Raw genomic sequence first — 115343 nt, forward strand, 5'->3', positions numbered from 1 at the left:
CGCAGACTGGTTGGATTTCACATCTGGTAAGGAAAAAAGGGTATCGCATTGGGGGCAACGCTGATAACGTGCCTGAGGCAGAGCATGGCTAATGGCGTGTATTTTCATAATCCTGATCGTCTCAGGCCCAGGCAGCGCAGGTGCAGGGCAGGGTTAAGTTTTTTCGCCATAAAACGATAATGACACGTCAAGGTCATGCTTAAGGCTTCGGACTGACTAAGGGTATATTAACTAACGGAATGATTCACCTTGTCCGTCTGGGCATTTAATGCTTATTTTAGCAAGGGGTCATCATGGGCCTCATGACACGTTTTCACAATGGTTAAAAAATGACAAAAGCTGAGTTTTATTCGGACCTGAACCGTGATTTGCGCGCGCTTATCGCTGGAGAAACAAGTTTCCTGGCAGCAATGAGTAACTGCAGTGCGCTGTTATATGAGCGCCTTGACGGTGTTAACTGGGCAGGTTTCTATCTGTTGACCGAAGCCGACACGCTGGTTCTGGGACCTTTCCAGGGAAAAATCGCCTGTGTGCGTATTCCGGTAGGTCGCGGCGTGTGCGGTACGGCCGTGGCTGAAAGTCAGGTTCAGCGCGTGGATGATGTCCATGCTTTCCCGGGTCACATCGCGTGTGACGCGGCCAGTAATGCTGAGATCGTGCTGCCATTGGTGGTGAACGGCCAGACAATTGGCGTGCTGGACATCGATAGTATCGAATATAAACGCTTCGACAGCGAAGACGAAGCGGGGTTAAAAACCCTCACTGACGGGCTGTGTGAGGTGCTTGCCGGGTCTGATGTGGAAAAATTTATTCACATGAAACGCAGCTAAAGCGCTGGATCACGTAGCAATTGCCGATGGGGTCATTATAATGACGCCTGTTCATGCCTGCGCTGGTTGGCAAACCCGTTGTAATCAGGAAATTTCATGGAAAATCAACCCAAGTTGAATAGTAGTAAAGAAGTCATTGCCTTTCTGGCCGAGCGTTTCCCGAAATGCTTTAGCGCCGAAGGCGAAGCACGACCACTTAAGGTCGGCATCTTTCAGGATTTAGTCGATCGTGTTCAGGGCGAAATGAGCCTGAGTAAAACTCAGCTCCGCTCCGCACTCCGTCTTTATACGTCCAGCTGGCGCTACCTGTACGGCATCAAAGCCGGTGCAGTCCGCGTTGATCTGGATGGTAACGACTGTGGCGTCCTCGACGAGCAGCATGTAGAACATGCCCGTAAGCAACTCGAAGAAGCAAAAGCGCGTGTTCAGGCACAGCGTGAGCAGCAACAGGCGAAGAAACGCGAAGCTGGAGAAGAGGGGGCACCACGCCGTCCTCGTAAACCCGCGCGTAAACCTTCTGCCGAAGGTGAGCAGCCACGCCAGGTTCGCAGCAAACCTCAGCGTAGCACCGAGCGCGCACCTTCCGCAGAGCGTCAGCCAGCAGCAGCTCCAGCTCCCACTAAACCCGTTACCGATACCGCAGCACTGCAAGTCGGCCAGAATATCAAAGTCACCGCGGGCAAAAGTGCGATGGACGCAACCATTCTTGAAATTACCAAAGATGGCGTCCGGGTACAGTTGGCTTCCGGCCTGGCAATGATAGTACGCGCAGAACACTTGCAGTTCTGATACGGAGGCCAATCAGGGCATGAACAATTTTTTCAGAACTACTGTGATCGCAGGACTGCTGCTGGCAGGGAACGTTTTCGCCGCCGATAACATTACGCGTGCCGATCAAATTCCTCAGCTGCATCAGGAACCTCAGCATGCGACAGTCAGTGAACGTGTTACCTCACGTTTTACCCGCTCGCATTATCGCCAGTTCGATCTTAATCAGGATTTTTCCGTTAAGATTTTCGAACGCTATCTGAATCTGCTGGACTACAGCCATAACCTGCTGCTGACCTCGGATATCGAACAGTACGCCAGCAAAAAAACCACCTTAAGCGATGAGCTGAAGAGCGGTAAGCTGGATGTATTTTACGACCTGTATAATCTGGCGCAGAAACGCCGCTTTGAGCGCTATCAGTACGCATTGTCCGTGCTGAATAAGCCTATGAATTTCACCGGTAGCGATACGATTGATATCGATCGGAGCAAGTCGCCGTGGCCAAAAACCACGGCGGAGCTGAATCAGCTGTGGGATGCGAAAGTCAAATATGACGAGCTGAGCCTGAAGCTGACCGGCAAAGATGAAAAAGAGATCCGCGACGTCCTGACCAAGCGCTATCAGTTTGCTATCCGCCGTCTGGCGCAGAGCAACAGCGAGGACGTCTTCCAGCTGGCGATGACCGCGTTCGCGCACGAAATCGATCCGCATACCAACTATCTCTCTCCACGTAACACCGAGCAGTTTAATACCGAAATGAGCCTCTCTCTGGAAGGTATCGGTGCGGTGTTGCAAATGGATGACGATTATACGGTGATTAACTCGATGGTCGCCGGTGGTCCGGCAGCCAAGAGCAAATCGATCACCGTTGGCGATCGTATCGTGGGTGTCGCTCAGCCTGGCAAACCGATGGTGGATGTGATTGGCTGGCGTCTTGATGATGTGGTCGCGCAGATCAAAGGACCGAAGGGCAGCAAAGTGCGCCTGGAAGTGTTACCGGCCGGGAAGGGCACCAAAACCCGCATCGTCTCCCTGACGCGTGAGAAAATCCGTCTGGAAGACCGTGCGGTCAAAATGACCGTGCAGAATGTCGGTAATAAGAAAGTGGGCGTGCTGGATATCCCTGGTTTCTATGTTGGCCTGACTGACGATGTGAAAGTGCAGCTGCAGAAATTGCAGAAGCTGAACGTGGATAGCGTGGTCATTGACCTGCGTACCAACGGCGGTGGCGCACTGACCGAAGCGGTTTCCCTGTCTGGTCTGTTTATTCCAAGCGGCCCGGTTGTTCAGGTTCGTGACAACAACGGCAAGGTTCGTGAAGACAGTGATAACGATGGCATCGTTTATTACAAAGGTCCGCTGGTGGTGTTGGTTGACCGCTTCAGTGCCTCGGCTTCAGAAATCTTTGCGGCTGCGATGCAGGACTACGGACGCGCGCTGATTGTTGGCGAGCCGACCTTCGGTAAAGGCACCGTGCAGCAGTACCGTTCACTGAACCGGATCTACGATCAGATGCTGCGTCCTGAATGGCCGGCGCTGGGCTCTGTCCAGTACACCATCCAGAAGTTCTACCGTATCAACGGCGGCAGTACTCAGCGTAAAGGCGTGACGCCTGACCTGCTGATGCCAACCGGCGTGGAAGCGGTTGAGACCGGCGAGAAGTTCGAAGATAACGCCCTGCCATGGGACAGCATCAATGCGGCCAGCTACACCAAGTCAGGTGATTTAACCTCACTTGAGCCGAAGTTGATTCAGGACCATCAGGATCGCATCGCCAAGGATCGTGAGTTCCAGTACATCATCAAAGATATCGCGCGCTTCAATGCAATGAAGGACAAACGCAATATCATCTCTCTTAACCTCGCCGAGCGTGAGAAAGAGAACCACGAGGATGATGCACTGCGTCTGGAGCGGATTAACGCCCGTCTGCAGCAGGAAGGCAAAAAGCCACTGGCTAAGCTGGACGATCTGCCGAAAGACTATAAAGAACCGGATCCGTACCTCGACGAAACGGTCAATATTGCTAACGACCTGGCGCAGCTTGAAAAAGCACAAACGCCGCCAGCGGCAGCAAAATAAACCCGAAGGGCGCAGCTTAGTCTGCGCCCTTTTTTTATCCCATACCTCTCGCCTGTCGCTAATTTACGCCTGCTGGCAAAGCCATTTCACTTAACTCTTCCTGTTGATGCATCCCGAGATGCTTCAAAGTGTAAAGTTATGTCTTTTTAGACACTTAAAGATTAAGGGTGCTTGAAATGTTTTGCTTTGCCCATAGGATAGTTATCCGCTACAAGCGAATTTGTTAACTGAGGAAGATGAAATTCTATGATGCGTATTGCGCTTTTCCTGCTGACCAACCTGGGCGTTATGTTGGTCTTTGGGCTGATCCTCAGCCTGACAGGGATCCAGTCAAGCAGTGTACAGGGCCTGATGATCATGGCGGGTCTGTTTGGCTTCGGCGGTGCGTTTGTCTCACTGCTGATGTCGAAGTGGATGGCGTTGCGATCCGTCGGTGGTGAGGTTATTGAGCAACCGCGCAATGAGACCGAGCGCTGGTTGATGCAGACCATTGCTCAGCAGGCACAGCAGGCGGGTATCGCCATGCCGCAGGTGGCTATCTATCATGCGCCGGATATCAACGCCTTTGCGACGGGTGCCCGTCGTGATGCGTCACTGGTGGCGGTCTCTACCGGCCTGTTGCAGAACATGAGCCGTGACGAAGCCGAAGCGGTGCTGGCTCACGAGATCAGCCACATCGCTAACGGTGATATGGTTACCATGACGCTGATTCAGGGTGTGGTGAACACCTTCGTAATCTTTATATCGCGCATTCTGGCGCAGGTTGCCGCAGGCTTCCTGTCCGGCAACCGTGATGAAGGCGAAGGCAATAACGGCAACCCAATGGTCTACTTCGCCGTGTCGATGGTGCTGGAGCTGGTCTTCGGTATCGTGGCCAGCATCATCACCATGTGGTTCTCGCGTCACCGTGAGTACCATGCCGATGCCGGCTCTGCGCGACTGGTTGGTCGTGAGAAGATGATTGCAGCCTTGCAACGTCTGAAAACCAGCTATGAACCGCAGGAAGCCAGCACCATGATGGCCTTCTGCATCAACGGTAAGTCGAAGTCACTGAGTGAGCTGTTTATGTCTCACCCACCGCTGGATAAGCGCATTGAAGCGCTGCGCAGCGGTCAGTACCTGAAATAACCGACAGCTGAAATGAAAAAACCGGGCATTGCCCGGTTTTTTTATGCCTGAAAAGCACTCAGCTAGGGGTGCCGGGCTGCGTCATTCGCATCGCACTCACCACGGTAGCCAGCGTTGCGAAGCTGCCAGCCAGTAATAAAGAGGCATGGGTACCGTGACCACCAAACAGGTTGAACATCAGCGCGACCAGCGCTGCACCACTGGTCTGGCCTAGCAAGCGTGCGGTGCCCAGCATGCCGCTGGCGCCACCGCTACGGTTACGCGGAGCGGAAGTAATAATCGTGTGATTATTCGGTGACTGGAATAAGCCAAAACCTGCACCGCACAGCGCCATGCGCCAGATGATATTCAGATCTGACGGAGAGTCAGGCAGCAGCGCCAGCGAGAACAGACCGCTGGCGAACATCGCCAGACCAATCGCTCCCAGCAGACCGGCGTGATAACGCTCAATCAGTCGGCCAGCAATGGGAGCCATCACCATAGTAGCCAGTGGCCAGGGAGTCAGTAACAGTCCGGTGGCCACTTCGCCACGGTGTAACACGGTTTGCATAAAGAAGGGCAGTGAGACCATCGCCAGCATCTGGGCGCAGAAAGAGCAGACTGAGGTGCCCAGCGACAACGAGAAGATGGGAATGCGCAGCAAATCAACCGGCAATAGTGGGAAGGGCATTTTCAACTGACGACGAATAAACACAAAGCCCACGATGACCAGCGCCACCAGCTCGGTCAGGACCAGCTTGCCACTTTGTCCCTGCGCGAAGCCGCTTAAAGCCGAAATCAACAGGCCAAAGGTCAGGGCATTCATAATTGCGCTGGGAATATCAAAGCGCTGCTCTTTCGATTTCTGCGTATTATCCGGCAAGAAGCGGAAGGCGAGATAAAGCGCCGCCAGGCCGACCGGCACGTTGATCAGGAACAACCATTTCCACGAGGCAACTGAAAGCACCGCGGCCGCCACGGTGGGTCCTGCAGCGGTGGATACGGCCACGATCAGCGAGTTGATGCCCATTCCGCGCCCGAGGAAGCGCTGCGGATAGATTATCCGAATCAACGCGGTGTTGACGCTCATTAACGCGGCGCCACCAAAGCCCTGTAAAACGCGGGCAAACGTCAGCATTTCCAGCGAACTGGAAAGGGCGCAAAACAGCGAGGTGCAGGTGAACAGCACCAGACCGGCCTGATAGATACGGCGGTAGCCCAAAATATCGCCGAGGAACGACAGGGACAGCAGCGAGATGATAATGGCCAGCTGATAGGCGTTAACAATCCAGATGGATTCTGCCGGGCTGGCGTGCAGCTCGCGGGCGATGGTCGGCAGTGCCACGTTGGCAATGGCACCATCAAGCACAGCAACGGTGATGCCTAAGGCAATCGCCATTATCGCGCCGTAGCGCTGCGGGATGGGTAATCCGTCGGGTTGAGTTGTTTGCGGCATGGACCAAATTAGTCAGAAGAGTGAATATCATTATGCTAATGATTTTTCACTGACTATTCCAGGTTGTTACGCGGCGAAAACTATCAGCAGATATGTCAGGGCAATTTACCCGCTGAGCATTGCACCTGCCAGGCCGCAAAACGTATACTAGAAATACTGTTCCATTTTTTATAAAACAAAAATAAGGTCCTGTCATGGCGAATGGCGATGTTGATAAACAGCCGGATTCAGTCTCATCGGTGTTGAAGGTTTTCGGTATCCTGCAGGCACTGGGCGAGGATCGTGAGCATGGCATTACCGAGCTTTCACAGCGCGTAATGATGTCGAAGAGTACCGTTTACCGTTTTCTGCAAACGATGAAATCCCTCGGTTATGTTGATCAGGAAGGCGAGTCAGAAAAATATACGCTGACCTTAAAGCTGTTCGAACTGGGCGCCAAGGCGCTGCAAAATGTCGACTTGATCCGTAGCGCGGACATCCAGATGCGTGACATTTCTCGCCAGACCAAAGAAACCATCCATCTTGGCGCGCTGGAAGAAGACAGCATTGTCTATATTCACAAAATTGACTCCCTGTATAACCTGCGGATGTATTCGCGCATTGGCCGCCGAAATCCGTTATACAGCACGGCTATCGGCAAGGTGCTACTTGCCTGGCGTGACGTCTCTGAAGTGAAAGACATCATGGCCGATGTGATCTATAACCGCAGCACGCCGAGAACGGTCGGCAGCACCGAAGCGCTTCTGCCGGTGCTGGAGAAAGTCCGGTCGCAGGGGTTTGGGGAAGATAATGAAGAGCAGGAAGAGGGGCTGCGGTGTATCGCGGTACCGGTCTTTGACCGTTTTGGCGTGGTGATTGCCGGGCTGAGTATCTCTTTCCCGACCATTCGTTTCTCTGAGGAAGAGAAAAGCAGCTATGTGGCGATGCTGCATCGTGCTGCAAAACGGCTTTCAGAGCAGATGGGCTTTCACGACTACCCGTTCTGACAAAAGGGCCAGAGTTCTCTGGCCCTTACTCACTCAGTTATCGACGACTTCGGTGCTTTTCTTCAGCAACGGGCAATCAGTCACGCCGACAACACCGCTGTCAGTGTGCAGGTACTGTGCGGTCACCATGCCGCGCGCGGTCATGTACTGACACTGTAATCCCAACCCAGCCACATTTTTGGTGCTTCCGGTCAGAACACCGTAACCGGTGACTAACAGGGCAAGCCAGATAATGACCAGCAGCGCAACGATGCGAATTAAAAATCTCATGTATTCCCCTTTATTGTTTGTCAGACAGCAATCCTGGCGTTTCCACCTCGCTGCCAGCGTTTATCATAGCAGTAAGGTGCGAGCCTGTACGTACTTAGCGCTGAGGATACACACAGCCTGGGACAACGACTGCGCGAAGGTTCTTAAATTTGTGTGAGCTGGCTATCAATTCGCGTCTGACCTGGTAGAATCTTCGCAGGTCTGCATCAGTCAGTATTGCAGTAACACCCGCATTTTTGAGGCATGTATGAACGAAATAACAAATGGCGCGATGGGCTTGGCATCGATGGGGTTTAGCGTAGCGCTGGTGATCGTCGGGCTGATTGCATGGTTTTTTGTCAATCGCGCCAGCGTCAAGGCCAGCCAGCAGATCCAGTTACTTGAGGCCCTGCTGGAAGAGCAGAAGCGTCAGAATGTGTTATTACGCCGTTTGACCGATTCGGTCGCCGGGAAAGAGAAAGCGGCCAGCACCGAGTCGGATAACAAAGATTTCACCCGACTGATCCCTGAACGTTAAGTATTCACTCAAGGAAGCGTGACTATGGCCTGGAAAAATCCCTGGTACGATGCTGATAAATCGCACCATACGCCTGACGGATTCCGCAATCCCGAGCCTGAGCTGCGTCAGAATGGCGATCTGAAGCGCTGGCGTAAACATCGCAAGGCGGCGGGATTACCTTTCCCGCCGGCTAAAGGTTACGACCATTTCACCCAACGCTGGTGGCAGCGCGCTGACCTGACGGGGATTGACGATGCCATCTGGTGGCTGGGTCATGCCTGCCTGTTGTTGCGCGTTAACAGCCGCTACACGCTGATTGATCCGGTATTATCGCGCAGAGCCTCTCCGGTCAGTTTCTTCGGCCCGGAACGTAAAACCCCCACGGCACTCGAGATTGACGATTTGCCTGCACTGGACTGCGTGCTGATTTCTCACAGCCATTACGATCATCTCGACAGGCCTACCGTCAAAAAAATCCTGAAGCGTTTTCCGCAGGTTGAATTTGTGGTGCCATTAGGGCTTGAACGCTGGTTTAAGAGGTCGGGCGCGGTGAACGTCACGCCCCTCGACTGGTGGGGCAATAAAGAGGTCGCGGGAATGTCTGTTCATGCTGTGCCTGCGCGTCACTGGAGCATGCGTACGCCGTGGGATCGCAATCGCTCATTATGGTGCGGTTGGGTGATCCAGGCCGGTGAACTGAATTTCTGGTTTACCGGAGACAGCGGCTACAGTGAAAACCTTTTGGAAATCCCGCGCAGGCTGGGGCCGTTCAATCTGGCCGCCTTACCGGTCGGCGCGTATGCACCAAAATGGTTCATGCGCGGTCAACATATGGATCCCCAACATGCCGTTTCCCTGCACCAATCACTTGGCGCACCGCTGAGCATCCCCATTCACTGGGGTGTTTTTGAACTGGCTGACGAATCCCTGGATGAGCCGCCGATTGTGCTGTCAGAGGCGATGCGCGCAGCAGGATTGGATGAAAGTCGCTTCCAGGCATGGCGAATAGGTGCGAAAAAGTCACTGAATAATATTGCCCAGGATTAATCCTAAAACGGTTAATTTAACATTTGGCTAAAATGAGAGCAGCGTCTAATAAAGCAAATAGACTGATGGTACGACCGGCAATTAATTGATGCCACAAGATGCGTTTAAATGGGGCAGGCGGGAATACAGTTTCCTGATTTTGGTGCAATTAAAATTCATATTGTACCAATAGCTTCTTTTTGCATCCGTTGATCATCCAAACGTTTATCCTCTGACCGTATCAGGATAATGAAGAATTTTGAGTAAGCTATGCCACATTTATGCAATCAATTCAGCTTATACTCTGCACTATAGCGGTATAGGTAATAGACTTAAGCAAAGCGGCAGGCTATGATACACCCCTATGTTTTGAGCATGAATGAGACCCGGGGTTAACAGGTTTCGCGTTAAACGTTTCAGCTCTCCATACGTAATGTGCAATATGTGCCTAAGCCGTTTCAATAGTGTGCGACATCTCTATCACCGTTTAAAAATGACTTGCCATTAATAAACGAATATGTGATAACGCTTTTGGGTAAAACGAGGTACAGTTCTGTTTATGTATGGCATCTTCAGTAAAGAAGTTTTGAGTAAAGACGTTGACGTTGAATACCACTTCCTTGCCGAGCTTTTATATCGTGCCTCATGCAGTAACTTTTTCTGGTTTTTCTGTACGTAAAGCCCACGGGCGAATAAACACTCTAAGGAATTTGCAAAATGGCAAAGATTAAAGGTCAGGTTAAGTGGTTCAACGAGTCTAAAGGTTTTGGTTTCATCACCCCTGCAGACGGCAGCAAAGACGTGTTCGTACACTTCTCTGCAATCCAGGGTAATGGCTTCAAAACTCTGGCTGAAGGCCAGAACGTTGAGTTCGAAATTCAGGACGGCCAGAAAGGCCCTGCTGCTGTGAACGTCACCGCTATCTAATTTTCGATCTGAGCCTGCTACAGCCCGCGTGGCGCGTAATCCAGGCACGAATCTGAATGCAAAAGCTCTGCCAGCAATGGCAGAGCTTTTTCCATTCTGCGGCCAATAAGGTCTGCCGCTGAACGTCACTTTCCGGTAAACTGCCGCCCGGACCGTTTATGGAGAGTTGTTATGTCTTACCTTTGCCCCCTTTGTCATCTGCCCCTGCTGCCGCTGGCAACGGGTTTGCGCTGCGAAAATCAGCACCAGTTTGATCGGGCGAAGGAGGGCTACATCAACCTGTTGCCGGTACAACACAAGCGTTCTAAGCAGCCCGGTGACAGTGCCGATATGATGCTGGCCCGCCGCGAGTTTCTCGATGCCGGGCATTATCAGCCGTTGCAGGAAAAGGTGTGCGAAATCTTCGAACGGATCCTGCCTGTGCACTCATCGTCAGTATTAGATATTGGCTGTGGTGAGGGCTACTACACCCATGCTGTCGCCAGCAGGCTGCAGGCGAGAGGAGAGAGTACGGTGTTCGGCCTCGACGTCTCTAAAGTGGCGGTACGCTTTGGTGCCAGGCGTTATCACAACGTAGACTTTTGCGTCGCCTCCAGCCACCGTCTGCCTTTTGCCAGACAGCAATTTGATGTCGTGCTGCGAATATATGCCCCGTGTAAAGCTGAAGAGCTGGCGCGCGTGGTGAAAGAGAGCGGCTACGTGCTGACCGTTACCCCTGGCCCGCGTCATCTGATCCAGTTTAAGGCGTTAATTTATCAGGACGTGAAGTTACATGACGAGACGCCAGAAGAGATGGCCGGTTTTGAGCTGGTCGAACAGCACTCACTGAATTATCCAATGCAGCTGACTAGCGAGGAGTCCGGCGCTCTGTTGCAGATGACGCCGTTTGCCTGGCGTGCCCGTCCGGAAGTGTGGGGCGTGCTGGCTACCACCACGCAGTTTGACTGTGAAACCGACTTTACTCTGCGACTGTGGCAGCGCAAGAGCGTTGAGGCGGTGGCGCCGCTGGCATCCGCTGAGGAAGCCGTCGTCGAGGCTCCAGCCACTGACGACGATACCGAGGGTGAGGGCGTGTCGTAAGCAGCAGCCCTGTGGCTACTGCTGTTGCACCATATAGTGATAAATGCTTTCCAGGTCATCCAGTTTTCTGACGTGGATCAGCAACCGACGGTTTTCAAGTTCGATCACCAGGATGCCGTCTTCAGACAGATTCATCGCTTTGATCCGCCGATAGTCGATAAAGATATTGGCGTAGTAAAACCCTTCGGGTTTGAACAGCAGCTTAGGCAGGCGGATCCAGAACAGATAAACCGACAGGAAAGCCAACGCCATCAGCAGTGTGGTGGTGATCCTCGGGCCCTGATTGTTGACGTTCTGATAAATCAGAATAGCCACCAGCCCAACAAAAATCAGGCTATCGAGCTTGTTGCGGCGCTTTAGCAGCACCTTTAATTGTGTCGGGCCCTTCAGCCGGTTCATTATGAATTCATCGTAGATCGCATAAGCCAGAAACAGTGCGATAAACAACACGATGACGTAATCAGTGAGTAACATCTTATCTTCCCCTAAAAGAACAGCCGGCATCGTTCAGGCTAAGCGATGCCGGCTGGTCTCTGAAAAGCCGGGGTTTCCCCCGGCTGCAAACCTTACAGACCTAACAGCCCGATCCAGTAGCCGAAAATCCCAATCACGAAGAAGCCGATGATAATCCACAGCGCGTTCACTTTACGACGCAGCAGCCACATACAGCCGAAGGTCAGTAATAACGGGATTAAGCCCGGCATCAGCTGATCGAGAATCGACTGCACGGTTGTAACGGTGGTTTTACCGGTCTGATCGGTAATGCGCGAGACAACAAGCGGTACGTTTACGTGCGTCCACTTGTTGACCAGCGCCCCCATCACAAACAGGCCCAGGATCGATGCCCCCTCGGTCAGTTTCTGCAGGAAGCCGCCGCCCATATCGCTAACGATATCGACACCTTTACGGTAGCCATACGCCACGCCGTAATAACGCACCAGCAAACGCACCACGTTAAACAGCACGAAGAACAGCAATGGACCCAGCAGGCTGCCGCTCATGGCAATACCGGCACCCAGTGCCGCGAATACCGGACGCACCGTACCCCAGAAAATCGGGTCACCTACGCCAGCCAGAGGACCCATCAGACCCACTTTGATGCCGTTAATTGCGGCGTCATCGATAGGGGCACCGTTCGCACGCTGCTCTTCCATCGCCATGGTCACACCCAGAACCGGTGCAGCAACGTAAGGGTGGGTGTTGAAGAATTCCAGGTGACGTTTGATTGCCTGTTTACGGTCGTCGTTATTCTCAGGATAAAGGCGACGGATCACCGGAACCATGGAGTAACAGAAACCCAGCGCCTGCATACGTTCGAAGTTCCACGAACCCTGGAACAGGTTAGAGCGCAGGAATACACCACGCACATCGCCTGGCGTCAGTTTTTTCAGCGGAGCTGAGGTCGTTGTAGTTGTAGTGGTATCAACCATTTTACTCACCCTTTCCCTAATCTAATTCGTTATCAAGGTCGTTGGTCACTGGCCCGGAAGCCTGACCACCCGCCACGCGGTTATATTTCGGTGCCAGCTGGATATACAGCACCGCCATCACCACACCAATCACACCCAGCGCGACCAGGTTAAAGTTGGTGAAGGCCGCGGTAACGAAACCGAGATAGAAGAAAGGCATCAGATAGCCCGCACGCATCATGTTGATCACCATCGCATAACCGACGACAACGATCATACCACCGGCGATATTCAGGCCGTTGGTCACCACATCCGGGATCGATTCAAGCAGACCCTGAACGACGCTGGTGCCCACTGACACTGCAACGATGATGGCCGGGATAGCGATACGCATCGCCTGCAGAACCAGTGCCGAGACATGGATCCAGGAAATCGCGGTCAGATTCCCTTTTTCGGCGGCTTTATCGGCAGCATGCTGGAAGGCAACGGTAATGGTACGAACGATAATCGTCAGTACCTGACCCGCAGCGGCCAGTGGAATTGCCAGAGCAATACCGGCACCTACGCTTTGTCCGCCGGCAATAACCAGGATGGTAGAAATAATAGAGGCGAGGGCGGCATCCGGAGCCACGGCGGCACCGATGTTCATCCAACCCAGGGCGATCATTTCCAGCGTACCCCCGATAATAATACCGGTTTTCATATCGCCTAAAACAGCACCAATTAAGGTACACGCCACAAGTGGACGGTGGAACTGAAATTCATCGAGAATAGATCCCATACCTGCAATACAGGCAATAATAAATATCAGCACAATTTGAAGAGTGGTTATCTCCATTGTACTTCTCCTCTGACATTCGTGAACTGAGTTAAACCTGACAGATCAGGCAATAATAAGTGAAACTTACTGAGCCACTTTGGCTATCAGGTCCATCATCTTCAGGCGCTGGTCACTGGATACTTTACGAACTTCCAGTTCAATGCCACGTTCATTCAGCTTCTTGAAAGCCGCAATATCCTTATCGTCAACGGAAACGGCATTGTTAACCTGCGTTTTACCCTGACGGAATGCCATGCCACCAATATTGACGCTCGGAATTTTAACCCCTGCTTCAACCAGACGTTCTACATCGGTAGGGTTGGTAAACAGCAACATTACGCGGTCGCCGCCATATTTCGGGTTATTCCACACGCGGATCATTTTTGCGATATCTACCACGTGGGCAGTCACGCCAGGCGGAGCAACCTGAGTCAGCAGTGTTTTACGCACATGGTCGGCAGCAACTTCGTCACTGACCACAATAATACGGGTTACGTTGGTTTCTTTGGTCCAGCGAGTTGCCACCTGTCCGTGGATCAGACGGTCATCGATCCTCGCCAGGCCAATCTTCATATAGTCATTTGGCCCCATCGGTTTCTGCGCCACCGGTGCGGCTTTTACCGGCGTGGCGGCAACAGGCGCTGCCACGGCAGGTTCAGGCTCTTTCGCTTTTAACGCCCGGACGCCTTCGCGGCCGGTCTCAACAGCGACGGCGACCAGCTCATCAAAGCTTGGATCGTCATCTCGAGCCATAAAGGCTTCGACCAGCATCGGGATATTGACCCCGGCAATGACTTCATAATTCTCTTTATCCACGACGATACGACTGGCGGCATTAAACGGACTGCCTCCCCAGGTATCGACCAGGAAAAGGACGCCTTTGCTGGTGTCTAAATCGGTCAGTCTCGCCTGATATTTCTCAATCAGGGTTTCCGCATTTTCGCCGGGTACGAAATCAATCCACCCAACGTTTTGCTGTTCCCCAAGGAGCATTTCAGCTGTTTTTATCAGCTGCTCCGCGGCCCAGCCGTGCGTGCCGATCACAATAGCAATAGTCACTTGCTACCCTCCTTATCCAATTTTCAGCGACCCGGTAACACAGATGAGCCGCGCGAGTATCCGGTTTCAGGTTTTCACCCTCAACGTGGATTGAACGTGCTGTTATTCTGGTGAGTGAGCAAAACCCCTAAAGTGGTTAGCGGCTTTTACCTGACCCATGGTTAAGACGGGATTTATTTTAGTCTGCGAAAAAATAAATTATGTGACCGTGCTCAGCTATTTAGATGCTGGGTACCCGCTTAAGCGCTATCGCTCAAAAGAGCAGCACGAAAAGCAGACTTTGAATGTAAATGTAATAAAATATTTTGACGAAGTGCAGGTGCCTGTTTACAGTAGTGATCCTTATTCAACACAGGAGTAACGGGCCTCAGCCCTCCCTATGGACTGTCACCGACGTCGCTTAATCACCTCACCGGTTCAACCGGCCAGTTTTACCTTGTCCTCTGACGACAATATTCATCCCCTCTGCGTTACTGTCCGCATCGTGTCCGTTCGAACACCTGCTGCGCTTTCCCGTACCTGTTTCCGGAGTCTGTAATGGAATTTCTTTTAGACCCCTCGATCTGGGCCGGTCTGCTGACGCTGGTCGTGCTCGAAATCGTCCTGGGTATTGATAACCTGGTCTTTATTGCCATTCTGGCGGAAAAGCTACCGCCGAAGCAGCGTGACAAGGCCCGGTTGATCGGACTCTCGCTGGCGCTGGTCATGCGCCTGGGCTTGCTGTCACTGATTTCCTGGATGGTGACGTTGACCCGTCCGCTGTTCAGTGTAGGTGACTTCAGCTTTGCCGGCAGAGATTTGATCCTGTTGGCTGGCGGGATATTCCTGTTATTCAAAGCCACGATGGAACTGCACGAACGGCTTGAAAACCGTGAGCATGAAGGGGATGGCAACAAAGGCTACGCCAGCTTCTGGGCAGTTGTGGTCCAGATTGTGATCCTCGATGCCGTTTTCTCGCTTGATGCGGTGATCACCGCGGTCGGTATGGTGAACAACCTGGCGATTATGATGACGGCGGTAGTGATTGCCATGGGCGTAATGCTGCTGGCCTCGAAACCGCTGACCAACTTCGTCAATCAGCATCCAACGGTGGTGGTACTGTGCCTGAGCTTCCTGTTGATGATTGGTCTGAGCCTGGTTGCAGAAGGGTTTGGTTTCCATATTCCGAAAGGTTACCTGTACGCAGCGATTGGCTTCTCAATCCTGATTGAGCTGTTTAACCAGATTGCGCGGGTTAACTTTATGCGTCATCAGGCGAGAAAGCCGATGCGTGAGCGCACGGCAGAAGCGATTCTGCGTCTGATGGGCGGCCGTCGCGGCCAGGAAAACGTCAGTGCGGAAGGCAGTGAAGTGGCTGCTATCATGCCGCAGGAAGCGTTTAAGGATGAAGAGCGCTACATGATTAACGGCGTGCTGACGCTGGCCTCGCGCTCGGTGCGCAGCATCATGACGCCGCGGGGTGAAATCTCCTGGGTTGATGCCAATCGTCCGCTGGACGAAGTGCGCATGCAGCTGCTGGATACGCCGCACAGCCTGTTCCCGGTCTGCCGTGGTGAGCTGGATGAAATTATCGGCGTGGTGCGTGCGAAAGAGCTGCTGGTGGCATTGGATCACGGCATTGACGTGGCAACCTTCGCTGCCGCCACGCCGCCAATCATCGTGCCGGAAACGCTGGACCCGATTAATCTGCTGGGCGTGTTACGCAGAGCGAAGGGCAGCTTCGTGGTGGTCACCAGTGAATTTGGCGTCGTGCAGGGGTTGATTACGCCGCTGGACGTGCTGGAAGCTATTGCCGGTGAGTTCCCGGATGAAGATGAAACCCCGGACATAATTGCTGACGGTGACGGCTGGCTGGTAAAGGGCGGAACGGATTTGCACTCGCTGCAACAGCTGCTGAACACCCAGGTACTGGTCAATCCGGAAGACGATCATGCCTCGCTGGCCGGTCTGCTGATCGCGCAGAAAGGGCAGTTGCCGGTTGCCGGTGAAGTGATTGAGTTACCGCCCGTCAGCTTCCAGATTATCGAAGCGACGGATTACCGTATCGATCTGGTGCGTGTGACCCGGGCGCGGGAACGTCATGAAGAAGATGAAGACGAGTAATCGTTGAGAACAGGGGGGAAGGATCCCCCCTTTGACCCTCAGGCTGTAAGAGACAACTTGTGTTGGCTCAGCCATTCCGGGAAGTCGCCTAACGGCATCGGACGCGCATAGAAATACCCCTGCAAGACATCCACGCCTTTCTCCCGCAGATATTCCGCCTGTTCAGCCGTTTCCACGCCTTCTGCTACCAGGCTGATATTCAGACGCTGTGCCAGCGAGATCACCATATCCGTTACCGTCGCATTGATGGCATCGGTGCCAATCGCTGCGGTGAAGACTTTATCGATCTTCAGCACATCCGGGCTCAATGTTTTCAGGTATGACAGCGAGCTATGTCCGGTACCAAAGTCGTCAATTGCCAGCTTCACGCCAATCTTATGCAGCTGGGAAACCACGCGCTGATCCATTTCTGGCAGCGAATCACGTTCGGTCAGCTCTACCACCAGCTGCGGCACCGGATTGGCTGGCCACCACAGGCTTTGTAGATCGTCAATAATCTCGCGGTTATGGAAATGGCTGGCGGCAACATTTATCGCGATATGGAACGTGGGACAGTTGGGCATCTGCGGCAAATGGCGCACGATTTCACGCAGCACAAAGCGGGTCAGGGGCGCGATAAGATTCTGCCTTTCTGCCATCGGAATAAACACGTCCGGCGGGATCCAGCCCTGACGTGGATTGTGCCAGCGCAGCAGCAGCTCTATACCATCACAATCGCCGGTCTTTGAGTTGATCAGTGGCTGGCAATAGACCATAAATTCCCGGGCGGTAATGCCGTAGCTGATTTGCCAGGAAAGGCTCATACGATTGGCGGTTGCCAGCCAGACGATATAGCCCATCAACAGGCTTAACAGCAGCGCCAGAGGTAACTGGGATGGCAAGGTGGACAACGCCAGGCGGGTCGGCGACGGACCGAAGAGGGTGATTGAGAACGGGTAGCGCAGAGATGTCTTTTCATAGCTGACTTCATCGTCAGACGGTAAGGCCTCTTCAATCATCGGGTTACCGTATTCGAGACTTTTACCGCCAACATTGATCACCGCGCGTTCAACCCATGGCAGCGTTGGCTCAAGCAAATAGGTGCTCATCATCTCAATATTGATGATTTGCAGGATCCCTGAACGGTTGTTGTTATCGTGGGGCGTCCAAAGCAGCAGGATCGGCGATCCCTTCAGCAAGTGTTCATCGGTGCTGAGGATCATCCGCTGGTTATTTACCGCCAACTCAGGATAGAACTGACTAAAGGAGAGACTACTTCTGCCAAAGATGCTGGAGCAATACATCTCGTCGTTATCCACCAGCACAATGGAACGCACGGTTTGTAACGATGCCAGCTTTTCAATCAGCGGGAAGCGGATCTGTTCGCAAGGCAAGCCGACCAGACCAAGCGTATTGTTGGCCGCCACATCGAGCGGGGAAAACAGCCGATCGAAACGTTGAATTGCATTGTCCGCAAACGTACGCGAATGCTGCTCATTCCGCCCTTTTTCTTCCATAAAACGGAAGGTCAACGTAAGAATGAGCACCAACGCGGCAACCACCACAGCGATTAATAATCGCTTACGGCGAAACTGTCCGAAAACTTCCTGGGACATTTGCATCAGTAACCACCCTTAGATCAAGACGCGCACAAAGAGACCGAATCGTTGTTATCGGCAAATGAAAAATTAAGTTTAGTCTTAGAAGTGATAAAAGCAGAATTAAGTAAAACAGTCACTTATCCTGCTTTATTCGCCTGAACACTCTAGCTGTTTCCGGCAATATCGGATAGCGGGGGAAAGAAATTTATTTAGCGAAACGGGTAAAAGTGCCGCCGGAAAGGCGGCACTGAAAATCAGCGGGGCAGAAGCAGGTTGGAATTAGTCACACTGAACCTTAATTGCCAGACCACCGCGAGACGTTTCACGGTATTTGGCATTCATGTCCTTGCCCGTTTCATACATGGTTTCAATCACTTTATCTAATGACACGCGGGCTTCACTGGTCCGGCGCATTGCCATACGCGCAGAGTTGATCGCTTTAACCGAGGCAATGGCATTGCGCTCAATGCAGGGAACCTGAACCTGGCCGGCCACCGGATCACAGGTCAGCCCCAGGTTATGTTCCATGCCAATTTCGGCCGCCACGCAAACCTGCTCCGGGCTGGCGCCCAGCAGTTCAGCCAGACCGGCAGCGGCCATTGAGCAGGCGACACCGACTTCGCCCTGGCAACCGACTTCCGCGCCGGAAATGGAGGCGTTCATTTTATACAGGATACCCACGGCACCGCAGGCAAGGAAATAGCGGATAAAGATATCCGGGCTGACCGGTTCAATAAAATGATCGTAGTAGGCCAGCACGGCAGGCACGATGCCACAGGCACCGTTAGTCGGTGCGGTGACCACGCGACCGCCCGCCGCATTCTCTTCGTTTACCGCCAGCGCAAACATGTTGACCCAGTCGATCACGTTCATCGGGTCTTTAGACAGCTTATCGGAAGAGACCAGCAGACGGCGCAGGGCTGAAGCACGACGAGGCACGCGCAGCGGACCCGGTAACACGCCCTCGGTATTCAGGCCGCGATCGATACAGTCACGCATGCTCTGCCAGATATCAGTGAAATAGGCTTCGATCTCGGCACGGCTGTGCAGCGCCAGCTCGTTCTTCATGATCATGCCGGATAGAGACAGGCCGGTATGATGGCAGTGATCCAGCATCTCTTTGGCGGAGTTGAACGGATAGGGCACGGTCACTTCATCCAGCGTTGACTGGCCGAAGTGCTCTTCATCAACGATGAAACCGCCGCCGATGGAATAATAGGTTTTGCTGAAAATGGCATTGTCGCCCGCCAGCGCAGTGATCCGCATGCCGTTTTCATGCAGCGACAGATTATCGCTGCGGAACACCATGCCACCTTCCCGTGGGAAGTCGACTTCATGGCGGCCATTCGCCAGCAGCAAGCGCTGACGCTGTTCGACATCGCGGATAAATGCGGGAATACCATCGATATCCACGCTTTCCGGCGACGCGCCAGAGAGCCCCATAATAATGGCGATATCAGTATGGTGACCTTTGCCGGTCAGGGAGAGAGAGCCATAAACGTCCACGGCAACGCGCGTCACGCTATCCAACATGCCGTTAGCAACTAAATCGTCGACAAACAGTTTACCGGCTTTCATCGGCCCCACGGTGTGGGAGCTGGAAGGGCCTATGCCGATTTTAAACATGTCGAAAACGCTAATCACACTACGCTCCTTAACTGAGCCTGAAGTTCGGTAAAATACTGCTTTAATAGTAATCATCTTGAGACGAATGATCGCATGAAATTAACTAATCACTATCAGACAAAAATGTGATGACAGAAGCCGGTTCAGTTGGCATTGCGACTGATATTTGCCCAACTACAGCTAGGGCAAAAATACTGACTGGTTGTCGCTCGCACATCTTGCGGTGTTAATGCGGTGCAATATAAATGATTCCCGCGTGTTATGCAGTGATTTGACGCGAAGAATGTGCGCCAGGTTGGTGAAAAAAACTGCCTGAGGGGGATTGTGTAGCCGTTGTGTCGGAAAATTAGTCAGTTTGGGCGTGGTTTGCCACCTGCAGGCTCAACTGACGAATGATCCCGGCGGTCATCCCCCAGATAAAATAGTCTTCAAACCAGGAGAGCCAGACGCGGTGCGACGTACCATAACGCTGGATATCCAGGGGGGAATAGCGGCCAAGGCGCAACGCTTCCTGCAACGGCATTTCAAACAGGGATTCAACTTCACCTTCATTAGGATGCCAGTCGAGCGACGGCGAAAGTATGCCGACGACCGGCGTTACCTGAAAACCGGTACTGCTGGTCACGGCGGGCAATACGCCCACCACCTGCACGCTATCCGGTTGAATAGCCACTTCTTCCTGCGCCTCACGCAGCGCGGTGGCAATTAAAGAAGCATCTTCCGGGTCCATCATTCCACCGGGAAATGCCACCTGACCGGCATGCTTACGCAATGTGGCGGAGCGTCGGGTGAGCAACAAGGTCGGGCGAGGGCGATCGACGATCGGCACCAATACGGCCGCCCGGCGGGTGGGCAGTTGATTTGAGGTCACATCGGGCCGTTGCAGCATAAACCGACTGAGAAAATCGTTGAGCGTCAGGTGCGCATCAGACATCCGCTTGCTCCAGACAGGGTAGGATCCGCATTACCTTATCGAACGTCTCCTGGTATTCAGCCTGCTCCTGGCTGTCTGCGACGATCCCGCCGCCAGCCGTGCAGTAGAGGTTTCCCTGTTCGGCGGTCAGCGTGCGAATGGTAATACTGGTATCCATCTTGCCGCACACGCTGAGATAGCCAATGCTGCCACACCAGGCATTTCGTCGGTGCGGTTCCAGCTCATCGATGATTTCCATCGCTCTGACCTTCGGCGCGCCGGTAATTGAGCCGCCGGGGAAACAGGCGCGTAGCAGATCGCAGGCGCTTAACGCCGGTTTCAGTCTGGCGGTGATGGTGCTGACCAGATGATGCACCGCCGGGAAAGGTTCGACCACAAACAGTTCCGGCACGGCAACGCTGCCAGGCTGGGCAACGCGACCAATATCGTTGCGCAGCAGGTCAACAATCATCACGTTTTCCGCGCGGTCCTTAGGCGAATTTGCCAGCTTCTCCGCCTGTAAACGATCGGCCTCGGGATCGCTGAGCCTCGGCAACGTGCCTTTGATCGGCCGGGTTTCAATGCTGTCACCGGTCATTTTCAGGAAGCGCTCCGGTGACAGGCTAAGAATGGCGCTGCCAGGCAGGCGCAGGAAAGCGCTGAAAGGCGCACGGTTCTGCTCATTCAACCGTTTGAACGCCTGCCATTCATCACCGCTGTAGCTGGCCTGGAAACGCTGAGCAAGATTGATTTGATAACAGTCACCGCTGCGTAACCACTGTTGAACACGGCGGAATTTCTCACCGTACTCCGCCCGCGTCAGATTGGAACGCCATGGGCTGGTCAGACGGAAGGGTGGGGTGGGTTTACCTGCGCTCAAGGCATTCAGCCAGGTAAGGCGGTTTTCACCATCACCATGCACAATTAAGGTCAGTGCCTGCAGATGGTGATCGGCGATGAGCGCCCAGTCATAAATGCCGACGGCCATATCCGGCGTCTGTAAATCCTGTAATGCCACCTGCGGGAGTTGCTCAAAACGGCGGCCTAAATCGTAACCAAATAATCCTAACGCACCGCCCTGAAAAGGAAAATCCGGATGTTCTTCGGCCTGCAATCCACTCTGCTTCAGCGTCTGATCCAGCAAGTTGAGCGGATCGTCTTCACTGGTTTCCACGCCATCGCCGTGCTGGATACGGGTGGTTTTCCCATGTGTTATCAACGTGGTGAGCGGATCGGCCACCATAATATCGAAGCGGTTATCGCTGTGATCGGCAAAACCTGAATGCAGCAGCATCGCCCAGGGTTGATGAGCAACAAAACCAAACAGATTCCCAAGGGCTTCCGGCGTATACTTAAGGGGATAACAGACAGGTGACATGATGATTCAGCAAACCAGACCAATAACAGGCGTTAAGCCTGGCATATTTTTTTGCTGCTGGCATCTGTTTGTTGCGCGTGGAATACGCCGCGCGCACGACCAGGAGTGGATATGATTACAGGTTTACCTTCGCTGTCCTATGAGCAGCAGCAACAGGCCGTTGAACGCATCCAGCAGCTGATGTCTGAAGGCATGAGTAGCGGGCAGGCGATCCAACTGGTTGCCGCCGAAATCCGTGAAAACCACACCGGCGAAATGATCACCGCTTCATTCGATGACGACGATGATGAAGACAACAATGAAGATGAAGAGATCAATCAGGATTACGGCGACGAAGACGAAGAAGACGAAAACGATTAATGCGCATGCTGCGAACAGTCGGTAAAACGCTTTCGCGGCTGATGCTGCTGCTGGCTTGCTGGATACCCGTCGTTCCGCAAGCGTTAGCTGCTCCGCAGGCGTGGCCTGTCAGCGCCCGCGAACACACGTTTGCACTGGCTGAGAACGCGGGCAACTTCCATTACTTCACGCTCGCGCCTGCCGGTGGCAAGGTGACCCGGGCGTTGATTGTCCTGCACGGTCATCCTCGTGACGTGGGCAACACGCTCACCGCGGCCGCGCAAGCAGCCAGCAATACGCCAGACGCCAAAAACATCGTCATTGTTGCTCCCCTTTTCCAGGTATCCAGCACGGATGCCAGCCATTGCCAGTCGGACGGCCTGCCTGAGGCTTTACCAGATGACGCGCTGTGGAATTGTCATTCCTGGTTAGATGGCGGAAAGGATAACGCCGGGAACCTGTCGGCCTTTAGCGCATTGGATGAGACTATCGCCGATCTTAAACAGCGCTGGCCGGCTCTGAGCGAAATCACCGTGGCGGGTTTTTCTGCTGGTGGCCAGTTTGTGCAGCACTACATCGCCTTTTCCCAACCTCCCGCAGGCGTGACGCTGCGCTATGTGGTGGCCGATCCAGGAAGCTGGCTCTATTTTGATGCTTTAAACGCGGACGCCTGTCCTGCCGTAAGCGATTATAAATACGGCATGCACAATCTGCCGGCCTGGCTGCCGGACGATCACATCAATGCGAGAGACCGTTATCGTTCCGCAGAGGTTCGCTATCTTGAGGGGGGTGACGATCGGGGTAAAGGAAAAGGGCGCTACTGGCGGATCCTGGATAAGTCGTGTGCGGCGATGGCACAGGGCGCGTCGAGGCTGGAGCGCGGGGAGAATTACGCCCGCTACGATCGGGATGTATTAAAAACTGCCAGACCACACACCCTGGCGATAGTCGCCGGCTGTGCGCATGATGTGCGTTGCGTTTTTCCTTCAGTGGAAGGACGACAGGCGCTGTTTAAGCCTTAGACACCGCCTGCCTACGGCTTACAGAGCCGCAATAATTTTGATTTCGACCAGATACTTCGGGTTCATCAGGTTAGCCTGAACGGTGCAGCGCACCGGGGCATGACCGGGTGAAACCCAGGCATCCCAGGCACGGTCCATCGCCTGAAAATCCTCTTTGTGCACCAGGAAAATCGTCGCATCAAGAATTTTGCTCTTATCTGAACCCACGCGGGTCAGAAGACTGTCAATCACCGCCAGAGCATTGGCGGTCTGCGCTTCCGCGTCTTCATCCAGATTTTCCGGCACGCTGGTGTAATAGACGGTGTCATTGTGGATCACCGCTTCGGACATGCGGTGCTCTACAGGCTCAACTCTTGTGATTTCTTTCGACATTTTTATACCTGACTCATCATTGGTGCCACGCTTCGCATCGCTGCGGGGCATATTTGGAACATTCTGGTTAAAAATATCATCATTCCGCTTAACATGCTGAGACAAATGGCCTTAAGCCCAGTCAGCTAACCCATCCCGCTAATTTTACACCAGCAATGATGCGTTGAATGTTGCGATAAAAAGACGGAATGGGGCAATTAAGTGCCTGAGATGTTCCCAAAACAAGCGTTTATAAGGCTGCTTGCACAGGGCCTTCTCCAACAATGCAGGGACGCGTCAAACGGGCAGGCCGCATGAAGCGGCCTGGTCGGAACCAGTATCAATCGACAGCGGGATCCTGATATTTGATGTACTGTCGGATTGTGTCGTGGATCTCACGGTTGCTGCCTTCCTCCAGGCCTCGGCCGGCATACTCTTTTGCCAGCGCCTCAAGAACGTCATCAAATTTACCCTTGTAGTTAAGATTGTTGAGCGCGATTTGCTGCCCAAGAATTTCCCTCAGCACCAGGGTCTCAACGTTCAACCTGTTGACGGTCTCCTCAAGCTTTTTAATTCTCTCTTCGTCTGACATAGCCCCTCCACGGTTAAATTATCAGGAAAACCAGCGCGCTGACTGACATTCAAAATAGAATCGCCAAACGTAAAGGTCAATACAATGAGCAGGTTAATTCCTTTTATGTGCCCGGCAGCCAGGCGCGAAGCACAGTATCTGACTGGCTGTCACCTAAAGGGTGGAGCGGGGGCGCGGATACTGACATAATTACAGTGTTTTCTAAAACGTAGTGAGGACGTGTGGCAGACGATTTTGCAGCAGATGGCGCGCTGGCGCTGGCAATCCCAGGATTCAAACCGCGTGAACCGCAGCGACAGATGGCGCAGGCGGTCAGTGAAGCTATCGAAAATAAGCATGAACTGGTGGTAGAGGCGGGAACCGGCACCGGGAAAACCTACGCGTATCTGGCGCCTGCGCTGCGATCCGGTAAAAAAGTGATCATTTCGACCGGATCGAAAGCGTTGCAGGATCAGCTCTACAGTCGCGATCTTCCTACCGTCGCAAGAGCGCTGAAATTCAAAGGGCAAGTCGCGCTGTTAAAGGGGCGATCGAACTACCTCTGCCTGGAGCGGCTGGAGCAGCAGTCGATGGTCGGCGGCGAGTTGGCCGTGCAGGCGATGAGCGATTTGGTCCATCTGCGCGGCTGGTCCAGTGAAACGGTCGATGGCGATATCAGCACCTGCGGCGGTGTCGCGGAAGACAGCACCATCTGGCCGATGGTAACCAGCACCAATGACAACTGTCTGGGCAGCGATTGCCCGGTGTATAAAGACTGTTTTGTGGTGAAAGCCCGTCGCAAAGCGATGGATGCCGATGTGGTGGTGGTTAACCATCACCTGTTTCTTGCGGATATGGTGGTGAAAGAGAGTGGTTTTGCTGAACTGATCCCGGAGGCCGACGTGATGATCTTCGATGAAGCCCATCAGGTCCCGGACATTGCCAGCCAGTATTTTGGCCAGCAGCTTTCCAGCAAGCAGCTTATCGATCTGGCGAAAGACATCACGATTGCCTACCGCACCGAAGTGCGTGACGTTCAGCAGCTGCAAAAATCCGCCGACCGTTTATCACAAAGCGCACAGGATTTCCGCCTGGCGCTGGGCGACCCCGGTTTCCGCGGTAATCTGCGCGATATCATGAACAACCCCAACATTCAGCGTGCGCTGTTGCTGCTGGATGATGCGCTTGAGCTTTGTTATGACGTGGCAAAAATGTCGTTGGGGCGTTCTGCGCTGCTGGATGCCGCCTTTGACCGCGCGGCCCTTTACCGGGGACGTCTCAAGCGTCTGAAAGACGTCACGCAGCCGGGTTTCAGCTACTGGTACGAATGCAATTCCCGCCACTTTATTCTGGCGCTTACGCCGCTCTCGGTATCGGATCGTTTTCGCGAAGTGATGGACGAACGTCCGGCAAGCTGGATATTTACCTCCGCCACGCTGGCGGTGAACGAGAAGATGACGCATTTTGTTGAGCGCCTTGGCGTTAGCAGTGCGAAAACAATGATCCTCGAGAGCCCGTTTGATTTCGCCAGCCAGGCGCTCCTCTGCGTGCCGCGCAATCTGCCGTCACCCAATCAACCGGGTGGGGCAAAGCAGATGGCGCGGATGCTGCTACCGTTAATTGAAGCCAACAATGGCCGCTGCTTCTTCCTCTGCACGTCGCACCAGATGATGCGTGATTTGGCTGAGCAGTTCCGCGCGATGTTAACGCTGCCGGTGCTGCTGCAGGGGGAAACCAGTAAAGGTCAGTTGCTGAAGCAGTTTGTTGCTGCCGGAAACGCCTTGCTGGTGGCGACCAGCAGCTTCTGGGAAGGCGTGGACGTGCGCGGCGACGTGCTGTCGCTGGTGATCATCGATAAGCTGCCGTTTACCTCGCCGGATGACCCGCTGTTAAAAGCGCGCATGGAAGACTGCAAGCTGCGCGGCGGCGATCCTTTTGATGAGGTGCAGCTTCCTGATGCGGTGATCACCCTGAAACAGGGGGTGGGTCGATTGATCCGCGATGTGGACGATCGGGGCGTGCTGGTGATCTGCGATAACCGGCTGGTGATGCGGCCTTATGGCGCAGTGTTCCTCAACAGCCTGCCTCCGACCCCCAGAACGCGCGATATTCAGCAGGCGGTTGAGTTTCTTAAACCGTCGGCACAACAGTAATCTGCGGCGCATTGTGCTATGCTGCGCGCCGAAAAATCTATCCCGCCAGAGGTGTGTATGTCCCCGCGTATTTTAGCAATTGATACGGCTACCGAAGCCTGTTCAGTTGCGCTGCTGAATGACGAAAACGTCACGGCCCATTTTGAGCTGTGTGCCCGTGAGCACACCCAGCGTATTTTGCCGATGGTGCAGGCATTGCTTCAGCAAGAAAACACCAGGCTTGCGGAGTTAAACGCGCTGGCCTTTGGTCAGGGGCCGGGCAGCTTTACCGGCGTCCGTATCGGTATCGGCATCGCGCAGGGCCTGGCGTTTGGTGCAGAACTGCCGATGATCGGCGTTTCCACGCTGAAAACCATGGCGCAAAGTGCCTGGCGTCTGCACGGCGCGTCGCGCGTGTTGGCGGCGATTGATGCCCGCATGGGTGAAGTGTATTGGGCCGAGTATCAGCGTGACGCACAGGGCGACTGGCAGGGTGCAGAAACCGAAGCCGTGCTGAAACCAGAGGCCGCGCAAGCCAGAATGGGCGCGCTGACCGGGCATTGGGCGATGGTAGGAACCGGTTGGAAAGCCTGGCCGCAGCTGGCCGAAAACAGCGGGCTGGCGCTTACCGTGACCGACGTCGAACTGCCTTGCGCGGAAGATATGTTACCGCTGGCCGCCCTGGCTTACGCCGCGGGTCGAATGGTGGCGGTGGAACAGGCTGAACCGACCTATTTGCGTAATGAAGTGACATGGAAAAAATTGCCGGGCCGCGAGTAATCCGGGCAACTATTTATCAGGGAAGCAGTCAGAGTAATCAGTATCCTGGAGAACTTTATGCGTAAACGAGTTTTATTGCAGTTAGGTAGTCTGTTACTGGCCTCAGCACTGCTTTCTGGCTGCATGAGCGTGCCAGATTCGGTGAAAGGCACGTCTCCCACCCCACAGCAGGATTTGGTGCGGGTGATGAACGCTCCGCAAATCTATGTCGGTCAGGAATCTCGCTTCGGCGGGAAAGTGGTCAAAGTGGTGAATAAAGATGGCATGACCCGGCTGGAAATTGCCGCTCAGCGTCTTGATGACACCGCCAGACCGATATTAGGGACGCCATCTATCGGCCGTATTTATGCCGATATCAAAGGGTTCGTCGATCCTATCGACTTCAACAATCAGATTGTGACCGTTGTCGGGCCGATAAAAGGCACCGAGAAAGGGGAAGTCGGCCAGGCCTCGTATAACTTCATTACTGTTGATGTGACCGGTTATCAGCGCTGGCATCTGACCCAGCAAATTGTCTCGCCGCCACAGCCGATCGACCCGTGGATTTGGTACGGTCCACCACGCGGTAGTCGCCATGGTGGATACTGGGGACCGCCGCCGTTCGGTTACTACAATACCGGGCCAGCACAGGTACAAACTATCCTGACGGAATAGACAGATAGCAGACTCTCTTACGACCCGATGGCTTACGTCTTCGGGTCGTTTTTTATTGCCGATCTCAGGATGAGATTATTTTAGTGATGGGCTTCGCAACCTCAAAACAGAGAACAGAGCAAACTGGTACGCTGAGTTAAAATAATGTTAAAAGATGCGACTGTTTGAGGCTGCGATGACAACAAATACGACATTCCGAGGTGTTTCCTTGAATAAGGTTTGGTTAAACCGCTATCCGGCAGATGTTCCGGCAGAGATCACTGCTGACCGCTATACATCGCTGATTGATTTGTTTGAACACGCAGTTAAACGTTACGCAGACCAACCCGCCTTCATCAATATGGGGCAGGCGATGACCTACCGTAAGCTGGAAGAGCGCAGCCGTGCTTTTGCCGCGTATCTGCAACAAGGCCTGGGCCTGAAAAAGGGCGATCGGGTGGCCCTGATGATGCCTAACCTGTTGCAGTACCCAATCGCGCTGTTTGGCATTCTGCGGGCAGGAATGATTGTGGTTAACGTCAATCCGCTTTACACCCCGCGCGAGCTGGAACATCAGCTGAACGACAGCGGTGCCAGTGCCATCGTTATCGTCTCTAACTTTGCCCACACGCTGGAAAAAGTAGTCGCTAAAACTCAGGTGAAGCACGTAATCCTCACGCGGCTGGGCGATCAACTCGCGCCGGCGAAAGGCACGCTGGTCAATTTTGTTGTCAAATACATCAAGCGGATGGTGCCGAAATACCATCTGCCCAATGCGATCTCTTTCCGCAGCGCACTGCATGAGGGCTATCGCATGCAGTATGTGCGCCCGGACATCATTAACGACGATCTGGCGTTCCTGCAATATACCGGCGGAACCACCGGCGTCGCCAAAGGCGCGATGCTTACTCATCGCAATATGCAGGCGAATCTTGAGCAGACCAAAGCCACCTATGGCTCGCTGTTAAAAGAGGGCAAAGAAACGGTGGTCACCGCTTTACCGCTGTACCATATCTTCGCGTTGACGGTGAACTGTATGCTGTTCATCGATTTGGGCGGCGCAAACCTGCTGATCACCAATCCGCGAGATATTCCTGGCCTGGTGAAAGAGCTGTCCAAAGTGCGCTTCACCGCGATTACCGGCGTGAATACGCTGTTTAACGCTTTGCTGAATGATGAAGATTTCCAGAAGCTCGACTTCTCCAGCCTCAGTTTGTCAGCCGGTGGCGGCATGTCGGTGCAGAAAGCGGTCGCCGAACGCTGGGAAAAGCTGACCGGGCACTATCTGCTGGAAGGTTACGGCCTGACCGAGTGCTCACCGCTGGTTTCAGTCAATCCCTACGACATCCGCTATCACAGTGGCAGCATCGGTTTGCCCGTGCCTTCCACTGATATCATGCTGGTGGATGATGAAGGCAATGAGGTCGCTGAGGGCGAGCCTGGCGAACTGTGCATCAAAGGACCGCAGGTGATGCTCGGTTACTGGCAACGGCCTGATGCAACTGATGAAGTGTTAAAAAATGGATGGCTTCGCAGCGGTGATATTGTTACCGTTGACCAGGAAGGTTTTATTCGCATTGTCGATCGCAAAAAAGACATGATCCTGGTTTCCGGTTTCAACGTCTATCCTAACGAAATCGAAGATGTTCTGATGCTGCATCCGAAAGTGCGTGAGGCTGCCGCCATTGGTGTTCCTAACGAAGTGGCAGGAGAGACGGTGAAAATCTGCGTAGTGAAGAAAGATCCTTCACTGACCAAAGAAGAGCTGATCGCCCATTGCAAAAAGAACCTGACGGGCTATAAAGTGCCTAAAATCGTTGAGTTTCGGGACGAGTTACCGAAAACTAACGTCGGCAAAATTCTGCGACGCGAACTGCGTGATGAAGCGATAAAAGCGGCTAAAGCCAGCTGATTATCGCTGCGCTTTCCGAGAATGCTAAAACGCCGGTCATGCCGGCGTTTTTATTGTGATTAGACTGAGGCCGGAAAGGCCACAGCGAGAGGATCATTTTGAACTACACCATGATAACCACCAACGAGGCGCTGGCTGAACTTTGCCTGACCGCCCGTCAGTTTCCGGCCCTGGCGCTGGATACCGAATTCGTCAGAACCCGCACCTATTATCCTGGCCTTGGCCTGATCCAGATGTATGACGGCGAGAATATCGCGCTGATCGATCCGCTGGCAATCACCGAATGGGCGCCATTCCGCGATCTGCTGCTCGACGAGAAGGTGATCAAGTTCTTGCATGCTGGCAGTGAAGATCTGGAAGTCTTCCTGCACGAATATGGCGTGCTGCCGGTGCCGATGATTGATACGCAGATTCTGGCTGCCTTTACCGGCCGTCCACTTTCCTGCGGATTTGCCACCATTGTTGAATCCTTTACCGGTATCGCGCTGGATAAAAGCGAATCACGCACTGACTGGCTGGCGCGTCCGCTGACCGAGAAGCAGTGCCAGTATGCTGCTGCTGATGTGTTCTACCTGCTGCCGATTGCCCATAAGCTGCTGGCGGAAGCCGAAGAATCGGGCAGGATTAATGCCGCGCTGAACGAATGCAGCCTGCTGTGTCAACGCCGTCAAATGCTGGTGGCCCCACAAGAGGCTTACCGTGACATTACCAATGCCTGGCAACTGCGTCCGCGTCAGCTTGCTGCACTGCGTCTGATGGCGGCATGGCGGCTGGAGCTGGCACGTGAAAAGGACATGGCGGTGAATTTCGTGGTGCGCGAAGAGAACCTGTGGAAAGTGGCGCGCTATATGCCCGGTTCCCTCGGCGAGCTGGATCACCTTGGGCTTGCCGGTCAGGAGATTCGTTTCCACGGTAAAGCACTGGTGGCGATGGTTGCTCAGGCGAATGCGATGGAAGAGAGCGAGCTGCCGGAACCGGTCGCTAACCTGATTGATAATTCTGACTACAAGAAAGTCTTCAAAGAGCTGAAAGTGTTGATGGCGGAAGTGGCAGAAAAAGAGGGCATTAGTCAGGAGTTGTTGGCGTCACGTCGTCAGATTAACCAACTGCTGAGCTGGCACTGGAAGTTAAAACCACGGGACAGAAAACCCGAGCTGATTGATGGATGGCGGGGCGAACTGCTTCACGACGGGATCGCTGAAATCCTGAAGGCATACTGACCGAGGTTTTCCCCTGCCTGAAAGCAGGGGAAAATCAAGAGCAGGAGAGGATCATTTCGGTGCGTCTTCTGCCTCCGGGAGCGTCACGTTGAGCTCCAGAATCGAAATATCATCGTCCTTTTGATCCAGCTTAACGCTCAGCATTTCCGGATCGATCTTCACGTATTTGCAGATAACTTCCAAAATATCCCTTTTCAGCTGTGGCAGATAGTGGGGCTCACTGTCGCCCCTCCTGCGCTCTGCCACAATGATCTGCAGCCGTTCCTTGGCTATATTGGCTGTCGGCTTTTTACGGGATAAAAAGAAATCGAGTAAGGCCATGGTTTATCCCCCAAACAGGCGTTTCAGGAAACCCTTCTTCTCTTCTTCAATGAAGCGGAAGGGACGTTCTTCACCGAGAATACGGTCAACGGTATCCGCATAGGCTTTGCCTGCGTCGGATTCGGCATCCAGAATCACCGGCTCACCCTGGTTAGAGGCGCGCAGCACCGACTGATCTTCCGGGATCACACCTGCCAGTGGAATACGTAAAATTTCCAGCACGTCTTCCATGCTCAGCATATCGCCACGGTTCACACGACCCGGGTTATAACGCGTCAGCAGCAGGTGCTCTTTAATCGGATCCTGACCATTTTCCGCACGGCGGGATTTGGACGAAAGAATGCCCAAAATACGGTCTGAATCGCGAACTGAAGAGACTTCCGGGTTAGTGGTAATGATAGCTTCATCGGCGAAATACAGCGCCATCAGTGCACCGGTTTCGATCCCTGCCGGTGAGTCACAGACAATAAAGTCGAAATCCATATTACCGAGGTCATTCAGGATTTTTTCAACGCCATCACGCGTTAATGCATCTTTGTCACGTGTCTGTGACGCAGGCAGAATGAACAGGTTCTCAGTACGCTTATCTTTGATCAGCGCCTGGTTCAGCGTGGCATCACCCTGAATCACGTTCACAAAGTCATACACCACGCGACGCTCACAACCCATAATCAAATCGAGATTACGCAGGCCGATGTCAAAGTCGATAACCACGGTTTTTTTGCCCTTCTGGGCTAAACCGGTAGCGATGGCCGCGCTGGACGTGGTCTTGCCAACGCCCCCTTTACCCGATGTAACTACAATAATGCGTGCCATAAAATGATTTCCTTAAGAAAAGAAAGGGCTCGTGAGCCTGGCTCAGTTCAGTGTCTGTATAGTCAGGGCGCCGTCTCTTAAACAGAGACGTGACGCTTTTCCAAAAAATTCAGCCGGAATATGATCCATCATCCAGTATTCACCGGCGATAGAGACCAACTCTGCTGACAAACTGGTACAAAAAATCTGGCAATCACGGTCGCCGCTGGCACCAGCAAGTGCACGGCCACGCATCATGCCATAAATGTGGATATTGCCATCGGCGACCAGTTCTGCACCGGCGCTGACGCTATTGGTCACAATCAGATCGCAATTCTTGGCATAAATCTGCTGGCCAGAGCGGACTGGCGTATTGATTAGCCGGGTTTTAACAGGCGGAAGTTCAGCGGGTTTAACCGGTTCAATCACCTCGACGGCTTTTTTCTGCTCTTTACCTTCCGATAACAGCGGCAGACCGGCGCGAGTAATGATGCGTTTTAACGGTTCATCTTTGCAGCCGCTGACGCCAACGATATGCAGACCGGTAGAGGTGACGGCTTGTTGCATCAGTCTCCAGTTAACCTCACTGGTCAATGAAGCAACGTTCAACACCACCGGAGCATTTTTCAGAAAGGCCGGAGCCTGATTGACTTTATCCTGAAGCGCTTGATGAACCACGTCTGGGTCAGCGTGGTGAAGGTGCACAACAGACAGAGTAAAACTGCTGCCCTTTAACTCGATTGGCGTTTGTGACATCTGTCCCGGCTCAGTCCTGTTAATTCTGGTCCCGGCTAATTTATGTCGTTAAACGAACATATAATCGCGTTGGGACAATATTCCGAAGTTCTGCAAGCATGTTATAGTTACTACTATATCCAGGCAAGTCACCATCCAGGTTAATTCGAGTAAAAAATATGTTTTGTGTGATCTACAGAAGCCCCAAGCGTGACCAGACTTATCTTTATGTCGAAAAAAAAGACGATTTCTCCCGCGTTCCTGCGGAACTGATGCAAGGTTTTGGTAAACCGCAGCTGGCGATGCTGCTGCCGCTGGACGGCAGCAAAAAGCTGGCTAACGCGGATCTCACCAAAGTGAAGGCCGCGCTTGAAGAGCAGGGATTTTATTTACAGGTGCCTCCTCCGATCGAAAGTCTGCTTAAGATGCATCTGGAAAAAGAGTAAAAAAGATTAATTAGGAACTATCTGCAAAATATATCGCCGCCGCAACGGCAATCCACTGGATTTAAATTGTGGCGGCGACGGCAAAAAAAGGATGCCCGCATGAAGCTTACATCCCTCAGTAGCATTATTTTCTCCCTGTTATTGGCCGGATGCGCCAGTAAAAACAGCGCAGCCCCTGCGCCAGAAACCCCCGTTCCTGCTAAACCGCCCGCCAGCGCACCTTCCCAGGGCGGCTTTCTGCAACAGCCCAGTAAAACCACGCTGGCCGCTACCGGCCGCGACCCGGCTGAATTCCCCGGCTACGTCGAGCAACTGAAAGCGCAGGCGCTTCAGCAAGGGATCGATCGCGCCACCGTCGATGCTGCTTTTGCCAATGTGCGTTTCGTCGATCACGTGATTACCTCCGATCGGAACCAGCTTGAGAAAAAGGTTACGTTAAGCGATTACCTGTCCCGGGTGATGACTGACAAGAAGATCCAACAGGGCCGTGACAATCTGCAGCTATATCAAGGGCAGCTGGTGCCGGTCAGCCAGCAGACCGGCGTCCAGCCGCAATATATCGTTGCGCTTTGGGCGATGGAGAGTAGCTTTGGTAAAATTCAGGGCAGAGAGGATGTGATTTCATCGCTCTCGACGCTGGCGTTTGAAGGACGACGCGAAGCGTTCTTCACCAAGGAGCTGATTGCCGCGCTGAAAATTATTCAGCAGCAGCACATTGCGCCAGAGGAGATGAAAGGCTCCTGGGCAGGCGCAATGGGGCAAAACCAGTTTATGCCAAGTTCCTTTATGCAGTATGGAGCTGATGGCGATGGTGATGGCAAAATTGATATCTGGAACAACGTCGACGATGTCTTTGCATCCACCGCGAATTATTTGTCGAAAGAGGGCTGGAAAGCGGGCGAAAGCTGGGGAAGGGAAATTGTGCTGCCGGTTGATTTCGTGACCGATCAGGCCGGCATCAAAGATGCACAGGCCAAAACCGTCGGCGAGTGGGAGAAACTCGGCGTGCGAATGACCAGCGATAGCGCGCTGCCAGATACCCATCAGCGTGCCTGGATTATTCTGCCGGACGATACCCCAGGCCGTGCATTCATGGTTTATGACAATTTTCGCACCATCATGCACTGGAATCGGTCTTATTATTTCGCCATCAGCATCGGCATGATGGCTGACGCTATTTCGCAATAGCGCGAAGACAGGCATGGACAAATGGCTCAAACTGGGCCATTCACTCTCAACGCAGGCAGGGGAACAGTATGTATCAGCATCATAACTGGCAGGGCGCTTTGTTGGACTATCCGGTAAGCAAAGTGGTGTGCGTGGGCAGCAACTATGCCAAACACATTAAAGAGATGGGCAGCGCCACGCCCTCTGAGCCTGTGCTGTTTATCAAACCAGAAACCGCAATTTGTGATATCCGCCAGCCGCTGTCGATCCCGAAAGATCTCGGCGCAGTCCACCACGAAGTGGAGCTGGCCGTTCTGATTGGCTCAACGCTGAAGCATGCGACCGAAGAGCATGTGGCTAAAGCGATTGCCGGTTACGGTATCGCGCTGGATTTAACCCTACGTGATGTGCAGGCTGGCTGCAAAAAGGCCGGACAGCCGTGGGAGAAAGCCAAGGCTTTTGACAACTCTTGCCCGATTTCAGGCTTTATTCCGGTCAGCGAGTTCGAGGCGGATCCGCAGAATATCGAGCTGAAGCTGGTAGTCAACGGTGAAGTGCGTCAGCACGGCAACACTGAAGACATGATCCACAAAATCCTGCCGCTGATTGCCTATATGAGCAAATTCTTTACCCTGCGCGCCGGTGACGTTATTCTGACCGGCACGCCTGAAGGCGTTGGACCGATGGCCTCTGGTGACACGCTGGAAGTGTCTCTGGGCGGTCGTGGCGTCGCCACCCGCGTGCTGTAAGACTTGCATCTGGAGCCCGAACTGTTTATAAGGTGCGGGCTTTTACTTAAACGGGACACCGAACATGACTGATACCCCTTTCTGGCAGCGGAAAACGCTGGAACAAATGAATGATGAGGAATGGGAATCCTTGTGTGACGGTTGTGGCCAATGCTGTCTTAACAAGCTGCAGGATGCTGACACCGACGAAATCTACTTTACCAACGTCGCGTGTAACCAACTCAACATCAAGACCTGCCAGTGCCGTAACTATGAGCGTCGCTTCGAGTATGAAGAAGACTGCATCAAGTTAACGCGCGATAATTTGCCGACTTTCTCCTGGCTGCCGCCGAGCTGTGCCTATCGGGTGCTGGCGGAAGGTAAAAATTTACCGGTCTGGCATCCTTTACGCACCGGCTCTAAATCGGCGATGCATGCCGAGCGTATTTCGGTACGTCATATTGCCGTGCGGGAAAGTGAAGTGCGGGACTGGGAAGACCATATTATTAACCGGCCTCACCGCTGAGCATAATAAGCCGCCGCTGAATAAACAGGGCGGCTTTTTTTTATCCCACCTAAAAAAGTCCGCGTTAAGCCTGAGGCTGACCCGATGGGTCGCTGCCGCCAGGCGCGCCGGGAAGTTGATGACCTCCCGGTGGTGCAGGTGGCGGAGCATGTAGGTTGTCCCTTGGGGCACAGCCTGCAAGGACAGCAGAAGAGAGAGCCAGTGCCAGCACAAATACGATTCGTTTCATAACACTCCTTGGACTTTTCTTGTGTATTTTCAGCTTAGTAGCGCAATCACCATCCGACAAATATTTTGCCATGGCATGTGATTTTCAGCCACAAAAAAGCCCGCGAGAGGCGGGCTTGATCTTGCTGGTGTGGCTTTACGCTTAGCGCGAGAACAAATCCCGGCGCTTCGGCTTGAAGGGTTGCGCTATCAATACCAGCACACCCACAATCAGGTACGCGGCAAAGACCACAACCAACCACTGTGGCATGCCCAGCGTCAGGAACGTCCATAGCTTCTCGGAGCAGTCGCCTGTTGCTTCAAATACGGATGGCAGCCATTTATCCAGTGGCAGCCAGCCTGGGAAACGGGCGGCAAAATCACAGGTGACAAACGGGTTCGGGTGCAGCTGGATCATGGTGTGCTCCCATGAAAGGCGGACGCCTTCCCAGGCGCTGTAGAGCCACACCAGTATGGCGACCCAGCGTAGTGGGGTTTTTGGCGCAATCGCGCCGACCAGGCCAGCACCCATCACGCCAAACAGGGCACAACGCTCATAAATACACATTACGCAGGGTTTCAGCATCATGACATGCTGAAAGTAGAGTGCGGCCATTTCCAGGGCAAAAGCGGTGAAGGCCAGCAGTAACCAGGCACCACGGCCGCGGGAACAGCTATTCAGATATCGCAACATATTCATTCCATGTGAAGGGCGTTCAAACGGCAGTGTAAACTAAATGACTCACCGTGCCAGCCACAGGGGAAGAAATTTTATTGCATAAAATGACTTAAGTTAAACAGAGTGACAATAAACCTGCTTTTGAGCGCTGGCAGCGAGTAAGGCGATTCAGGACGAAAAATGGCCCGTTAAAGCGTCGGCTCTTTTTTCGGATATTTGCGGGATGGGTGCCGTTTTAGGCCAGTGGCGGTCTATGTCATCGCCAGGGCATCTGGTATGATGAGCCCAATATTTGCAGTCATGAACGCAACGGAAACAAAACGCTATGGTCATTAAGGCGCAGAGCCCTGCGGGTTTCGCTGAAGAGTACATTATAGAAAGCATCTGGAACAGTCGCTTCCCGCCGGGTTCGATTTTGCCCGCAGAGCGTGAGCTTTCTGAATTGATTGGTGTCACCCGTACTACTTTGCGTGAAGTTCTCCAACGTCTGGCACGCGATGGCTGGCTGACCATTCAGCACGGCAAACCGACCAAAGTGAATAACTTCTGGGAGACCTCCGGCCTGAGCATTCTGGAAACGCTGGCGCGCCTCGATCACGATAGCGTTCCACAGCTGATCGATAATCTGCTGTCGGTTCGCACCAACATCTCCTCAATCTTTATCCGCCGTGCGATCCGCACCTATCCGGATAAAGCCAAAGAAGTGCTGTTAACCGCGCAGAATGTAGAAGACAAAGCCGAAGCCTATACAGACCTCGATTACAGCATTTTCCGCGGTCTGGCGTTTGCCTCAGGCAATCCTATTTATGGTTTGATCCTGAACGGCCTGAAAGGGCTGTATACGCGGGTAGGACGTCATTACTTCTCCAACCCGGAAGCGCGCCAGCTGGCACGTGATTTTTATCAGCAGTTACTGACCATATGTCAGAACGAACAGTTTGATAAAATTGTCGATTCCGTACGTGACTACGGTCGCCGGAGCGGCGAGATATGGCACGGTATGCAGAATACTATGCCAACAGATTTGCCCCCGCAGCGTCGCTAACAGCTACGCAAGAAAAAGCCGGTTCAGTTGAACCGGCTTTTTTTATGTGCAAAATCTACAGGGTAGAATTGCGCGGTGGGCAGCGATCGAGCAGCTCGGTGCTGCCATCGTCGTTAAGCTGCTCAAGATGGATGTCAAATCCCCACAGCCGGTGTACATGCTTCAGCACCTCCCTGCGGCTCTTGTCTAACGGCGCACGACTGTTAGGCACATAGCGCAGCGTCAGAGAGCGATCGCCACGCAGGTCAACATCATAGACCTGAATATTCGGTTCAAGGTTACTGAGGTTGTACTGCGCTGAAAGCTGCTGGCGAATAGCCCGATAGCCGGCTTCATCATGGATGGCAGCAATCTCGAGGAAATTATTGCGGTCATCGTCCATCACCGTAAACAGGCGGAAATCACGCATCACCTTCGGCGACAGGAACTGGCTGATAAAGCTCTCGTCCTTAAACTCGCGCATGGCAAAGTGCATCGTTTCCAGCCAGTCACTACCGGCAATATCCGGGAACCAGTAACGATCCTCTTCGGTCGGTTCCTGACAGATACGTTTGATGTCCTGGAACATGGCAAAGCCCAGCGCATAGGGGTTGATGCCGTTATACCACTGGCTATTATAAGGCGGCTGGAACACCACATTGGTGTGGCTGTGCAGGAACTCCAGCATAAAGCGTTCGGAAACTTTACCCTCGTCATACAAGTGATTGAGGATGGTGTAATGCCAGAATGTTGCCCAGCCCTCATTCATTACCTGAGTCTGTTTCTGCGGATAGAAATACTGGCTGACTTTACGCACAATACGCAAAATCTCACGCTGCCATGATTCCAGCAACGGCGCATTTTTTTCCATAAAATAGAGCAGGTTTTCCTGAGGCTCCGAAGGGTAGCGTGCGGCTTCCGCCTGCGAGGATTCCTTTTCACGGCGTGGCAAGGTACGCCACAGCATGTTGACCTGGCTTTGCAGGTACTCTTCACGGCTCTGCTGGCGAGCGGTCTCTTCCTGCAGAGAGATTTTTTGTGGGCGCTTATAGCGGTCAACACCGTAATTCATCAGCGCGTGGCAGGAGTCGAGCAGTTTTTCAACTTCCTCAAGGCCGTAGCGCTCTTCGCACTTGGCAATGTAGTTACGGGCGAAGATCAGGTAATCGACAATCGAACTGGCATCGGTCCAGCTGCGGAACAGGTAGTTATTTCTGAAGAATGAGTTATGCCCATAACAGGCATGAGCCATCACCAGCGCCTGCATGGTTATGGTGTTCTCTTCCATCAGATAGGCGATACAAGGATTGGAGTTAATGACGATTTCATACGCCAGGCCTTGCTGACCATGTTTGTAGCGCTGTTCGGTTTCGATGAATTTCTTGCCGAAGGACCAGTGCGCATAGTTGATAGGCATCCCCACGCTGGAGTAGGCATCCATCATTTGCTCAGAGGTGATCACTTCGATCTGATGAGGGTAGGTTTCAAGCCGGTAGAGCTTAGCGACGCGATCGATCTCTTTCAGGTAATCATCAAGCAGATCGAAGGTCCAGTCTGGTCCATCACTGAGTCGTTTGCTGTCCTTTATGGGACCGTCAAAGATAGTCGTCATAGCGCACCCCTTTTTAAAAACCGGTTTTCGACGTTACAACACGTAGCGGCAAAACATCCGTTTTCATGTCGACCTGCCGCTGCACTGCGACCGCAAAGGCAAGCCTGGAATTAAAGCCAATACCTCAATGATAGTTCACTCTCTCTGATTGCTCTGATGAATACAATGGAAATTTTCGACAGAAAATAGAGTCGCCAGGGAAAAATAATTTTAACGTCAGGTTAAATGCGAGAAATAGCTCACAAAACAGAATTATGTGCTGTATATAAGCGAAAGATCTGAACGGATCACTTTCTGCTAAGAAAAGTTAAAAATGCCTGATTTGGACTGATATGCTGCTTTCAACCGCTGTTTGGCAGTATTAAATTCCGAATATAACTGCTCATCTTCTTTTTATTACCCTTCAGAGTAAAAAACATGTGAAATATGTCAGTGCGATGTTGCTGATGTGGTTGCAGTGTTTTAAACCGTAGCACTCGCAGTAAGCCAGTTAATTCCTCTTTTCTCAACGGCGGTGGTGCGGTTATGCGAGTTGTCATTCTGGGTAGTGGTGTGGTCGGCGTGGCAAGCGCCTGGTATCTGGCACAGGCCGGGCATGAAGTGACGGTGATTGACCGTCAACCAGGCGTGGCGATGGAAACCAGTGCGGGCAATGCGGGGCAGATTTCTCCGGGTTATGCCGCTCCCTGGGCTGCGCCAGGCGTGCCGTTAAAAGCCATTAAATGGATTTTCCAGCGCCATGCACCGCTGGCGATCCGTCCGGATGGCAGTCGTTTTCAGCTGGAGTGGATGTGGCAGATGCTGCGTAACTGCGATATGCATCACTATCAGGAAAATAAAAGCCGCATGGTGCGGATTGCCGAATATAGCCGGGACTGCCTGAAAGCTTTGCGCCAGCAAACCGGTATTGCTTATGAAGGACGGCAGGGCGGCACGCTGCAACTGTTCCGCACCAGTCAGCAGTTTGAAAGCGCCACCAAAGACATCGCCGTGCTGAAAGAGGCCGGTGTACCTTATGAACTGCTGGAAGCGGCGCAGCTGGCGGATGCGGAGCCCGCACTTGCCACCACTCAGCATAAGCTAACCGGAGGTTTGCGTTTGCCTAATGACGAAACCGGCGACTGCCAACTGTTTACTCAGCGTCTGGCGGAGATGGCCGCCAGCGCTGGCGTGACCTTCCGTTTTAATACTCCGGTTGATGCATTGCTGCAGGAAGGCAATCAGATTACGGGCGTCAAATGTGGTGTTGAAACGGTGACGGCAGATGCCTATGTGGTGGCCTTCGGCTCTTACTCCACCGCGCTGTTAAACGATATCGTCAAGGTGCCGGTTTACCCGCTGAAAGGCTACTCGCTAACCATTCCGATCAAAAATGAACAGGCTTCACCGGTCTCTACCGTACTCGACGAAACCTACAAGGTGGCAATCACGCGTTTTGACGATCGTATTCGCGTCGGCGGGATGGCGGAAATTGTTGGCTACAACACCAGGCTGTTGCCAGCCCGGCGGGAAACGCTGGAAATGGTGGTCGGCGACCTCTACCCGGAAGGGGGGCATATTGAGCAGGCGACGTTCTGGACCGGGCTGCGTCCGATGACGCCGGACGGCACGCCAATTGTTGGCCGCACGCCGCTGAAGAATCTTTTCCTCAACACTGGTCACGGAACGCTCGGTTGGACCATGGCCTGCGGTTCCGGGCAGCTGCTTTCTGATATCATCTCCGGACGCACCCCTGCCATTGCTGCAGACGATCTGTCGGTGATGCGTTATCTGCCGGGATTTTACCCGACACCGGGCCACACGCTTCACGCGGCCCGCTGATCTTCCCGTATTGAGAACCAGGAGAAGTTATGTCTCGTCCGATTGTCGCAACTGTCGACACCAGCGCGTTGCGGCATAACCTGGCGGTTGCCCGTCAGGCTGCACCTCATTCCCGCGTGTGGTCCGTGGTGAAAGCGAATGCCTATGGCCACGGTATTGACCGCGTCTGGCAGAGTTTTGCCGATACCGATGGCTTCGCGTTGTTGAACCTTGAAGAAGCGATCCTGCTGCGCGAGCGCGGCTGGAAGAAGCCGATCCTGCTGCTGGAAGGATTTTTCCATGCTGATGAGCTGGTGATCCTCGACCAGTATCGTCTGACCTCCAGCGTGCACAGTAACTGGCAGATCCAGGCGCTGGCAAAAGCGCAGCTCTCTGCACCGCTCGATATCTATCTGAAGGTGAACAGCGGCATGAACCGGCTGGGCTTTGCACCGGAGCAGGTGCAACAAGCCTGGAACAAGCTGCGCGGTTTGGAAAATGTGGGCGAAATGACGCTGATGGCGCACTTCGCGGAAGCCGAGACCAGCGAAGGCATTGAACAACCGCTCAGACGTATTGAGCAGGCAGCCGAAGGGCTGGATTGCCCGCGTTCACTGGCGAACTCAGCCGCGACGCTGTGGCATCCTCACACGCATCATGACTGGGTTCGGCCGGGCATAATCCTCTATGGCGCGTCACCCAGCGGAAAGTGGCAGGACATCGCCAGCAGTGGGCTGCAACCGGTGATGTCGCTAAACAGCGAAATCATCGCTATCCAGAACTTAAAGACCGGTGACGGGGTCGGTTACGGTTCACGCTATCGTGCTCAGGGCGAACAGCGTATTGGGGTGGTGGCCTGCGGTTATGCGGATGGCTATCCGCGCCATGCGCCAACCGGAACGCCGGTGTGGGTCGATGGCGTGAGAACGCATACCGTTGGCGCGATTTCAATGGACATGATTACCGTGGATTTAACCCCGTGCCTGCAGGCGGGGATTGGCAGTCAGGTTGAACTTTGGGGCAATAACATCAAGATTGATGAAGTGGCTGAAGCAGCCGGCACGGTAGGTTACGAGCTGATGTGCGCTCTGGCCACCCGCGTGCCGGTCAAAATCAGCTAGTTTTCAGCGCGGTCAGGGTACCGCGTACTTTCTTACTGCTGATCCACGCCAGTGAGGTCAGCACCGCACCAATGATCATCATGGCACTGAGCGCAAACTTTTCGTTCAGCGGCAGTGCCATCGCCAGCAAGCCCGCCGATGAACCGCCTGCCATCTGAATAAATCCTGCCAGCGCCGACGCCACGCCCGCCTGCTGTTGATAAGGCTCAAGCGCATAGCTGCTGGCGGGGCCAACGGTAAACGCCAGTCCGGCTACCGAGATCGCCACCGGGAACATATACAGCGCCCAGTTGGTCTGCATCCCGGCCGGGAAAATCAGCATACCGCCCAGCATAGTCAGTGCACCTGCCGCCATCGCCAGACTGCCGATGGCCAGGCAGATGGGGCGGCCAAGTTTACGGATCATTTTATTTACCAGCACGCTGACTAACATGATCCAGAAACCGTTCGCGCCAAAGGCAATCGAGAATTGCAGTGCGGTCAGCTTGCCTTCGGTCATCAGTACCTGCGGTGCCAGCGAAACATAGGTCAGCACCATGCCCATCGCACCCGCATTGGCAAAGGTGAACGCCAGGAAGCGGGGTTCGCGCAGGATCTGTGCATACTGACGTAAAGGAATACCTTTAACCGCCAGCGTACCCGCAGGACGCGTTTCCGGCAGGAAGCGCCAAATCATCAGGCTAATCACCAGCGCATAACCGGTCAGGAACCAGAACGGCGCCCGCCAGCCATAGGCATCCGCCAGGAAGCCGCCGAGCATCGGTGCCAGCGCCGGAACGATATTTAACGCCCCGTTAAGAAAGCCGTAAGCCCTGGCTGCTTCATCACCTTCCAAACGGTCACGGACGCCGCTGAAGGCCACCACAGCGGTACAGCATACGGCACAGCCCTGAACAATTCGCGCGGTGAGGAATTGCGGCCAACCGGTCGCCGTCGCCGCCAGAATACTGCCAAGCAGGTACAGCAACAGACCGGCAATGGCAATCGGCTTTCTGCCGAAGTTATCGACCAGCGGTCCCGCCACAATCTGACCTAAGCCCATGACCAGTAGAAACAGCGGAATGGTGGTCTGAATCGTGGTCACCGGCGTATTCAAACCGAGAGCGATATCGGGAAGTGTCGGCAGGTAGAGGTCAATGCCCAGCGGCGCCAGAAGCACCAGGCTGAGAAGAAGAAGGGTGAATTTTTGCATCGTGCGTGACGGCATCCGTTTAAAAGCAAGCCGCACAGGGTAGAGATAACGGCTGAAAAAGAAAAGGGGAGTTGGAAGAATTTTATGGAAAGGCGAGAGTCATGCCAACACGGGCGGGCATGACTCTCACTTATCTGACTGTTTTAATAAGCACCATCGCGACGCAGCACCACACCGGCTGTTTTGAACAGAATGGCAATATCGGTCCACAATGCCCAGTTCTTAACGTACCAGGAGTCAAAGTACACGCGGGTGTCGTAGTCGATATCATTACGGCCGCTGACCTGCCACAACCCGGTCATGCCCGGTTTAGCCATCAGGTAGTAATCAACGTCACCGGCATAGCGCTCAAGCTCTGCTTCAATGACCGGACGCGGACCTACCAGACTCATTTCACCCCGCAGCACGTTCCACAGCTGTGGCAGCTCATCAAGACTGGTTTTACGCAGGAACGCCCCGATCTTCGTCACGCGCGGATCGTTTTTCAGCTTAAAGTCTTTATCCCACTCGATACGTGCTTCTTCGCTGGTGGCCAGCAATTCTTCCAGCACTTCCTTCGAGTTGGTGACCATGGAACGGAACTTCAGGCATTTAAATTTGCGACCGTCCTGACCGACGCGTTCATGACCGTAAATCTTGTTCCCGCCATCGCGGCCCACCATCCAGCAAATCATACCGAATGCGGGAGCCAGGAACAGCAGCAGCATAGAGGCAACCACCACGTCAAAGGTACGCTTAAGGAAACGGGAAGAACGTTTTGCCAGGTTGTTACTGACCCGCAGGATCATCACTTCATGACTGAAGATAAAGGACATATCGGTACCGTACAGCGGCACACCACGCAGGGTAGGCACCACCGAGACAGAACGACACTTCTTCTTCGACAGAAGCTTCAGCCACTTATCACGCATACCTTGCTGCTCATATTCCATGGCCACGATAAACTGGGTGTTTTCCAGGTCAACCGTATCCCAGACAATATCTTTCGAGGTGATGACCGGCACGCCATTCATGCTTTCGGCACCGGTGTGGCCATTGGAGGCAACAAACGCCGTGACTTCATAGCCCAGCAGCTCTTCACTTTGCAGCGCTGCATAGGCTTCACGGGCATTCTTACCGGAACCGATGATAATGGTTTGTTTCTGCCACTGACCCGCTTTGAGGATGGCGTGCTTCACGCTTGAGCGCAGCAGTGGCACCAGGACCAGCGCATAGGCCCAGGTAAAACTCCACAGCATGCGGGAGAAGTCCCACTTGGAAAAGGCAATCAGCGCCAAATCAAGCAGAGAGAAAATCACCAGGGTTTTAATTATTTCTTTTAATTCAAACCAGAATGGTTTGCGGTAGGTGTAATGACGTAACCGCATCCAAAACCAGGCGGTACAAACCACAGACATCACGAATTGCGCAATGAAGCGGATTTTCACTTCCTGAGGCGGGATAAATATATCTAAGTCACCCCAAATACCTTGCACAGTAGCCGCGGATAAAAACAAGGCCAGATTAATAGAGATTAAATCTGAAAGACTTAACGTGACCTTGGCAATAATGTTTTTTCGGGTGCCGCTAAACGCACGGCGACGGTCATTCAGTACAAGAGTACTTGCCATAGTGCCTGCTCTCTTTTCTTTAAGAATCAGTAACCTGACGAGGTTAATGCACGCGTTCAGGAGTAAAGGTATTGATACTAATTCCACTAGAATCAATAAATTATTCTTGGTAGCTCGCCGCATTCAGAGCGAGAAGAACAAATGGGACAGTAATGAAACATACAGCAGCGTGAATATCACTCTGTTTCACCATGAAGCAGTAGGACGAGTATGCAGCAGTTGTTTAGCTTAGTTAATACGGGAAAATCCTAAAAGTGGGGGGAAGTGTGCAAAATAAAATTAGGATTAATACGCATTAACCGAAGCGGTTAAATAGAGGGAAAAGCCAGGCAGTATGACGGTTTAATAACAGAGAGAGGGTATTTAAATGAAGGTTTCACCGCCACGAAAATTCGTCACGGTGAACAGGGCAGAAAGGATCAGGCCGGTTTTTTTAGTATCCAGCGATCCTGCTGTTTGTCATAATGACCGATGGCCAGATCGACAGGTTCGCCGTCAATCCACGCCGGTACGCTGGTTTCACCATCCCATCCGTCCAACTGATAGCTTAGATCGGGGTTGGTCTGACAGGGAATGCTGACGGTCTCCACATTCTGCGCATCCAGCTCTGCATCAATGATTTCATAACGGCCAATCTTGACGATATGTCCCATGATAGTCTCCTCTTTAGTCCAGACACGAACTTTAAGCGTAGACGTTAACGTCAGGAGAGCGAGCATTCAGGACCAGGATTAGTCTTTATCTTAACTATCGACCGGTTATTCTTTCTCTTCGGCTACCCGCACACCAATCTTCACAATCTCGTTGGCTTCTTTCTCTGCCACGGTCCAGATCATGTTTTTCCACTCCACCTGGTCGCCCACTACCGGTGCGCCACCGATCATGCCCGCAATCAGATGGCCCAGCGTCTGCTGAACATTCGTCTCTTCATCCAGATCGATGCCGTAAATTTCAGAGACATCATGCAGTCGGGCATCGGCTTGCAGAATAAAGTCGCCGAAGAAACGTTGATCGAGCGATACCGGCGGAGACTGACTGAAGAGTTTTCCTAACTCCGGCAGGTCTTTCTCGCGACCGATGATGCACAACACGTCGCCTTCTCTCAGGCGGGTATTGCCGGTGGGATGCAGCAGAAGATTATCGCGGAACAGCGCCGCAATACGGGTTTCCCTTGGCATCTTTAGGTCACGTAATGCGGCGCCTACGCACCATTTGTCAGCACCCAACTGGTAGACAAACTGCTCCCAGGGATTTTCTGGATGGATATCCAAACCCACGCGAGAGATCGGCGAAGCCGTAGGGGGGATCACCACCCGGGCTTTTCGCGCGGCATAACCCAGAGAGGTGCCCTGAACCATCAGGGAAACCAGCACCACAAAGAATGCGATATTGAAGAACAGCGACGCGTGCGGCAGTCCGGCCATCATTGGGAACACCGCCAGGATGATCGGTACTGCGCCTCGCAGTCCCACCCAGCTGATGAAAAAGCGCTCGCGGGTACTGAACCCCCGGAACGGCAACAGGCCAATGTAAACGGACAGCGGGCGTGCAAACAGGATAAGCCAGGCTGAGAGCATCATCGCTGGCAGCGCAATGTTCCACAGGTCTTTAGGATTGACCAGCAGCCCCAGTACCAAAAACATGCCAATCTGGCTCAGCCAGGCCATGCCGTCAAAGGTTTGCAGGATGCCATGACGGTTACGAATAGGGCGGTTACCCAGCAGGAAGCCACACAGATACACCGCCAGAATGCCGCTGCCTTCCAGAACGGTGGTCAGCGCGAACACCAGGATGCCACCACTGACCGCCAGCAGCGGATAAAGACCGCTGGCCAGGGAGATGCGGTTGATCAGCTGTTGCAACGCCCAGCCGCCACCGAGCCCCAGTACAATCCCCAACCCGAATTGCTGAATCAGATGCACGACAAACATCCAGTCAATGCCGGTCTGGCCTTGCTGGATCATCTCAATCAGGGTAATGGTCAGGAACACGGCCATCGGGTCGTTACTGCCGGATTCGATTTCAAGCGTCGCGCTGACGCGTTCGTTAAGGCCTTTGCCGCCCAGCAGCGAGAACACCGCTGCCGCATCGGTCGAGCCAATAATGGCACCCACCAGGAAGCCATCAATCATGTTCAGGTTAAACAACCAGGCCGCGGCCATGCCGGTAAGACCTGCGGTAATCAATACGCCGACCGTGGCCAGAGACAATGCCGGACCCAGAGCCACTTTAAACGAACTGGCCTGCGTTCGCATACCGCCATCAAGCAGGATCACCGCTAAGGCAAGGTTACTGATCAGGTAGGCGGCCGGGTAGTTGTCGAAGACAATTCCGCCGATACCATCAACGCCAGCCAGCATCCCCAGCGCAAGGAAAATCACCAAAATTGGGATACCAAGCTTTGAAGAGAAGGAACTCAGCAAAATACTCGCAGCAACCAGCACGGAACCGATGATAAACAAACTGTAAATGGCGCTGGCTTCCAAGGGGGCATTCTCCTGTAAGTGGTAAAGGCTTTCTTTAACAGTCTGTTGTAACAACCCGGTGAATGTCAAAACATCGGTGCATTTCATTTAACCAATGTAGACATTTTTCTTAAGGATAGAGAATAACGCAAAAACGAGGCGGGTAAATGCCGTTCAGTGCGCATGAAATGTGGGTTATTTACAGGATTGAATGAAAAAAGTAGAGCAAGAGGGGATTTTAGCACAGTTGACAGGAGTAATGGTGGGGTAAAGCCAGTAAAGATCTTACTGGCTTTAGGAAAGATGCGGCGAAATTAGTGGTTCTCTTCAGCCTGTTTGTGGAACAGTGCACGGAATACTGGGTAGATATCTTCCGGCTCGCGAATATGCTGAATAGCAAAGTTATCGAACATGGCTTGCAGATGCTCATACTCACGCCACAGGGTCTGGTGAGCGCGTCGGGTTATCTCGATGTAGCTGTAATAACGCACCACCGGCAGGATGTTTTTTGCAAGGATCTCATGACAAAGTGGGGAGTCATCTGCCCAGTTATCACCATCGGACGCCTGTGCCGCATAAATATTCCATTGCGCCGGGTCGTAACGCTCTTTCACCACTTCATCCATTAACTTCAGTGCGCTGGATACGATAGTGCCACCGGTTTCCTGCGAATAGAAGAATTCCTGCTCATCGACTTCCTTAGCCTGAGTATGGTGACGTATATACACCACATCGACATTCTTGTAGGTGCGGCTCAGGAACAGATACAACAGGATATAAAAGCGCTTGGCCATATCTTTGGTGGCCTGATCCATCGAACCTGAAACGTCCATCAGACAGAACATCACCGCCTGACTGGAAGGTTCAGGACGCTTTTCAAAGTTTTTGTAGCGCAAGTCAAAGGTGTCGATAAACGGCACGCGCTTGATCCGCGCGCGAAGCTCAGCAATCTCTTTGCGTAAACGGTCTTCTTCCAGCAACTGCGCGGGTTCGGCGTTTTCAATCTCCTTGAGGGCAGTTTCCAGTTCCCCCAGCATGCGACGCTTACCGGCGGTCATCGCAGTACGACGAGCCAGTGAGTTTTGCAGCGATTTAACCACGCTGATATTTGCCGGCACACCGTTGGCGGTATAGCCCGCGCGATGCACTTTGTACTCGTTAAGCTGACGATGCTGATTTTTCTTCAGGTTTGGCAGCGCCAAATCTTCAAACAGCAGGTCGAGATATTCATCTTTGGAGATATTGAAAACAAACTCATCCGAACCCTCACCGTCCTGACTGGCATTGCCCTGACCACTGCCACCACCGCCGCCACCACCCTGAGGGCGTTCGACGCGATCGTTTTGCACAAAATGGTCATTGCCAGGATGGACGCGATGGCGTTGGCCGCCGCGGCCCTGATGGAAACTCGGTTCATTAATGTCATCAATGGGAATAGAAACGGATTCGCCGCTTTCGACGTCAGTTACCGAACGCTTATTGATGGCCTCGGAGATCGACTGTTTTATTTGCGACTTGTAGCGGCGCAAGAAACGCTGGCGATTCACCGCGCTCTTGTTTTTGCCGTTGAGACGCCGATCGATAAAATAGGCCATAACTCCCCCAAACATCGTTGCAAGCAGGGTCGGATTTCACCGACCCCTTGTAAATAACTTCTCAGGCAACTATCAGGATGATTTTCTGACGCGCAGATACCATTCGCACAGCAGGCGAACCTGTTTGCGGGTGTATCCTTTTTCCATCATGCGATCAACGAAATCATCGTGCTTTTTCTGCTCATCCGTAGAGGTTTTAGCGTTAAAGGAAATGACCGGCAACAGCTCTTCGGTGTTAGAGAACATTTTCTTCTCAATCACCGTCCGCAGTTTCTCGTAACTGGTCCAGTTCGGGTTGCGGCCGCTGTTATGAGCGCGGGCACGCAGCACAAAGTTGACGATTTCATTACGAAAGTCTTTAGGATTACTGATCCCCGCAGGCTTCTCGATTTTTTCCAGTTCCGCATTCAGTGATTCACGGTCAAACAGCTGGCCGGTATCCGGATCGCGGTATTCCTGATCCTGGATCCAGAAATCTGCGTAGGTGACATAACGATCGAAAATGTTCTGCCCGTATTCAGAGTAGGATTCCAGGTAAGCCGTCTGGATCTCTTTGCCAATGAACTCAGCGTATTTCGGGATCAGATAGCCTTTCAGGTGCTCTAGAAGCTTCTCGGACTGCTCCTGTGGGAACTGCTCACGTTCAATCTGCTGTTCCAGAACATAGAACAGGTGTACCGGGTTTGCTGCGACCTCGGCATGATCGAAGTTGAACACCCGCGAGAGGATTTTGAAGGCAAAACGCGTCGACAGACCGTTCATGCCTTCGTCCACACCGGCGTAGTCACGGTACTCCTGATAGGACTTGGCTTTCGGATCGGTATCCTTCAGGCTTTCGCCATCATACACCCGCATTTTAGAGTAGGTGCTGGAGTTGTCCGGCTCTTTCAAACGCGAAAGAATCGAGAAGCGAGCGAGGGTTTCCAGGGTACCCGGCGCGCAAGGCGCATGGGTCAGCTCACTGTGATCAAGCAGTTTAGTGTAGATCTTGATTTCTTCGGAGACCCGCAGGCAGTAAGGCACCTTGACGATATACACACGGTCAAGGAACGCTTCGTTGTTTTTATTATTTCGGAAGGTGACCCACTCAGATTCGTTGGAGTGCGCCAGGATAATCCCGTTAAACGGCAGGGCGGAAATCCCCTCAGTCCCGTTATAGTTACCTTCCTGAGTCGCGGTCAGCAGTGGGTGCAGCACTTTGATCGGCGCTTTAAACATCTCAACGAATTCCATGATCCCCTGGTTCGCCCGGCACAGTGCACCAGAGTAGCCGTAAGCATCAGGATCGTTTTGCGCGTGGTTTTCCAGTTTACGGATATCTACTTTACCGACCAGCGCGGAGATGTCCTGGTTGTTCTCATCGCCAGGTTCAGTTTTGGCAATTGCCAACTGTTCAAGAATGGATGGCCAGACTTTTACCACCTTAAAGCGGGAGATATCACCGCCAAAATCGTTCAGGCGTTTTGCCGCCCAAGGCGACATGATGGTGCCAAGGTAACGACGAGGCACGCCATACTCTTTCTCAAGAATATTGGCATCCTCCTGCGGATTAAACAGGCACAGCGGATGGTCATTAACCGGGCTGCGCTCGCCATCGGCACTGAGGACATAAATAGGGACTCGCTGCATCAGCGATTTCAGTCGCTCTGCCAGTGAAGATTTACCGCCACCGACCGGACCCAGCAGATAGAGGATCTGTTTCTTCTCCTCCAAACCCTGAGCAGCATGTTTGAGATAGGAAACGATCTGTTCAATCGCTTCTTCCATACCGTAGAACTCTTCAAAAGCAGGGTAGCGCGCAATGACGCGGTTAGAGAACAGGCGGGAAAGGCGTGGCTCCTGAGCAGTATCAACCATTTGTGGCTCACCAATAGCCATTAACAGTCTTTCTGCCGCGTTTACGTATGCACTGCGATCCTGCCGGCAAACGGTAAGAAATTCCTGCAGTGTGAACTCTTCGTCCTTGGCAGCTTCGTAACGCTGACGATAGTGATCGAATATATTCATAGCGATGCCCGTCCTTTCTTTTTTAGCACAGGTACCAGGAGCCGAATTGAAGTTAGCCCCTGAAGGAACTTATCAATGAGTACAGCAACCCTTATGCCAACCTGACGTTTTTTTATCGGGATACACAAAAATCAGGGTTACTTTGACCGGTAAAAATTAGCTTCTTTCAATAAAGCGTAGTTGGCATTTAAGAAATTTCCTGACCCCCAGGTTATTTTCGATGATATTTCAATAACAAAGTCAGAATCCGGGACAGCGATAACCTTGTCTGATGCGGGTTAGCCGAATTTTGTAAATAAGCCAAAACCCTGAATGAGAGTCCAACCCCTTAAAATTGATTCTACGTGCTACAGAACGTGTAAATTTTTAACCAAAGCCCGGTTGACTGATAAACTAGTCTCTTGATTGTTATATTTATGGAATGAATTAATTGTGAACTATTTCAAAGTTAGCGCGCTTGCTGTGCTTTTACCTTGCTCTTTTACTGCCTTCACGGCAACTGCCAATCCGCTCACCCTCGGCGCTTCGGTGATCTACAGCCAGAGCCCGTATAAAGGAGGAGAGGGGCGTTACTACCCATTCCCTATTGTTAACTACGAAGGCGACAACTTCTATGTCCGCAGCCTGACCGCCGGTTATTACCTGTGGAAGGACCAGCAGGATCAGCTTTCTCTGACGATCCTCGGTTCTCCGCAAAACTTCGATCCCGATGACACCAAAGACAAGCGTCTGAAAGCGTTAGATAAACGCCATATGACCATGATGGGCGGTGTGGCTTACCGTCATACGGCGGATTGGGGGATTGTGCGTACCGTGTTGGCTGGCGATCTGCTGGGCAACAGTGACGGCTTCATTTGGGATGCAACCTACCTCTATCGCTTCCAGTTTGGCGATCTGAGCCTGACGCCGGGTATTGGTGCGCTTTACAGCAGCGACAACCAGAATGACTACTATTATGGAGTGTCGAAGAGCGAATCACGTCGCAGCGGGCTGAGCAGCTATCAGGCTGATGGCAGCTGGAACCCTTACCTGGAACTGACGGCGGCCTACAGCATCAATCAGAGCTGGAACGCAACGCTGTCGGGACGCTATACCCGCTTAAGTTCTGAAGTGAAAGACAGTCCAATGGTGGACAATAATTCTCAGGTCACAATCTGGACCGGAGTCAGTTACACCTTCTGATCCGCTTTCATTGCACTAAATAAGGGCGCTTTGCGCCCTTTTGCACGATTGTGGTGATCAAAATCAGTGCAGGAGGTTCAAATGAGCAAATCCGTTATTTTTCCCGGTGATTCCCGTTTACCTGCTATCGGTCAGGGAACCTGGTACATGGGCGAAAACGCCAACCAACGCAAACAAGAGGTCGCTGCATTACAGGCCGGTCTCGAGTTGGGCCTGAAGCTTATCGACACGGCGGAAATGTATGCCGAAGGCGGCGCCGAGGAAGTGGTGGGTGAAGCGCTGCAAGGCCGACGCGAAAGTGCCTGGTTAGTATCAAAGGTCTACCCGTGGAATGCCGGTGCTGTCGATGCGACAGACGCCTGTGAGAGAAGCCTGCGGCGTTTAAAGACCGATTATCTGGATCTTTATCTGCTGCACTGGCGGGGAAATGTGCCGCTGGAAGAGACCATCCTTGCAATGCAGTCGCTGCAACGTCAGGGAAAAATTTTACGTTGGGGAGTGTCGAATTTTGACAGCGACGATTTGAGCGAGTTGTTGTCAGAGGAGGGCGGCACGGACTGTGCGGCAAATCAGGTCCTGTATCACCTCGCATCACGTGGGATCGAATACGATCTTATTCCAGACTGCCAGCAGCAACAGATACCCATAATGGCCTATTGCCCGCTGGCTCAGGCAGGAAAACTACGCCATGCACTGCTCACGCACCCGGTGCTTACGGCAATTGCACAACAAAAGGGCATCAGTGTGGCTCAGGTATTGTTGGCTTGGGTGATCCGTAAAGAAGGGATAATTGCTATTCCTAAAGCCAGTTCGGTATCGCATGTCGCTGAAAATGCCGCTGCGCTGGAGGTGACGTTAAGCAATGAAGAGTTGGGGATGATCAATCAGGCTTTCCCACCACCGACAGAAAAAATGCCGTTAGACGTGGTTTAATCACGCCAGGGGAAGGGTGATTTCCCCTGGGTGAGTCTGCATGACTTATCAGCTACCTCTACGCACCCGGATCGTCGTGGCAAGGCGTGAAGGGGATTCCCCAGCGCTGACCATCGGCTGAGAAATATGGGCCGTCTCAACACAAACCATCGTTTTGTAACCTTCGTTAGCCATATCTCCCATGCTGCAGGAGAGTTCCGGACCCGGATTCCAGGTGACAACGTCACTTTGATGGTGGTGATAAACTTCAATTATTCGCTTACCGATTTTGTCGCTGATAACGCTACAATCTTCCGGTTGCGTATGAATACGGTCAACACGATCGGGATAGGTTTGTTTGCCGTCCGGTGAGCGGCCGACGCTGCCGTTAGCCACTTTATCGATAAAGCTGTTACCTAAGCCAGTCACTTCCACACCGTCAATATCGGCTACGCAGAAGTAGCTGTGCAGGGCGGCAGTCGCCTCGAAATCACCGTGGGCTTCCAGTTCAATCTCACATCGGTCAGCAAAGCGGAAACGGGCAAACAGCGTGAAGTCATGCGGCCACAATTTTTTCGTCTGCTCATTACTTTCCAGCACCAGCGTCAGCATCACGCTGTCGTCGTTTTCATCATGCGCCGACAACGTCCAGGGAAGGGTTCGGGCGAAACCATGTGCGGGTTCACCTGCCGGACCAAACCACGGCCAGCAGATTGGCACGCCACCACGAATAGCTTTGCCGGCCGTCCAGGCGGTTTTCTCGCTCAGCCAAATCACCGGCTTTTCGTCTGCGGGCTGCCAGGCTATCAGCTGGGCACCCTGTAGGGTGACGGCGGCACGAACTTTAGGATGTGCGATCACCACCACGGGCAGGTCGCCAATTTTTCGCTGGGAAATATAGGGCGTTATCTGGGTAATAACGGGAAGCGAAAAGATTTTTTCGTTCATCTGTTTTCCTTAGCTTCAGCCAAAAAAAAGGGCGACCGTAGTCGCCCTCATCATCAGTTCACGTCGCTTATTTAGCGATGTGAGCAACCAGGTCCAGGACCTTGTTGGAGTAACCAGTTTCGTTATCGTACCAGGAAACCAGTTTCACGAAAGTGTCGCTCAGTGCGATACCGGCTTTCGCATCGAAGATAGAAGTCAGCGTTTCACCGTTGAAATCGGTAGAAACCACTTCGTCTTCGGTGTAGCCCAGAACGCCTTTCATTTCGCCTTCAGCGGCGGCTTTGATTGCTGCACAAATTTCTTTGTAAGAAGCAGGCTTAGCCAGACGTGCAGTCAGGTCAACTACGGAAACGTTAGGGGTAGGAACGCGGAACGCCATACCAGTCAGTTTGCCGTTCAGCTCTGGGATCACTTTACCTACTGCTTTAGCTGCGCCGGTAGATGAAGGGATGATGTTCTGAGATGCGCCGCGGCCGCCGCGCCAGTCTTTGTGAGACGGGCCATCAACGGTTTTCTGAGTTGCGGTTGTTGCGTGAACAGTGGTCATCAGTGCTTCAACGATGCCGAACTTGTCATTGATAACTTTAGCCAGTGGTGCCAGGCAGTTAGTGGTGCAAGATGCGTTAGAAACGATATCCTGGCCAGCGTAAGATTTATGGTTTACGCCCATCACGAACATTGGGGTGTCATCTTTCGATGGACCAGTCAGCACGACTTTTTTGGCGCCAGCTTCAATGTGTTTACGCGCGGTTTCGTCGGTCAGGAAGATACCTGTTGCTTCAGCAACAACATCAACACCGATTTCACCCCACTTCAGGTTAGCTGGATCACGTTCAGCGGTAACACGGATGGTTTTGCCGTTAACAACCAGATGGCCGTCTTTAACTTCTACAGTGCCGTCGAAACGACCGTGAGTAGAGTCATACTTCAGCATATAAGCCATGTACTCTGCGTCCAGCAGATCGTTGATTGCAACGATTTCTACATCAGAACGCTGCTGAGCAGCACGGAAAACGATGCGACCGATACGGCCAAAACCGTTGATACCTACTTTGATAGTCATATATTCCACCAGCTGTTGTTAGTGAATAAAAGGTTGGCTGTAAAATTACAAAAACCTTACCAGGCGTCAAGCGGAATCGCTTCAATAGTTGCGACAAATCAAACCTTCACACAGGAATATTCGTCAAAAAGCACATTCCGTGACCACCACTAAACCTTGATGTTGGGTCGTCTTGCCCGAATATAAAGGGGTGATGAATTCAAAGGGTGATCTGAGTCACATTTTCGTCTTCGGAACACTTTCAGACTCCGCCTGAGACGAAAAAAAGCCCTAGCGTTGTTAAGTATTTGTTAGAATACTAGCCGATATTTTCAGTTTCACACTGCCAGAGACCCCTAAAATGGCTAAAGACCCGAACGAATTTACCCCAGAGACCGACCTGAACGAGATGCAGCGCTATGTGACGCAGCAGCGTGGCACCGAGCCGCCTTTCTCAGGCAAGCTGTTACACAACAAAGGCGAGGGGATTTATCACTGCCTCGTGTGTAATTCACCGCTGTTCCTGTCGGAATCCAAATATGATTCTGGCTGCGGCTGGCCGAGTTTTTATCAGCCTTATCATGATGATTCTATTAAGTATATTGAAGATGAATCTCATGGTATGCAGCGCATTGAAATCCGCTGTGGCAACTGTGATGCCCATCTGGGACATGTGTTCCCGGACGGCCCACAGCCAACTGGCGAGCGCTATTGCGTGAACTCCGCGTCGTTAAGCTTCTCCGACGACGATGGCAATAACATTAAGGGATAACGGCGATGGAACTTGATGAGATGATCGGCACGCTGACCCCGGAAGTCTATCAACGACTGGTGACCGCGGTTGAAACCGGGAGATGGGCCGATGGCGTCGCACTTACGCCAGAGCAGAAAGAGAACAGCCTGCAGTTAGTGATGCTCTGGCAGGCTCGCCATAACGACAATCCGCAACATATGAGTGTGGGTAAGGGCGGCGAGATGGTGATGAAGAGTAAAAAACAGCTCAAAGAAGAGTTCGGCATCACCGATGATCATGTGACTCGCATCAAGCTCCAGTAATTATTCCTGCAGGAATAATCTGCGATGAAGGGGCGGATAGTGGCCCCTTAAATCCCACTGGCGACGTTTGTGGGGGGCTTTAGAGAATGATTGCCCCTTTGGTCGCCATTTCTTCCAGAGCGCGTTCAGCGTCGCTTGAGGCCAGATTGACTCCCCGACAGCCGGCAGAAAGCACCGTGACGGTATACCCTAGTGCGAGCGCGTCCAGCACGCTGTACTTCACGCAGTAATCAGTTGCCAGCCCCATCACGGTTAATGCAGTAATCCCCTGCGCTTTTAATACGCTATCCAGACGGGTTTTCTTGCGCCGGCCGTTATCAAAAAAGCCACTGTAACTGTCTATCAGGGGATCGTCCCCCTTGTAAACACGCTCAGTGATATAGCGTTGCTCCAGTGCTGGGTGAAGCTCCGCACCATAGCTTTGCTGGATACAATGATCGGGCCACCAGACCTGCGGCAATCCCGCCAGTTCGCCTTCGGTCCAGGGTTGTTGTCCAGCATTCGACGCAAAGCTGCCATGACTGGCCGGGTGCCAGTCAATTGTGGCTACCACAGGCTGCTGTCGCTGGCTGAACTCTGCCGCATACAGGTTGGCAATCGCGAGGGTGTCATCGCCATCCTTCACCGCCAGCGCGCCACCGCTGCAAAAGTCATTCTGTAAATCAATCAGAAGCAGAGCCTGCCGGGTAGCCATCATTTTTATAACTTCTCGTCAGGAGTCAGTTCACCGCGCAGATTGAGCTGCATCAGTCGCCGCACCTCATCACTTGAGAGGTTCTGGCTGAGCAGGAAGTGCAGCTTGGTCAGCGTCGCTTCCACCGTTAAATCATAGCCACTGATCACGCCCGCCAGCGCCAGCGCATTGCCCGTGGCGTAACCGCCCATATTCACTTTACCGGACATACACTGCGTCAGGTTTACCACCACAATGCCCCGCGCGGAAGCTTCTTTAAGCTCTTTCAGAAAAGCTGGGTTCTGTGGGGCATTGCCGACGCCATAAGAGCGCAGGATCAGCGCCTTCACCGGTTGCAGCAGGAAGTTGCTGACCACGTCGGAGGAGATCCCTGGATAGATGGTGACTACACCAATCGGCTGAGGGGTAATCGGATGAACGATTAATTCGCCATCCCCGGTAGGTGCTGGCGGCGTGTTAAGGCGACGAATATGAATACCAGCTTCCAGCAAGGGAGCCAGATTCGGTGAAGCAAAGGCGTTGAACCCATCGGCATGGGCTTTGGTCGTACGGTTTCCGCGGTATAAGGTGTTATTAAAGAACAACGCCACTTCATTAATTGGATAATTAGCGGCGACGAAAAGGGCATTCAGCAGGTTTTGCTGCCCATCCGAACGCAGCTGTTCGAGCGGAATTTGTGACCCTGTCACGATTACTGGCTTGGCAAGATTCTCCAGCATAAATGACAATGCCGAAGCAGTGAACGCCATGGTGTCGGTGCCATGCAGGATCACAAAGCCGTCGTATTGATCGTAATTTTTACGAATATCATCCGCAATCGATTGCCAGTCCAGCGGCGTCATGTCTGAAGAATCAATCAGCGGCTGGTATTCGTGGATGGTGAAGTCGGGCATTTCGGCGCGATGGAACTCTGGCATATTGGCCAGCTGTTGCTGCAAATGTCCGGATACAGGGATAAAGCCCTGTTCGGAACGCTGCATGCCAATGGTTCCGCCGGTATAGGCGACGTAAATAGATTTCTTTTGCATGAATTCACTCAGGCTTGCCGAAAAGGCGAAGTATAAGGGGAAAGAAGAGGAAAAGCAGCCCGACCAGATGGCCGGGCTGGCTGTTTTATTTCACCTGCGCGCAGGTCAGGCACATCGCATAGCGGTTTTGCGGATCGTTGAGGTTATCAAACAGACCCGGCTGGTTTCTCATTGACGCCATTACGTCGACCATCGGTGCCGGCAGCCAGGCCTTAAGGGTTTCAGGCAGTGCGGCACGCACAGACACGTCCATCTGGCTGAATAGCAGATCCATAAAGTTTGGATCGTCCTGATACCAGCTCAGTTTGGCGTCCTTCAGTTTTGCCAGCTCGGCGGCTTTGGCGACGGCATCGTCGAAATCACCCATCGCATCCACCAGACCGTTAGCCCTGGCATCCGTACCCGTCCAGACGTGGCCCTGAGCAATCTGATCGATCTGCTCTGGCGTCTTGTTACGGGAATGAGCGACCAGACCAAGGAAATTCTTATAGCCGTTCTCGATGCTCATTTGCATCATCTGCTGCACTTCAGGCGGTAATGCCTTAGTGGTAGAGATATCAGCCAGAGGCGAGGTGGATACGCCATCGGTATGAACTCCAATTGAATCCAGCGTGTTCTCAACGGTGTTAATCACGCCGAAGATGCCGATAGATCCGGTCAAGGTGCTTGGGCTGGCGATGATGTAATTAGCTGGCGTGGAAATCCAGTAACCACCCGAAGCCGCCATGCCACCCATGGAAACCACCACCGGCTTACCGGCTTCTTTCGCTGCTGCCAGCTCTTCACGGATCGTTTCTGAGGCCGTCACGCTGCCGCCTGGGCTGTTGACGCGGAAGACGATCGCTTTGATTTTAGGATCAAGCCGGGCTTCACGGATCTCCATGGCTGTCGTGTCGCCACCTACGCTACCCGCGGTTTCGTCACCATCCATGATGGCGCCATTGGCCATGATCACCGCGATATTGCCGTCGGTTGAGCCGTTATCCTTCACCTGGTAATCGTAGATGCTGGTGCCTTTGTAATCTTTAGCCTGCTTATCCCAGCCGAAGATTTTGGTCAGCTGTTGATCGACCAGCGAGCGGGAAGCCAGTTCATCAACCAGTTTGCTGTCTTTGGCATACACCGCCGTATCGCCGCCGACTTTTTGCAGTCCATCCAGCACGCCCTGCGCGCCAGGGAACAGCTGTTCTGGCGTAATCTGGCGGTTAGCAGAAACGGTATTGAGGTAGTTCTGCCACAGTTCACCAATCCAGCGGCTGTCTGCATCACGGGCGGCAGGGGACATATCGTCACGCAGGAAAGGTTCAACTGCGGATTTATAGGTACCGACACGGAAGACATGTGAGCTGACTTTCAGCTTATCCAGCAGCGATTTGTAGTACAGACCGTTGGTGGCAAAGCCGTGAAGGTCAACGGTTCCCTGCGGGGAAAGGTAGATTTTGTTGGCGAAGCTGGCGAGATAATATTGCGCCTGGCTGTAGCTATCGCCGGTGGCATAAATTTGCTTGCCGCTGTCACGGAATTCGCGCAGCGCTTTGCCGATGTACTGCAGGGAAGGCTGGTCTGCCCCGGCGAAGTCACGCAGATCTAACACCATACCGGTGATATTGGCGTCACCTTTGGCCTGACGGATGGCATCGACCACGTCAAACAGCGAGTTCTCTTTCAGCTTGTCGCTGCTGGAGCCCAGTAACTGACGGCCGATCTTACTGAGCTTATTGCTGACGGAAGGCTTATCTACCACCACGCCACTCAGATCAACAATCAGTGCACCTTTCTGCGGTTCCGCAGGGGTTGAAGAACTGCTGAACTGGAAATAGATGCCCGCGCAGATCAGGATCAGCACCACTAAGAACAGGTTGAGAATAAATTCCCGGACGAAATTCAGTAATCGCCAGGTCCATTTAAAAAATCCAGCGATAAATCGCCACAAAGTGCGCATATTATCTCCATAATCGCGATAAAAAAGCCCGGAAAAGGGGCGATACCAGCGGGCTGAGCGGCCCAAACCGGGTGGGAATGCTGACATCCTAAATAGCAGGGGCCAAATTGTCAGCAGGAAAAAGCGGAATGCTGTAACAAATCATCATCCTGTGCTAGTTTCAGCTAAATGAAACTCATTATCAGGAGGAATTATGGACGCTCTGGATTTATTGGTTAACCGCCGTTCCGCGTCGCGTTTAAGTGAGCCGGCACCCGCCGGAGAGGCCCTTGAGAACATCATGCGTGCGGGAATGCGCGCACCAGACCACGGCACGATGCAGCCATGGCGTTTTATCGTCATCGAGAATGAAGGCCGTGAGCGTTTCAGCGCATTACTGGAAAATGCTGCGCGTGAAGATCGTATGGAAGATAAGGCGATTGAAAAAGCGAAGCAGTCGCCTTTCCGTGCACCGATGATCATCACCGTGGTGGCACATTGTGAAGAGAACGCTAAGGTCCCGCATTGGGAACAGGTCGTCTCAGCAGGCTGTGCGGTGATGGCCATGCAGATGGCGGCTCTTGCTCAGGGCTTCAACGGCATCTGGCGCAGCGGTGCCTGGACTGAACATCAGGATGTGCGTAAGGCATTCGACTGTCGCGAGCAGGATGTGATTGTCGGTTTCCTCTACCTTGGCACGCCGCAGCTAAAATCCTCCACCACCGTTATTCCTCCCGATACGGCGCCATTTATCCGTTATTTCTGAGTGACAACGCTCTTCTGAACGGTCAGGGTGAACGCCAGCCCTGATTTTTGTCGGGATAATGAGCGAACGGTCGCGGAAAAATACCCTGAGGCTTACTCCCGCCAGCCGAAAGCGCTACCATATTGCCGGTAAACCAGGAGGGAGGTTGCCCATGAGTGAGAACGCCATACGCCTGACGCAGTACAGCCACGGCGCTGGCTGCGGCTGTAAGATTTCACCCAGCGTGCTGGAGACCATATTGCACAGCGATCATCCGCTGCGCAGCGATCCCAATTTGCTGGTGGGCAACGAAACGCGGGATGACGCGGCGGTCTACGATCTGGGGAACGGCACGGCAGTGGTCAGCACCACCGACTTCTTTATGCCGATCGTCGACGATCCGTTCGATTTTGGCCGCATCGCCGCGACTAATGCCATAAGTGATATCTACGCGATGGGCGGTAAGCCAATCATGGCAATTGCGATCCTTGGCTGGCCGTTGGAAAAGCTGGCGCCTGAAATTGCCCGAAAAGTGATTGAAGGCGGTCGTAGCGTCTGTGCCGGGGCGGGGATCTCGCTGGCGGGCGGTCATTCCATTGATGCCCCCGAGCCGATTTTTGGTCTTGCCGTCACCGGCGTGATCTCACCCGATAAAGTGAAAAAGAACAGCTCTGCGCAGGCCGGTTGTAAACTCTTCCTCACGAAACCACTTGGCATTGGCGTGCTGACCACTGCGGAAAAACGCGCAAAACTCAAGCCTGAACATCAGGGGCTGGCAACCGAAGTGATGTGCCAGCTGAACAGCGCGGGCGCAGTTTTCGCCGACATCGACGGGGTAACCGCGATGACTGACGTGACCGGCTTTGGCCTGATGGGCCACCTTAGCGAGATCTGCACCGGCTCCAACCTTCATGCCAACGTCTGGTTTGAACGGGTGCCAAGACTGGCTGGCGTCGACGAATACATTGCGCAAGGCTGCGTGCCGGGCGGCACGGATCGTAATTTTGCCAGCTACGGCCATTTACTGGGCGCAATGCGTGATGAACAGCGTAAACTGCTATGCGATCCCCAAACCTCAGGTGGCCTGCTGTTAGCGGTCAGACCTGAAGCGGAAGCGGTAGTTATCGAAAGCGCCGGGGCAATGGGGATCACCCTCACGGCTATCGGGGAACTGCTGCCGGCAAGCGCCGGACGTGCGTTAATTGAATTAGTTTCCTGAAGGAAGTCACTGCCGGATGCGTTTGTTTATTGCCGAAAAACCCAGTCTTGCCCGCGCTATCGCGGATGTCCTCCCTAAACCTCATCGCCGGGGCGACGGCTTTATTGCCTGCGGCCAGGATCAGATGGTCACCTGGTGCGTCGGTCACCTGTTGGAGCAGGCGCAACCAGACAGTTACAACAGCCGTTTTGCGCGCTGGTCGCTGGCGGATCTGCCTATCGTGCCGGAAAAATGGCAGCTTAAACCGCGTCCCTCCGTCGCAAAACAGCTTAATGTCATCAAAGGCTTGCTGGAGCAGGCGACGGAAGTGGTTCACGCAGGTGACCCGGACCGTGAAGGTCAGCTACTGGTGGACGAGGTGCTGGACTATCTCTCCCTGGCGCCGGAAAAGCGCGCCAATGTTCAACGCTGCCTGATTAACGATCTCAATCCCTCCGCCGTAGAGCGTGCCGTCAGCCGCTTGCGCGAGAATAAAGAATTTATCCCGCTGTGTGTTTCCGCCCTGGCGAGAGCAAGGGCCGACTGGCTGTATGGCATCAATATGACGCGCGCCTATACATTGCTTGGCCGTAACGCCGGCTATGATGGCCTGCTGTCCGTGGGACGTGTCCAGACGCCCGTTCTCGGGCTGGTGGTTCGCCGTGATGAGGAGATCGAAAACTTCATCGCCAAAGACTTCTTTGAAGTCAAAGCCCATATCGTCACGCCAAATGATGAACGCTTCGTTGCCCTGTGGCAGCCCAGCGATTCCTGTGAACCCTATCAGGATGAAGAAGGGCGTTTGCTGCACCGTCCGCTGGCGGATCATGTGCTGGCGCGGATTGGTGGTCAACCGGCCAATGTCACCAGCTATAACGATAAAAGAGAGAATGACACCGCACCTTTGCCGTTCTCCCTTTCCAGCCTGCAGATTGACGCCGGTAAACGCTTTGGCATGAGCGCACAAACGGTGCTGGATACCTGCCAGAAGCTGTATGAAAACCACAAGCTGATCACCTATCCGCGTTCCGACAGTCGCTATCTGCCCGATGAGCACTTTGCCGGACGCCATGCGGTGCTTAACGCCATCAATGCCCATCAACCCGATCTGACGCCGCCCGCGGATTTTGACAGCGATCGCCGTAATCGTTGCTGGGATGACAAAAAGGTCGATGCTCACCACGCTATCGTCCCGACTGCAAGAAGTTCTCAGGTCAGGCTGACCGAGAACGAAAGCACGATTTATCGTCTGATTGCCACGCAATACCTGATGCAGTTCTGCCCTGATGCCGTGTACCGCAAATGCGTGATCGAGTTGGATATTGCCGGCGGGAAATTTGTCGCCAAGGCTCGCTTCCTGGCGGAGGCCGGCTGGCGATCGCTGTTGGGCAGTAAAGAACGGGATGAGGAAAATGACGGCACGCCGCTGCCGGTGGTTGCCAAAGGTGACGAGCTGTTATGTGAACGCGGAGAAGTAGTAGAGAAGCAAACTCAGCCGCCGCGACCGTTCACCGATGCGACCTTATTATCCGCGATGACCGGCATTGCGCGATTTGTTCAGGATAAAGATCTAAAGAAAGTGCTGCGTGCGACCGATGGTTTAGGGACAGAAGCTACGCGCGCCGGGATTATTGAATTGTTGTTCAAGCGCGCCTTTTTGTTTAAAAAAGGGCGCTATATTCACTCCAGTCCCGCCGGGCGGGCGCTGATCCACTCGCTGCCAGAAATGGCGGCGCGTCCCGACATGACCGCCCATTGGGAATCCACGCTGACTAAAATCAGTGAAAAGCAGTGCCGCTACCAGGACTTTATGTTGCCGCTGGTAGAGACGCTGCATAATCTGATTTATCAGGCACGCCAGCAACCTGCTGCACATGCTTTCCGTGGACTTCCGGCGGCTGAACCAAAAAAGCCGCGCCGTAAGGCGACTAAAGCGAAGGAAACTGAGTGATGAAATTATCAGGCGCATTAATGCTGGCCGGGATGTTGCTGGTTAGCCCGTTGCATGCCGCCGGAGAGGGCTGGAATCTCGGCACTGGCCACGGCAATAACGGCGGTAATCATAATGGTAACAATCAGGGAAATAACAGCAACAGCCCGAACGCAGATGTGGTGGTGGATATGCCGCCGGAAGTCTGGACGCAAGGGCAGAACAACAATCAGCCGCCGTGCAATACCTGCTGCACCTATGAGAATCGGAGCTATACCGAAGGATCGGTGGTGAAGATGGAAGGGGTGTTATTGCAATGTTCGCGGGATGAGAAATCTTACGGGACCAATAACCTGATCTGGAAAACCATCAAGTAAGCCAGCGTTAAGGATTTTAAAATAATAACCACAGAAGCCCGCGCCTCTGTGGTTCATTTTCACGATGATGTGACGGTCTGAACCAGGCGAAACTTACTTCGCCGCCTCCAGGTTGAACTGTGCCCAGATAGGCGCATGGTCTGAAGGCTTTTCCATACTGCGAATATCATAGTCGATGCCGGTTGCCACACAGCGGGCAGCCAGAGGCTGACTGGCCAGCACCAGATCGATACGCAGTCCACGGTTATCATCAAACCCTTTCGACCGGTAATCAAACCACGAAAAGCGATCGTTAGCTTCCGCATTCTCTGCGCGCCAGGTATCCACCAGTCCCCAACCCATCAGACGGTCCATCCACTCACGCTCTTCTGGCAGGAATGAACATTTGCCGGTGCGCAGCCAGCGCTTGCGGTTATCTTCCCCAATACCGATATCCAGGTCAGTGGCGCTGATGTTCATGTCGCCCATAATCACCACCGGATTTGTCGGTTTCTGATCGTTTTCCAGGTAGCTCTGCAGATCGCGGTAGAACTTCTCTTTAGCCGGGAATTTGGTCGGGTGGTCGCGGCTTTCGCCCTGAGGAAAGTAGCCGTTAAGCACGGTCAGGGTACCCATAGGCGTGGCAATGTCGGCCATAATCATCCTGCGCTGAGATTCCTCATCATCGCCGGCAAAACCACGACGGACGGCAAGAGGCTCGTCTTTGGTTAACAGGGCAACGCCATAGTGACCTTTCTGGCCATGATAGAAGACGTGATAACCCAGCTTAGACACTTCTTCCAACGGGAACATATCGTCATGCACTTTGGTTTCTTGTAGGCCAATCACGTCTGGCTGGTGCTGCTCAATGATGGCGGCAAGCTGATGCGGACGGGCGCGCAGCCCATTGATATTAAAAGAAACAAATTTCATTGTGCTGACCAGATCTCGAAGGAAACAGGGTTCGGATGGTAGCAAAAAAAGCGGGAGTTAAAAACCTATTTAGCGGAGGGAGTGGGTAGGGTAAAGGGAAAGCAAAAGACGTAAGGGGGGAAGCGGCGTGCGCCAAGGGTAAAAAATAAAAGGGCAAGGTTGGGTTAGGATGACCGGAGATGTTAAATGGGGGGATGTCTGGACTGGTAAAGCAATAAAGGCGATGTTTGGTCGGGGCTGATGGTTTATGAAGAAGGTGGATAGTTCGCGGCCGCTGAGTGGTAAGGATTTTTCGTCGCTTTGCGACTCACCCTTCGGGTCAAACCTTCGAGGTCGACGCTTCTCATCCTCCCCCGTAGGGAATATGGAAAACGTTACTTTGAATAGAAGTGCGGGAGATGAATGAGATGGTGGTGGGGGAAGGATTCGAACCTTCGAAGTCGATGACGGCAGATTTACAGTCTGATCCCTTTGGCCACTCGGGAACCCCACCACAGGGTTTTGCTTTATTTCTCAATTACTGCGCTTCAGTCACTGGCCTTGCTGCTGTGCCTGTAAGCGGGGCGCATCATATCAAATGAGATGATGCTGTAAAGCCTGAATTTAACGAAAAAGGTTTGTTTGCCGCTTTTTTATTCTGGCTGCTGCTTTGTCATACAAAACAGCAGCCTTGCTGCGAATAAAATGCGTTGCTGTTTATAAAATAATGGTGCGGTTGCCGTAAACAAACACACGCTGCGCCAGTACCTGATAAAGCGCGCGACTTAACGCGTTCTTCTCAACGTCACGGCCTGCACGCATCATATCTTCTGCCGTGTAGGTATGATCGACGTGGATGACGTCCTGCATGATGATCGGACCTTCATCAAGATTATCATTCACATAGTGCGCCGTCGCTCCGATGATTTTCACGCCGCGCTCATACGCCTGATGGTAAGGGCGTGCACCAATAAAGGCCGGCAGGAACGAGTGGTGAATGTTGATGATCTGATTTGGGTAACGCTGCACGAATCCTGGGGTCAGTACACGCATATACTTGGCCAGAACCACATAATCAGGCTGGTAGCGATCGATCTCTGCCGCCATATTGTTATCGTGATCTTCGCGGGAAAGCCCTTCATGGCTGACCAGGATGAATGGAATATCAAAACGCTCAACCAGCGTGCGCAGGGTTTCGTGGTTACCGATCACCGCAGCGATCTCAACATCCAACCCGCCGTAGGTGCTCTTCATCAGCAAATCACCCAGACAATGGGCTTCTTTGGTGACCAGAATAACAATACGGCGACGACCCGCTGAATTTAACTCGCGAATAGAGCCGGTAGGCAGCGCACTGTCCAGGTCCGCCAACAGCGTGGTGTCGTTAAATATCCCTTCCAGCTCGGTACGCATGAAAAAGCGTCCGGTGCGATGATCGACGAACTCATTGTTCTGCACGATATTCAGCTCGTGCTTGTAGCAAATATTGGTGATCTTGGCGATCAGACCTTTTGCGTCTGGGCAGATGGTCCGTAATACTTTTCGTTGCAGTGTTTGCGCTTGCATTGCAGTGGTGATCCTGTCGAAGCAATTCTATATAAGATCAGCGACCTTACTGGCCGCAGCATTTCTTGAATTTTTTGCCGGAGCCGCAGGGGCAGCGGTCATTTCGCCCTGTGTCAGGGTAAGTGCCGTCAATATAGTACCAGCGTTGTTCAACCCGAACAAAGCGGGAACGCTCATGAATAAAGCTTTCGCGCTGTTTTTCAGAGAAACGAGCAAAGAATGTCACAAACCCTTCGGATTTATCCCCAGGTTCTTCTGCCGAAATAATCTGTAAACTCAACCAGCGGGTCGCCTCAAAGCTTTGCTCAAGGCTGGCATGAAAATGCTGCGGATCGCAGGAGGGATGCCAGGTGGCAACCAAATAATCGGCATCTTTCTGCACATACGCAGTGTAGCGCGAACGCATTAAGGCTTCTGGTATGGCAGGAATGTCGTCCCCCTTAAGAAAGGGCTGGCAACATACGCTATACTGCATTCCGCTTCCGCACGGGCAAAGTTCTGACACGTTGACTCCAGTGAGTGTAAAAGTCGAAAGATTTTGGGCGTCATGGTAACCGAGCAGTCACGATGATGCCATTTGTAAGTTAAGCAATCGTCAGGGGTAGAATGAGACAGGTAAAAATTGGACTGGCACTGGGATCGGGTGCCGCCAAGGGATGGGCGCATATTGGTGTTATCAATGCGCTGGAGCGGGCTGGGATTAAAGTCGATGTGGTCGCGGGGTGCTCTGTTGGGGCGCTGGTGGGCGCAGCGTATGCCAGTAAACGCCTTCCCACCCTCGAAACCTGGGTTCGTTCCTTCAGCTATTGGGATGTGATCCGCCTGATGGATTTCTCCTGGCGTCGCGGTGGCTTGCTGCGGGGAGAACGGGTGTTCAACCACGTTCGCCGGCTGGTCAATCACGAAAATATTGAAGAGTGCGATCTGCCTTTCGGTGCGGTGGCGACCAATCTCAGCACCGGGCGTGAGCTGTGGCTGACTGAAGGGGATCTGCATATGGCGGTGCGGGCCTCATGCAGCATGCCCGGCCTGTTAGCGCCGGTAGCCTATAACGGCTACTGGCTGGTGGACGGTGCGGTGGTCAATCCGGTGCCGGTGTCGCTGACACGGGCACTGGGCGCCGATATCGTAATTGCCGTTGACCTGCAACACGATGCGCACCTGATGCAACAGGATTTGCTGTCAGTGACGCCCCAATCCGCAGATGAAGTCGAAGCTGCAGCAACCAGTTGGGGAGGGCGCCTGCGTCAGAGCCTCGCCAGAGTCGCCCACCGCAAGGTCAATCAAACGCCTGGCGCGATGGAAATCATGTCCACTTCCATTCAGGTGCTTGAGAACCGGTTAAAGAGAAATCGTATGGCGGGCGATCCGCCAGACGTATTGATCCAGCCTTTCTGTCCTCAGATTTCCACGCTGGATTTCCATCGCGCAGAAGAGGCTATCGAGGCGGGTAAACTGGCGGTAGAGAAGAAGATGGATGAACTACTGCCGCTGGTTCGTCAAGTTGCGTTGCCGGATGAGTGAAATATGACTCTTCAGGCAATTCTTAGAGGCGAGAATGTGGATTATGAGCCAATATTGACTAATCCGGTGTACAGGGGGGGATGATGGACAAGCCATTAAGCGGAAAAAAGATTCTGATTGTTGAAGACGAAGTCGTTTTCCGCTCTCTTCTTGACAACTATCTTGCGGCTCTTGGGGCTGAGATAATGCACGCAGACGATGGACTGCAAGCGCTAGAAAAACTTAATGAGTCTGCGCATGACCTGATGATTTGCGACCTGGCTATGCCAAAGATGGACGGGTTGAAGCTGGTTGAACATATGCGTAGTAAAGGCAACACCATGCCGATACTGGTGATCTCCGCGACGGAAAACATGGCTGACATTGCCCAGGTGCTCCGCCTCGGGGTGCAGGACGTGTTGTTAAAGCCGCTGAAAGATCTGGCCCGCTTACGCGAAGCCGTCTACGAATGCCTCTATCCATCCATGTTCACTTCAAAAGTTGAAGAAGACGAACAGCTCTTCCAGGACTGGGATGCGCTGGTGCGGAACCCGAACGCCGCGTCGAAACTGCTTAAGCAACTGCAGCCGCCTGTGCAGCAGGTTATCGCCAACTGTCGCATTAATTACCGTCAGCTCACGATGGCCGAACAGCCGGGCCTGGTATTGGATATCGCCGCGTTGTCCGAGAAAGACTTGGCATTCTATTGCCTGGACGTGACCCGCGCTGGCGATAATGGCGTGCTGGCCGCTTTATTACTGCGCGCGCTGTTCAACGGACTGTTGCAGGATCAATTATCAGGCCAGTCGCCACGACTGCCTGAATTAAATGGCTTGTTAAAACAGGTCAATTTGCTGTTACGCCAGGCCAATCTTAAAGGGCAGTTCCCACTGCTGGTCGGCTATTACCATCAAGGATTAAAGAATTTGATCCTCGTTTCTGCTGGTTTAAACGCCACCCTTAACGTCAACACCCATCAAATTCAACTCAGCAACGGTGTTCCACTTGGTACATTGGGCAGCACCCACCTAAACCAAATAAGCCAGCGTTGTGAAGCCTGGCAGTGCCAGGTTTGGGGCGCTGGTGGCAGGCTGCGCCTGATGTTGTCCACGGATTAACCACTCGTCAGAAATCCTGTTTGCTGCTGGCAGACAGGGCCAAAGATAAGCTTTACACTTGGGTAATAGTCTTAATTTTTGATGAAAGGGTTCATCCAGGATAAATCCGTCAGGGTTCCACTGGTATACTCATCTCGTTTTTAACTCGACATATCAAGTAATAACTTGAACGGCCTATAAAGAGAGGTACTTAGATGTCTGCCTATAAGTCCAAAGTAAAAAAAGCGGTTATCCCTGTAGCTGGTTTGGGAACGCGTATGTTGCCTGCAACCAAAGCCATTCCAAAAGAAATGTTGCCACTGGTTGATAAGCCGTTAATTCAGTATGTCGTTAACGAATGTATCGCAGCTGGGATCACTGAGATTGTGCTGGTAACGCACTCCTCTAAAAACGCCATCGAAAACCACTTCGACACCAGTTTCGAGCTGGAATCGATGTTGGAAAAACGTGTTAAGCGTCAGTTGCTGGAAGAAATCCAGTCTATCTGCCCGCCACACGTAACCATCATGCAGGTCCGTCAGGGTCTGGCTAAAGGTCTGGGCCACGCAGTAATGTGTGCTTACCCGGTCGTCGGTGACGAACCTTTCGCCGTTATCCTGCCTGACGTCATCATCGATGAATACGAATCAAACCTGGCTACTGAGAATCTGGCAGATATGATGCGTCGTTTCGATGAAACCGGTCGCAGCCAGATCATGGTTGAGCCAGTTGCTGACGTAACAGCTTACGGTGTGGTTGACTGCCAGGGTGCTGAACTGTCTGCTGGCCAGAGCGCACCAATGGTCGGTGTGGTTGAGAAGCCTAAAGCGGATAAAGCCCCTTCAAACCTGGCGGTTGTTGGCCGTTATGTTCTGTCTGCTGATATCTGGCCACTGCTGGCGAAAACGCCTCCAGGTGCAGGTGATGAAATTCAGCTGACTGACTCCATCGCCATGCTGATGGAAAAATCGACTGTCGAAGCTTATCACCTGAAAGGCGTGAGCCATGACTGTGGTAACAAGCTGGGCTACATGCAGGCTTTCGTTGAATACGGCGTACGTCACGATTCTCTGGGTAGCGACTTTAAAGAGTGGCTCGAAAGCACTGTTGGCAATAGTAAGTAAATTTAATTTCTAACCGGGACAATTCAATGAAAGTCACCGTATTTGGTATCGGCTATGTTGGTCTGGTTCAGGCTGCGGTTCTGGCCGAAGTCGGACATGACGTTCTTTGTATCGATGTCGACGCAAGTAAAGTCGAGAATCTGAAGAAAGGGATCATTCCTATTTTTGAACCGGGCCTGACGCCTCTGGTGATGCAGAACTATGAGAGCGGTCGCCTCAAGTTCTCCACCAACGCGGAAGAAGGTGTAAATCACGGCACGATGCAGTTTATCGCCGTGGGAACACCTCCGGATGAAGACGGCTCTGCGGATCTGAAATATGTTACCGCTGTAGCACGCACCATCGCAGAACACATGCAGGATCACAAAGTTGTGATCGACAAGTCTACGGTTCCTGTCGGAACGGCAGACCGTGTTCGTGCAGTAATGGAAGAGACGCTGAAAGCACGTGGTGCTGAGATTGCGTTTGATGTGGTGTCTAACCCTGAATTCCTCAAGGAAGGTGCAGCAGTCAGCGACTGTATGCGTCCTGAGCGTATTGTTGTGGGTACAGACAATGATGAAGTTGTTGAGCTGCTGCGCGAGCTGTACGAGCCCTTCAACCGTAATCATGACCGCATGATTTTAATGGATATTCGTAGTGCTGAACTGACCAAGTATGCGGCAAACTGCATGCTGGCCACCAAAATCAGCTTTATGAATGAGATCTCCAACCTGGCTGAACGCCTGGGTGCAGATATCGAGAAAGTGCGTCAGGGTATTGGTTCTGACTCACGTATCGGTTACTCCTTCATCTATCCTGGCTGCGGCTATGGCGGCTCCTGCTTCCCGAAAGACGTTCAGGCGCTGATCCGCACTGCAGAACAGATTGGTTACAAGCCGCGTTTGTTGCAGGCGGTTGAAGACGTCAACGATTCGCAGAAGAACAAGCTGCCAACCTTCATCAAACGTCATTTCGGTGACAATCTGCAGGGCAAAACTTTTGCACTGTGGGGGCTTTCTTTCAAGCCAAATACCGATGACATGCGTGAAGCGTCAAGCCGTGTGCTGATGGAAGCACTCTGGCAGGCAGGTGCATCCGTTCAGGCTTTCGACCCGGAAGCAATGGACGAAGCACAGCGCGTCTATGGCCACCGCAGCGATTTGAAGCTGATGGGAACCAAAGAAGCCGCTCTGCAAGGTGCTGATGGCCTGGTCATCTGTACCGAATGGCAGAACTTCCGTGCACCGGATTTTGATGTCATTAAAAATGCTCTGAAAGAACCCGTGATTTTTGATGGTCGTAACCTGTATGATCCAGAAAGAATCAGTAAGCGCGGTTTTGTTTATTATGCAATCGGCCGCGGCGCTTCTATCCAAATTGCATAACTAACGAGGGCAGTATGAAATATCTGGTAACCGGCGCAGCAGGATTTATTGGCTTCCACGTAGCGGAGCGCCTGCTTTCCGCCGGTCACCAGGTTGTCGGCATCGACAACCTGAATGACTATTATGACGTTAACCTGAAACTTGCCCGCCTCAAACTTCTTGAGCCTCATGCACTGTTTACCTTTATCAAGCTGGATCTTGCTGACAGAGAGGGCATCGCCCAACTGTTCCGCGACCAGGCTTTTGAGCGTGTTATTCATTTGGGTGCTCAGGCTGGTGTACGTTATTCGCTTGATAATCCTTTAGCTTATGCAGATGCGAATCTGATTGGTCACCTGAATATTCTTGAAGGGTGCCGACATCATCATATTGGCCACTTATTGTATGCCTCATCCAGTTCCGTTTATGGGCTGAATAATAAGATGCCATTCTCTACCGATGACTCCGTTGACCATCCTGTGTCGCTGTATGCGGCAACCAAGAAGGCCAACGAATTAATGTCCCACACCTATTCTCACCTGTACGGTATTCCGACCACCGGGCTGCGGTTCTTCACCGTATATGGCCCATGGGGAAGGCCGGACATGGCTTTATTCAAGTTTACCCGCGCCATGCTGGCCGGAGAACAAATTGATGTCTACAACAATGGCCAGATGCGTCGCGACTTTACCTATATTGATGACATCGCCGAAGCGATTGTTCGTCTGCAGGATGTGATCCCGCAAGCGAACCCAGACTGGACCGTTGAGCAGGGGAGCCCTGCAAGCAGCTCAGCGCCGTATTGCGTATACAATATTGGTAACAGCAACCCTGTTACGCTGATGGCGTATATAGAGGCGTTGGAGAAGGCGTTAGGCATTAGCGCGAAGAAGAACATGCTGCCAATGCAACCGGGTGACGTGCTGGAAACCAGCGCTGATACTCGCGCGCTGTTTAATGCCATTGGTTTTAAACCTCAAACCGGTGTCGAAAAAGGGATTGCTAACTTTGTCAGTTGGTATCGTTCTTTCTATAAAGTCTGAACCATCGGCAGCGTAGGAAAAAAGGAGCTGAGGCTCCTTTTTTTTATGCTTTGAGAAAAGTGATGATTTAACAAAATGGGAAATAAAAAACCCATCGCAAGGATGGGTTTCTCAGAAGCACTTGAAGTCACGATTACAGCAGGAAATCGTCCAGCTGCTTACCTTGTTCTTCGATAGCTTTTTTGATCACGGCTGGAGTACGACCCTGACCTGTCCAGGTTTTCGCTTCGCCATTTTCATCAGTATATTTGTATTTGGCCGGGCGGGCAGCGCGTTTTGCTTTGCCTGGTGCTTTAACAGCGGCCAGGGTGGACAGCAATTCGTTAGGATCGATGCCATCAGCAATCAGCATTTCGCGATACTGCTGCAGCTTGCGTGTGCGTTCCTGGTTTTCAGCCTGAGCATGGCTTTCTTCTTCGCGGCGCTCAGTAACAACAACTTCCAGTTTTTCCAGCATCTCTTCCAGCGTTTCCAGGGTACATTCTCTGGCTTGAGCACGCAGGGTACGAATGTTGTTCAAAATTTTAAGTGCTTCGCTCATTATATGAATCTCAAAAATTATAAAGGTGGGAGAATTGTTCTGCCCGATAATAATAGAGTGCGTAAATACGAACTGCAATAGTTAATTTTGTAAGGATTTCAGAATAAGGAAAATCCGCCAGCTGTCCCTGCTGTAATTAATCCGCATAAAAGGCGGGTTGCTAAAATAATGCCTGCTTTGTAATCGCTATCAGATGTTAGACAAAGCCCGACGGGCGTTAACGCGATGTATAATAAAATCATCCGGGTAAACCGCGGACTTTCTTTCAGGTTTACAGCAATATCTTTCAGGAAATTCCGCGAATATTAGCAGAGTCGATTTAGTCTTTTTATTCGTTTAATGCCTAAAAGTGACAAAGACTGGAAAAACTAAATCTGGAAAAAGAAGGGATATTTCAACAACATTGTCAGCACAATCTCCATTTTCTCAAGCCCGTCGCGTCACCGTTGCGTGATGATTAAACCCCTTTCGACCCTGGTGCCCTGTGGTACAATTCTGAGCATTCTTCGAAACATTCCTAAGGGAGCGAGCGCAAATGGCTCAGCTGTATTTCTACTATTCCGCGATGAACGCCGGCAAATCTACCGCCCTGTTGCAGTCGTCTTATAACTACCAGGAGCGGGGGATGCGGACTATTGTCTACACCGCCGAGATTGACAACCGATTCGGTTCGGGCAAGGTGAGTTCGAGAATAGGCCTGTCTTCACCCGCGAAATTGTATAATAACGAGTCGGCACTGTTTGATGAGATTAGCGCTCAGCATCTGCTGGAACCGGTTCACTGTGTGTTAGTCGATGAAAGCCAGTTTCTTACCCGTGAACAGGTAAAAGCCTTATCTGATGTAGTAGATAATCTGGATATACCTGTACTCTGTTATGGATTGCGTACAGATTTTCGCGGTGAATTATTTACCGGTAGCCAGTACTTATTAGCCTGGTCAGATAAGCTAGTTGAATTAAAAACCGTTTGTCACTGCGGAAGAAAAGCGGGAATGGTATTAAGGTTAGATCAACATGGCGCACCATATAAAGAAGGTGAGCAGGTTGTCATAGGCGGTAATGAGCGTTATGTCTCCGTCTGTAGAAAGCATTACAAAGCAGCGATAGAGCAGGGATGTTTACAGGCAGTACATGGTAAGCACGGGATTAAATAAAGACCGTCATTCAGCTTTTTTATGAGAAAACTAAGCCTGCATGTTATTTCAAAGGTTGATTAGTTTTTCTTACGAATTGCCCCAATAAAAAACCCGCCGGTTGGCGGGTTTTTTTTAAGCAACTTTTACTTTTTCACTTTCTTTTCGACTTTCTTAACCCCGACCGGTTGGGCTTCAATCGCTTCGGCGATGTTGGCAAACACTTCTTTGTACTCAACGCCGTAGAAAGTATCGAGCATGATTTGTTTTAGCTCAGCAATCAGCGGATAGCGTGGGTTAGCACCGGTACACTGGTCATCGAAGGCATCTTCAGCCAGCTTATCGACTTTCGCCAGGAAATCAGCTTCCTGCACGCCAGCCTCGCGGATTGATTTAGGGATACCCAGTTGCGCTTTCATCTCTTCCAGCCAGGCCAGCAGTTTCTCAATTTTCTGCGCCGTACGGTCACCAGGTGCGCTCAGACGCAGATGGTCAGCCACTTCGGCATAACGACGGCGAGCCTGCGGACGGTCGTACTGACTGAATGCTGTCTGTTTGGTTGGGTTATCGTTAGCGTTATAGCGGATAACGTTACAAATCAGCAGGGCGTTAGCCAGACCGTGTGGAATATGGAACTCTGAACCCAGTTTGTGGGCCATTGAGTGACAAACCCCAAGGAAGGCGTTGGCAAACGCGATACCGGCGATGGTGGCCGCGTTGTGCACTCGCTCACGGGCTACCGGATTTTTCGCACCGTCGTTGTAACTGGCCGGCAAGTTTTCCTGCAAAAGTTTCAGCGCTTGCAGCGCCTGACCATCGGAGTACTCATTCGCCAGCACAGACACATAGGCTTCCAGAGAGTGGGTTACCGCATCCAGACCGCCGAAGGCACAGAGTGACTTAGGCATGTTCATCACCAGGTTGGCATCGACAATTGCCATGTCCGGGGTCAGGGCATAGTCAGCCAGCGGGTATTTCTGGCCAGTTGCATCGTCGGTCACTACCGCAAATGGTGTCACTTCTGAACCGGTACCGGAGGTGGTAGTGATAGCTATCATTTTTGCTTTCACGCCCATTTTCGGGAATTTGTAGATGCGTTTACGGATATCCATAAAGCGCAGCGCCAGTTCTTCGAAGTGGGTTTCCGGATGTTCGTACATCACCCACATGATTTTCGCGGCGTCCATCGGTGAACCGCCGCCCAGGGCGATAATCACATCAGGTTTGAAGGAGTTCATCTGCTCAGCCCCTTTACGCACAATGCTCAGCGTTGGGTCTGCTTCTACTTCGAAGAACACTTCAGTTTCAATGCCGTGAGATTTCAGCACTGAAACTACCTGATCGGCGTAACCGTTGTTGAACAGATAGCGGTCAGTCACAATAAAGGCGCGTTTTGCTCCATCGGTCGCCACTTCTTCAAGAGCGATAGGCAATGAGCCGCGACGGAAGTAGATAGACTTAGGAAGTTTATGCCACAACATATTCTCTGCTCGCTTAGCCACGGTTTTCTTGTTGATCAGATGTTTAGGTCCGACGTTTTCAGAAATGGAGTTACCACCCCAGGAACCACAGCCCAGCGTCAGAGACGGCGCCAGTTTAAAGTTGTACAGGTCACCGATACCACCCTGTGAAGCCGGGGTGTTAATCAGGATACGTGCGGTCTTCATTTTGTCGCCGAAGTAGTTAACGCGCTCACGCTCGTTATCCTGGTCGGTGTACAGACAAGAGGTGTGACCGATACCGCCCATGGCCACCAATTTTTCCGCTTTGCTTACCGCATCTTGGAAATCTTTCGCACGGTACATGGCAAGGGTAGGGGAAAGTTTTTCATGGGCGAACGGCTCGGATTCATCAACAAGTTGCACTTCGCCAATCAGAATCTTGGTACTTGGAGGCACGTTGATACCGGCCATCTCGGCAATTTTCACCGCTGGCTGGCCTACGATAGCGGCATTCAGCCCACCATTTTTCAGGATGATATCCTGCACGGCTTTTAAATCGCTGCCCTGCAGCATGTAGCCGCCGTGGCTGGCGAAACGCTCGCGTACTGCGTCATAAGCGGAATCGACCACGATGACTGACTGCTCAGACGCACAGATTACGCCGTTATCGAAGGTTTTAGACATCAGGATAGATGCCACAGCACGCTTGATATCTGCCGTTTCATCGATAACCACCGGAGTATTACCTGCACCCACACCAATTGCTGGTTTACCGGAGCTGTAGGCCGCTTTAACCATGCCTGGACCACCGGTCGCAAGGATCAGGTTAATCTCCGGATGGTGCATCAGCTGGTTGGACAGCTCAACAGACGGGGCATCGATCCAGCCGATGATATCTTTTGGCGCGCCGGCGGCGATAGCAGCCTGCAGCACGATATCGGCCGCTTTATTGGTCGCGTCCTTTGCTCTTGGATGGGGTGAGAAGATGATGCCGTTACGGGTTTTGAGGCTGATCAGCGCTTTGAAGATAGCGGTAGAGGTTGGGTTAGTCGTTGGCACGATACCGCAGATCAGGCCGATAGGTTCAGCGATAGTGATGGTGCCGAAGGTCTCATCAGTACCGAGGATACCGCAGGTTTTTTCGTCTTTGTAAGCGTTATAGATGTATTCGGAAGCGAAATGATTTTTGATAACTTTGTCTTCAACGATCCCCATACCGGATTCTGCAACGGCCATTTTAGCCAGTGGAATGCGTGCATCTGCTGCAGCCAACGCTGCGGCACGGAAAATTTTGTCGACCTGCTCTTGAGTGAAGTTGGCGTATTCGCGCTGTGCTTTTTTAACACGTTCAACAAGTGCGTTAAGTTCAGCAACATTAGTAACGGCCATAATGCATCTCCTGATGGAAGTTAAACTCTATTAGTAAACAAGTCAGAATCAGGAAGTATAGTCATGCGTTGTTAATGTGTTGTGATCTCGCTGTGACTAACTTGAATTCCTGCTAAAAAGTTCTACAGGTTTACTGAAAGAGTCTGCACCTGACTTTTCTCACCACGACCAGGGCATCGACTTACCACTCCATTTGGTGATTCAAAGCTTACTCACTTAGAGGTAAGCCAATTTTGATTTAGATCATCTTTACCTCAAGCTGACACCTTTCAGCAGCAACAATTACCGCTTTTGGGGGGCTTAGGTATGATTAAGTGTCGTTACGATTTGCGCGGCAGATCTTTAGAACCTTACGTAGCCTTAAAGGCAGTGAAAATCACTGATAAATGCGCGTTAATCCAGATGAAAATTCGAAGTAATGCCATGGCAAACCCAAGGGTTTTCCCGTACATTAGCCGCCAGTAAATTGGCCCTATCAGGAGCATCGCGTGAATCCGGCACTTTTAGACCTTTCCGGCTATATCAAATTTTTTGTTGGGCTGTTTGCTCTGGTGAATCCGGTGGGGATCATTCCGGTGTTTATCAGCATGACCAGCTATCAGGTTGCAGCGGCCCGAAATAAAACCAATCTGACCGCCAACGTATCGGTGGCGATTATCCTCTGGACCTCGCTGTTTCTCGGTGATGGCATCCTGCATATCTTTGGCATCTCTATCGATTCCTTCCGTATTGCCGGCGGGATCCTGGTGGTGACTATTGCCATGTCGATGATCAGCGGGAAACTGGGTGAAGATAAGCAGAACAAACAAGAAAAATCAGAGTCCGCGATCAGAGAAAGTATTGGCGTGGTTCCGCTGGCGTTGCCTTTAATGGCTGGGCCGGGTGCGATCAGCTCAACCATCGTCTGGAGTACCCGCTATCACAGCTGGCAAAACCTGTTGGGATTCAGCGTGGCAATTGCGCTGTTTGCATTCTGCTGCTGGCTGTTATTCAGAGCTGCCCCTCTGATGGTCAGAGTGCTGGGGCAGACGGGTATAAACGTCATCACCCGTATTATGGGCCTGTTGCTGATGGCATTAGGTATTGAGTTTGTAGTCACCGGATTGCGGGCTTTATTCCCGGGATTAGTCACGTAAATAAACCCGCACTGAAAAACCCCTTGTAAAGCGCATAATCTGCGCTTTTTTTTTGATTGCAACAAAATGAAGCACCAATTCAGTGCAAATGGGTCTTTTTAAGCACTGTGTTAGTGCAATTATTCATTTCGCTTAACTTGTCTTTGCGGTTATTAATGTAATTACTGCAAACGTCTGCAACTCCCTCATCCAGCAATGCTTATTGATGAATTGTTATTTTTTTAACACTGTATATTGCAGTGTCAGTAGCGCATTACCAGATTTATATTCTGCAAAAAACCTTCAACGCGATATCTAAAGCTAAAAACAGCGCTTAGTGAAGAAATTAGATTAAATATTGCACTATGACGCCAGTCGAAGTGGGTGTTTTATAGGCGTTATTGCACTTAACTATCTATTTATCATTAGGTTATGTGTTAATTTCACTTGTTAAATAACATTTCATCTTATTAATTAGTTGTGATAAAAGAGAATTAGGTAACATTTTTGTCATTTTGCTTTGGCGTAAAAATCAGCGTTCTGATAGTTTTCGAATGCTTTGTTTAAAACTGGCATCGGATGTGCAATTGACTACCACTTTTTTCCGATTTAGCTGCCGATCCACGAACACAGGTTATCAACGCTTAATGAAATGCATTCCGTCATCCCGTCAGCATCTGAGTCAGGCCGTTATCTTGAGTTTGGCTATCGGTACCGGCAGCGCAATGGCCGCTTCTATACCCGCAGGCATTAACCTGGCCGCACAGCAGACCATGGTGATTAACAACGGCACGGAAGTGTCTTCCCTGGATCCGCAAAAAGTTGAGGGTGTGCCGGAAAGCAACATCATTCTGAACCTGCTGGAAGGTCTGACAACCACTGACAACAACGGGCATGTGGTTCCGGGCGTGGCGGAAAGCTGGCAAAGCAAGCAGGGGAAAGTCTGGACGTTCACCCTGCGTGCCGACGCAAAGTGGAGCAATGGTGAGCCTGTCACCGCCGCTGATTTTGTCTACAGCTGGCAGCGTCTGGTCGATCCAAAAACGGCTTCGCCTTATGCCAGCTACCTGCAATATGCCCATATTGAAAATATCGATGACATCCTGGCGGGGAAGAAACCGGCCAGTGAGCTGGGCGTGAAGGCGCTGGACGATCGCCATCTTCAGGTGACCCTGAGCGAACCCGTTCCTTATTTTATCGCCCTTACCGCGCATACCTCGCTGAAACCGGTCTATCGCAAGGCGATAGAGCAGTGGGGCGAGCAGTGGACACTGCCGGGCCACTATGTTGGTAACGGCGCCTATACATTAGGTGAGTGGGTGATTAACGAGAAGATCGTGGTCAAGCGCAACCCGCAGTATTGGAACAATGCCAAATCGGTGATTGAAACTGCCACCTTCCTGCCAATTGCGTCAGAGTCCGGCGACGTTAACCGCTATCGTAGCGGTGAAATCGACATGACCAACAGCGCTTTACCGCCGGATTTATTCCCAACCCTGAAGAAAACACTGGGCACGCAGGTGCGCATCAGTCCGCTGCTGTGCACCTTTTATTATGAGCTGAACAACAAACGCGCGCCGTTTAACGATCCCCGGGTACGTACCGCGGTGAAGTTGACGCTCGACCGCAGCATTATCACCGACAAAATTATGGGCCAGGGACAGATCCCGGCCGGTGGCTTCACGCCGCCGTTCATTGATGGTGCTGAATTAACCCAGCCAGACTGGATGAAGCTGACTGAGCAACAGCGTAACGAGCAGGCCAAAAAACTGTTGGCGGAAGCCGGTTACAGCAGCGCGAAACCACTGACCTTCAGCCTGCTTTACAACACCTCTGATGTGAATAAAAAGCAGGCCATTGCCGCTGCATCAATGTGGAGTAAAAACCTGGGGGCAAAAGTCTCGCTGGATAATCAGGAATGGAAAACCATGCTCGATACCCGTCATCAGGGGAATTTCGACGTGGCGCGTGCAACCTGGTGCTCGGATTACAACGAACCCTCGACTTTCCTCAACGCCATGTTAAGCAACTCTTCCAGCAATACGGCGTTTTATAAAAGCGACAAATTCGATGCGCTGATCGCGAAGTCACTAACCGTTTCTGATAGTGAGCGGCCGGCCGTTTATCAGCAGGCTGAACAGCAACTCGATCGCGATTCGGTTATCGTGCCGGTTTATTACCGCGTCAGCGCCCGCTTGGTAAAACCCTGGGTTGGCGGATTTACCGGTAAAGATCCTCAGGATCTGACCGACGTGAAGTATTTTTACATCGTTAAGCATTGAGATTGGGCGAAACGTTTTCGACCGATCGCAAAGAAAGAAACAGGCAGGGTAAAGCACCATCACCAGGCGGATCCTCGTTCCGGTTCGCCAGGCAAATAACCCGATGACGGGGGTAGCTGATGATTATTCAGACCACATTAGCAATGATAAAAACTGGAGTAGGTAACTCATGACCAACATCACGAAAAAAAGCCTGATTGCTCTTGGCATTATGACTGCGCTGGCAGGCAATCTGGCTATGGCTGCTACGGTGCCTGCGGGCGTCGATTTAGCGGCAAAACAGGAGCTGGTAAAGGGCAATGGCGATGAAGTTCAGTCCCTTGATCCACACAAAATTGAAGGTGTGCCTGAATCCAACGTCAGCCGTGACCTGCTTGAAGGTCTGGTGATCAGTGATACTCAGGGGCATCCAATCCCTGGCGTGGCAGAAAGCTGGGAAAACAAAGACGGCAAAGTCTGGACGTTCCATCTGCGTAAGAATGCAAAATGGTCCAACGGTGAGCCTGTCACCGCACAGGACTTCGTTTACAGCTGGCAGCGCCTGGCCGATCCTAAAACCGCGTCGCCCTATGCCAGCTACCTGCAATACGGTCATCTGGAAAACATCGATGACATCATCGCCGGCAAGAAAAGCCCTGATACGCTGGGCGTGAAGGCGCTGGATGCCAACACCTTGCAGGTGACGCTGAGCGAAGCGGTTCCTTACTTCTTCAAATTGCTGATCCACCCATCCATGTCTCCTGTCTATAAGCCCGCCGTGGACAAATTCGGTGAGAAGTGGACCCAGCCGGAAAACTGGGTCGGTAACGGCGCGTTCAAATTACAGGCGCACGTGATCAACGAACGTATCGTGGTCGTGCGTAATCCGGACTACTGGGACAACGCCAATACCAAACTGGACAAAGTGACTTTCCTGCCAATTTCGTCTGAGGTCAGCGACGTTAACCGCTACTTCAGTAACGATGGCAGCGACATGACTTACAACAACATGCCAATCGAGTTGTTCAAAAAACTGCAGCGCGATAACCCGAAAGAGCTGCATGTTGATCCGTACCTGTGTACTTACTACTACGAAATCAACAACCAGAAAGCACCATTCACTGACCCTCGCGTTCGTGAAGCGCTGAAGCTGGGCCTGGACCGCGACATCATGGTTAACAAGGTGCTGGCACAGGGTCAGCTGCCGGCCTACAGCTACACGCCGCCAGCGACCGACGGTGCCAACCTGACCAAGCCAGAGTGGTTCAGCTGGTCTCAGGACAAACGTAATGCCGAAGCGAAAAAACTGCTGGCGGAAGCGGGCTACACTGCCGACAAGCCACTGACCTTCGAGCTGCTGTATAACACCTCCGATCTGCACAAAAAGCTGGCGATTGCCGCCTCGTCGATCTGGAAGAAAAACCTGGGTGTGAACATCAAGCTGAACAACCAGGAGTGGAAAACCTTCCTGGATACGCGTCACCAGGGCAACTTTGACGTTTCCCGTGCCGCATGGTGCGCGGACTACAACGAACCTAGCTCGTTCCTGAACACCATGATCTCTGACAGCAGCTCCAACACGGCTCACTATAAGTCAGCTGCATTCGATAAAGTAATGGCCGATTCGGCGAAAGCCAGTGATGAGAAAAGCCGTAGCGACCTGTACGCCAAAGCCGAGCAAATCCTTGATAAAGACTCAGCCATCGTCCCGGTCTACTACTACGTGAACGCCCGTCTGGTGAAAACCTACGTCGGTGGCTACACCGGTAAAGATGCGCTGGACAACGTGTACGACAAAAATCTGTATATCATCAAGCATTAATCGCAACAATTTGGGGGAAGGGCGACCTTCCCCCAGCGTGTATATTTTAAGCAGTGCTGAGGCACAAGCCAGCAGGTACGGGCAATGGTAAAATTCATCTTTCGTCGTTTTCTGGAAGCGATTCCGACGTTACTTATTCTGATTACTATCTCCTTCTTTATGATGCGCTTAGCACCGGGAAGTCCTTTTACCGGTGAACGCACGCTGTCGCCTGAGGTGATGGCTAATATCGAAGCCAAATACCATCTGAACGATCCTATCTGGAAACAGTACACCAACTATCTGGTGCAGCTGGCCCACGGTGATTTCGGTCCTTCGTTCAAATACAAAGACTATTCGGTTAACTATCTGGTCGGCCATGCGTTCCCAGTCTCCGCAAAACTGGGACTGGCTGCATTTCTTCTCGCCGTGATCCTCGGGGTAGCTGCTGGCGTCATCGCCGCATTAAAGCAGAACACCAAGTGGGACTTTGTGGTGATGGGGGTGGCAATGACCGGCGTGGTGATACCCAGCTTCGTCGTTGCGCCGTTGCTGGTTCTGATCTTCGCGATAGCGTTGAAATGGCTGCCAGGCGGTGGCTGGAACGGCGGCGAGGTCAAATATATGATCCTGCCGATGGTCGCTCTGTCACTGGCCTATATCGCCAGCATCGCGCGTATTACCCGCGGTTCAATGATTGAGGTTCTGCACTCTAACTTTATCCGTACGGCACGCGCCAAAGGGTTACCGATGCGCCGCATCGTGCTGCGCCATGCGCTGAAACCCGCCATGCTGCCGGTGCTCTCGTACCTCGGCCCGGCCTTTGTCGGCATCATCACCGGTTCGATGGTGATTGAAACCATTTATGGTCTGCCGGGTATTGGCCAGCTGTTTGTGAATGGCGCATTAAACCGCGACTACTCGCTGGTGCTGAGCCTGACCATTCTGGTGGGTGTGCTGACCATTCTGTTCAATGCGATTGTTGACGTGCTGTATGCCGTTATCGATCCGAAAATTCGTTATTAATCGCGGAGCTCGCCATGATGTTGAGTAAGAAAAAGAGCGAAGCTCTCGAAGCCTTCAGCGAAAAGCTGGAAATAGAAGGCCGTAGCCTGTGGCAGGATGCGCGTCGACGCTTTATCCATAACCGTGCCGCATTAGCCAGCCTGGTCGTGCTGTTGTTGATTGCCCTGTTTGTCATCTTTGCGCCGATGTTATCGTCCTTTACCTATGACGATACCGACTGGGGCATGATGTCAGCTGCGCCAGATATGGTGTCAAAACACTATTTCGGCACCGATTCATCGGGTCGCGATCTGCTGGTACGTGTGGCGATTGGCGGACGTATCTCGCTGATGGTGGGGATTGCCTCTGCGCTGGTGGCCGTGCTCGTCGGCACGCTGTACGGTTCGTTGGCAGGCTATCTGGGCGGTAAAACGGACTCAGTAATGATGCGCCTGCTGGAAATCCTTAACTCCTTCCCGTTCATGTTCTTCGTGATCCTGTTGGTGACCTTCTTCGGCCGCAATATTCTGCTGATTTTCGTCGCTATCGGCCTGGTTTCCTGGCTGGATATGGCGCGTATTGTGCGAGGCCAAACTCTGAGCTTGAAGCGCAAAGAGTTTATCGAAGCTGCTCACGTTGGCGGTGTCTCTACCTTCAGCATCGTACTGCGTCACATCGTGCCGAACGTACTGGGCGTGGTGGTGGTGTACGCCTCGCTGCTGGTGCCGAGCATGATCCTGTTTGAGTCCTTCCTGAGCTTCCTTGGACTGGGCACCCAGGAGCCGCTGAGTAGCTGGGGTGCACTGTTGAGCGACGGGGCGAACTCCATGGAAGTCTCGCCATGGCTGCTGATGTTCCCGGCCGGCTTCCTGGTGGTGACGCTGTTCTGTTTCAACTTTATCGGCGATGGCCTGCGTGATGCCCTCGACCCGAAAGATCGTTAAGGAGTTTCCCGATGAGCGTAATTGAAATGCAGCCAGCAATGGCAAAAAAAGCGGGAACCGACCTTCTGCTGGACGTAAAAGATCTGCGCGTCACCTTTGGTACGCCAGACGGTGATGTCACTGCCGTGAACGATTTAAACTTCAATCTGCGTGCCGGTGAAACCTTGGGCATCGTGGGTGAGTCCGGTTCCGGAAAATCACAGACGGCCTTTGCCCTGATGGGGCTGTTGGCGAACAACGGTCGTATTGGCGGCTCTGCGCTGTTTAATGGCAATGAAATCCTCAATCTGCCAGAGAATAAGCTGAACAGACTGCGTGCCGAGCAGATTGCGATGATCTTCCAGGACCCGATGACCTCACTGAACCCGTATATGAAGGTCGGTGAACAGCTGATGGAAGTGCTGAAGCTGCACAAGGGCATGAACAGTGCTCAGGCCTTCGAAGAGTCAGTGCGGATGCTGGATGCGGTGAAAATGCCGGAAGCGCGCAAGCGAATGAAGATGTATCCACATGAATTCTCCGGCGGCATGCGCCAGCGCGTAATGATTGCCATGGCGCTGCTGTGCAAGCCGAAGCTGCTGATCGCAGATGAGCCGACCACCGCGCTGGATGTGACGGTGCAGGCGCAAATCATGACGCTGCTGAACGATCTGAAGCGCGAATTCAATACCGCCATCATTATGATCACCCACGATCTGGGCGTCGTCGCCGGGATCTGTGACCGCGTGCTGGTGATGTATGCCGGAAGAACGATGGAATATGGCACCGCGCGTGACGTGTTCTATCAGCCAACGCATCCTTACTCGATTGGTTTACTGAATGCGGTGCCCCGTCTGGATGCAGAGGAAGGTGACTCATTAGTGACCATCTCCGGTAATCCACCAAACCTGCTGCGTTTACCAAAAGGCTGTCCGTTCCAGCCTCGTTGCCAACATGCGATGGAAATCTGTTCCACCGCGCCGCCGCTGGAGCCATTTGGTGAAGGACGCCTGCGTGCCTGCTTTAAACCCGTGGAGGAGCTGGTATGAGCGCGGTAGCCGAAAAGAAAGTTCTGTTAGAAATTGCCGATCTCAAAGTCCATTTTGATATCAAAGACGGTAAGCAGTGGTTCTGGCAACCATCAAAAACCCTGAAAGCCGTTGATGGTGTCAGCCTGCGCCTGTACGAAGGTGAGACGTTAGGCGTGGTCGGGGAATCAGGTTGCGGCAAGTCGACGCTGGCTCGCGCCATCATCGGACTTGTCAAGGCTACCGAAGGGCGCGTTGCCTGGCTGGGTCGCGATCTGCTGGGGCAGAGTGAAGAAGAGTGGCGCAGAGCGCGCAGCGATATCCAGATGATTTTCCAGGATCCGCTGGCTTCACTGAATCCACGTATGAACATTGGCGATATTATCGCTGAGCCATTACGCACCTATCATCCTAAAATGCCGCGCCAGGAAGTGAAGGAGCGGGTAAAAACGATGATGATGAAGGTGGGCCTGCTGCCTAACCTGATAAACCGTTATCCCCATGAATTCTCCGGCGGCCAGTGTCAGCGAATCGGTATTGCCCGTGCGTTAATCCTCGAGCCAAAACTGATCATCTGTGATGAACCGGTTTCTGCGCTGGACGTGTCGATTCAGGCGCAGGTGGTCAATCTGTTGCAGAAACTGCAGCGTGAAATGGGCCTGTCACTGATCTTCATCGCGCATGACCTGGCGGTGGTGAAGCATATTTCCGACCGCGTACTGGTGATGTATCTGGGCCATGCGGTGGAGTTGGGCACCTATAAAGAGGTGTATCAGAATCCACAGCATCCTTACACCAGAGCCTTGATGTCAGCCGTGCCGATCCCCGATCCGGACCTGGAAAAAAACAAGGTGATTCAGCTTCTGGAAGGGGAACTGCCTTCGCCAATCAATCCGCCGTCAGGTTGCGTATTCAGAACGCGCTGCCCGATTGCCGGACCGGAATGCGCGATAACCCGTCCGTTGTTGGAGGGGAGTTTCCATCATGCGGTGTCCTGTCTGAAGGTAGATCCGCTGTAAGCCAAACGAAAAAGGCCGGGCAATTTACCCGGCCTTTTAACTGTCTGCGCAGAAAAACTTATTCACGCCACAGGATATGGCACAGCTTGTTGTCTTTCTCACGGCACAGCAGCACGCGGGCAAAGACATCATTAATCGGCTCGCCATCAGCATCGCCCAGACCAATCACCACTTCACAGAAGAAGTCCGGGTTCAGATCATAATCCACATGCTCAGACCAGTCTTCTGAAGGATCGAAGAGTTCGGCGCCGCCGCGCTCCTCAAACTGAAGATTAAACAAAATGATATCGGCTGGATCAAGATTATCACCCGCCAGCTCCAGGAAAATATCGTAGGCCTGTTCAAGGGTTTCATCTTCGGTAAGGCGGTTATTTAAATCCATAACATTTCCCATAATGCCCCTGCGGGCGCTGTGCAATTCCGCTCGTTTTACAGCAACGGACTAAAGAAGTAAAACAGTCGTTCAACAATACGCTGCCAGTAGGCACGTCTTGACCAACGCTTTTCATCAACCAGCCGCGATCGGGCGATATAATCGTCCTGTACGCGGGCCAGATCGCCTCCAAAACCATCATCGTCAATCACCATGGTGATTTCAAAATTCAGCCACAGACTGCGCATATCGAGATTCACCGTACCCACCAGACTGAGCTGACCATCGACCAGCACGCTCTTGGTATGCAACAAACCGTCTTCGAACTGGTAAATCTTCACGCCAGCGGCCAGCAGTTCGGCAAAAAAGGCCCGGCTCGCCCAGCCAACCAGCAATGAATCGTTGTGGCGCGGCACAATAATGCTGACATCGACGCCGCGCAGGGCGGCGGTGCAGATGGCATGTAGCAAATCATCGCTGGGTACAAAGTAGGGCGTGGTCATAATCAGCTGCTCACGGGCGGCATACACCGCGGTCAGCAACGCCTGATGGATCAGGTCTTCCGGGAAGCCGGGCCCGGACGCGATCACCTGGATGGTATGACCGCTTTCCTCTTCAAACGGCATGATGTTGCCGTCGGGCGGTGGCGGCAAAATGCGTTTACCGGTCTCAATCTCCCAGTCACAGGAATAGATGATGCCCATGGCGGTGGCAATGGGGCCTTCCATACGGGCCATCAAATCGATCCACTGACCTACGCCGGCATCCTGCTTGAAGTAACGCGGATCGACCAGGTTCATACTGCCGGTATACGCGATGTAATTATCAATCAGCACGATTTTACGGTGCTGACGCAGATCCATGCGGCGTAAAAACACGCGCCACAGGCTCACCTTAAGTGACTCCACCACATCCACACCGGCATTGCGCATCATAGCCGCCCACGGGCTACGGAAGAACTGCACGCTACCGGCTGAATCCAGCATCAGGCGGCAATGCACGCCACGACGCGCTGCGGCCATCAGACATTCTGCAACTTCATCGGCCAGACCGCCAGGCTGCCAGATATAGAACACCATCTCGATATTATGGCGTGCCAACTGGATATCACGCACTAAGGCCTTAAGCGTTTCATCGGTAGACGTGAGCAGCTGCAGCTGATTGCCTTTCACGCCGGCAATGCCCTGACGATTTTCACACAGCTGGAACAGGGAACGCGCCACATCGCTGTTTTCATGCGAGAAAATGTGGTGACAGGACTTCAAATCAGTCAGCCACCGCGCGGTTGACGGCCACATGGTGCGGGCGCGCTCGGCGCGGCGTTTTCCCAGATGCAGCTCTCCGAACGACAGATAGGCGATGATCCCCACAAGCGGCAGAATATAAATAATCAGTAGCCAGGCCATGGCGGACGGTACGGCGCGGCGCTTCATCAGGATGCGTAGCGTAACCCCGGCGATCAGCAGCCAGTAGCCAAATACCAGCAGCCAGCTGAGTACTGAATAAAATGTCGTCATGTAAGTGGAAATCCTGTTCACGCTTGAATAGAGGGAGTTTACGTGTTGATGACAGCAGGCGAAACCTTTTCCTTTTTAAAGTCATCGGACCTGGCGGGCATTAAGAAAGGTCTATAATGCCGCGCGAGTTTTTCAAGCGAAGAGGGCACGATGAGACGGAGTAGGAATGAAGTTGCACGCTGGCGCATGTCACGGCAGATTCAGCGGCGCAGAGCACGCTGGCTGGAAGGGCAATCCCGCAGATATGGTCGGATGCATCTCATCCGCCACCAGGTGAGCCAGCAACAACGCCGGTCTATTCTTTTCATAACCCAGATCCCTTGAGGTAATTTGCCAGGACGATCGCTTTTCAGGTGATGGACCCGGCAAACACCAGGCAAGTAATTAAAATAGGCGTTTGAAGGCTTCAACTCGGTGATAAGGGGTGACGAGCAGGTGTTTAGCTGTTAGGATGTTGTCTCTTAAGCAAAAAAAAGTAGGTTACTATCTCTAAGTTAAAATACCAATGCCCATCATGTTGCGGCAGCCAGTTTCGTTTCTCCATGCACAATGTCACCAGCAAGAATCCCCACGGCGCACTCTGCATCTTCTGCAAATCCATAATGACAGTGAGTTACTCTTTATTGCCTGTCTCATAATGCAGAACAGATAATGCGTGCCGACCATCGCTGAGCAGTACCATCAAATCAGCTCCGCGATGTCATTCTTATTTTTTAATCTGTGATAACTCCTCCTCGTTCATTACGCCAGCGCCCATAAAGAGCTTGATTCGTTTTACTCAATGAGTGCCGAACGCAAGCAAGATAGAAGAAAAACCGATATGGAGCAGGGCGTGATCATAGGCATTAATTATGTAAGTAATGATACCTATTCTCATCATAGAAATGGCCTGTATAATAGCTGCGGCATTTTTTCGAAACTGAAGTTCCTGGGAATGTGGAGAGTTTGATGAGTAAAATGCAGCCCGGAGGGTTGGCGATGATTATTTCAGCCAATGTTTCAGAAAACATAGGTAAAATTGTCGAACTAATCAATTTTTTAGGCCCAAGTAAAAGCGATGTCAGTGGTGAGGTCGCTCCCGCCTGGTACGTTAAGTGTGAATCAGGACTTCTAACGACGGAAGGGAAAAATATTATGCGTGCGGGCATTTTTAGCCGTCGTTTAATGCCCCTCAGTGGCCAGGACAAACTTCATACGCATATCCGACAAGTGGAGAGGGTGAATGGCTGAAGGCACCGAGTTGTTGAAGCCGAAGAAATGCACATGTGGCTCCACCACGTTTACACCCTGGCAAAAGCCTCCATTCCTGTTGCTCGCTCAAATGTGCCCTCCAACCCGCAAACCCACCCAGCCATTTTCAAATGTCAATTGTTAGCCGTTTTCAGTGCCCGTTACTTATGTGCCGGCTGACGATATAAACGTGAATATGAAATGAGGAGCCAGAAAACGTTGGGTACTTAACTGTGTACCGATGGGATTTTCTGGCTCCATTCAGTCATCACAACAGATTGAAAATCATGAGTAATCCGCGTGATTAAAACACGCGTTTGAAAGGCTTCACCGCAACCTGCTTATACACGCCTGCGGCGATATAAGGGTCATCCTGCGCCCAGGACTGCGCCTCTTCCAGTGACGGGAACTCAGCAATAACCGTTGAGCCGCTAAAGCCCGCTTTGCCTGGCTCGTTACTGTCCACCACTGGCATTGGGCCAGCCACAATTAGCCGACCTTCATCCTGCAATAGTTGCAGACGCGCAAGGTGAGCAGGGCGTACAGCGGTACGCTTCTCGAGAGAATCAGCATTGTCTTCCGCGTAAATTACATAGAGCACGTTTACAACTCCTGTCAGGTCAATATCGTCGGCACTCACGTTAAGTGATCGTTAACCAATCTGCAAACTAAAGCGCACTCTGGCTTGATTAGGCGCAGCTCAGGGCGTTTTTCTTGTTAAATCGCCGCGGTAAAGCCGAGAGGTTGTTGAAACTGATTGCTATTTGCATTTACAATTGCGCTTCAACACTAACAGCAGAAATATTATGACGACGCTTGCAGAACATTCTTTACCCCGCCGTATTTCACTGCCGACGCTGTTCTCATTAGGACTGCATGCCGCGGTGATTGGGGGGATCCTTTATGCTTCTTTTCACCAGGTTGTTGAAGTGCCCAAAGCGTCTCAGCCGATTAGCGTCTCCATGGTCGCACCTGAAGTGCAGCCGGAACCTCAGCCTGCACCGCAACCCGCGCCTGAGCCAGTCGCAGAGCCCGAGCCAGAACCGGTGCCTGAACCTGCACCAGAACCGCCGAAGCCTGAGCCGGTGCCAATCCCTAAACCGGTGCCGAAGCCCAAGCCTAAACCGGTGAAGAAGGAAGTGGTAAAACCGAAGAAAGAGGTTAAGCCGCACACTGAACCGCGTCAGGCTTCGCCGTTCAACAATGAGAAGACGGCGGTTGCGCCTAAGCCTTCAACGGCGCCTAAAACATCACCAGCGCCATCCACAGCGGTTTCTACCGGGCCTAAGGCTCTGAGCGTTGGTAAGCCCGCCTATCCCGCACGTGCCTTTGCACTGCGGATGGAAGGCCGTGTGCGAGTGCAGTTCGACGTAGACAGTTCGGGTGAGGTGGGTAACATTCGCATTCTGTCGGCTGAGCCGCGCAATATGTTTGAGCGTGAAGTGAAGCAGGCGATGAAGAAATGGCGTTATGAAGCCAACAAGCCGGGCAAAGACATGACCATGAATATCGTATTCAAGATCAACGGTGGCAGCAGCATCGAATAGAAAAAGGCGGGTAGCCCCGCCTTTTTATTGTCCGATCAACAGGTAAACCTGATAACGTTAACCCTGCTCAACGTAGCTGAAGTTACTTTTCCCTTCAGGCAGCGGGCGCGATTTCCCGGCACCATCAACGGCAACATAGACAAATACCGCTTCAGTGGTGCAGTAGCGCTGACCAATGGGTTCAGAAGAGACCTTCTTGATCCACACTTCAATATTGATGGTGATCGAGCTGGTGCCGGTGCGGATGCAACGTGCGTGACAGCTCACCACATCGCCAACGGCAACCGGCTTCAGAAAGGTCATGCCATCGGCCCGCACGGTCACCACGCGACCACCGGCAATCTCTTTCGCCAGGATCGCACCACCCATATCCATTTGTGACATCAGCCAGCCACCAAAGATATCGCCATTGGCGTTGGTATCTGCAGGCATGGCTAGCGTACGCAGCACCATCTCGCCCTGCGGCACTCTGTTGTTGTCATCATTCATTGTCAGGCTTCTCAGTAAAAAAGGGCAAAAAGCCCGGACGATTGCCGGGCTCTGTAATTATTTTTCTTCCTGTGGCATCAGACGATAAATATACAGACCGCTGATGACGGTAAAGAGCAGGGTGAGTCCGGTCAGACCGAACACTTTAAAATTAACCCAAAACTCCTGAGATAACCAAAACGCCACGTAGATATTTGCCAGACCGCAGGCGAAGAAGAAAATTGCCCAGGCAATATTCAGTTTTTTCCAGGCGAAAGACGGCAGGGTCAGCTCTTTACCTAACATGCTCTGGATCAACGGCTGCTTCATCCAGAACTGGCTGAACAGCAATGCAACGGCAAACAACGTGTAGATCACGGTCACTTTCCACTTGATGAACTCATCGTTATGGAACACCAGCGTCAGGGTGCCAAACACGGCAACCAGCACGAATGTGATAATGGTCATTTTTTCCAGCTTGCGATACAGCACCCAACTGATGACTAACGTCAGCGCGGTAGCGGCGATTAATGCGCCTGAGGCGACAAAAATATCGTACAGCTTATAGAAGATGAAAAAGACCACGAGTGGAAGGAAATCGAGTAACTGCTTCATAAAGGCTTCCGGATACCAGGCTTAAAAATTACGTAGCGACTGCGAGCCCTGAAGCTCGCAGCGGCCGTTAACGTAATAGCATATACAGGCGATAGAGGTAAATGATCAGTATCGCTGAGACAAGGTTGCTGAGCGCGTTCAGTAACACCGAGGCGACATTGGCCGGCAGGATGGTCAATGAAGAGGCGAGAAACAGCACCACAACTTTAGCCAGCAGCCAGACGGCAATCGCCGGAGCGACCACCTTCATCTGACTCCACACCAGACGGGTACTGGTCCGCATGGCGGCAAAGATACCGACCTTCTCTGTTGACAGGATCACCGGTGCCAGCGACAGCACCACGGCCAGAATCAACCCGGGTACAACCAGCGCCATAAACCCAAGCTGAATAATCAGCGTCATCAGGAACACCAGCAGCAGCAAGCGTGGCAGCGTCGGTGCAGAGGCACCAATCGCACGCAGTGCACTGACGCGCTGGCCGGCTGACACCATCGGCAGCAGGCTGAGCATACCGCCGAGCAGCAGAGTATTGCCAACCAGCGAGGCAAAGGTGCCCGCCGCAGAGGCTTTCAGCAGGACGCGTTGCTGATCGGGCGACATATTCTGCACCATTTCGATCAGGCTCATGCCAGAACCATTGTCACCGTCGGTCAGGATCGATAACTGATCGGCGCCAGGCGTGAGCGCATGACCAATCAGCACGGTAATAAACGAGGTGAGCAGTGCCATCAGAATGATGGTAACCAGTTGATGGCGGAAAAAATTCCCCGTGTCACGGTATAACGAACCTGCCGTGAATGACATGTAGACTCCTTGAACAGCCGATTATTGCGATCCGGCGATTGTACATGGTCTGCGGGCAACCTGGCACCCTGACTTACATAACTTTCGATTAAAGAAGGTATTAGCGGTCAGAAAAGCGCATTTTTCAACGCACTTCTACTTTCTGTGATTTGCCCCCCAGAGGGGAAAGACCAGCGACACAGTGTTGAATAAAGCCAGAAAATTGATCTAAATCAACTCTATGTTTTTTAAGGACTTTGAAAGAATTGATTTGGGTGATCTTTGCAAAAATTAACGTAAAACTGTCGCCAATAAAAACAACGATTGCGCGAAAGCGTATTTTTTGCAAAGGAGTGGATATGAAAGTGAAAGCGTTGGTTCTGGCGGTGGTGGCATTACTGCCCGTGGCGGCTTCTGCTCATCAGGCCGGGGATTTCTTTATGCGAGCAGGCTCTGCCACGGTTCGACCTACCGGTGGATCGGATAACGTGCTTGGCCTCGGTGAATTCGACGTCAGTAATAATACCCAGCTTGGGTTGACGTTTACCTATATGGCTACCGACAACATTGGTATTGAACTGCTTGGCGCGACGCCGTTCCGCCATAAGGTCGGCCTGGGTGCTACCGGTACGCTGGCTACCGTTCATCAGCTGCCGCCAACGCTGATGGCACAATGGTATTTCATGGGCAATACCAGCAAAATACAGCCGTATATGGGCATCGGTGTCAACTACACCCTGTTCTATGATAACGATTTCAACCAGACAGGACGTGACGCAGGATTGAGTAATCTGAGCGTGAAAAACTCGTGGGGACTCGCCGGTCAGGTAGGGCTGGATTATCAGCTGACCCCGGAGTGGATGCTGAATGCGTCAGTGTGGTACATGGATATCGACACTAAAGTCGGCTTTGATTCCCCTGCAGGCCATCAGAGCATCGATACGCGCATCAACCCGGTGGTGTTCTTCTTCGGTGCGGGTTACCGTTTCTAATCTGCTGCTCAAAATGAAAAAAGGCGCTAATCAGCGCCTTTTGTTTTCAGCAGATAAAAATTACTTAATCTGCATATTGTTTGTTACAGCGGTAACGCCTTTAACAGTACGGGTCACCTGCACCGCACGGTTAGCTGCTGCTGAGCTGGAAACGAAACCGCTCAGCTGTACGCGACCCTTAAAGGTTTCTACGTTGATTTCAGTAGATTTCAGGTCTTTAGCATTAAGCAGCTCGGATTTCACTTTAGTGGTAATCACGGTGTCATCGAGGTAACCGCCGGTGCCTTCTTTCGTTGGCGTAGGCGCACAGGCGCTGACTGTGATAGCGACAACAGCCGCAATAACCATACCCGTCAGGACTTTAAACAACTTCATTGTAATCTCCCTGTCATTCAATATTTGGCTTAAGCCGTGTGTACAGAATCGCTCTGTCTCAGAAGCTTAGCCCGAGTCCGGAATATTTCCAGCGCAGGATGTAATAAAGAGTGAAAAAATAATGCCTTACCCGGGCGGATAAGGCATTTAAGGCAAATTAGCGCGTGGCCGCTTTCAGCGAGCTGACGAAAGCCTTCAGTTCAGCCAGCATCACCGGCGGATTAGCATGGTTTTTCTCGATGATCTTCACCACGGCAGAACCGGAAATGGCACCTGCGGCTCCGGCCTGCAGCGCCTCTGTGACCTGGCCTGGCTCAGAGATACCAAAGCCCTGAATAGGAGGGGCGGCATGATACTCGTGCAGTTTATCCACCAGATGCTGCAGCGAATGGCTAACGCCACGGCTTTCCGTGCCGGTTACGCCCGCACGGGACAGCAGGTAGGTGTAGCCACGGCCATGAGAAGCAATCTCACGCAGAAGGTCATCACTGGCGTTCGGCGGGCAGATAAAGATCGGTGCCACGTTATGGCGCATAGCAGACTGACGGAACGGAGCAGACTCTTCAATCGGCACGTCGGCGACCAGCACCGAATCCACACCCACTTCTTCGCAACGCGCATAGAAGTTATCGATGCCATTGGAGAACACCAGGTTGGCGTACATCAACAGACCAATCGGGATCTCCGGGTATTTCTGGCGAATGGTTTTCAACATCTCAAAACATTGTGACGGTGTCACGCCGGCCGCAAAGGCACGCAGCGCGGCACCCTGAATCGTTGGTCCATCCGCCAGCGGATCCGAGAACGGGATGCCTAACTCCAGCGCATCTGCGCCGCCTTCAACCAGCGCATCAATGATCTGCAGGGAGAGTTCCGGCGTGGGATCGCCCAGCGTCACGAAAGGGACAAACGCACCTTCTTTCTTCTCAGCAAGACGTTTAAAAAGCAGGTCGTAACGCTCCATTAAATTTCTCCCTTAGCGGTCAGAATGTCATGAACGGTGAAGATATCTTTATCGCCGCGTCCGGAAAGATTCACCACCAGAAGTTGTTCTTTCTCTGGCGCGTCACGCATCATTTTTAAGGCGTGCGCAAGGGCGTGAGAAGATTCCAGCGCCGGGATAATACCTTCGCTGCGGCAGAGGATTTTAAAGGCATCCATCGCTTCATCATCGGTAATCGAAACATATTCCGCACGACCGATGCTGTTCAGATAGGCGTGCTGCGGGCCGACCGAAGGGAAGTCGAGACCTGCAGAAATGGAGTAGGACTCTTCAATTTGTCCATCCCCGGTCTGCATCATTGGCGACTTCATGCCAAAGTAGATGCCCACGCGGCCATGTTTTAACGGCGCGCCGTGCTCACCAGACTCAATCCCGTGACCGGCTGGCTCGACACCAATCAGGCCGACCGATGCGTCATCGATGAAATCAGCAAACATTCCGATAGCGTTCGAGCCACCACCGACACAGGCGATCACCGCATCCGGCAGGCGACCTTCGCGATCGAGGATCTGCGCTTTAGTCTCTTCACCGATCATGCGCTGGAATTCCCGAACGATAGTGGGGAACGGGTGCGGGCCCGCAGCGGTACCAAGCATATAGTGTGCGGTATCATAGCTGCCGGACCAGTCACGCAGCGCCTCATTACAGGCATCTTTCAGCGTTGACGAACCGCTATGAACCGGGATCACTTCTGCACCCATCAGACGCATTCTGAAGACGTTAGGCGACTGACGTTCGATGTCCTTCGCGCCCATATAAATGCGGCATTTCAAACCCAGTAACGCACTGGCTAAGGCGGAAGCAACGCCGTGCTGTCCGGCGCCGGTCTCCGCGATGATTTCGGTTTTGCCCATGCGCTTGGCCAGCAACGCCTGTCCCAACACCTGGTTGGTTTTGTGCGCGCCACCGTGCAGCAAATCTTCTCGTTTCAGGTACAACCGGGTTTTGGTGCCCGCGGTGAGGTTCTTACACAGCGTCAGCGCGGTAGGGCGACCGGCATAGTTTTTCAGCAGGTCGGTGAATTCAGCCTGAAATTCCGGGTCGCGCTGGGCGCTGACAAAGGCTTCTTCCAGCTGATTCAGGGCTGGCATCAGGATTTGCGGCACATACATGCCGCCAAATTCACCAAAATAGGGATTTAATAAGGTCATTTCGCTTCTCTTATCGTTACAGGGGCCGCAGTTTGTCGCCGCCCCAACGGTCAGTACGCCTTCAGGGTATGGAACACCGAGGCAATCTTCGAGGCATCTTTAATTCCAGGTGCGCTTTCCACCCCGGAATTGAAATCAAGACCGGCACAGCCGAGCTGGGCGGCTTCAACACAGTTGTCTGCACCCAGACCACCGGCTAGCAGCACATTGTCCAGCGATTCGCCCTGCAGCAGGGACCAGTCAAAGCGTTTGCCACTGCCGCCGTTACCGTTATCCAACACGTAACGATCGATGTGTGGCCAGTCACGGGCAGGGAGCGATTCTTCAATGCTAAAGGCTTTCCAGATCTTCACCGCTTCAGGCAGTTCGGCGCGCAAGGCGGCAACAAACGTCTGGTCTTCATCGCCGTGCAGTTGCACCGCCTGCAGGTTAAGGGCATCAACATAAGTGACAATGTCACTGATTGTATTATTACGGAACACGCCAACGTACTTCAGCGCTGCGCCAGCCATGACCTGACGGGCCTGCTCAACATCAACCTGACGGGGAGAACCTTCGGCGAAGATCAGTCCACCATAAATGGCACCGGCTTCATGCGCGCTGCGGGCATCTTCTTCACGCGTCAACCCACAGACTTTGTTGTCACCGAGGATCACTCTGCGGATCGCGGCCGAGAGGTCGTCTTCGGACATCAGGGCAGAGCCAATCAGGAAGCCGTTAGCAAAGTGGCTAAGGTCGCGCACCTGAGAATAACGGTTAATACCGGATTCACTGATCACTGTAACGCCATGCGCTACTTTAGGCGCGAGGCGACGCGTGCGGTCCAGGTCGATAGACAGGTCGCGTAAATCACGGTTGTTGATGCCGATGACTTTTGCGCCTAATGCGGTAGCGCGCTCAAGCTCTTCATCACTGATTACTTCCGTCAGCACGCCCATGTTCAGGCTGTGTGCCACGGCCGCTAACTGGCGGTACTGGTCATCATTCAATACTGAAAGCATCAGCAAGATGGCATCAGCCTGATAGAAACGTGCCAGGTACACCTGATACGGATCGATCATAAAGTCTTTGCACAGTACCGGCTGGGTGATCGCGGCACTGACGATTGGCAGGAAATCAAAACTTCCCTGGAAATATTTCTCGTCGGTCAATACTGAAACCGCAGACGCGTAGTGCTTGTAAATCCCGGCGATGGTCGCAGGATCAAAGTCTTCACGGATCAGCCCTTTGGATGGCGAGGCTTTTTTGCATTCAAGAATGAAAACGGTCCTGGCGCCCTGCAGCGCATGGTAAAAGCTGCGGGTGGACGGTTTGACGTCATTTTGAAAGGAGGACAGCGGCTGCTGTTGCTGGCGTTCGTTCAACCAGACCGCCTTGTCCTGCACAATTTTATTCAGTACGGTTTCCTGCATGATTATCCTCTTGCTGCCAGAGCGACAACGCGCTCGTAAGCCTGACCACTCCGTATGGTGCGCAGCGCGTGCTGAGCATTCTCACGTAAATCTTCATGACCAAAAATTTTCAATAGCAGAGCGACGTTAGCGGCAACCGCGTCTTCGTGCGCGCGCTCGCCTTTACCCTGGAGTAATCGGGTCAGAATGTCACGGTTTTCTTCCGGCGTTCCGCCTGCCAGCGCCTCCTGCGGGTAGCTGTTCAGACCAAAGTCTTCTGGCGTCAGCTGGTAGCTGGTAATTTCGCCTTCGCGCAGTTCCGCAACGTGGGTTGCGCTGTGCAACGCCACTTCATCCATGCCGCCGCCGTGAACCACCGCAGCACGCTGATAGCCTAACACTTTCAACGTTTGCGCAATCGGCAGCACCAGCTCAGGGCTGTAAACACCAATCACCGCCAGCGGCGGGTGCGCCGGGTTAATCAGCGGACCAAGCACGTTGAATATCGTGCGGGTCTTTAACTGCTGGCGAACCGGCATCGCGTGGCGGAAACCGGTGTGATACTGTGGCGCGAACAGGAAGCAGACATTCAGGTCATCCAGCGCCTGGCGAGCCTGCTCTGCCGGCAGATCCAGACTGATGCCGAAAGCGGCCAGCAAATCAGAGGAACCCGATTTGCTGGAGACGCTGCGGTTACCGTGCTTGGCGACTTTGAGGCCGCAGGCAGCGGCCACAAAGGCGCTGGCGGTCGAAATATTGATGCTGTTGCTGCCGTCACCACCGGTACCGACGATATCGGCAAAGGCATACTCCGGGCGCGGGAAGGGTTTCGCATCTTCCAGCAGTGCAGTTGCGGCACCGGCAATTTCTTCCGGACGTTCGCCGCGGACTTTCATCGCAATCAGCGCGGCGGCCAACTGAGTAGGTTCCAGCTGTCCGGTAATAATGGCTGAAAACAGCTGGTGGCTTTCCGCCTGCGTCAGGGTGTTGGCCTGGTAAAGTTTTTCAAGAATAGCGTTCATCAGTGTCTCCTTATGTTACGCCAGCGCCCAGGCGAGTGTTTGTTCCAGCAAAATTGCGCCTTGCGTGGTGAGAATGGATTCCGGATGGAACTGGAAGCCACAAACCCGATCCTTATCGTGACGAACGGCCATCACCATGCCGTTAAAGGTGGCGTTAACCGTCAGCTCTTCTGGCACGTTGCTGCCGACCAGTGAGTGATAGCGGGCGACGGGCAGTGGGTTGGTCAACCCGGCAAACATGCCGCAATCGTCATGCGCAATCGCCGACGCCTTACCGTGCAGGATTTCGCCTGCCTGGCCCACATGGCCGCCGTAAGCCTCCACTATTGCCTGGTGGCCTAAGCAAATGCCGATAATTGGCAGGCGGCCGCGCAGACGGGTCAGCATTTCCGGCATACAGCCCGCTTCAGACGGCGCGCCAGGGCCCGGTGACAACATCAGCACCGGATTTTCCATGCTCTGCAGGCGTTCAATCAGCGTCTCTGCGGGCACGTTGTTGCGATAAATCACCACGTTATGGCCAAAGGCGCGTAACTGGTCGACGAGGTTATAGGTAAACGAGTCAATATTGTCGAGCAGCAGAATATCGGCCATCAGAAAATCTCCTTGCAGTGATGTGCGGTTGCGATAGCGCGCAACACTGCGCGAGCTTTATTGCGGCTCTCATCGGCTTCAGCCTGAGGCACAGAGTCAAGAACCACGCCGGCGCCAGCCTGAACCGTTGCCACGCCGTCTTCCACATAGGCTGAACGGATAACAATACAGGTATCCAGATCGCCGCTGGCGGTGAAGTAGCCCACCGCGCCACCGTAGCTCCCGCGACGGGTGCCTTCCGCGCCGGCAATCAGCTGCATCGCACGCACTTTCGGCGCGCCGCTCAGCGTGCCCATATTCATGCAGGCGCTGTAAGCGTGCAGCACATCCAGATCTTCACGCAGGGTACCGACCACGCGAGACACCAGATGCATCACAAACGAGTAGCGGTCGACTTTGGTCAGGTCGGCAACGTAGCGGCTGCCGGGTTCACAAATGCGGGCCAGATCGTTACGTGCCAGGTCAACCAGCATCAGATGCTCAGCCAGCTCTTTATGGTCAGTCCGCATTTCCAGCTCGATGCGGCTGTCCAAATCGCGGTTCAGGGAACCATCTGCGTGGCGGCCGCGTGGGCGGGTACCGGCGATGGGATAGATTTCAATCTGACGGCTGATGGCATCATATTTCAGCGAGCTTTCTGGTGACGCGCCGAACAGACTGAAGTCCTGATCCTGCATAAAGAACATATAAGGACTTGGGTTGCTGTTTTTCAGGGTGTCATAAGCGGCCAGCGGAGAAGGGCAAGGTAGCGAGAAGCGGCGGGAAGGTACTACCTGGAAAATCTCACCGATGCGGATAGCGTCCTGCATCTGGCGAACCACCGCGCAATACTCTTCATCACTCTGGTTGACGCTCAGCGCCATCTCTTCAACCTGCTGAACCGGCAGCGGGTGAGCGGGTTGCAACATCTGAGCGTGTAACTGTTCGATACGGCTTTGCAGACGTAAGAACTCGGTTGGGGCAGGCGTAAACAGAGAAGCCTGCAGGCGCGCCGTCTGGTTTTGATGGTCAATCACCAGCAGGGTTTCGGCCAGATAGAAGCAGTAATCCGGGCAGCGTTGCTGGTTTTCCAGCGCTGGCAGGTCTTCAAAACTGGCGACCAGGTCATAGGCGAACAGACCACCTAACAGCACGGCTTTGCGCTCTTCAGCAGGGCTGTTAACCAGCTGCGGGATCAGGCGAAGCGCATCAAACACCGAGGTGGCTTTCAGGCGGGAATCTTCATCCTGCACTTCGGTATTGGCCGGGAAGGTCAGTTCGCGCCCATCGGGGCGGACGGTGCTGATGACCGAAGCCGGCAGCGCGGCATCAAGTAAAGGCAGGATGGCGCGGCCATTCTCTGAGAGCGCCTGAACGGTCACGCTGTTTCCCAGTGCCTTGATGCGCAGCGCGCTGTCGACGATAAGCAGGCTTTGCAGATTTTTTTTGCTGTCGATGTCAGCAGACTCAAGCAGCAGCGTAGCCGGGCGCGCACCACACAACTGATGAAACACGGCGGCCGGATCCTCGCGATAAGGTGCGTTGCCGGTAATCAACTTCACTGTAGGTTTGGCATTTTGCATGAGGTCTGTTCTCTACATTTTACTAAAAAAAAGGCCCGCTTTTGGCGGGCCTGGGTATCTGCACAACGTCTGGTTGCGTGCATGACTCCTTCGCCCATTCAGGGAGAAGTGCGCCACCAACCAGTCATCATCGTCTGTGTCATAGTCATGATTGCGATACCCTTTCATGTGAACTTGCGTACTAGTTAACTGGTTCGCGGTAAAAAAGTCAATACTCTTTTTCCCCGCGCAGATAATTCTGGGTATTATGCTGCGACATTTATCCGCCAACGCCGGAGCCGTTTTGACCGATCCAACCCCGCTGAATCCCTACCCAATTTATGATCTACACAGCCACACCCGTGCTTCCGATGGGCTGCTTACGCCTGAAGAGCTGGTATTGCGGGCGGTAGAGCATCGCGTTGGCGTGCTGGCAATTACCGACCACGACACCATTGAGGGTGTGCAGCCCGCACGTGAGGCGATTGCAAAGCATCAGCTGCCACTGAAGTTAATGGCCGGGGTGGAGGTCTCGACGCTGTGGGAAAACCACGAGATTCATATAGTCGGCCTGGGCGTCGATTGCGCCAGCCCGATCCTGACCGAGTTTCTACAGCAGCAAACCGAACGCCGCATGGCGAGGGCCGAACTGATTGCGGAGCGTTTAGAGAAAGCACATATCCCCGATGCACTGGCCGGCGCGCTGGCGCTGGCAGAAGGTGGCGCCATCACCCGGGGACACTTTGCCCGCTTCCTGATTGCGCAGGGTAAGGCCGATAACATGGCACAGGTTTTCAAAAACTACCTGGCCCGCGGCAAAACCGGTTACGCTCCGCCACAGTGGTGTACAATTAAACAAGCCATTGATGCCATTCATCATTCTGGCGGGCGCACCGTACTGGCCCATCCAGGTCGATACGGGCTTTCTGCCAAGTGGCTGAAGCGCCTGATCGCTCACTTCAGTGAAGAGGGCGGCGATGCGATGGAAGTGGCACAGTGTCAGCAGGCGCCAAACGAGCGCACGCAGCTGGCACGTTATGCACAGGATTATCAACTCGCGGCCTCGCAAGGCTCTGATTTCCATCAGCCTTGCCCGTGGATCGAGTTGGGAAAAAAATTATGGCTTCCGGGTGGCGTCGAAGCAGTCTGGCTTCGCTTCCCGGAAATCGCACCCGAGTGATCGCTCTGCGGTGCGTCAGATAAGAGGTTAGTTATGAGTCAATTTTTCTATATTCATCCGGAAAACCCGCAGCCAAGACTGATCAAGCAGGCCGTTGAGTTACTGAATAAAGGCAGCGTGATTGTCTACCCGACGGATTCGGGGTATGCGCTGGGATGTAAGCTGGAAGATAAAAGTGCGATGGAACGGATTTGTAAGATCAGGAAGCTGGATGGTAACCACAACTTCACGCTGGTTTGCCGCGATCTGTCCGAATTATCCACCTATGCGCATGTAGACAACACCGCTTTCAGGCTGATCAAAAACAACACGCCAGGCAACTACACCTTCATTCTGAAGGCGACCAAAGAGGTGCCACGCCGTTTAATGAATGACAAGCGTAAGACGATTGGACTGCGGGTACCGTCGAATCCGATTGCGCTGGCGCTGCTGGAAGCACTGAATGAGCCGATGATGTCGACGTCGTTGATGTTACCCGGTAATGACTTTACCGAGTCCGATCCGGAAGCCATTCAGGACAGCATTGGTAAGCTGGTGGATTTGATTATTCATGGCGGCTATCTCGGGCAGCACCCAACCACGGTGATCGATCTTACCGAAAATACGCCCGAAATCGTGCGTGAGGGTGTCGGCGACGTCCAGCCGTTCTTATAATAATAGCGGGCTCGCCAAAGGAATTATTCTTCGGTGGGCCCGGATTTAATAAGCTTCATTTAATCGTCCGTTAAATGTGTGAATCCATCTTATTTGCGTTAAGTCGTTGACTTGGTCAGCCAGTCCTTAAAGTCTTCATACGGAATATAAAGCGAGACATCCTTAAGAGGAACTGCTGAATTCTTGTGGCGTTTTATCTCTTTGGTGAAGCCAACGATCACCCCGCCAATGGTGTCATCGTGATTATAAACGGCACCGCCTGACATCCCTTTTACCACGCCCGCATTCGAAACCATCGCCACGCAAGGGCGTTTATTCCATTCATTACGAATACCGGTCAGGGCAAGATTTACCCCAGACGATTCCACCGGCATGGCGCTAATAAAGCTATAGCCGTACATCTTTACCGGGTCGCCAATTTCGCCATTACGAAATTTGGGCAAGGATTTAATATCGTTCTTATGATAAATAATCGCGAGGTCGCAATAGGGGTGGTAGGCCTTTACTTTTTCGACAGAAAGCTTCGCCACGTGGGCCGCGGTGAGGCTGTACTCAGGGGTGATGGGGATGCTGGTGCCAAGCGCGCCGATGCCCAGGATGGTTGGGATCCCGGTAAAGTTCATATCGACACGTTTCATGGCTTCACTGCTGTACTCATATTTACCGACAGAGCAGCCGGTCAACATTAGCATTGCTAATGCAGGAAGGGTTATTATAGTTTTCATGATGATCACACTTAGTCGGACACGTCAGTAAATCCCTGGTGAAGATAGATGACGTGTAATGCCGATGCTGACACAAGTTCAGCGTATTTTTTTTGAGGAGTCGGGCTCCTCTTTTATTAATAAACTAGCAATAATTCTTATGTTTTAAATTTTACGTACTTAAACTAAATTATAATATTTATTTAACAATCCAGTTAATTCATTACCGAATTGCTTGAGTGAATTCTACACAAACTTATTAATGGCGCAAATATAATAAGTGCACGGCAGAGTTAAAAATAGTGATGATCAAGATTTAACTCAACCTTCTATATAATTGGTCTGAATATTTTGATTTAACGTGGCTTATATCAAGGTGCATTTTAATTACGACAGAATAATCTGCTATTGTTGTATTTAAAAGTGGTGTTAACAGCTATCGATACTTTTAAAGCTGGTTGAGTCAGCTGCGAGATGACCTATTTGGCTTTATCTTTATGCAAAAACGAGCGCTGGTGGGCGTTAAGGCTCAATCAAAAGAATCATTATTATCGGGGAAATCCGTCTTATATTATTTAACAGGTTAGTAACATTGGTTATTTTTTCCAATGAAATCATTAGCGTGACAGCGGGCTTGCGGGAAGCCTCTGTTAAGTCAAACAAATGAGTCTGTCCGCCGGTAATGGCTGATGGCGTTGTCGCCCCGACGGTAAAATGGCCAGTTTCGTTGCGGTGAAACTGATGTATCTGCGAGGTTGTTGAAACACGCGCATACCGTTATCAATAGAAGTCAACTTAGTGTAGAATGCGCTTCCCCTGAAAGAGGGCAGAGGATCGGTGGTGTGCGTCGCGCAGGGCGCGGCATAGCACCCTCTGCTGCTGTCACGGGCCACTTGAATAGCATGACGCCTGGGAAGGCGACACAGAGGTAAGCGCCATGAGCGAAAAATTACAGAAAGTATTAGCACGCGCCGGACACGGTTCCCGCCGCGAAATTGAAACCATGATTTCTGCCGGTCGCGTCAGCGTGGACGGCAAACTCGCCACGCTGGGTGACCGCGTGGACTCCAGCCCTTCTATTAAGATCCGCGTTGATGGCCATCTGGTCTCCGTAGCAGAATCCACCGCAGAAGTTTGTCGTGTACTGGCGTACTACAAGCCAGAAGGCGAGCTTTGCACGCGTAACGATCCTGAAGGGCGTCCAACCGTATTTGACCGTTTACCTAAACTACGCGGCGCGCGCTGGATTGCCGTAGGCCGTCTGGATGTGAACACCTGCGGTCTGCTGCTGTTTACCACTGATGGTGAACTGGCCAACCGTCTGATGCACCCAAGCCGTGAAGTTGAAAGGGAATATGCCGTGCGCGTATTCGGCGCCATTGATGATGATAAAATCCGTCAGCTGAGCCGTGGCGTTCAGCTGGAAGATGGCCCGGCCTCTTTCAAAACCCTGAAATTCACCGGCGGTGAAGGCATCAACCAGTGGTACACCGTGACCCTGACCGAAGGCCGTAACCGCGAAGTGCGTCGTCTGTGGGAATCCGTCGGCGTGCAGGTTAGCCGTCTGATCCGTACCCGTTACGGCGACATCCAGTTACCGAAAGGCTTGCCACGTGGCGGCTGGACTGAACTGGAACTGGCTCCAACCAACTATCTGCGTGAACTGGTCGACTTGCCGCCAGAAATCACCAGTAAAGTCGCGGTAGAAAAAGATCGCCGTCGCACCAAAGCCAACCAGATCCGTCGTGCGGTTAAGCGCCACTCGCAGGTTGCTCCGGGTAGCCGTCGCCCTTCGGGCAAAGCATCCGGTAAAGCGGCTGCGGCTAAACCTGCAGGCAAATCTTCAGCGCGTACCTCAGGCAAACCGTCCGCTAAACGTGGCTAAACGCCCGAAACCTGACCTGAGGAAAAAACCCCCTGATGTTTTGCATCAGGGGGTTTTTTATTTGCTAGCAAGCGCAACACTCGTTACCAGTCGATGCCTTGCTGAGCTTGAATGCCGGCATCAAAAGCATGCCTCGTCGGACGCATCTCGGTAATGGTATCCGCAAGGTCCAGAATGTCACGGTGACAACCTCTGCCAGTGATAATCACGCTTTGATGGGCAGGGCGATTAGTCAGCGCGGTGAGGACCTCTTCCAGCGGCAGGTAATCAAAACTGACCATATAGGTCAGCTCATCCAGCACCACCAAATCCAACGTCTCATCTTGCAGCATGCGCTTGCCGTTCTGCCAGACCTGCAAACAGGCTGCTGTATCGGTTTCGCGGTTCTGGGTGTCCCAGGTAAAGCCAGTGGCCATCACCTGAAACTCGACGCCATGCGGCTCCAGCAGATTTCGCTCGCCGTTAGGCCATTCGCCTTTAATGAACTGGATCACACCCGCGCGTTTATGGTGGCCAACCGCACGCGTGACGGTGCCAAATGCTGCAGTGGTTTTGCCTTTGCCGTTTCCGGTAAAGACCATCAAAATGCCGCGCACTTCCGTCGCCGAGGCGATACGCGCATCGACTTTCTCTTTCAACTTTTGCTGGCGCTGCTGGTGCCGATCTTCTGCCATTATTCGGCCGCTCCGGGTTTACGTCCGGGTTGAGCATCGTAGCTGATCCCGGTTTTACGCTTGCTGTCATCGCCCATCAGGAACAGATACAGCGGCATAATATCAGCCGGAGTTTTCAGCTTGTTGGCATCTTCTTCCGGGAAGGCACTGGCGCGCATTTTGGTGCGCGTGCCGCCAGGATTGATGCAGTTAACCCGTAAATGTTTGCTGTCATATTCATCAGCCAGCACCTGCATCATGCCTTCAGTGGCAAATTTTGACACTGAGTAAGCTCCCCAACCGGCGCGGCCCTGGCGTCCCACGCTGGACGTGGTAAACACCAGCGAGGCGCAAGAGGATTTCAGCAGCAACGGCAGCAGCGCCTGGGTCAGAAAGAAAGTGGCATCAATGTTGACGCGCATCACCTGTTGCCAGACCTGAGGATCCTGCTTTTCCATGGTCACAATATCGCCCAGCAGGCCGGCATTGTGCAGCACACCATCGAGGCGCGGCACATGTTGCGCTACCTCAGCGGCCAACTGCTGGCAACGCGCGGGAGAAGCCTGCTCTAAATCCAGAATAAACCACTGCGGTGCCGGTTTACCGGTCGCCGCAATGTCATCGGCCACGGCCTGCAGTTTCTCTGCATTACGGCCCAGCAGGACGACCTCAGCACCATAACGTGCATAGGTCACGGCGGCCTCGCGGCCAATTCCATCGCTGGCTCCGGTAACCAGAATGATTCGGCCAGTGAGCAGGTTGTCTTTAGGTTGATAGTACACGTTGAATTCCTCTGGCGGTGGTGATGGATCGCGCTGGCAGCTTCGCTGCTAAGCCATTGCCCGCAATAGATAATGTGCTTTATGCCCTAAATTGGTGAGCAGTTCAATCTTCAATAAGGGTAAAAGGGTGCGGCAGGATGGGGATTCGGGCGACTCCTGGCCGAGACTCGGCTACAATAGCTGCTGATCTAATACGATGTTAAATAAGGCGGAATGAGTGGATTTACTCTCTTATTATGGGCTTTTTCTGGCCAAAACGGTCACCGTAGTGGTTGCTATCGCAGCAATTGCCATTCTGATCACTAACCTGGCGATGCGCAAGCGTGCACAGGGCGGGCAGTTAAAGCTGACTCACCTGGGTGAAAACTATCAGGAAATGAAAGATGACATGATGCTGGCAAAAATGAAGCATCAGGATCAAAAACTGTGGCACAAAGAGCAAAAGAAGAAGGATAAACAGGAAGCAAAAGCCGCCAAACAACGGGCGAAGCAAGGCCTGAAAAGCGAGAGTACGAAGCCTACCCTGTACGTGCTGGATTTCAAAGGCAGCATGGATGCCCATGAAGTCAGCTCGCTGCGTGAAGAAGTCTCTGCCGTAATGGCAGTGGCGAAACCGCAGGATGAAGTGCTGCTGCGTCTGGAAAGCCCGGGCGGCGTTGTACATGGTTACGGTCTGGCGTCTTCACAGCTTCAGCGCCTGCGGGATAAAGGTATTCGCCTGACCGTCGCCGTAGACAAAGTTGCCGCCAGCGGTGGCTATATGATGGCGTGTGTGGCCGATCGTATTGTTGCGGCGCCATTCTCCATTGTCGGTTCGATTGGGGTGGTGGCGCAAATCCCTAACTTCAATCGCTTACTGAAGCGCAATGAAATTGATGTTGAGCTGCACACGGCTGGCGAGTACAAGCGCACGCTGACGTTGTTTGGTGAGAACACGGAACAGGGGCGTGAGAAATTCCGTGAAGATCTGAATGAAACGCATCTGCTGTTCAAACAGTTTGTGCATCAGATGCGTCCTTCACTGGATATCGACAGCGTCGCCACCGGCGAACACTGGTTCGGCACTCAGGCACTGGAGAAAGGGCTGGTTGATGCCATCGGCACCAGTGATGATTTGATCATCGATCGGATGGCCAATCATGAGGTGATTTCCGTTCGGTTCACCCGTCGTAAGAAAATGATCGACCGTTTTACCCAGAGTGCCGCCGGTAGCGCAGAACGTCTGCTGCTGCGTCTCTGGCAGCGTGGTGAAAAACCCCTGCTGTAAAAGACACTGCGCCCGCTCAGCGGGCGCGGTTACGCAATCCGGTACAGGGGAGAGAGTTCAACCGCCAGATACTTGAACACGTTAAACACCACCGTACTTTTCTCGCCAGGTAATCCCTGTTCATCTAAAAAGTAGTCGCCGCGAAATATCAGCACGTCCCCTTTCTGTTCCACATCGGTCGCCACTAATCCGGGGAAGACATCCTTATGTCCGGCAATCAGCTCATTAGCAATCACCAGCAGGGCGGGACGATCTATCGTCTGGGTCTGATTCACGTTTTCTCTCCTTTATAGTAGGCGTGTGCGTAAGAGTATATTACGTCCGTGCTTAACAATTCCACAGGCTTTATAGGTGTATGAGCCAGCCGACTCTTTTTACCCGACTTTCTGGCGTAAATCGCGGGCAGATGCTAATTAAGTTGCGTATCGAATTTTATCAGGTACAGTGTGGGCGTTTCGGGTTCCGGGCGTAAAACTAGCTTTACGCAATGTTTGAAATGCACAGAACAGGTTGTAAAAAGTGTCGTTAATCAGCAGGTTGGCTTCTTAAGCAGGGAGCATCAACAGAGCAGAAAGCGTCGGGTTGAAAATTATTTCCCCGGTCGCCATATCGTTAACGCGTCTCGCTTGCTCTGGCAAACGGCACATTTTACTCTCGGATGTTTTAATCAGGTAAAGGTAAATATGGGCAAAGCTCTCGTAATAGTTGAGTCCCCGGCAAAAGCCAAAACGATCAATAAATATCTTGGAAATGACTACGTGGTGAAGTCCAGCGTCGGTCATATCCGGGATTTGCCGACCAGTGGATCAACAGTTAAAAAGAGCGCTGACTCTACAACCAGTAAACCAGCAAAAAAAGTCAAAAAGGATGAGAAAGCGGCGCTTGTCAGCCGCATGGGCGTCGATCCTTTTCATGGTTGGGAAGCGGATTATCAAATCCTGCCCGGCAAAGAGAAAGTGGTTGCAGAGCTGAAGGCTCTGGCCGAAAACGCTGACCACATCTATCTCGCAACGGACCTTGACCGCGAAGGGGAAGCCATTGCCTGGCACCTGCGGGAAGTGATCGGTGGCGATGACTCACGCTTCAGCCGCGTGGTGTTTAACGAAATCACCAAGAATGCGATTCGTCAGGCGTTTGAAAAGCCGGGCGAACTCAATATTGACCGTGTGAATGCGCAACAGGCACGCCGGTTTATGGACCGCGTAGTGGGCTATATGGTTTCCCCGCTGCTGTGGAAAAAAATTGCCCGTGGACTGTCTGCCGGCCGCGTCCAGTCTGTGGCCGTGCGTCTGGTGGTTGAGCGTGAGCGCGAAATTAAAGCGTTCACCCCAGAAGAATACTGGGAACTGCACGCCGATCTGAACACGCCGAAAGGCACCGGTCTGCCGATGGAAGTCACGCATCAGCATGACAAGCCCTTCCGCCCGGTTAACGGCGAACAGACCCATGCCGCGGTTAGCCTGCTGGAAAAAGCCCGCTATGTGGTGGCCGATCGTGAAGATAAGCCAACCAGCAGCAAGCCAGGCGCGCCGTTTATCACCTCCACGCTGCAACAGGCGGCAAGTACCCGTTTGGGTTACGGCGTGAAGAAAACCATGATGATGGCACAGCGTTTGTATGAAGCGGGTCACATCACTTATATGCGTACTGACTCAACGAATTTGAGCCAGGACGCGGTAAGCATGGTTCGCGGTTACATTGAAACTGAGTTTGGCGCGAAGTACCTGCCGAAAGCGGCCAATGTGTACAGCAGCAAAGAAAACTCGCAGGAAGCGCACGAAGCGATTCGTCCTTCTGATGTGGCTATTCAGTCCGAGCAGTTGAAGGATATGGAAGCCGATGCGCAGAAATTATATCAGCTGATCTGGCGCCAGTTTGTCGCCTGTCAGATGATGCCAGCGCAGTATGACTCAACCACGCTGACCGTGGCGGCTGGAGACTTCAAACTGAAGGCCAAAGGCCGTACGCTGCGTTTTGATGGCTGGACTGCGGTCATGCCTGCGCTGCGTAAAGGCGATGAAGACCGGACCTTACCACCGGTTGAAGTGGGCGAAGAGCTGAAGCTGCAACAGCTGAAGCCTAGTCAGCACTTCACCAAGCCACCGGCTCGCTTCAGCGAAGCATCGCTGGTGCGCGAGCTGGAAAAACGCGGTATCGGTCGTCCTTCTACCTATGCGTCGATTATCTCGACCATTCAGGATCGTGGTTACGTCCGCGTTGAGAGCCGTCGTTTCTATGCTGAGAAAATGGGTGAAATCGTTACCGATCGTCTGGAAGCTAACTTCCGCGAGCTGATGAACTACGATTTTACCGCGCATATGGAAGACAACCTCGATAAGGTTGCGAATAACGAAGCGCAGTGGAAAGGCGTACTCGATCAGTTCTTTGCTGACTTCAGCCAGCAGCTGGAAAAAGCGGATAAGGATCCTGAAGAGGGCGGCATGCAGCCGAACCAGATGATCCTGACCTCGATCGACTGCCCGACCTGTAACCGCAAAATGGGGATCCGTACCGCAAGTACCGGTGTGTTCCTCGGCTGTTCAGGTTATGCATTACCACCAAAAGAGCGTTGTAAGCAGACCATCAACTTAATCCCTGAGAATGAAGTGCTGAATATTCTTGAGGGTGATGATGCTGAAACTAACGCGCTGCGTGCCCGTCATCGTTGCCAGAAGTGTGGCACTGCGATGGACAGCTACCTGATCGACAACCAGCGTAAGCTGCACGTCTGTGGTAACAATCCAGGCTGTGATGGTTATGAGATCGAACAGGGTGAATTCCGCATCAAGGGCTACGATGGCCCGATTGTTGAGTGTGAAAAATGTGGTTCTGAAATGCACCTGAAAATGGGACGTTTCGGTAAGTACATGGCCTGTACCAACGAGGAATGCAAAAACACCCGTAAGATCCTGCGCAATGGCGATGTTGCGCCACCGAAAGAAGATCCGGTGCCGTTGCCAGAGCTGACCTGTGAGAAGTCAGATGCGTATTTCGTGCTGCGTGACGGTGCTGCTGGCGTGTTCCTGGCCGCCAACACCTTCCCGAAATCACGGGAAACTCGTGCGCCGCTGGTGGAAGAGCTGCAACGCTTCCGCGATCGTCTGCCTGAAAAACTGAGCTACCTGGCCGATGCGCCGGTCAGCGATGAAGAAGGCAACAAAGCGGTCGTGCGTTTCAGCCGCAAAACCAAACAGCAGTACGTCAGTACCGAGAAAGACGGGAAGGCGACGGGGTGGTCAGCGTTTTACGTTGATGGCAAATGGGAAGTCGCCAGCAAAGCGACCGCGACTAAAGCCGCTCCGGTTAAAGCTGCCGCCAATAAAGCCACGGCCACTAAAGCCACTGCGAAAAAAGCGACGAAGAAGTAATCTGATGGGCCAGCGCCAGCTGGCCCTTTCTTCCGCCACTGCACCTAGCTGAGCTATACATCTCCCCTGATTTTGTTATAGTTGTTATAGATATCCCTTTCCTTATTATAAAATCGCATTAGACCGGACTCCCCAATGCTGCAGCGATGTTTTCACCGCTTTCTGCATGGACTTCGGCGCGTAGCTTCAAACCTCAGATGGAATGAAAAATGAAATTGCAGCAGCTGCGTTACATTGTTGAAGTGGTCAATCACAACCTGAACGTCTCCTCCACCGCAGAAGGGCTCTACACCTCTCAACCGGGCATCAGTAAGCAGGTGCGCATGCTGGAGGACGAGCTGGGGATCCAGATTTTTGCCCGCAGTGGCAAACACCTGACTCAGGTGACACCGGCAGGGCAAGAAATTATCCGTATCGCCCGTGAAGTGCTGTCTAAAGTCGATGCCATTAAGTCTGTCGCCGGTGAGCATACCTGGCCTGATAAAGGTTCGCTGTATGTGGCCACCACGCACACCCAGGCACGCTATGCGCTGCCTAACGTGATTAAAGGCTTCATTGAACGCTATCCTCGCGTGTCGCTGCATATGCATCAGGGCTCGCCAACGCAAATTGCTGAAGCCGTTTCTAAAGGCAACGCGGACTTTGCGATTGCCACAGAAGCGCTGCATTTGTACGACGATTTGATCATGCTCCCTTGCTATCACTGGAACCGGGCGATAGTCGTTACCCCCGATCATCCGCTGGCGGGTAAGGCCAAAGTATCGATTGAAGAACTTGCAGAATACCCATTAGTCACCTATACGTTCGGATTTACGGGCCGATCAGAACTGGACACTGCCTTTAACCGTGCAGGGCTGACGCCACGGATAGTCTTTACTGCCACCGATGCGGATGTGATTAAAACCTATGTACGCCTGGGACTGGGTGTTGGGGTGATTGCGAGCATGGCGGTCGATCCGGTTTCCGATCCTGACCTTGTTAGGATTGAAGCAACTGATGTATTTAGCTTCAGTACCACCAAAATCGGTTTCCGCCGGAGCACCTTCCTGCGCAGCTATATGTATGACTTTATCCAACGCTTCGCACCGCACCTGACGCGCGATGTGGTTGATACTGCTGTAGGTTTACGCTCAAACGAAGACATTGAAGCGATGTTTAAAGACATTAAACTTCCTGCAAGATAATTTCCCCCGTGAATATTAGTGTTATGTCAAGGGCCGCTCATGCGGCCCTTTTTATTTCAATGGACCTTTAAATTGCTCTTAACGATTAACCCTTTTTATTCTTTTACGTAAATGAAACATGTATCACATGTTTTCTGATTGTTATTCATTAAATGAGAATTGGTACACACTTTTGGTCGACGGACTTTGCGTCTGTCTAGGATGATTCTCATACTCTTGTTAAAGAACAGCGGAGAAGGGCGGTTCTTAAGGGAGGGTAAAGAAAACTCTGGTTTTAAATGGATCTGAAAGCCGATGAGATCAATGTTATTTGGGTTATGGCGTAATTAATTGACTTAAGTTTGATTAATCACAAAGGATATAGTTTTTCTTGTTTGATAAATGCCATTAATCGTTTTGTTCAATAAAAATTACTGGATTTCGCTCAGAATAATGTTTAGGATTCATCCTAATTTCTGATTGGTTCAAACAATCGTTTTCAATGAGAGTGATTATCAAAAACTATGAACACTAAATTAACAGTACAACCCGTTTTCGGTCATAAGACCATGAAAGTTCAGCGTAGCGCTAACATGAAACGCAAAGCCTGGCTGGCAGTATTCGCTGGTTCAGCGGTGTTTTGGATTGCAGCTGCATTTATGATTTGGCGTGTGTGGGGTTAACTATGCATCTTCAGACTTGCAATCAGAAGTCACAGCAGACCAGCAAGATGAAAGAGCGCTTTTGCAAAGGCAAATCTTCCGATGAAGTCATTGTTCCAGAGTCATGGGGCCTGAGTGAATTGCAGCGCAGTTTTATAGATTCAATGATCGACAAGAAAACCAAATAATAATAAGCGTTTGATTCTTTCTTCGGCCAGTTGGCTGAATATGATAATACAAATAGTTACCTACGTTGCAATTGGCCACCTAATCTGGCCGGGCACTTTACTGCCTGAATGATGGGAAAACCATCAAAAAAACGGTGAAATCATTCGCATTTAGCAATGGTTTATATGAAGTACGTTTTTAAGGTCGCACAGACCTGGGGAGTGCAAAATGAATTTAACTCAAATGACCTGGTTCAGTACCTGGACTTTTTCCGCCTTATTCTGGACAAGCGCCGTCTGGGCAGGATTATTGATGCATCTTTAATGCATACACAAACAAACGAATTTATATAGAAACGCCTCACTGGCTAGTACAGTGGGGCGTTTTTGTTTTTACCGGTTGTTTCCAATCTTGTCGTTTCGTGTTGTTATCAAAACGTTACCTTCCGTTTGTACTATCTTTAAATCAGACCCTGTAATAACTCAGGTTATGATTTGAGTTGAAAAAAGGAGGAGTAATGTCGTCGACCCTACATAATAAAGCCAGGACCACACTGGATGTTAAAGGCCAACGTTATAGCTACTACAGTTTGCCCCGCGCCGCGGAGCAACTGGGTGACCTGACACGTTTGCCAAAATCCCTGAAAGTCCTGATGGAAAACCTGCTTCGCTGGCAGGATGAAGACTCAGTCACTGAAGCCGATATTGTGGCGCTGGCCGGCTGGCTGAAACAGGCGCATGCCGATCGTGAAATTGCTTATCGTCCGGCGCGGGTACTGATGCAGGACTTTACCGGCGTGCCGGCGGTCGTCGATCTGGCGGCGATGCGCGAGGCGGTTAAACGGCTGGGTGGCGATGTCGCCAAAGTAAATCCGTTATCGCCCGTTGATCTGGTGATTGACCACTCGGTCACCGTCGATCGCTTTGGTGACGACGATGCGTTTGAAGAAAACGTCCGGCTGGAGATGGAACGTAACCATGAGCGTTATGTTTTCTTACGCTGGGGGCAGAAAGCGTTCAATAAATTCAGCGTGGTACCACCGGGCACCGGCATCTGCCATCAGGTCAATCTGGAGTATCTCGGCAAAGCGGTATGGCATGAGCAGCAAGAGGGTGAAGAGCTTGCCTATCCAGATACCCTGGTGGGCACAGATTCCCACACAACAATGATCAATGCGCTGGGCGTTCTCGGTTGGGGCGTCGGTGGAATTGAGGCCGAAGCCGCAATGCTCGGCCAACCGGTCTCGATGCTGATTCCGGACGTGGTCGGCTTTAAGCTTACCGGCAAACTCAAACCCGGCATCACCGCCACTGACTTAGTGCTGACCGTTACCCAAATGCTGCGTAAACATGGGGTGGTAGGCAAATTCGTCGAGTTTTATGGCGACGGGCTGGACGACCTCCCGCTGGCTGACCGCGCGACCATTGCCAATATGGCGCCAGAATACGGTGCAACCTGTGGCTTCTTCCCGTTGGATGCGGTTACGCTCGGATATATGACTCTGACAGGCAGAAGTAGTGAACAGGTCTCGCTGGTTGAAGCCTATGCCAAAGCTCAGGGAATGTGGCGCAATCCTGGCGATGAACCAGTGTTCACCAGCTCGCTGGCGCTGGACATGAATGAAGTCGAAGCCAGCCTGGCCGGACCGAAACGTCCTCAGGATCGTGTGGCGCTGGGCGATGTGCCTAAAGCCTTCCAGGCCAGTAACGAACTTGAAATCAATCAGTCGCAGAAACAGCACAAGGCCATTACCTATACCGACAGCAAAACCGGCCTGCAGCAAACGCTGAAAGACGGTGCTGTGGTGATCTCCGCCATCACCTCTTGTACCAATACCTCTAACCCAAGCGTATTAATGGCCGCCGGATTATTGGCGAAGAAGGCCGTTTCGCTGGGCCTGAAACGCCAGCCCTGGGCGAAAGCGTCCCTTGCGCCGGGTTCCAAAGTGGTTTCGGATTATCTCGCGACCGCAGGCTTAACAACCTATCTGGATCAGCTGGGTTTTAACCTTGTGGGCTATGGCTGTACCACCTGTATCGGTAACTCAGGCCCGCTGCCTGACGAAGTTGAAACCGCCATTAAACAGGG

The 115343-nt window shown here is 52.6% G+C and carries 109 protein-coding genes, 1 tRNA gene, 1 other RNA gene, 3 pseudogenes and 1 other annotated feature (2 of these 115 cut by a window edge); of the genes and pseudogenes, 61 read left to right on the top strand and 53 right to left on the bottom strand.

The window, feature by feature from the left end; genetic code table 11:
• A protein-coding gene (gene yebS, locus AC1UKS_RS09760; RefSeq protein ID WP_482436664.1) for a membrane integrity lipid transport subunit YebS crosses the window boundary here: on the bottom strand, positions 1–108 show its 5' portion. It extends 1137 nt beyond the left edge of the window; 108 of the gene's 1245 nt are visible here — the first part of the coding sequence; its start codon is at positions 106–108; its stop codon lies off the left edge, out of view.
• Positions 109–329: 221 nt separating this feature from the next.
• Between yebS and AC1UKS_RS09765 the strand changes: the two genes are divergently transcribed.
• The 4 genes from AC1UKS_RS09765 to htpX all read left to right on the top strand — a co-directional run bounded on the left by AC1UKS_RS09765 (position 330) and on the right by htpX (position 4806).
• On the top strand, positions 330–830 hold the full coding sequence (locus AC1UKS_RS09765) for a GAF domain-containing protein (RefSeq protein ID WP_013202490.1): 501 nt from the start codon (positions 330–332) through the stop codon (positions 828–830).
• Between the two features lie 96 nt (positions 831–926).
• Complete coding sequence (gene proQ, locus AC1UKS_RS09770; protein ID WP_013202489.1) at positions 927–1619, top strand: RNA chaperone ProQ; 693 nt, start codon at positions 927–929, stop codon at positions 1617–1619.
• Between the two features lie 19 nt (positions 1620–1638).
• A complete protein-coding gene (gene prc / locus AC1UKS_RS09775; RefSeq protein ID WP_265910675.1) occupies positions 1639–3678 on the top strand; it encodes a carboxy terminal-processing peptidase in 2040 nt (679 codons plus the stop codon).
• Between the two features lie 246 nt (positions 3679–3924).
• A complete protein-coding gene (gene htpX, locus AC1UKS_RS09780) occupies positions 3925–4806 on the top strand; it encodes a protease HtpX (RefSeq protein ID WP_013202487.1) in 882 nt (293 codons plus the stop codon).
• Between the two features lie 58 nt (positions 4807–4864).
• Here the strand turns inward: htpX and AC1UKS_RS09785 are convergent, their stop codons facing one another.
• A complete protein-coding gene (locus tag AC1UKS_RS09785; RefSeq protein ID WP_482436667.1) occupies positions 4865–6241 on the bottom strand; it encodes an MFS transporter in 1377 nt (458 codons plus the stop codon).
• A 194-nt stretch (positions 6242–6435) separates the two neighbouring features.
• On the opposite strand from AC1UKS_RS09785, the gene kdgR reads away from it, so the two are divergent.
• Entirely contained in the window at positions 6436–7227 is a 792-nt protein-coding gene (gene kdgR, locus AC1UKS_RS09790; RefSeq protein ID WP_482436669.1) for a DNA-binding transcriptional regulator KdgR, read from the top strand.
• A 33-nt stretch (positions 7228–7260) separates the two neighbouring features.
• Here the strand turns inward: kdgR and AC1UKS_RS09795 are convergent, their stop codons facing one another.
• The gene (locus tag AC1UKS_RS09795) at positions 7261–7497 is read right to left on the bottom strand and encodes a YobH family protein (protein WP_482436670.1); all 237 of its coding nucleotides are present in this window, start codon (positions 7495–7497) and stop codon (positions 7261–7263) included.
• A 247-nt stretch (positions 7498–7744) separates the two neighbouring features.
• Here AC1UKS_RS09795 and AC1UKS_RS09800 point away from each other — a divergent pair, with 247 nt between their 5' ends.
• The 5 genes from AC1UKS_RS09800 (at position 7745) to rlmA (ending at position 11029) form a co-directional block, all read left to right on the top strand.
• Positions 7745–8014 (top strand): YebO family protein, encoded by a 270-nt coding sequence (locus tag AC1UKS_RS09800; RefSeq protein WP_482436672.1) that lies wholly within the window; start codon positions 7745–7747, stop codon positions 8012–8014.
• 24 nt (positions 8015–8038) lie between these two features.
• Positions 8039–9043, top strand: a complete 1005-nt coding sequence (locus AC1UKS_RS09805; RefSeq protein ID WP_482436674.1) for an MBL fold metallo-hydrolase — start codon at positions 8039–8041, stop codon at positions 9041–9043.
• Between the two features lie 538 nt (positions 9044–9581).
• Entirely contained in the window at positions 9582–9701 is a 120-nt protein-coding gene (locus tag AC1UKS_RS09810) for a DUF2627 domain-containing protein (protein WP_013202481.1), read from the top strand.
• A 38-nt stretch (positions 9702–9739) separates the two neighbouring features.
• Positions 9740–9949 (top strand): transcription antiterminator/RNA stability regulator CspE, encoded by a 210-nt coding sequence (gene cspE / locus AC1UKS_RS09815; protein ID WP_001062678.1) that lies wholly within the window; start codon positions 9740–9742, stop codon positions 9947–9949.
• Between the two features lie 171 nt (positions 9950–10120).
• Positions 10121–11029, top strand: a complete 909-nt coding sequence (gene rlmA / locus AC1UKS_RS09820) for a 23S rRNA (guanine(745)-N(1))-methyltransferase (RefSeq protein WP_482436676.1) — start codon at positions 10121–10123, stop codon at positions 11027–11029.
• Between the two features lie 15 nt (positions 11030–11044).
• Here the strand turns inward: rlmA and AC1UKS_RS09825 are convergent, their stop codons facing one another.
• The 4 genes from AC1UKS_RS09825 to manX form a co-directional block, all read right to left on the bottom strand.
• Positions 11045–11503 (bottom strand): DUF986 family protein, encoded by a 459-nt coding sequence (locus AC1UKS_RS09825; protein ID WP_482436677.1) that lies wholly within the window; start codon positions 11501–11503, stop codon positions 11045–11047.
• Between the two features lie 92 nt (positions 11504–11595).
• Positions 11596–12459, bottom strand: coding sequence for a PTS mannose transporter subunit IID (locus AC1UKS_RS09830; RefSeq protein WP_013202478.1), 864 nt, complete (start codon positions 12457–12459; stop codon positions 11596–11598).
• A 16-nt stretch (positions 12460–12475) separates the two neighbouring features.
• Positions 12476–13276, bottom strand: a complete 801-nt coding sequence (locus AC1UKS_RS09835; protein ID WP_013202477.1) for a PTS mannose/fructose/sorbose transporter subunit IIC — start codon at positions 13274–13276, stop codon at positions 12476–12478.
• A gap of 66 nt (positions 13277–13342) precedes the next feature.
• Complete coding sequence (gene manX / locus AC1UKS_RS09840) at positions 13343–14317, bottom strand: PTS mannose transporter subunit IIAB (protein ID WP_265910669.1); 975 nt, start codon at positions 14315–14317, stop codon at positions 13343–13345.
• Positions 14318–14854: 537 nt separating this feature from the next.
• Between manX and AC1UKS_RS09845 the strand changes: the two genes are divergently transcribed.
• On the top strand, positions 14855–16420 hold the full coding sequence (locus tag AC1UKS_RS09845; protein WP_013202475.1) for a TerC family protein: 1566 nt from the start codon (positions 14855–14857) through the stop codon (positions 16418–16420).
• Between the two features lie 38 nt (positions 16421–16458).
• Here the strand turns inward: AC1UKS_RS09845 and AC1UKS_RS09850 are convergent, their stop codons facing one another.
• From AC1UKS_RS09850 to pabB, 4 genes are all read right to left on the bottom strand, one after another.
• Positions 16459–18021: an EAL domain-containing protein gene (locus tag AC1UKS_RS09850; protein WP_482436678.1), complete on the bottom strand. Its 1563-nt coding sequence runs from the start codon at positions 18019–18021 to the stop codon at positions 16459–16461.
• A 258-nt stretch (positions 18022–18279) separates the two neighbouring features.
• Positions 18280–19644 carry an L-serine ammonia-lyase gene (locus AC1UKS_RS09855; RefSeq protein ID WP_053142758.1) on the bottom strand — a complete coding sequence of 455 codons (1365 nt, stop codon included), beginning with the start codon at positions 19642–19644 and terminating at the stop codon, positions 18280–18282.
• Positions 19645–19972: 328 nt separating this feature from the next.
• Positions 19973–20560: a CoA pyrophosphatase gene (locus AC1UKS_RS09860; protein ID WP_482436679.1), complete on the bottom strand. Its 588-nt coding sequence runs from the start codon at positions 20558–20560 to the stop codon at positions 19973–19975.
• Positions 20553–21917: an aminodeoxychorismate synthase component 1 gene (gene pabB, locus AC1UKS_RS09865; protein ID WP_482436681.1), complete on the bottom strand. Its 1365-nt coding sequence runs from the start codon at positions 21915–21917 to the stop codon at positions 20553–20555. Before pabB ends, AC1UKS_RS09860 begins: the two co-directional genes overlap by 8 nt.
• A gap of 111 nt (positions 21918–22028) precedes the next feature.
• Here pabB and AC1UKS_RS09870 point away from each other — a divergent pair, with 111 nt between their 5' ends.
• Together AC1UKS_RS09870 and AC1UKS_RS09875 are read left to right on the top strand one after the other, a co-directional pair.
• The gene (locus tag AC1UKS_RS09870) at positions 22029–22277 is read left to right on the top strand and encodes a YoaH family protein (protein WP_482436682.1); all 249 of its coding nucleotides are present in this window, start codon (positions 22029–22031) and stop codon (positions 22275–22277) included.
• Positions 22278–22282: 5 nt separating this feature from the next.
• The gene (locus AC1UKS_RS09875) at positions 22283–23278 is read left to right on the top strand and encodes an alpha/beta hydrolase family protein (protein ID WP_482436684.1); all 996 of its coding nucleotides are present in this window, start codon (positions 22283–22285) and stop codon (positions 23276–23278) included.
• Between the two features lie 18 nt (positions 23279–23296).
• On the opposite strand, the gene AC1UKS_RS09880 is transcribed toward AC1UKS_RS09875, so the two are convergent.
• Both AC1UKS_RS09880 and AC1UKS_RS09885 read right to left on the bottom strand, forming a co-directional pair.
• Positions 23297–23650 carry a RidA family protein gene (locus AC1UKS_RS09880; protein WP_482436685.1) on the bottom strand — a complete coding sequence of 118 codons (354 nt, stop codon included), beginning with the start codon at positions 23648–23650 and terminating at the stop codon, positions 23297–23299.
• 319 nt (positions 23651–23969) lie between these two features.
• Positions 23970–24221, bottom strand: coding sequence for a hypothetical protein (locus AC1UKS_RS09885; protein WP_013202467.1), 252 nt, complete (start codon positions 24219–24221; stop codon positions 23970–23972).
• Between the two features lie 221 nt (positions 24222–24442).
• Here AC1UKS_RS09885 and yoaA point away from each other — a divergent pair, with 221 nt between their 5' ends.
• From yoaA to rnd, 5 genes are all read left to right on the top strand, one after another.
• The gene (gene yoaA / locus AC1UKS_RS09890) at positions 24443–26353 is read left to right on the top strand and encodes a DNA repair helicase YoaA (protein WP_013202466.1); all 1911 of its coding nucleotides are present in this window, start codon (positions 24443–24445) and stop codon (positions 26351–26353) included.
• Between the two features lie 57 nt (positions 26354–26410).
• On the top strand, positions 26411–27112 hold the full coding sequence (gene tsaB / locus AC1UKS_RS09895) for a tRNA (adenosine(37)-N6)-threonylcarbamoyltransferase complex dimerization subunit type 1 TsaB (RefSeq protein WP_482436686.1): 702 nt from the start codon (positions 26411–26413) through the stop codon (positions 27110–27112).
• Between the two features lie 57 nt (positions 27113–27169).
• The gene (locus AC1UKS_RS09900; RefSeq protein WP_013202464.1) at positions 27170–27766 is read left to right on the top strand and encodes a Slp family lipoprotein; all 597 of its coding nucleotides are present in this window, start codon (positions 27170–27172) and stop codon (positions 27764–27766) included.
• A gap of 208 nt (positions 27767–27974) precedes the next feature.
• Positions 27975–29657, top strand: a complete 1683-nt coding sequence (fadD, locus tag AC1UKS_RS09905; RefSeq protein WP_482436687.1) for a long-chain-fatty-acid--CoA ligase FadD — start codon at positions 27975–27977, stop codon at positions 29655–29657.
• 110 nt (positions 29658–29767) lie between these two features.
• Entirely contained in the window at positions 29768–30877 is a 1110-nt protein-coding gene (rnd, locus tag AC1UKS_RS09910) for a ribonuclease D (protein WP_482436916.1), read from the top strand.
• A 51-nt stretch (positions 30878–30928) separates the two neighbouring features.
• Here the strand turns inward: rnd and minE are convergent, their stop codons facing one another.
• From minE to minC, 3 genes are read right to left on the bottom strand one after another with little or no spacing between them, the layout of a single operon-like run.
• Positions 30929–31198, bottom strand: coding sequence for a cell division topological specificity factor MinE (minE, locus tag AC1UKS_RS09915; protein ID WP_482436689.1), 270 nt, complete (start codon positions 31196–31198; stop codon positions 30929–30931).
• Positions 31199–31201: 3 nt separating this feature from the next.
• On the bottom strand, positions 31202–32014 hold the full coding sequence (gene minD, locus AC1UKS_RS09920; protein ID WP_265910660.1) for a septum site-determining protein MinD: 813 nt from the start codon (positions 32012–32014) through the stop codon (positions 31202–31204).
• Positions 32015–32056: 42 nt separating this feature from the next.
• Entirely contained in the window at positions 32057–32749 is a 693-nt protein-coding gene (gene minC / locus AC1UKS_RS09925) for a septum site-determining protein MinC (RefSeq protein WP_482436690.1), read from the bottom strand.
• Between the two features lie 158 nt (positions 32750–32907).
• Between minC and AC1UKS_RS09930 the strand changes: the two genes are divergently transcribed.
• The 4 genes from AC1UKS_RS09930 to AC1UKS_RS09945 all read left to right on the top strand — a co-directional run bounded on the left by AC1UKS_RS09930 (position 32908) and on the right by AC1UKS_RS09945 (position 35595).
• Complete coding sequence (locus AC1UKS_RS09930) at positions 32908–33174, top strand: YcgL domain-containing protein (RefSeq protein ID WP_265910658.1); 267 nt, start codon at positions 32908–32910, stop codon at positions 33172–33174.
• Positions 33175–33273: 99 nt separating this feature from the next.
• Entirely contained in the window at positions 33274–34362 is a 1089-nt protein-coding gene (locus tag AC1UKS_RS09935; protein WP_482436691.1) for a lytic murein transglycosylase, read from the top strand.
• A gap of 68 nt (positions 34363–34430) precedes the next feature.
• Positions 34431–35090: a fumarylacetoacetate hydrolase family protein gene (locus AC1UKS_RS09940; RefSeq protein WP_482436692.1), complete on the top strand. Its 660-nt coding sequence runs from the start codon at positions 34431–34433 to the stop codon at positions 35088–35090.
• Between the two features lie 64 nt (positions 35091–35154).
• Complete coding sequence (locus tag AC1UKS_RS09945) at positions 35155–35595, top strand: YcgN family cysteine cluster protein (RefSeq protein ID WP_482436694.1); 441 nt, start codon at positions 35155–35157, stop codon at positions 35593–35595.
• Positions 35596–35659: 64 nt separating this feature from the next.
• Here AC1UKS_RS09945 and AC1UKS_RS09950 read toward each other — a convergent pair whose 3' ends face one another.
• Both AC1UKS_RS09950 and dsbB read right to left on the bottom strand, forming a co-directional pair.
• Positions 35660–35824, bottom strand: a complete 165-nt coding sequence (locus AC1UKS_RS09950) for a hypothetical protein (protein WP_167738416.1) — start codon at positions 35822–35824, stop codon at positions 35660–35662.
• A 141-nt stretch (positions 35825–35965) separates the two neighbouring features.
• Positions 35966–36496, bottom strand: coding sequence for a disulfide bond formation protein DsbB (gene dsbB / locus AC1UKS_RS09955; protein ID WP_482436695.1), 531 nt, complete (start codon positions 36494–36496; stop codon positions 35966–35968).
• A 310-nt stretch (positions 36497–36806) separates the two neighbouring features.
• Between dsbB and fadR the strand changes: the two genes are divergently transcribed.
• Positions 36807–37526: a fatty acid metabolism transcriptional regulator FadR gene (fadR, locus tag AC1UKS_RS09960; RefSeq protein ID WP_013202452.1), complete on the top strand. Its 720-nt coding sequence runs from the start codon at positions 36807–36809 to the stop codon at positions 37524–37526.
• Between the two features lie 55 nt (positions 37527–37581).
• Here fadR and AC1UKS_RS09965 read toward each other — a convergent pair whose 3' ends face one another.
• Entirely contained in the window at positions 37582–39117 is a 1536-nt protein-coding gene (locus AC1UKS_RS09965) for a SpoVR family protein (protein ID WP_482436697.1), read from the bottom strand.
• A gap of 525 nt (positions 39118–39642) precedes the next feature.
• Here AC1UKS_RS09965 and AC1UKS_RS09970 point away from each other — a divergent pair.
• Positions 39643–40938 carry a D-amino acid dehydrogenase gene (locus tag AC1UKS_RS09970; protein WP_482436699.1) on the top strand — a complete coding sequence of 432 codons (1296 nt, stop codon included), beginning with the start codon at positions 39643–39645 and terminating at the stop codon, positions 40936–40938.
• A gap of 29 nt (positions 40939–40967) precedes the next feature.
• Positions 40968–42038 (top strand): catabolic alanine racemase DadX, encoded by a 1071-nt coding sequence (gene dadX, locus AC1UKS_RS09975; RefSeq protein ID WP_482436701.1) that lies wholly within the window; start codon positions 40968–40970, stop codon positions 42036–42038.
• Here dadX and AC1UKS_RS09980 read toward each other — a convergent pair.
• From AC1UKS_RS09980 to AC1UKS_RS09990, 3 genes are all read right to left on the bottom strand, one after another.
• Positions 42031–43230: a multidrug effflux MFS transporter gene (locus AC1UKS_RS09980; protein ID WP_482436703.1), complete on the bottom strand. Its 1200-nt coding sequence runs from the start codon at positions 43228–43230 to the stop codon at positions 42031–42033. The two genes, dadX and AC1UKS_RS09980, sit on opposite strands and share 8 nt — an antisense overlap.
• Before the next feature lie 143 nt (positions 43231–43373).
• Positions 43374–44840 (bottom strand): undecaprenyl-phosphate galactose phosphotransferase WbaP, encoded by a 1467-nt coding sequence (gene wbaP / locus AC1UKS_RS09985; RefSeq protein ID WP_482436705.1) that lies wholly within the window; start codon positions 44838–44840, stop codon positions 43374–43376.
• 419 nt (positions 44841–45259) lie between these two features.
• Positions 45260–45493: a DUF1480 family protein gene (locus AC1UKS_RS09990; RefSeq protein ID WP_013202446.1), complete on the bottom strand. Its 234-nt coding sequence runs from the start codon at positions 45491–45493 to the stop codon at positions 45260–45262.
• A gap of 96 nt (positions 45494–45589) precedes the next feature.
• Here AC1UKS_RS09990 and AC1UKS_RS09995 point away from each other — a divergent pair.
• A pseudogene (locus AC1UKS_RS09995) lies at positions 45590–45658 on the top strand (hypothetical protein); the annotation flags it as partial.
• Positions 45659–45664: 6 nt separating this feature from the next.
• On the opposite strand, the pseudogene AC1UKS_RS10000 reads toward AC1UKS_RS09995, so the two are convergent.
• From AC1UKS_RS10000 to yeaG, 3 genes and pseudogenes are all read right to left on the bottom strand, one after another.
• Positions 45665–47413, bottom strand: a pseudogene (locus tag AC1UKS_RS10000) (potassium/proton antiporter); the annotation flags it as partial.
• 206 nt (positions 47414–47619) lie between these two features.
• Positions 47620–48900, bottom strand: a complete 1281-nt coding sequence (locus AC1UKS_RS10005; RefSeq protein WP_455863750.1) for a YeaH/YhbH family protein — start codon at positions 48898–48900, stop codon at positions 47620–47622.
• A gap of 72 nt (positions 48901–48972) precedes the next feature.
• Complete coding sequence (gene yeaG / locus AC1UKS_RS10010) at positions 48973–50907, bottom strand: protein kinase YeaG (protein WP_482436707.1); 1935 nt, start codon at positions 50905–50907, stop codon at positions 48973–48975.
• Positions 50908–51339: 432 nt separating this feature from the next.
• On the opposite strand from yeaG, the gene AC1UKS_RS10015 reads away from it, so the two are divergent.
• Positions 51340–52089: a MipA/OmpV family protein gene (locus AC1UKS_RS10015; RefSeq protein ID WP_482436708.1), complete on the top strand. Its 750-nt coding sequence runs from the start codon at positions 51340–51342 to the stop codon at positions 52087–52089.
• A gap of 81 nt (positions 52090–52170) precedes the next feature.
• Entirely contained in the window at positions 52171–53022 is an 852-nt protein-coding gene (locus AC1UKS_RS10020; protein WP_482436709.1) for an aldo/keto reductase, read from the top strand.
• Between the two features lie 48 nt (positions 53023–53070).
• On the opposite strand, the gene AC1UKS_RS10025 is transcribed toward AC1UKS_RS10020, so the two are convergent.
• Complete coding sequence (locus AC1UKS_RS10025; protein WP_482436710.1) at positions 53071–53949, bottom strand: D-hexose-6-phosphate mutarotase; 879 nt, start codon at positions 53947–53949, stop codon at positions 53071–53073.
• A 67-nt stretch (positions 53950–54016) separates the two neighbouring features.
• Positions 54017–55012 carry a glyceraldehyde-3-phosphate dehydrogenase gene (gene gapA, locus AC1UKS_RS10030; protein ID WP_013202439.1) on the bottom strand — a complete coding sequence of 332 codons (996 nt, stop codon included), beginning with the start codon at positions 55010–55012 and terminating at the stop codon, positions 54017–54019.
• 340 nt (positions 55013–55352) lie between these two features.
• Here gapA and msrB point away from each other — a divergent pair, with 340 nt between their 5' ends.
• Together msrB and AC1UKS_RS10040 are read left to right on the top strand one after the other, a co-directional pair.
• Positions 55353–55763, top strand: coding sequence for a peptide-methionine (R)-S-oxide reductase MsrB (gene msrB, locus AC1UKS_RS10035; protein ID WP_013202438.1), 411 nt, complete (start codon positions 55353–55355; stop codon positions 55761–55763).
• Positions 55764–55768: 5 nt separating this feature from the next.
• Positions 55769–56047 (top strand): YeaC family protein, encoded by a 279-nt coding sequence (locus AC1UKS_RS10040; protein WP_265910647.1) that lies wholly within the window; start codon positions 55769–55771, stop codon positions 56045–56047.
• Positions 56048–56126: 79 nt separating this feature from the next.
• Here AC1UKS_RS10040 and pncA read toward each other — a convergent pair whose 3' ends face one another.
• From pncA to sppA, 3 genes are all read right to left on the bottom strand, one after another.
• Positions 56127–56741, bottom strand: coding sequence for a bifunctional nicotinamidase/pyrazinamidase (gene pncA / locus AC1UKS_RS10045; RefSeq protein ID WP_482436917.1), 615 nt, complete (start codon positions 56739–56741; stop codon positions 56127–56129).
• 5 nt (positions 56742–56746) lie between these two features.
• Positions 56747–57769 (bottom strand): asparaginase, encoded by a 1023-nt coding sequence (gene ansA / locus AC1UKS_RS10050; RefSeq protein WP_482436711.1) that lies wholly within the window; start codon positions 57767–57769, stop codon positions 56747–56749.
• Positions 57770–57854: 85 nt separating this feature from the next.
• Positions 57855–59711 (bottom strand): signal peptide peptidase SppA, encoded by a 1857-nt coding sequence (gene sppA / locus AC1UKS_RS10055; protein WP_482436712.1) that lies wholly within the window; start codon positions 59709–59711, stop codon positions 57855–57857.
• A 193-nt stretch (positions 59712–59904) separates the two neighbouring features.
• Between sppA and AC1UKS_RS10060 the strand changes: the two genes are divergently transcribed.
• The 4 genes from AC1UKS_RS10060 (at position 59905) to AC1UKS_RS10075 (ending at position 63940) form a co-directional block, all read left to right on the top strand.
• Positions 59905–60456 (top strand): NAD(P)H nitroreductase, encoded by a 552-nt coding sequence (locus AC1UKS_RS10060; protein ID WP_482436713.1) that lies wholly within the window; start codon positions 59905–59907, stop codon positions 60454–60456.
• A gap of 151 nt (positions 60457–60607) precedes the next feature.
• Entirely contained in the window at positions 60608–61654 is a 1047-nt protein-coding gene (gene selD, locus AC1UKS_RS10065) for a selenide, water dikinase SelD (RefSeq protein ID WP_482436714.1), read from the top strand.
• Positions 61655–61670: 16 nt separating this feature from the next.
• Entirely contained in the window at positions 61671–63584 is a 1914-nt protein-coding gene (locus AC1UKS_RS10070; protein WP_482436715.1) for a DNA topoisomerase III, read from the top strand.
• Complete coding sequence (locus AC1UKS_RS10075; protein ID WP_482436918.1) at positions 63584–63940, top strand: YnjH family protein; 357 nt, start codon at positions 63584–63586, stop codon at positions 63938–63940. The genes AC1UKS_RS10070 and AC1UKS_RS10075 overlap by 1 nt, the downstream gene beginning before the upstream one ends.
• 93 nt (positions 63941–64033) lie before the next feature.
• Here the strand turns inward: AC1UKS_RS10075 and xthA are convergent, their stop codons facing one another.
• From xthA to AC1UKS_RS10100, 5 genes are all read right to left on the bottom strand, one after another.
• Positions 64034–64852, bottom strand: coding sequence for an exodeoxyribonuclease III (gene xthA / locus AC1UKS_RS10080; RefSeq protein WP_482436716.1), 819 nt, complete (start codon positions 64850–64852; stop codon positions 64034–64036).
• A gap of 271 nt (positions 64853–65123) precedes the next feature.
• A non-coding RNA gene (locus AC1UKS_RS10085) (RtT sRNA) lies at positions 65124–65220 on the bottom strand.
• Between the two features lie 40 nt (positions 65221–65260).
• Positions 65261–65345 (bottom strand) — tRNA-Tyr (locus tag AC1UKS_RS10090).
• Positions 65346–65548: 203 nt separating this feature from the next.
• Entirely contained in the window at positions 65549–66397 is an 849-nt protein-coding gene (gene purU / locus AC1UKS_RS10095; protein ID WP_013202428.1) for a formyltetrahydrofolate deformylase, read from the bottom strand.
• A 46-nt stretch (positions 66398–66443) separates the two neighbouring features.
• On the bottom strand, positions 66444–66902 hold the full coding sequence (locus tag AC1UKS_RS10100) for a YchJ family protein (RefSeq protein ID WP_482436717.1): 459 nt from the start codon (positions 66900–66902) through the stop codon (positions 66444–66446).
• A 101-nt stretch (positions 66903–67003) separates the two neighbouring features.
• On the opposite strand from AC1UKS_RS10100, the gene rssA reads away from it, so the two are divergent.
• The 5 genes from rssA to AC1UKS_RS10125 all read left to right on the top strand — a co-directional run bounded on the left by rssA (position 67004) and on the right by AC1UKS_RS10125 (position 72510).
• On the top strand, positions 67004–67921 hold the full coding sequence (gene rssA / locus AC1UKS_RS10105; RefSeq protein ID WP_265910639.1) for a patatin-like phospholipase RssA: 918 nt from the start codon (positions 67004–67006) through the stop codon (positions 67919–67921).
• Positions 67922–68004: 83 nt separating this feature from the next.
• Complete coding sequence (gene rssB / locus AC1UKS_RS10110; protein ID WP_482436919.1) at positions 68005–69018, top strand: two-component system response regulator RssB; 1014 nt, start codon at positions 68005–68007, stop codon at positions 69016–69018.
• A 194-nt stretch (positions 69019–69212) separates the two neighbouring features.
• Positions 69213–70121 carry a UTP--glucose-1-phosphate uridylyltransferase GalU gene (gene galU / locus AC1UKS_RS10115; protein WP_053142807.1) on the top strand — a complete coding sequence of 303 codons (909 nt, stop codon included), beginning with the start codon at positions 69213–69215 and terminating at the stop codon, positions 70119–70121.
• Between the two features lie 26 nt (positions 70122–70147).
• Positions 70148–71488, top strand: coding sequence for a UDP-glucose dehydrogenase family protein (locus tag AC1UKS_RS10120; protein WP_053142809.1), 1341 nt, complete (start codon positions 70148–70150; stop codon positions 71486–71488).
• Positions 71489–71502: 14 nt separating this feature from the next.
• Entirely contained in the window at positions 71503–72510 is a 1008-nt protein-coding gene (locus AC1UKS_RS10125) for an NAD-dependent epimerase (protein WP_482436718.1), read from the top strand.
• 133 nt (positions 72511–72643) lie between these two features.
• On the opposite strand, the gene hns is transcribed toward AC1UKS_RS10125, so the two are convergent.
• Positions 72644–73051 carry a histone-like nucleoid-structuring protein H-NS gene (gene hns, locus AC1UKS_RS10130; RefSeq protein WP_482436719.1) on the bottom strand — a complete coding sequence of 136 codons (408 nt, stop codon included), beginning with the start codon at positions 73049–73051 and terminating at the stop codon, positions 72644–72646.
• 535 nt (positions 73052–73586) lie between these two features.
• Here hns and tdk point away from each other — a divergent pair.
• A complete protein-coding gene (tdk, locus tag AC1UKS_RS10135) occupies positions 73587–74204 on the top strand; it encodes a thymidine kinase (RefSeq protein WP_482436721.1) in 618 nt (205 codons plus the stop codon).
• Between the two features lie 125 nt (positions 74205–74329).
• On the opposite strand, the gene adhE is transcribed toward tdk, so the two are convergent.
• Positions 74330–77014 carry a bifunctional acetaldehyde-CoA/alcohol dehydrogenase gene (gene adhE / locus AC1UKS_RS10140; protein ID WP_482436722.1) on the bottom strand — a complete coding sequence of 895 codons (2685 nt, stop codon included), beginning with the start codon at positions 77012–77014 and terminating at the stop codon, positions 74330–74332.
• 488 nt (positions 77015–77502) lie between these two features.
• Here adhE and AC1UKS_RS10145 point away from each other — a divergent pair, with 488 nt between their 5' ends.
• The 7 genes from AC1UKS_RS10145 to oppF all read left to right on the top strand — a co-directional run bounded on the left by AC1UKS_RS10145 (position 77503) and on the right by oppF (position 86166).
• A complete protein-coding gene (locus AC1UKS_RS10145) occupies positions 77503–78150 on the top strand; it encodes a YchE family NAAT transporter (protein ID WP_013202418.1) in 648 nt (215 codons plus the stop codon).
• A 626-nt stretch (positions 78151–78776) separates the two neighbouring features.
• Complete coding sequence (locus AC1UKS_RS10150; RefSeq protein ID WP_482436723.1) at positions 78777–80411, top strand: ABC transporter substrate-binding protein; 1635 nt, start codon at positions 78777–78779, stop codon at positions 80409–80411.
• 169 nt (positions 80412–80580) lie between these two features.
• Positions 80581–82212 carry an oligopeptide ABC transporter substrate-binding protein OppA gene (oppA, locus tag AC1UKS_RS10155; protein WP_013202416.1) on the top strand — a complete coding sequence of 544 codons (1632 nt, stop codon included), beginning with the start codon at positions 80581–80583 and terminating at the stop codon, positions 82210–82212.
• An 84-nt stretch (positions 82213–82296) separates the two neighbouring features.
• A complete protein-coding gene (gene oppB, locus AC1UKS_RS10160) occupies positions 82297–83217 on the top strand; it encodes an oligopeptide ABC transporter permease OppB (RefSeq protein WP_013202415.1) in 921 nt (306 codons plus the stop codon).
• Positions 83218–83231: 14 nt separating this feature from the next.
• Positions 83232–84140, top strand: a complete 909-nt coding sequence (gene oppC / locus AC1UKS_RS10165) for an oligopeptide ABC transporter permease OppC (protein ID WP_053142822.1) — start codon at positions 83232–83234, stop codon at positions 84138–84140.
• Positions 84141–84151: 11 nt separating this feature from the next.
• Complete coding sequence (gene oppD / locus AC1UKS_RS10170) at positions 84152–85168, top strand: ABC transporter ATP-binding protein (protein WP_013202413.1); 1017 nt, start codon at positions 84152–84154, stop codon at positions 85166–85168.
• Entirely contained in the window at positions 85165–86166 is a 1002-nt protein-coding gene (gene oppF, locus AC1UKS_RS10175) for a murein tripeptide/oligopeptide ABC transporter ATP binding protein OppF (protein ID WP_134824269.1), read from the top strand. The genes oppD and oppF overlap by 4 nt, the downstream gene beginning before the upstream one ends.
• A 58-nt stretch (positions 86167–86224) precedes the next feature.
• On the opposite strand, the gene AC1UKS_RS10180 is transcribed toward oppF, so the two are convergent.
• Together AC1UKS_RS10180 and cls are read right to left on the bottom strand one after the other, a co-directional pair.
• Complete coding sequence (locus tag AC1UKS_RS10180) at positions 86225–86548, bottom strand: HI1450 family dsDNA-mimic protein (protein ID WP_041692021.1); 324 nt, start codon at positions 86546–86548, stop codon at positions 86225–86227.
• A gap of 47 nt (positions 86549–86595) precedes the next feature.
• Positions 86596–88056: a cardiolipin synthase gene (gene cls / locus AC1UKS_RS10185; RefSeq protein WP_482436725.1), complete on the bottom strand. Its 1461-nt coding sequence runs from the start codon at positions 88054–88056 to the stop codon at positions 86596–86598.
• A 150-nt stretch (positions 88057–88206) separates the two neighbouring features.
• On the opposite strand from cls, the gene AC1UKS_RS10190 reads away from it, so the two are divergent.
• The 3 genes from AC1UKS_RS10190 (at position 88207) to AC1UKS_RS10200 (ending at position 89286) form a co-directional block, all read left to right on the top strand.
• Complete coding sequence (locus tag AC1UKS_RS10190; protein WP_134824267.1) at positions 88207–88380, top strand: YciY family protein; 174 nt, start codon at positions 88207–88209, stop codon at positions 88378–88380.
• A gap of 218 nt (positions 88381–88598) precedes the next feature.
• Positions 88599–88694, top strand: coding sequence for a cold shock small protein YmcF (gene ymcF, locus AC1UKS_RS10195; protein ID WP_422387916.1), 96 nt, complete (start codon positions 88599–88601; stop codon positions 88692–88694).
• Between the two features lie 310 nt (positions 88695–89004).
• Positions 89005–89286: a hypothetical protein gene (locus AC1UKS_RS10200; protein WP_482436726.1), complete on the top strand. Its 282-nt coding sequence runs from the start codon at positions 89005–89007 to the stop codon at positions 89284–89286.
• A gap of 304 nt (positions 89287–89590) precedes the next feature.
• Here AC1UKS_RS10200 and AC1UKS_RS10205 read toward each other — a convergent pair whose 3' ends face one another.
• On the bottom strand, positions 89591–89887 hold the full coding sequence (locus tag AC1UKS_RS10205; protein WP_013202408.1) for a YciI family protein: 297 nt from the start codon (positions 89885–89887) through the stop codon (positions 89591–89593).
• Between the two features lie 205 nt (positions 89888–90092).
• Between AC1UKS_RS10205 and tonB the strand changes: the two genes are divergently transcribed.
• Positions 90093–90833 (top strand): TonB system transport protein TonB, encoded by a 741-nt coding sequence (gene tonB / locus AC1UKS_RS10210; protein WP_013202407.1) that lies wholly within the window; start codon positions 90093–90095, stop codon positions 90831–90833.
• Between the two features lie 57 nt (positions 90834–90890).
• Here the strand turns inward: tonB and yciA are convergent, their stop codons facing one another.
• From yciA to AC1UKS_RS10225, 3 genes are all read right to left on the bottom strand, one after another.
• Positions 90891–91322 carry an acyl-CoA thioester hydrolase YciA gene (gene yciA, locus AC1UKS_RS10215; RefSeq protein WP_013202406.1) on the bottom strand — a complete coding sequence of 144 codons (432 nt, stop codon included), beginning with the start codon at positions 91320–91322 and terminating at the stop codon, positions 90891–90893.
• Between the two features lie 57 nt (positions 91323–91379).
• A complete protein-coding gene (locus tag AC1UKS_RS10220) occupies positions 91380–91916 on the bottom strand; it encodes a septation protein A (RefSeq protein ID WP_053142832.1) in 537 nt (178 codons plus the stop codon).
• A gap of 67 nt (positions 91917–91983) precedes the next feature.
• Positions 91984–92721: a YciC family protein gene (locus AC1UKS_RS10225; RefSeq protein ID WP_053142834.1), complete on the bottom strand. Its 738-nt coding sequence runs from the start codon at positions 92719–92721 to the stop codon at positions 91984–91986.
• Between the two features lie 338 nt (positions 92722–93059).
• Here AC1UKS_RS10225 and ompW point away from each other — a divergent pair, with 338 nt between their 5' ends.
• Positions 93060–93692, top strand: a complete 633-nt coding sequence (gene ompW / locus AC1UKS_RS10230) for an outer membrane protein OmpW (protein ID WP_482436728.1) — start codon at positions 93060–93062, stop codon at positions 93690–93692.
• A gap of 60 nt (positions 93693–93752) precedes the next feature.
• On the opposite strand, the gene AC1UKS_RS10235 is transcribed toward ompW, so the two are convergent.
• From AC1UKS_RS10235 to AC1UKS_RS10260, 6 genes and pseudogenes are all read right to left on the bottom strand, one after another.
• On the bottom strand, positions 93753–94067 hold the full coding sequence (locus AC1UKS_RS10235) for a BON domain-containing protein (protein WP_013202402.1): 315 nt from the start codon (positions 94065–94067) through the stop codon (positions 93753–93755).
• A 157-nt stretch (positions 94068–94224) separates the two neighbouring features.
• Positions 94225–95031, bottom strand: coding sequence for a tryptophan synthase subunit alpha (trpA, locus tag AC1UKS_RS10240; RefSeq protein WP_013202401.1), 807 nt, complete (start codon positions 95029–95031; stop codon positions 94225–94227).
• Positions 95031–96221, bottom strand: coding sequence for a tryptophan synthase subunit beta (gene trpB, locus AC1UKS_RS10245; protein ID WP_265910630.1), 1191 nt, complete (start codon positions 96219–96221; stop codon positions 95031–95033). Before trpB ends, trpA begins: the two co-directional genes overlap by 1 nt.
• 50 nt (positions 96222–96271) lie before the next feature.
• A complete protein-coding gene (gene trpCF / locus AC1UKS_RS10250) occupies positions 96272–97633 on the bottom strand; it encodes a bifunctional indole-3-glycerol-phosphate synthase TrpC/phosphoribosylanthranilate isomerase TrpF (protein WP_482436730.1) in 1362 nt (453 codons plus the stop codon).
• 2 nt (positions 97634–97635) lie between these two features.
• Positions 97636–99228, bottom strand: a pseudogene (gene trpD, locus AC1UKS_RS10255) (bifunctional anthranilate synthase glutamate amidotransferase component TrpG/anthranilate phosphoribosyltransferase TrpD).
• Positions 99228–100790 carry an anthranilate synthase component 1 gene (locus AC1UKS_RS10260; protein WP_265910628.1) on the bottom strand — a complete coding sequence of 521 codons (1563 nt, stop codon included), beginning with the start codon at positions 100788–100790 and terminating at the stop codon, positions 99228–99230. The pseudogene trpD and the gene AC1UKS_RS10260 overlap by 1 nt, the downstream one beginning before the upstream one ends.
• Positions 100791–100815: 25 nt before the next feature.
• Positions 100816–100915: a sequence feature (Trp leader region), on the bottom strand.
• A gap of 122 nt (positions 100916–101037) precedes the next feature.
• Between AC1UKS_RS10260 and rnm the strand changes: the two genes are divergently transcribed.
• The gene (gene rnm, locus AC1UKS_RS10265; RefSeq protein WP_053142843.1) at positions 101038–101949 is read left to right on the top strand and encodes an RNase RNM; all 912 of its coding nucleotides are present in this window, start codon (positions 101038–101040) and stop codon (positions 101947–101949) included.
• A gap of 33 nt (positions 101950–101982) precedes the next feature.
• Complete coding sequence (locus AC1UKS_RS10270) at positions 101983–102603, top strand: L-threonylcarbamoyladenylate synthase (protein WP_482436733.1); 621 nt, start codon at positions 101983–101985, stop codon at positions 102601–102603.
• A gap of 98 nt (positions 102604–102701) precedes the next feature.
• Here AC1UKS_RS10270 and AC1UKS_RS10275 read toward each other — a convergent pair whose 3' ends face one another.
• The gene (locus tag AC1UKS_RS10275) at positions 102702–103328 is read right to left on the bottom strand and encodes a serine protease family protein (RefSeq protein ID WP_482436735.1); all 627 of its coding nucleotides are present in this window, start codon (positions 103326–103328) and stop codon (positions 102702–102704) included.
• 916 nt (positions 103329–104244) lie between these two features.
• Here AC1UKS_RS10275 and rluB point away from each other — a divergent pair.
• A complete protein-coding gene (gene rluB, locus AC1UKS_RS10280) occupies positions 104245–105192 on the top strand; it encodes a 23S rRNA pseudouridine(2605) synthase RluB (protein ID WP_013202391.1) in 948 nt (315 codons plus the stop codon).
• 83 nt (positions 105193–105275) lie between these two features.
• On the opposite strand, the gene cobO is transcribed toward rluB, so the two are convergent.
• Together cobO and AC1UKS_RS10290 are read right to left on the bottom strand one after the other, a co-directional pair.
• A complete protein-coding gene (cobO, locus tag AC1UKS_RS10285; RefSeq protein ID WP_482436736.1) occupies positions 105276–105866 on the bottom strand; it encodes a cob(I)yrinic acid a,c-diamide adenosyltransferase in 591 nt (196 codons plus the stop codon).
• A complete protein-coding gene (locus AC1UKS_RS10290; protein ID WP_265910623.1) occupies positions 105866–106627 on the bottom strand; it encodes a YciK family oxidoreductase in 762 nt (253 codons plus the stop codon). The genes cobO and AC1UKS_RS10290 overlap by 1 nt, the downstream gene beginning before the upstream one ends.
• A gap of 217 nt (positions 106628–106844) precedes the next feature.
• On the opposite strand from AC1UKS_RS10290, the gene sohB reads away from it, so the two are divergent.
• On the top strand, positions 106845–107894 hold the full coding sequence (gene sohB, locus AC1UKS_RS10295; RefSeq protein ID WP_265910622.1) for a protease SohB: 1050 nt from the start codon (positions 106845–106847) through the stop codon (positions 107892–107894).
• Between the two features lie 29 nt (positions 107895–107923).
• Here sohB and AC1UKS_RS10300 read toward each other — a convergent pair whose 3' ends face one another.
• Positions 107924–108169, bottom strand: a complete 246-nt coding sequence (locus AC1UKS_RS10300; protein ID WP_013202387.1) for a YciN family protein — start codon at positions 108167–108169, stop codon at positions 107924–107926.
• A 408-nt stretch (positions 108170–108577) separates the two neighbouring features.
• Here AC1UKS_RS10300 and topA point away from each other — a divergent pair, with 408 nt between their 5' ends.
• From topA to acnA, 5 genes are all read left to right on the top strand, one after another.
• Positions 108578–111262 carry a type I DNA topoisomerase gene (topA, locus tag AC1UKS_RS10305; RefSeq protein ID WP_151037323.1) on the top strand — a complete coding sequence of 895 codons (2685 nt, stop codon included), beginning with the start codon at positions 108578–108580 and terminating at the stop codon, positions 111260–111262.
• Positions 111263–111471: 209 nt separating this feature from the next.
• Positions 111472–112446: an HTH-type transcriptional regulator CysB gene (gene cysB, locus AC1UKS_RS10310; RefSeq protein WP_053142852.1), complete on the top strand. Its 975-nt coding sequence runs from the start codon at positions 111472–111474 to the stop codon at positions 112444–112446.
• Positions 112447–112994: 548 nt separating this feature from the next.
• A complete protein-coding gene (locus AC1UKS_RS10315; protein ID WP_225309851.1) occupies positions 112995–113108 on the top strand; it encodes a YmiA family putative membrane protein in 114 nt (37 codons plus the stop codon).
• 2 nt (positions 113109–113110) lie between these two features.
• A complete protein-coding gene (locus tag AC1UKS_RS10320; protein ID WP_160317808.1) occupies positions 113111–113275 on the top strand; it encodes a hypothetical protein in 165 nt (54 codons plus the stop codon).
• Positions 113276–113772: 497 nt separating this feature from the next.
• Positions 113773–115343, top strand: the 5' portion of a protein-coding gene (gene acnA / locus AC1UKS_RS10325; protein WP_482436737.1) for an aconitate hydratase AcnA. The gene runs 1114 nt beyond the window's last position; only the first 1571 of its 2685 coding nucleotides appear in the window; the start codon lies at positions 113773–113775; its stop codon lies off the right edge, out of view.

It is taken from the genome of Erwinia sp. AK-PDG3-5, assembly GCF_056821705.1.

Bases quoted from the DNA above. Each gene is read 5' to 3' on its own strand.
- AC1UKS_RS09765 (WP_013202490.1), top strand. From the start codon at position 330: ATGACAAAAGCTGAGTTTTATTCGGACCTGAACCGTGATTTGCGCGCG.
- proQ (WP_013202489.1), top strand. From the start codon at position 927: ATGGAAAATCAACCCAAGTTGAATAGTAGTAAAGAAGTCATTGCCTTT.
- prc (WP_265910675.1), top strand. From the start codon at position 1,639: ATGAACAATTTTTTCAGAACTACTGTGATCGCAGGACTGCTGCTGGCA.
- htpX (WP_013202487.1), top strand. From the start codon at position 3,925: ATGATGCGTATTGCGCTTTTCCTGCTGACCAACCTGGGCGTTATGTTG.
- AC1UKS_RS09785 (WP_482436667.1), bottom strand. From the start codon at position 6,241: ATGCCGCAAACAACTCAACCCGACGGATTACCCATCCCGCAGCGCTAC.
- kdgR (WP_482436669.1), top strand. From the start codon at position 6,436: ATGGCGAATGGCGATGTTGATAAACAGCCGGATTCAGTCTCATCGGTG.
- AC1UKS_RS09795 (WP_482436670.1), bottom strand. From the start codon at position 7,497: ATGAGATTTTTAATTCGCATCGTTGCGCTGCTGGTCATTATCTGGCTT.
- AC1UKS_RS09800 (WP_482436672.1), top strand. From the start codon at position 7,745: ATGAACGAAATAACAAATGGCGCGATGGGCTTGGCATCGATGGGGTTT.
- AC1UKS_RS09805 (WP_482436674.1), top strand. From the start codon at position 8,039: ATGGCCTGGAAAAATCCCTGGTACGATGCTGATAAATCGCACCATACG.
- AC1UKS_RS09810 (WP_013202481.1), top strand. From the start codon at position 9,582: ATGTATGGCATCTTCAGTAAAGAAGTTTTGAGTAAAGACGTTGACGTT.
- cspE (WP_001062678.1), top strand. From the start codon at position 9,740: ATGGCAAAGATTAAAGGTCAGGTTAAGTGGTTCAACGAGTCTAAAGGT.
- rlmA (WP_482436676.1), top strand. From the start codon at position 10,121: ATGTCTTACCTTTGCCCCCTTTGTCATCTGCCCCTGCTGCCGCTGGCA.
- AC1UKS_RS09825 (WP_482436677.1), bottom strand. From the start codon at position 11,503: ATGTTACTCACTGATTACGTCATCGTGTTGTTTATCGCACTGTTTCTG.
- AC1UKS_RS09830 (WP_013202478.1), bottom strand. From the start codon at position 12,459: ATGGTTGATACCACTACAACTACAACGACCTCAGCTCCGCTGAAAAAA.
- AC1UKS_RS09835 (WP_013202477.1), bottom strand. From the start codon at position 13,276: ATGGAGATAACCACTCTTCAAATTGTGCTGATATTTATTATTGCCTGT.
- AC1UKS_RS09845 (WP_013202475.1), top strand. From the start codon at position 14,855: ATGGAATTTCTTTTAGACCCCTCGATCTGGGCCGGTCTGCTGACGCTG.
- AC1UKS_RS09850 (WP_482436678.1), bottom strand. From the start codon at position 18,021: ATGCAAATGTCCCAGGAAGTTTTCGGACAGTTTCGCCGTAAGCGATTA.
- AC1UKS_RS09860 (WP_482436679.1), bottom strand. From the start codon at position 20,560: ATGTCTGATGCGCACCTGACGCTCAACGATTTTCTCAGTCGGTTTATG.
- pabB (WP_482436681.1), bottom strand. From the start codon at position 21,917: ATGTCACCTGTCTGTTATCCCCTTAAGTATACGCCGGAAGCCCTTGGG.
- AC1UKS_RS09870 (WP_482436682.1), top strand. From the start codon at position 22,029: ATGATTACAGGTTTACCTTCGCTGTCCTATGAGCAGCAGCAACAGGCC.
- AC1UKS_RS09875 (WP_482436684.1), top strand. From the start codon at position 22,283: ATGCTGCGAACAGTCGGTAAAACGCTTTCGCGGCTGATGCTGCTGCTG.
- AC1UKS_RS09880 (WP_482436685.1), bottom strand. From the start codon at position 23,650: ATGTCGAAAGAAATCACAAGAGTTGAGCCTGTAGAGCACCGCATGTCC.
- AC1UKS_RS09885 (WP_013202467.1), bottom strand. From the start codon at position 24,221: ATGTCAGACGAAGAGAGAATTAAAAAGCTTGAGGAGACCGTCAACAGG.
- tsaB (WP_482436686.1), top strand. From the start codon at position 26,411: ATGTCCCCGCGTATTTTAGCAATTGATACGGCTACCGAAGCCTGTTCA.
- AC1UKS_RS09900 (WP_013202464.1), top strand. From the start codon at position 27,170: ATGCGTAAACGAGTTTTATTGCAGTTAGGTAGTCTGTTACTGGCCTCA.
- rnd (WP_482436916.1), top strand. From the start codon at position 29,768: ATGATAACCACCAACGAGGCGCTGGCTGAACTTTGCCTGACCGCCCGT.
- minE (WP_482436689.1), bottom strand. From the start codon at position 31,198: ATGGCCTTACTCGATTTCTTTTTATCCCGTAAAAAGCCGACAGCCAAT.
- minD (WP_265910660.1), bottom strand. From the start codon at position 32,014: ATGGCACGCATTATTGTAGTTACATCGGGTAAAGGGGGCGTTGGCAAG.
- minC (WP_482436690.1), bottom strand. From the start codon at position 32,749: ATGTCACAAACGCCAATCGAGTTAAAGGGCAGCAGTTTTACTCTGTCT.
- AC1UKS_RS09930 (WP_265910658.1), top strand. From the start codon at position 32,908: ATGTTTTGTGTGATCTACAGAAGCCCCAAGCGTGACCAGACTTATCTT.
- AC1UKS_RS09935 (WP_482436691.1), top strand. From the start codon at position 33,274: ATGAAGCTTACATCCCTCAGTAGCATTATTTTCTCCCTGTTATTGGCC.
- AC1UKS_RS09940 (WP_482436692.1), top strand. From the start codon at position 34,431: ATGTATCAGCATCATAACTGGCAGGGCGCTTTGTTGGACTATCCGGTA.
- AC1UKS_RS09945 (WP_482436694.1), top strand. From the start codon at position 35,155: ATGACTGATACCCCTTTCTGGCAGCGGAAAACGCTGGAACAAATGAAT.
- AC1UKS_RS09950 (WP_167738416.1), bottom strand. From the start codon at position 35,824: ATGAAACGAATCGTATTTGTGCTGGCACTGGCTCTCTCTTCTGCTGTC.
- dsbB (WP_482436695.1), bottom strand. From the start codon at position 36,496: ATGTTGCGATATCTGAATAGCTGTTCCCGCGGCCGTGGTGCCTGGTTA.
- fadR (WP_013202452.1), top strand. From the start codon at position 36,807: ATGGTCATTAAGGCGCAGAGCCCTGCGGGTTTCGCTGAAGAGTACATT.
- AC1UKS_RS09965 (WP_482436697.1), bottom strand. From the start codon at position 39,117: ATGACGACTATCTTTGACGGTCCCATAAAGGACAGCAAACGACTCAGT.
- AC1UKS_RS09970 (WP_482436699.1), top strand. From the start codon at position 39,643: ATGCGAGTTGTCATTCTGGGTAGTGGTGTGGTCGGCGTGGCAAGCGCC.
- dadX (WP_482436701.1), top strand. From the start codon at position 40,968: ATGTCTCGTCCGATTGTCGCAACTGTCGACACCAGCGCGTTGCGGCAT.
- AC1UKS_RS09980 (WP_482436703.1), bottom strand. From the start codon at position 43,230: ATGCAAAAATTCACCCTTCTTCTTCTCAGCCTGGTGCTTCTGGCGCCG.
- wbaP (WP_482436705.1), bottom strand. From the start codon at position 44,840: ATGGCAAGTACTCTTGTACTGAATGACCGTCGCCGTGCGTTTAGCGGC.
- AC1UKS_RS09990 (WP_013202446.1), bottom strand. From the start codon at position 45,493: ATGGGACATATCGTCAAGATTGGCCGTTATGAAATCATTGATGCAGAG.
- AC1UKS_RS10005 (WP_455863750.1), bottom strand. From the start codon at position 48,900: ATGGCCTATTTTATCGATCGGCGTCTCAACGGCAAAAACAAGAGCGCG.
- yeaG (WP_482436707.1), bottom strand. From the start codon at position 50,907: ATGAATATATTCGATCACTATCGTCAGCGTTACGAAGCTGCCAAGGAC.
- AC1UKS_RS10020 (WP_482436709.1), top strand. From the start codon at position 52,171: ATGAGCAAATCCGTTATTTTTCCCGGTGATTCCCGTTTACCTGCTATC.
- AC1UKS_RS10025 (WP_482436710.1), bottom strand. From the start codon at position 53,949: ATGAACGAAAAAATCTTTTCGCTTCCCGTTATTACCCAGATAACGCCC.
- gapA (WP_013202439.1), bottom strand. From the start codon at position 55,012: ATGACTATCAAAGTAGGTATCAACGGTTTTGGCCGTATCGGTCGCATC.
- msrB (WP_013202438.1), top strand. From the start codon at position 55,353: ATGGCTAAAGACCCGAACGAATTTACCCCAGAGACCGACCTGAACGAG.
- AC1UKS_RS10040 (WP_265910647.1), top strand. From the start codon at position 55,769: ATGGAACTTGATGAGATGATCGGCACGCTGACCCCGGAAGTCTATCAA.
- pncA (WP_482436917.1), bottom strand. From the start codon at position 56,741: ATGGCTACCCGGCAGGCTCTGCTTCTGATTGATTTACAGAATGACTTT.
- ansA (WP_482436711.1), bottom strand. From the start codon at position 57,769: ATGCAAAAGAAATCTATTTACGTCGCCTATACCGGCGGAACCATTGGC.
- sppA (WP_482436712.1), bottom strand. From the start codon at position 59,711: ATGCGCACTTTGTGGCGATTTATCGCTGGATTTTTTAAATGGACCTGG.
- AC1UKS_RS10060 (WP_482436713.1), top strand. From the start codon at position 59,905: ATGGACGCTCTGGATTTATTGGTTAACCGCCGTTCCGCGTCGCGTTTA.
- selD (WP_482436714.1), top strand. From the start codon at position 60,608: ATGAGTGAGAACGCCATACGCCTGACGCAGTACAGCCACGGCGCTGGC.
- AC1UKS_RS10070 (WP_482436715.1), top strand. From the start codon at position 61,671: ATGCGTTTGTTTATTGCCGAAAAACCCAGTCTTGCCCGCGCTATCGCG.
- AC1UKS_RS10075 (WP_482436918.1), top strand. From the start codon at position 63,584: ATGAAATTATCAGGCGCATTAATGCTGGCCGGGATGTTGCTGGTTAGC.
- xthA (WP_482436716.1), bottom strand. From the start codon at position 64,852: ATGAAATTTGTTTCTTTTAATATCAATGGGCTGCGCGCCCGTCCGCAT.
- purU (WP_013202428.1), bottom strand. From the start codon at position 66,397: ATGCAAGCGCAAACACTGCAACGAAAAGTATTACGGACCATCTGCCCA.
- rssA (WP_265910639.1), top strand. From the start codon at position 67,004: ATGAGACAGGTAAAAATTGGACTGGCACTGGGATCGGGTGCCGCCAAG.
- rssB (WP_482436919.1), top strand. From the start codon at position 68,005: ATGGACAAGCCATTAAGCGGAAAAAAGATTCTGATTGTTGAAGACGAA.
- galU (WP_053142807.1), top strand. From the start codon at position 69,213: ATGTCTGCCTATAAGTCCAAAGTAAAAAAAGCGGTTATCCCTGTAGCT.
- AC1UKS_RS10120 (WP_053142809.1), top strand. From the start codon at position 70,148: ATGAAAGTCACCGTATTTGGTATCGGCTATGTTGGTCTGGTTCAGGCT.
- AC1UKS_RS10125 (WP_482436718.1), top strand. From the start codon at position 71,503: ATGAAATATCTGGTAACCGGCGCAGCAGGATTTATTGGCTTCCACGTA.
- hns (WP_482436719.1), bottom strand. From the start codon at position 73,051: ATGAGCGAAGCACTTAAAATTTTGAACAACATTCGTACCCTGCGTGCT.
- tdk (WP_482436721.1), top strand. From the start codon at position 73,587: ATGGCTCAGCTGTATTTCTACTATTCCGCGATGAACGCCGGCAAATCT.
- adhE (WP_482436722.1), bottom strand. From the start codon at position 77,014: ATGGCCGTTACTAATGTTGCTGAACTTAACGCACTTGTTGAACGTGTT.
- AC1UKS_RS10150 (WP_482436723.1), top strand. From the start codon at position 78,777: ATGAAATGCATTCCGTCATCCCGTCAGCATCTGAGTCAGGCCGTTATC.
- oppA (WP_013202416.1), top strand. From the start codon at position 80,581: ATGACCAACATCACGAAAAAAAGCCTGATTGCTCTTGGCATTATGACT.
- oppB (WP_013202415.1), top strand. From the start codon at position 82,297: ATGGTAAAATTCATCTTTCGTCGTTTTCTGGAAGCGATTCCGACGTTA.
- oppC (WP_053142822.1), top strand. From the start codon at position 83,232: ATGATGTTGAGTAAGAAAAAGAGCGAAGCTCTCGAAGCCTTCAGCGAA.
- oppD (WP_013202413.1), top strand. From the start codon at position 84,152: ATGAGCGTAATTGAAATGCAGCCAGCAATGGCAAAAAAAGCGGGAACC.
- oppF (WP_134824269.1), top strand. From the start codon at position 85,165: ATGAGCGCGGTAGCCGAAAAGAAAGTTCTGTTAGAAATTGCCGATCTC.
- AC1UKS_RS10180 (WP_041692021.1), bottom strand. From the start codon at position 86,548: ATGGATTTAAATAACCGCCTTACCGAAGATGAAACCCTTGAACAGGCC.
- cls (WP_482436725.1), bottom strand. From the start codon at position 88,056: ATGACGACATTTTATTCAGTACTCAGCTGGCTGCTGGTATTTGGCTAC.
- AC1UKS_RS10190 (WP_134824267.1), top strand. From the start codon at position 88,207: ATGAGACGGAGTAGGAATGAAGTTGCACGCTGGCGCATGTCACGGCAG.
- ymcF (WP_422387916.1), top strand. From the start codon at position 88,599: ATGCACAATGTCACCAGCAAGAATCCCCACGGCGCACTCTGCATCTTC.
- AC1UKS_RS10200 (WP_482436726.1), top strand. From the start codon at position 89,005: ATGAGTAAAATGCAGCCCGGAGGGTTGGCGATGATTATTTCAGCCAAT.
- tonB (WP_013202407.1), top strand. From the start codon at position 90,093: ATGACGACGCTTGCAGAACATTCTTTACCCCGCCGTATTTCACTGCCG.
- yciA (WP_013202406.1), bottom strand. From the start codon at position 91,322: ATGAATGATGACAACAACAGAGTGCCGCAGGGCGAGATGGTGCTGCGT.
- AC1UKS_RS10220 (WP_053142832.1), bottom strand. From the start codon at position 91,916: ATGAAGCAGTTACTCGATTTCCTTCCACTCGTGGTCTTTTTCATCTTC.
- AC1UKS_RS10225 (WP_053142834.1), bottom strand. From the start codon at position 92,721: ATGTCATTCACGGCAGGTTCGTTATACCGTGACACGGGGAATTTTTTC.
- ompW (WP_482436728.1), top strand. From the start codon at position 93,060: ATGAAAGTGAAAGCGTTGGTTCTGGCGGTGGTGGCATTACTGCCCGTG.
- AC1UKS_RS10235 (WP_013202402.1), bottom strand. From the start codon at position 94,067: ATGAAGTTGTTTAAAGTCCTGACGGGTATGGTTATTGCGGCTGTTGTC.
- trpA (WP_013202401.1), bottom strand. From the start codon at position 95,031: ATGGAGCGTTACGACCTGCTTTTTAAACGTCTTGCTGAGAAGAAAGAA.
- trpB (WP_265910630.1), bottom strand. From the start codon at position 96,221: ATGACCTTATTAAATCCCTATTTTGGTGAATTTGGCGGCATGTATGTG.
- trpCF (WP_482436730.1), bottom strand. From the start codon at position 97,633: ATGCAGGAAACCGTACTGAATAAAATTGTGCAGGACAAGGCGGTCTGG.
- AC1UKS_RS10260 (WP_265910628.1), bottom strand. From the start codon at position 100,790: ATGCAAAATGCCAAACCTACAGTGAAGTTGATTACCGGCAACGCACCT.
- rnm (WP_053142843.1), top strand. From the start codon at position 101,038: ATGCTGCGACATTTATCCGCCAACGCCGGAGCCGTTTTGACCGATCCA.
- AC1UKS_RS10270 (WP_482436733.1), top strand. From the start codon at position 101,983: ATGAGTCAATTTTTCTATATTCATCCGGAAAACCCGCAGCCAAGACTG.
- AC1UKS_RS10275 (WP_482436735.1), bottom strand. From the start codon at position 103,328: ATGAAAACTATAATAACCCTTCCTGCATTAGCAATGCTAATGTTGACC.
- rluB (WP_013202391.1), top strand. From the start codon at position 104,245: ATGAGCGAAAAATTACAGAAAGTATTAGCACGCGCCGGACACGGTTCC.
- cobO (WP_482436736.1), bottom strand. From the start codon at position 105,866: ATGGCAGAAGATCGGCACCAGCAGCGCCAGCAAAAGTTGAAAGAGAAA.
- topA (WP_151037323.1), top strand. From the start codon at position 108,578: ATGGGCAAAGCTCTCGTAATAGTTGAGTCCCCGGCAAAAGCCAAAACG.
- cysB (WP_053142852.1), top strand. From the start codon at position 111,472: ATGAAATTGCAGCAGCTGCGTTACATTGTTGAAGTGGTCAATCACAAC.
- AC1UKS_RS10315 (WP_225309851.1), top strand. From the start codon at position 112,995: ATGAAAGTTCAGCGTAGCGCTAACATGAAACGCAAAGCCTGGCTGGCA.
- AC1UKS_RS10320 (WP_160317808.1), top strand. From the start codon at position 113,111: ATGCATCTTCAGACTTGCAATCAGAAGTCACAGCAGACCAGCAAGATG.